This window comes from Micromonospora sp. NBRC 107095 (assembly GCF_030269705.1).
Classification (GTDB): Bacteria; Actinomycetota; Actinomycetes; order Mycobacteriales; family Micromonosporaceae; genus Micromonospora; species Micromonospora parva.
In genome coordinates, this window is sequence record NZ_BSTU01000007.1 from 57,672 (window position 1) to 173,014 (window position 115,343).

Below are 115,343 nucleotides of genomic sequence, written 5' to 3' on the forward strand. Positions count from 1 at the left end.
CGCATGATCGGGGCCGCGCAGGCCGCCTCGACCGGCCTGATCGGCGCCATGCCCCAGGGCGGCGCGGAAGCCATCGCCTCCCGGGGCGTCGCCTCGCCGGAGGACGAGGCGCTCGACCGCGCCGCGATGGAGTTCGGCGTCGACTGAGCCCGTCCTGCCACGCCGCCAGGCCGGGGCAGCCCAAGCCGCCGCCCCGGCTCGCGTCGTCGGCCGCTGTTCGAGATCCGGCGTCACGGACGGTAGCGTGTCGGCCGTGTTCCCTACCGTCCGTGAGGTCCTCGCCCTGGACCCGGTCCGCCACGGCGCGCCGCGCGTGGTCGCCGGGGACGACGGGCTGGACCGACCCGTCCGCTGGGTGCACGTGGCCGAGGTGCCGGACATCGCCACCCTGCTCGGCGGCGGCGAACTGGTGCTCACCACCGGCATCGGCCTGCCCGCGGACGACGCCGGGTTGCGCGCGTTCATCGGCGACCTCGCCGACGTCGGCGTGTCCGGGCTCGTCGTCGAGCTGGGCCGCCGCTACGTCAGCGGGGTGCCCCGGGTGATGGCCGCCGCCGCCGACCGGCGAGGGCTGCCCCTGGTGGAGCTGCGCCGGGCCACCCCGTTCGTCCGGATCACCGAGGCGGTGCACGCGCTGATCGTCGACGCGCAGCTCACCGAGCTGCGCGCCACTGAGGAGATCCACCAACGGTTCAACGACCTCTCCGTCGAGGGCGCCGACACGGCCGAGGTGATCAGGCAGGCCGCCGAGCTGTCCGGTTGCCCGGTCGTGCTGGAGAACCTGTCCCGGCAGGTGCTCGGGTACGACCCGGCGGGCGAGAGCGCCGAACTGCTGCTCGACGGCTGGGAGCAGCACTCCCGGCGGATCCGTCCCGCCGGGCGGACGGCGTACGACCTGGACAGCGGCTGGCTGGTGACCACCGTCGGCGCCCGGGGACAGGACTGGGGTCGGTTGCTGCTGCGCTGGCCGGCCAGCGGGGACGTGCCCAGCGCTCAGGCCGGCGAACCGACCGCCGGCCCACCCACCCGGCTCACCATCCTGATCGAGCGGGCCGCGTCCACCCTCGCGTTGGGCCGGCTGATCCGCCGCGACGCCGAAGGCCTGGAACGGCAGATCCACCGCACCCTGCTCACCGCGCTGCTCGACCACTCCCGCCCGGTGGACGAGGTGGGGCTGCGCGCCAAGGCGCTCGGTGTGGTGCTCGACCGGCGCCACCTGGTCGGCGTGATGGTCCGGCACCGCGCCGACGACGCCGCCGGGGAGGTCGGCCCCGAGGCCGCCCAGGCCCGGCTGCGGGATCTCGCCGAGGCGGTCGGGCAGGCGGTGCGGGAGGCGAAACTCACCGCACTGACCAGCGCCGTCGACGACCATTCGGTGGGCGCGCTGCTGGCCCTACCGGACCCGGCCGCCGAGGACCGCGCGCTGTCCGCGTTCGCCAGCGCCCTTCATCGGGTACGCCTCGAGGCCGGCACCGGCCGCGCGTCCACCGCCGGTGTCGACCCGGCCCGGGGTGCCGGCCCGGCTGCCGTGATCGTCGCCGCCGGATCGGGTGTGGGGAGCCTGCGGGAGGCCCGAAGGTCGCTCGTCGAGGCGCGGCAGATCGCCGAGGCGGCCCGACGCGATCGGCGCGACCTGCCGATCTTCCGGCTACCCCACGTCGGTCTGGCGGGGCTGTTGCACCTGCTACGCGACGAGCCCCGGTTGCAGACCTTCGTGGAGCGCGAACTCGGCGCCCTGTTGGAGTACGACGCCCGGCACCCTCGGGAGCAGCTGCTCGACACGCTGCGCGCGTACCTGGAGCAGGGGCGTAACAAGTCCGCCGCGGCCGCCGCCGCCCACCTGTCCCGACCGGCCTTCTACGAACGCCTGGCCCGCATCGCCCGGATCCTCGACGTGGACCTCGACTCGGTAGAGGCCGCCCTGTCCCTCCACGTAGCCCTCCTGGCCCTGGAAGCGGTCCGAGCGCCCTGACGTGGCTCCTTGTGTTGCCGATTCGGCGGCGGACGGCTCGGCGTCGGGGTGAACGTCTGGGTCGGGCACGCTTTGGAGCTGATGTCGTAAACGAATCATCCCCTGGCCTACTCGGCCCGGTCTTGGGTCCGGCCCGGTCTTGGGTCCGGTCCGGCTGTGGGTCCGGTCCGGCTGTGGGTCCGGCCTTGGGTGCGCCCGGTCATGGTCCGGCCTGGGGTCCGGCCCGGTCATGGTCCGGCCTTCGGTCCGGCCCGGTCATGGGCTGCCCCGACGTGTTGGGCCTGGCGTGTCCCGGCCACGGCTCGGCCTGCCTCGCTCGATTCGTTTACGACATCAGCTCCAAAGGGGCAGCGCCACACACACTCCACCGGCCAGCCGCCGCGATGATGCGAACCACGGGAAGCGCAACACGGGCGCGGGGGCAGAGCGCGGGCCTGAAGGTGTAGCGCGTCACATGAGTTGATTCAGGGCTTTTGCGTAATTTGGGGGTATGTGGTTGGGGCCGCCGGGGGTGAAGACGTCGGACGTGGCCACCGCGGACCAGGCCGTCGCCGGGACGGCGTCCACCAGGGCCTGGATCACCGGGGCGTCGCGCCACTGGTCCTGCTCGGCGAGCAGGCCGAGGGCCACCACCGACTCCTCGACCTCGCCCACGCACTCGAACGGCTTGTGCCCGTCCACGCCCAGCAGCTCGCGGTAGCCGGGGATCTGCGACTCGTCGGCCAGCAGGTCACCGCCGAAGATGTGGGTGACCCGTTCCCGTGGCATGAACGGCGCCATGGCCAGGAAGACGAACCGGCACTTCGGGCAGTCACGGCACCAGCGCTCACTCGCGTCGCGTAGCTTGAACGCCTGGTTGCAGCTGGTCACCACGTCGTCGTACCGGGTGAACTCGGCGAACAGCCGGGCGATGTGCAGCTCGGACAGCGACCGCAGCAGCGAGAAGTACGGTTCGGTCAGGCCCGCGTGCTCGGCCAGCGACGCCCGCAGCAGCCCCTCCGCCTCGACGCCCTTGGACCACTGGTGGTTGATCTCATGGCCGTTCCAGACCAGGTTCGGGTCGGACGCCGAACGCTCGTTGGACATCACCACCGGGCCCAGCCCGTGCAGCACGGCGGTGGCCACCGCGATCAGCGAGTTGATGGCCGTGACCGGGATGTGCCCGTTCAGCGCGCCCGCCGCGTTCAGGTCGAACAGCACCGGGTCGATGCGCCGCCGGGCGGCCAGCGGGACCAGCCCGGACGCCTCGTTGACGGCGACGATGACGTGGTTCGGGTTGACCGAGAACGGCACCGGGTCCAGCTCGGCGCGGCGCAGCGCCTCCAGGCTGACGATCGAGTCCTTGCCGCCGCCGACCGCCGAGAGCGGGCGACGGTCCGAGTCGTCGTACACCCGGGGCGACTCCGGGGTACCGGCCGGCACCTCCGGGCGCAGCTGGAGCACGTGCGGCAGCTGGTTGCGGTACGCGTACTCGGCGAGGCCCTTGGTGTAGATGGCCGTGACGTAGTCGACGGTGGCCGCGCCCAGCGGCGCGGGCAGCACGAGTCGGGGCGGCGCGGCGGCCTTGTAGTAACTGACCCCGGCGACGAGGTGCAGCACCTCCAGCACCCGGTTCAGGGTCGCCACCGTTTCGTCGGACGGCGGCTCCGCCGGCAGCGGAAGCGTGATCACCTCGGTAAACCGCTGCTCACCGGCCGGGCCGGTCAGGGCGTAGTCGAACAACACCTCGCCGGTGGCGAAGTCGATCGAGTAGGACGGGAAGGTGAAGGCGTCCATCCGCCGGAGCTGCTCGTTGGGCACACGCCATACTAGGCCCTGGTTCGTCCGGCCGTGTCCGGACCGGGCCCCGCCAGCCGCCGCCGTGACCCCCGAGGAGATCCTCGTGCGCCTTTCTGACCTGCGCGGTCGTTCCGTCGCCGTCTGGGGCACCGGCCGGGAGGGCCGGGCCGCTGTGACCGCCATCGCCGCGCACGGTCCGGCCGAGCTGGTCGCCGTCGACGACAGCGCGAACTTCCTGTCGCTGCCCTGGGACGGCCCGCTGGCCGAGGCGGCGCCGCTGGTCACCGGCGAGGCGGGCTTCGAACGGCTGGCCGCCGCCGACGTGGTGGTCCGTTCCCCGGGCGTTCCCCAGACCCACCCGTGGCTGGTCGAACTGCGCCGACGCGGGATCATGGTGACCCAGGGCACCGCGCTGTGGATGGCCGACCACGCCGCGCGCACCGTCGGGGTCACCGGCAGCAAGGGCAAGAGCACCACCTCCAGCCTGATCAGTCACCTGCTCACCGCGATGGGCCGGCCCAACGTCTTCGGCGGCAACATCGGGGTGCCGACCCTGGACCTGCCGGAGGCGGAGCTGTACGTGCTGGAACTGTCCAGCTACCAGTGCAGCGACCTCACCGACTCGCCCCGGGTGGCGGTGGTCACCGCGCTCTTCCCCGAGCACCTGGACGCGCACGGTGGGGAGCGGGAGTACTACCGGGACAAGCTGAACCTGCTGGCCCACGACCCGCAGACGATCGTGGTCAACGGTGCCGACCCCCGGCTGGCCGCGGAGTTGGGTGAGCTGTCGGCGATCCGGGCCGGCCGCCCCGACACCTTCCACGTCGCCACCGGCGCCGACGGCACGCAGTGGTTCCACGTCGGCGACCAGCCGCTCTTCCCGCGCGCCGTGCTGCCGCTGGTCGGCCGACACAACGAGGGCAACCTCTGCGTCGCGCTCGCCGTGCTGGACGCGCTCGGCGTGGACGTGCTGGCCGGCAAGGACCACCTCGCCGTCGCCGTCGCCGAGTTCCAAGGGCTGGCCCACCGGCTCACCGAGATCACCGACCCGTCCGGGTTGACGTTCGTCGACGACACCCTGGCCACCAGCCCGTACGCGGCCATGCACGCCATCGACGCGTACGACGGGCGGCCGTTGACGGTGATCGTCGGGGGCAACGACCGGGGTTTGGACTACACGCCGCTGGCCGAGCACCTGGCCGAGCGGGAGCTGACCGTGATCGGGATCCCGGACAGTGGCGCCCGCATCGTCGAGGTGCTCGCCGGCCTGCCGAAGGTGCGTACCGAACTGGTCGACGACCTGGTGGAGGCGGTCCGGTTGTCCCGCGAGGTGACCCCGGCCGGCGGGGTGGTGCTGCTGTCCCCGGCCGCGCCCAGTTACGGACGGTTCCGCAACTACGAGCACCGCTCCGAGGTGTTCGCCCAGGCCGTCGCCGACACCGCCCGCTGATTCAGCCCCGCTCGACCGGGCTGGGGTCCGGTGACTCCATCCCGGGCAGCAGCACTGTGTCGGCGCCGTCCTCGGGCGCGTGCTCGTCCTCGTGCGACGCGGGTTTCGTCGCGGCGCCGGTGGGAGGGCGGTCCTTGTCCGGAGTCCAGGCGAAAGCGAGTGCGCCGCCGATCAGGGCCAGCAGCATCCCGACCACGAAGCCGCCCAGGTTCGAGGTCAACCAGGAGACCAGCCCGAGCACCAGCGAGACCACGGCGTAGAAGACCCGCTGCTGCGGGGTGGTGATCAGCAGGACGCCGCAGATCACGAGGATGGTGGGGACCAGGTACGCGGCGAGCCCCTGCGGTCCGATGTGCAGCAGCACCCCGAGTGGCGCCCGCAGGGTCGCCAGCATCTCGGCGCCCCCGAGGGCGATCAGCACTGCGGCGGTGAACGGGCGGGCCCGCCGCCAGCGGCGCCACCGCCCGCGGGATTCGCCGACGGCCGGCGCCGTTTGGTGTTGTTCGGTGCTCACGTCAGCACCCGTCGGAGGTGAACGCCATGCGCAGGTTGGGCAGGTTGAAGACGGCTGCGGTGGTGGCGTAGTTGTTCTGCCGCAGGTTCTCGATGACGATCGAGTCCGCCTGCTGGGAGAAGACGCCCGGGTTGCCCTTCACGCCGGGCACCTTGTCCAGGGTGCTGGCGTCCTGGCCGATGTCGATGTTCTTGAAGGCGGCGTTGCCGGCGATCTCGTCGCCGTCGACCACCAGGGTCCGGGCGGTGACCGGCTTGTCGCCGTTGCCAGCGGTGATCTTCAGGTTGATGCCGCCAAGGTTGATGCTCTGGCAGAGGTTGACCAGCTCCGCCTTGTCGATCGCCGAGACCATCACCAGGACCTGCCCGCCGGTGTCGCCCTCGTTGGGGCTGTCGGGAATCATCTGGTCGAGGGTGGCGAACTGCTCGAAACCGGTGCCGGTGAGCCTGTCGGCGGTGACCGTGAACGGCATGCCCGAGATGGCGAACTGCGCGCCCAGCACGCCCTGGGCGGTGAGCATGATCATGCCGGCGGCGCCCGCCACGACGATGCCGAACGTGGCAGCGAACCGGCGCCAACGCACGCCACTGCGCGGCTGGCCGGGTGCGACGTGTGTGGTTTCCTCCGACATGGCGGCTCCCTTAAGATCAATTCACCGACGACAATGGGAATTGCATCCCTTGCCCGCGTTCCGTGGGCGCAGAGCCGAAGTTACCGCCGAGTAAAGGTGAGGTCAACGGCGCGTGAAGGCCATTTGGGCGGTATTTGTTAAATGCGGCCAAGGTGAAAAACCGCTGCGGTTTCCGACCGTGTGATCAGGAGTGGTGGGTCGGTGCGCATGGCGCGGTCGTGCTCGGGCCGTCGTCCGGCCGAATCGGCCGGGTCGCCTGAATCGCGCCCTCGGTGCCCAGGAACGGCGCCACGGCCGCGTAGGTGAGCACCGGCAGCAGTTGCGGCAACTCGGCCACCCGACCCCTCGCCACTCGGCCGCGGACGGTGGCGTAGATGCCCCCGACCACCGTGGACACCAGCTCGTCGCGGCCCACGCCGGCGAGCGCCGGCCCCGGTCCGGCGTCGACGAAGAACCGACGGAAGCTGGTGAGCAGCGCGTCGCGCTCGCGGCGGGCGTCGGGGCCGGCCGCGTCCACCTCGACGAGCGCCATCCGGGCGAACGCCGGCACGCTCGCCAGCACCTCCAGCAGGGTGCGCAGCGCGGCGCGTGCCGCATCCGGCCAGGTCGGGCCGGCCTCGCGGTAGGCGCTCTCCATCAGTTGTGACACCACGGCGATCCCGTGCCGGTACGCGGCGAGAAAGGCGTCCTCCTTGCCGGTGAACAGAGCGTAGAAGGCCGGCCGGGTCACGCCGGCGGCGTGGCAGATGTCGCTGACCCGGGCGTTGTCGTAGCCCTTCGTCGCCACCTCGTGCACGAGCCCGTCGAAGAGGCGGTCGCGCTGGGTGGCGGCCACGGCCTCGGCGGAGACCCGTCGCGGGCCGCGCTTGATCGCGCGGTCCGGGTCGCGGCCCGGACGTGCGCCCGGCAATGGCGCCGGCTGGGGGTGGCTCTGCGTGGTCAACTCATTGACCGCCTTTGATTCGTTGACTTTGCGACCCTCCGGGGTTTATAACTTTCCTCACGCTCAGTTCGCTGCCCGTTACCTTTGGTGATCTCCCCGGACGGTCACCCCGACTTGTCGAAGGAGGGCTCGATGGCTGTCATTATCGCCGAACACGAACGCTCTCCCAATGCCGGAAAGGCGCAGGTGACGCGGCTACGCCGCAGTGCACCACGCCGACCCGCCCGCTGATTCGCGGCATCCCCGCCACCGCCGGCCGGCAGTGACCGCCGCCCGGGCTCCGCCACCACCGCCGCCCGGTCCCGACGGCCGTCCGGCACTCTCCACCCGAGCTGTCCATTGTGGACGCATCTGATCCCCGCCCGGGCGTCCTCGCCCGGCGGTGACCGCCTGCGCGGTCCGCTCGTTCCCGTCCCGCCACCGGAAGGAAGCACCATGCTCAGGTACGGAAAAATCGGCGGGGGCCTCGCGGCCCTCGCGCTGCTGACCGGTCTCGTCGCCGCCCCGCCAGCCTCCGCCGACCCGTCAGCCGCGCTCGCCGGCAACGTCCTGACCTACCCCACGCCCGGCGGCACCGCCGTCGCCGTCAACGACGTCATCCAGGCCAGCCTCAAGACCGGCACCAACGCCACCTTCTACAACTCCACCTCGGGCACCACCGGCATCAAGTGCGCCGCGTCCAGCTTCAGTGCCAAGGTGCTCACCAACCCGACCGCCCCGGGCACCGCCACCGAGAGCCTCACCGCCCAGAGCTTCGGTACCTGCACCACCAATGTGTTCGGCACCACCGGCGTGCAGAGCATCGCCCTCAACAACCTGCCGTTCGCCACCTCCGTCACCAGCGCCGGCGTGGTCAAGATCTCCGGCACCACGGCGGCGCCGGTGCAGAGCACCGTCGTGCTGAACTCGCTGCTCGGCACGATCACCTGCGTCTACCGGACCAGCACCAACAGCCTCACCGGCGTGGCGGCCAACGCCACCAACTCGATCACCTTCACCAATCAGCCGTTCACCAAGTTCTCCGGCCCGTCCCTCTGCTTCGGCACCGCGTACTTCTCGGCGACGTACTCGCCGGTGCGCGACAGCACCAAGGGCAACGCCGCCGTCTACGTGAACTGACCACGCTCCACCGGGCCGGTGCGCGGCGATCCGCCGTGCGCCGGCCCTCGACCATGCCCGGGTCAGCCGGAAGCCAACGCCGCGTGCAGGGCGCGCATCGAGCGGATCGCCGACCGGATCTCCTGGAGGTAACGCCCAGGGGTGAGGGTCTGCTCGGGCAGCACCGCCAGGTCGGGAAGGGTCGGGTCCACCCCGACCGTGTCGATGGCGCAGCCGTACGGCACGGCGAGGGTGCGCAGCGCGTCGCAGTGCTGGAACGGCACGTAGATCGGCGCGGTGACCATCAGCACCTCGTCGCCCGGGGCGAGCCGGACGTGGCCGGCCCAGAACCGTTGGGTGTCGGCGGTGTGCGCCCGCCGCTGGTCCGGTTCGCTGGACGGCGCTGCCAACACCCGGACCGGGGGCAGCCCGTCCGGCCGGTAGGTCCGCGACGACCAGGAGTGGTGCGGGTGGCCGGCGTCCACGCCCTCCTGCTCCGCCGGGGCGGCCACCCCGAACACCCGGCGAACGGCCGTGTCCAGCACGTCCACCTCGGTCTCGTCGGCCGGCAGGCCCGCGTCGGCGAGCGTGCGGCGTTCCCAGTCCGACAGCGGCCGGAAGCTGCCGAGGACAGCGACCTCGCCGCTCACCGGCAGGCCGGCGCGGAGCAGGTGCGCGGCGTACCCGACCCGGCGTACGCAGGCGTGCGCCAGGCCGCCGAGCACCACCAGGTGGGCGTACGCCGACCGGGCGGGCGGCACCGGGTGGATCAGGCCGAGCGCGGCAGCGGTGTCGAGGACCAACTCCGCGGTTGCCGGGGCGAGGTCGGGTTCCCGGGCGTCGGGCCGCTCCCGGCCGCCCCGGAAGTCCCAGTGCCGGGCGGAGAAGTCGTCCAGGAAGCGGAGCGCCTCGGTGAGGTCGCCGTCGGGCCAGATGCCGCCGAAGTGGGCGACCAGGCTGCGGAGCGGGTGCGCGCAGACCCAGGCCCGGATCTCCGCCGTGATCCGCTCGTCGTCCGAACCGGTCGACGACGCCGCGTCCGCGCTCTGCACCTGCCGGATGCTACCGGCCCGTCGCGGCGGGACCCGGCGGTTGTGGCAGCTGTCTACGCTGGCGGGAGCGGCCGATTGGGGGATGTCGATGGTCCGTGACATGGCCCGTGAGCGGATACGCGGGCAGGGCAGCTCCAGTGGGGGCTTCGTCCGTCTGGTGGCACACACCGACCCGGTGGCGTTGGTCGGCATCACCCTGTCGATCACCCTGAGCATCACGCTCGACCTCAGCAACGCCGCCTCGGGGGTGGAGTCGCTGCTGGCCGGCCTGATGGGCATCACCATCTCGCTCCTGGTGGATTCGTTGGCCCGCGCGGAGCGTCGGTTCCACCTGCGTACGCTGCTGGACGGCCCGCCCTGGCTCGTCCGCACCACCACGGAGCTCGCCGGGGCGATGCGGGACGCGGCCGAGCAGCACGCGGGCACCCGGGTTGCGGCGGAGGCGCAGCGGCGGTACGAGCAGTTCCGGTTGGAGGCCGAGCAACTCGCGGAGGGCCGCATCATCCGGCGCGGCGACGAGGACGAGGACCTGATCGGCGCGACCCGCACCTGCGTACAACGGTTGGACGCCCTGACCAACGTGATGCCCCGGGCGAGCGGGGAGCTGAGCTGGTGGCGAAGCGAGATCGGCCGGCGCTACTGGGAGGCCAACCTCGAAGCCCTGCAGCGGGGCGTCCAGATCACCCGGGTGTTCATCTACGCCAGAATGAGCGACGAGCTGTCCGCCCTGGTGGAGAAGCAGCGTGCGGCGGGGGCACGGGTGGGGTTGCTGCCCTACGGTGTGGTCAGTCCCCAGCTCCACGTCAATCTGGCACTCTGGGACGGGTCGAGCTGCTGGGAGGCCCACATGACCGCACACGGCGAGATCGGCGAGAACCAGTTCTCGGTCAACCGGACGGACGTCAACCGGCTCACCCGCGTGTTCGACCTCTGCTCGAATGCCGCGACCTTCCAGGACTGACGGCCCCACCGGGGCGGAGACGGGTGAGCCATGACGTGGAGTGCGGTCCTGCTGGTGACGGCCGTGGTCTGGGCGGTCAGCGTGATCCGCTCCGTCCGGCTCCGAGCGCTGGTCTACAGTCTGCCGCTGCCGATGACGCTCGCCCTGCTCAGCACCGATTACCGGGTGGATGGCGCGCAACTGCTCGGCGTGCTCGGGCTCAACCTCTTCTTCGTCACGGTGGCGGTCACCTACCACCGGCTGCGCTGGCCGATCCTGCTCGCCGACGCTGCCGGGATCGCCGTCTACGTGGCGCTCAGCGCCGGCCTGTTGGCCGTCGTCGTCCCGTTCGAGGCGGCGCTCGTCGGCACGCTCGTGCTCTGGTCGGGGGCCATGCTGCTGCTGCACCGCCGCGCTCGCCCGAGCGTCGCCGCCGCTGATGCCCCGGCGGCCCCCGCCGATGAGCGTGCCGCCGTCGCCGAGACCTCGGACGGAGGACGTCCGGACGGACTGCCGGCGTTGCTCAAGTTGGTCGTGATCTTCGTCGGGGCGATCCTCACCGCACTGCTCGGTGCCGTGCTGCGTGGCATGGTGGTGACATTCCCGTACTCGGGGGTATTGGTCGCCGTCGAGGCCCGCCACCAGTTGCGCGAATTCAGTCGCCACTTCGCCCGCAACAGTCTCGCGCTTGTCGGTTTCCTCACCGCGTACCACTACCTCCAAGACGTCTCGTCGGCCGTGGCGCTGGGTGCCGGTTGGGCCGCCTTCGCGGTGGTTGCTGTGGCCCTGCACCTGCCGTTGCGCCCACGACCGGCAGCACCGGACCCTTCGACGGCGGGCCAGACCATCGCGTCGCCGTCTCACCAGCCCATGCCGGACCGACGACCGGCCACGCCGCCCGCCGACGAGGCGACCCCCGGTGAGTCGGCGCGCCGTCGCGATCCCGCCACGCCGACGGGCGGCGGCCCGGCGGTGGCGCGGAGGGCCGCGCAGGTACGCCCGCCGAGGCCACTCCGGCCGGCGACCGAACCTCCTTCCGTCCGATGAGGACACCTGCCGGGCGGTTTCGGAGGTGCTGGTGGGGCGACGCCCGGACTCCGGCGCGCTCGACCGACCTGTCTTGGCCTGCACGTCATCGGCGACGAGCGGCCCGAAACACGTCCTAGCGGCTGATCCCGACCAGTTCGGCGATGCGGGTGAGGGGTTCGGCGTACGTGGGCCAGTCGAGGCCATCGACACTGAGCGTGGGGCGGCGGCGTACGCCGTCCACCGCGCCCGCGCCCACTACCGCGCTCAGCAGGTCGTACGACCAGGCCGGCTCCAGCAGCCTACGGAGCTCGGGCACCTCGGGGCGGAGCAGTGACAGCGCGCCGACCAGGGCGGCGGCAGCCCAGTTCGAGGTGCCACCGACGAGTAGGGCGTCCGCGCCCACCACGCACCGGATCCGCTCGCCCGCGGCGACCACCCGCTCGACCAGGTCCGCCGGCAGGCGGCCCATGCCCAGTTCGTTGCCGCCGTCGCCGATGCCGATCCGGAAGGCAGACCCGGAGGTGTAGAGCTGGTCAAGGGGTGCCGTGTGTGCGCCGATGTCCTCGCCGCGCATGTTGCGCGGCCGACCGTCCACCCCGGGCCCGACCCGTTCGCAGGCGATGAGGTGCGTCAGCTGGCTGTACTCGGGGATTCGGGCGGCGGCCCAGTCCTCGTACCCGCGCAGTGGCGCGACGTCCACCGGCAGGTTGGGCGCGGTGGCGGCGACGGCCGCCTCCAGCACGGGGGCGCAGGGCTCGTCGGTGACGAGCCGGCATCGGCCGCCGAGAAGGCGCAGCGCGACGGCGATCTGGACCGCGCCGAGCGGGCCGTCGGTTTCCGCTGCGGGTGGGTCGGCGCCGGGGATGAAGAACCCGGTGAAGACGGCGGCGTCGGGCGGCCCGGCGATGGCGAGCGACCGAGCGGCGGTGAGCAGTCCACCGGCCGCCGGCGCGGCCAGCGCCTCGCTGCCCCGGCCCACCTCGCGCGACGCGACGCGCTCCAGTTCGGCGATCGTCTCTTCGATGCGCACCGCGTGCCTCCCCGGTCACAGTGGACCGACCCAGGGTAGCGGTGTGCCACCACGCTGCGGATCGAGTGGAGCGAGCGCAAGAAGACTGCCCAAATCGATGGCGAACTCGAATCTTCACCCCGAAAACCGTTGACGTGCTGTCAGGTCGGGGCAGTTATGGGCTACACGCTGACAGTTGTTCGCGTCGGTCGGCGGTGGGAGCGTGCGGTATCCACGAACGCCGCTGAAGGGTTGCCACGATGACCGACGACCTGCTGGCCCGGCACCGGGCCGTGCTCCCGTCCTGGATGCCGTTGTACTACGCCGAGCCGATCGAGCTGGTGTCCGGCTCGGGCCGCCGGGTCACCGACGCGCAGGGTCGCAGCTACCTGGATTTCTTCGGCGGGGTGCTGACCAACATGATCGGGTACGACATCCCGGAGATCCGGGAGGCCGTCGAGCGGCAGTTGGCCACCGGCATCGTGCATACCTCGACGCTCTACCTGATCCGCCAGCAGGTCGAGCTGGCCGAGAAGATCGCCCAGCGCTCCGGCATCCCGGACGCCCGGGTGTTCTTCACCAACTCCGGCACGGAGGCGAACGAGGCGGCGCTGCTGGTCGCCACCAACCACCGCCGATCGCACCAGGTCCTGGCCGTACGCAACAGCTACCACGGTCGGTCGTACGCGGCGATGGGGGTCACCGGCAACCGCAACTGGTCGGCCAGTGGCCTCAACCCGCTTCAGGTGGCCTGGCTGCACTCGGGTGACCGGGTGCGCGGGCTGCTGGCCCGGCTCAGCCCCGACGAGCAGGTCGACGCGGCGGTGGAGGACCTGCGCGAGGTGCTGGCCACCCAGACCGCCGGTGACGTGGCCGCGCTGATCGCCGAGCCGATCCAGGGCGTGGGCGGGTTCGTGCACCCGCCGGACGGGCTCTTCGCCGGCTGGAAGAAGGTCCTCGACGAGCACGGCATCCTGTTCATCGCCGACGAGGTGCAGACCGGCTGGGGGCGTACCGGGGAGCACTTCTGGGGGTACCAGGCGCATGGCGTCACCCCGGACCTGCTCACCTTCGCCAAGGGCATCGGTAACGGGTTCGCCCTCGCCGGGGTGGTCGGCCGGGCCGAGGTGCTGGAGTCGGTGGCGGCCATCAGCTTCTCCACCTTCGGCGGCAACCCGATCTCCACGGCGGCCGGTAACGCGGTGCTCGACTACCTCCTGGAGCACGACCTCCAGGCGAACGCGGCCCGCGTCGGCGCGATCCTCGCCGGTGGCCTGCGGTCCGCGGTGGGTGGGCTCGACTGCGTCGCCGAGGTACGCGGAAAGGGGCTGATGCTCGGCGTCGAGTTCGTCCGGCCGGGCACCAGCGAACCGGACCCGGCGTTGACCAACCGGGTCTTCGAGGCCGCTCGGGAGGGTGGTCTGCTGGCCGGCAAGGGCGGCCTGCACGGCAACGTGCTGCGGATGGGTCCACCGTTGACGCTGACCGAGGCGGAGGCCCGGGAGGGCTTGGCGATCCTCGTCGACGCGATCCGCTCGTGCGCGGGGGTGGCGGCATGAGCATCGGTCACTTCGTCGACGGCAAGCGGGTCGGCGGCACGTCGGCGCGACGCGGCGACGTGTTCGATCCGGCGACCGGTCGGCGTACCGCCGAGGTCGAGCTGGCCTGCACCGCGGACGTCGACGTCGCGGTGCAGGCCGCCGCCCGCGCGGCGCGAACCTGGCGGGACGCGTCGTTGGCGAAGCGCTCGGCGGTGCTGTTCGCCTTCCGGGAGTTGGTGCACGCCCGCCGGGACCGGCTCGCCGAGGTGATCACCGCCGAGCACGGCAAGGTGCTCGCCGACGCCGCGGGCGAGGTGCAGCGCGGCCTGGAGGTCATCGAGTACGCGTGTGGCCTGCCGTCGGCGCTGCGCGGCGCGTTCAGCGAGAACGTGTCGACCGAGGTCGACTCGTACACGATCCGGCAGCCGCTCGGGGTGGTGGCGGTGATCTCGCCGTTCAACTTCCCGGTGATGGTGCCGCTGTGGTTCGTGCCGGTGGCGGTGGCCTGCGGCAACGCGGTGGTGCTCAAGCCGAGCGAGAAGGACCCGAGCGCGGCGCTGCTGCTGGCGGAGTGGTTCGCCGAGGCGGGCCTGCCCGACGGGGTGCTGAACGTGGTCAACGGCGACAAGGAGGCCGTCGACGCGCTGCTGGAGCACCCGGAGGTGCGGTCGGTGTCGTTCGTCGGCTCCACCCCGATCGCCCGGTACGTCTACCAGCGCGGGACGGCCGCCGGTAAGCGGGTGCAGGCGCTCGGTGGGGCGAAGAACCACATGGTGGTGCTCCCGGACGCCGACCTGGACCTGGCCGCCGACGCGGCGGTCAACGCCGGGTTCGGTTCGGCGGGGGAGCGGTGCATGGCCATCTCGGTGCTGGTGGCGGTGGAGCCGGTGGCGGACGCGCTGGTCGAGCGGATCGCCGAGCGGATGGCCGGTCTGCGTACCGGCGACGGCCGACGGGGCTGCGACATGGGCCCGTTGGTGACCGCCGCGCACGCGGCGAAGGTGCGCTCCTACGTGGACGAGGGTGTGGCCGCCGGCGCGGTGCCGGTGGTGGACGGGCGGGACGTGACGCCGGACGGCGATCCTGACGGCTTCTGGCTCGGCCCGACGCTGTTCGACCGGGTGACCCCGGATATGTCGATCTACACCGACGACGTGTTCGGGCCGGTGCTGAGCGTGGTCCGGGTCGGCTCGTACGACGAGGCGGTGGAGCTGGTCAACGCCAGCCCGTACGGCAACGGCACGGCGATCTTCACCAACGACGGCGGGGCGGCCCGGCGCTACCAGCACGAGGTGGAGGTGGGCATGGTCGGGATCAACGTGCCGATCCCGGTGCCGATGGCGTACCACTCGTTCGGTGGCTGGAAGTCGTCGCTCTTCGGTGACCTGCACGCCCACGGTGAGGACGGGGTGCGGTTCTTCACCCGGGGCAAGGTCGTCACCAGTCGCTGGTTGGATCCCCGGCACGGCGGGGTCAACCTCGGGTTCCCCACCCAGACCTGAGCAGTCGCAGCACGCCCGCCCCGGCCAGGTACGCCACCAGCGCCGGGACGGGCGCGCCGAGCGGCTCCGGCGCCTGCTGCGGTGTGGCGCTGTTGACCAGCAGCGCGGCCACCACGGCGGCGTAGCCGGCCACCGCCGACGCCGCCCGGGCGGGGCTGCCCCGACCGGTCCGACGCCCGGTGCGGTGCCGGCCGCTGCGCGCCTCCACCGGACCGAAGATGGCGACAAGCGCCACCAGGACGGCGCTGAGCAGCAGCAGCCAGGGCACCCGCCAGGCCCACCAGGCGGCCGTGCCGACCGCCGGGGTGGGCAGTGTGCCGACCGCGTCGAGCGTCCCGATCAGCAGGATCGCGGCAGTGAGGTGCCAGAGGAAGACGGTCAGCACCACCAGGTTGAGCCCGATCACCAGCTGCCACGGCCCGGTGCGCCGCAGCAGCCGCTCCGCCGGGCCGCGCAGCAGCAGGATCACCCCGAGCTGGCCGGCGGCGACGGCCAGCAACGCGAGGCTGGGCGGCGCGCTGTTGTCGAACCGTTCGTCGGGCACCTTGAGCATGACCACCGGCCACGGGCCGAGCACGGTGAGCAGCAGCGCCGCACCCGTCCCGGCCGCCAGGAACACCAGGCCGGCCCGGCGGGAGGTGGGCAGCCGTCGTCGGCGTACCCCGGGACGGTCGGGCGGCGACGGCCCGGCGGCGTCGGTCTCGGCGGGTGGTGGCGCGGTCTCGCCGGAAGGGCCGGTCGCCGGCTGCGGCGGCACGGCCCGACCGGCGGGCGGTGGCACGGTGCGGGTGTCGTGCCAGGCGAAGCCGAGCTGGTGGACGGCGAGCCAACCGAACAGGTAGTTGCCGTAGCTCAGCACTTCCGGCCCGTTCAGCCGGCCGAGGTCGCCGAGGCCGACCAGGACGAGGAGCGCCAGCGGCACGGCCAGGCCGAGACGGCGGTGCAGCGCGTACATCGCTGGGGTGAGCACGACCGCCGCCAGGTAGGCGACCAGGAACCAGAGCGGAATGGTGGCGAACCAGAACACCTCCCGGATCCGGGTCGGCTCGGCACCCAGCAGCCAGGCGACCGCCGCCGCGGCGGTGAGCACCAGCAGCAGCGTGCTGGTGGGGCGGACCAGGCGGGCGCTGCGGTCGATCAGCCAGCCGGGTGCGTCGCCGCCACGGGCCCGCAGCCGGGTCAGTGAGGCCGCGTTGGCGTACCCCCCGACCAGGAAGAAGACCGGCATGACCTGGGCCAGCCAGGTCAGCGGGTACGCCCAGCGCAGGTCACCGAGTGCGGAGTGACCGGTGGCCTGCCCGGCGGCGTCGCGCCCGATCACCGTGACGGTCCAGTGTCCGAAAACGACCATGGTGATGGCGAGCGCGCGGAGCAGGTCGACGTACCGTTCCCGCCCAGCCGGGGTGTGCTCGGCCAGCTGGCGCAGACGGCGCATCGCCTCAGGTTAGGCGACCCGGCGACGGCTGGTGGTGATAACGGTTCGACCGTCAGGACTTGAAGTCCGGGCCCGGCTGTCGTAGAAATTCTTCAGCAACAGAGCATGAACTGAAGAGAATCACCGCGCCTCGCGCGGCGGACGCCTCCCCCCACACCGGCGACCGCCCGACCCGACCCGAGGAGAACCCATGAACAGGCGTGACATCCTGCGGCGCAGCGCCGCCGCCGGCCTCCTGGCCACCCCCGCCGCCGGCTTGCTGTCCGGCTGCGCCACCAGCGGTGGCGGTGACAAGGACGATGCCGAGACCTACCAGGGCACCAAGAGCGCCCAGAACCCGCTCGGCGTGAAGGAGGACGCCCCACTCGAGGTGGTGATCTTCGGCGGCGGGTTCGGTGAGGAGTACGCCAAGGCCCACGAGGCCATGTACACCGAGAAGTACCCGAAGGCGAAGATCAAGCACTCCGCCACCCAGGAGATCAGCAAGACTCTTCAGCCACGCTTCGTCGACGGCACCCCGCCCGACGTGGTCAACAACTCCGGCTCCGGCCAGATCGACTTCAACGGTCTGGTCAGCCAGAACGCCCTCGCCGGCCTGGACGAGCTACTGGCCGCCCCGAGCCTCGACATCCCCGGCAAGACGGTCAAGGACACCCTGCTGCCCGGCGCCGTCGAGGTCGGCTCCTACGACGGCAAGTTCCTGGTGCTCAACTACACCTACACCGCCTACGGCATCTGGCACTCCGCCAAGCTCTTCGCCGACCGCGGTTGGTCGTACGCGAAGACCTGGGACGACCACATCGCGCTCTGCAAGCAGATCAAGGCCGCCGGCATCGCCCCCTGGACGTACGCCGGCCTGCACCCGCGCTACATGAGCTGGCCGCTGATCTCCACCGCCATCAAGCTCGGCGGCCCGTCGGTGGCGACCGCCATCGACAACCTGGAGCCCAACGCCTGGAAGTCCGACTCGATGCGGACCGCCGCCGACGCCTGGCACCAGATCGTGAAGGACAAGTACATCCTGGACGGATCGTCCGGCCTGGACCACAAGCAGTCGCAGACCGCCTGGTGCCAGGGCAAGGCCGCCTTCATCTCCTGCGGCTCCTGGCTGGAGAGCGAGCAGAAGGACGTCACCCCGGCCGGGTTCAACATGACCATCGCGCCGACGCCGAGCCTGGGCAGCGGCGACAAACTGCCGTTCGAGGCGATGCGGGGCACCGCCGGGGAACCGTTCATGGTGCCCGCCAAGGCCCGCAACGTCGCCGGCGGCCTGGAGTACTTCCGGACCATGCTCTCCAAGAAGGGCGCCCAGGACTTCACGAAGAAGGTCGCCAGCCTCACCGTGGTCGCCGGGGCCACCGAGGGCGTCGAGCTGCCGTACGGGCTGAGCACCGTGGTCAAGGCCCTCGACGCGTCCGGCGCCAACGGCTTCAACTGGGTCTACAACAACTTCTACCGCAAGTTGGAGCGCAACCTCGTCGACGCCGCGTGCGGCGAGTTCTTCAGCGGCCGCATCGGCCCCGCGGAGTTCCTCGAGCAGTGCCAGAAGGGCGCCGACTCGATCGCCCAGGACAGCTCGATCAAGAAGTACAAGCGAGCGGCCTGACCGCCCGGCCGGTGGGGGAGACACTCTTCCCCACCGGCCGTACCCCCTCGGAGAGGTCCAACTCGTGAAACATGGCAAGTGGCCGCTGATCGTCACGTTCCTGGTGCCGCCGGTGCTGCTGTACGTCTTCTTCGTCGTCTCGCCGTACCTGCAGGCGTTCCAGATCTCCACCACCGACTGGCTCGGCTACTCCGCCGACGCGAACCCGGTCGGCCTGGCCAACTTCAAGGCCCTCTGGCACGACGACTACGTGTGGAACGCGCTGAAGAACAACGTGATCCTGTTGGCTCTCGTGCCGGTGCTGACCATCGTGCTGGGGCTCTTCTTCGCCACCATGCTCGCCATGGGCGGGCGCAAGGGCAGCGCGGGCGTGACCGGCGTACGCGGTGGCGCGCTCTACCGCACCGTCTACTTCTTCCCGCAGGTGCTCTCCGTGGTGATCATCGCGCTGCTCTGGAAGGAGGTGTATCACCCCAACAAGGGGCTGCTGACCAGCGCTCTGCACGGCCTCGGCCTGCCCTCGCCGACCTGGCTCGGCGACCCGGCAACCGCCTTCTGGTGCGTCCTGGCGGTGATGGTGTGGAGCAACGTCGGCTTCTACGTCGTGTTGTTCGGCGCGGCGATGTCGGCAGTGCCGAAGGAGATCTACGAGGCGGTGCTGCTCGACGGCGCGTCCCGGTTCACCACGCTGCGCCGGGTCACCCTGCCACTGCTCTGGGACACCGTTCAGGTCGCCTGGGTCTACCTGGCCATCTTCGCCCTGGACGGGTTCATCCTGGTACAGCTGATGACCAACGGCGGCCCGAACTTCTCCACCGACGTGATCGGCGTACGGATGTACGACACCGCCTTCGGCAGCGAGACCAAGTTCGGCTACGCCTCGGCGATCGGCGTGGTGATGTTCTTCCTGACCCTCTCGGTGGCGGTGCTGTCGCTGCGCATCGGCCGGCGCGAACGGATCGAATACTCGTGACCACTCTGGATCAGCCCACCGCTACCGCCCCGACCCCGGTCGTCCGCCGGGACCGCCCGGTGCGCCGGGAACTCGGCGTGGCCAACACCCTCTCGCACGGCTTCCTGCTGATCTGGGGCCTGCTCACCGTCCTGCCACTGCTGTGGATGTTCATCAGCTCGTTCAAGACCAACGGTGAGATCCTCGCCGACCCGTGGAGCCTTCCCGGCGCGTTGCACCTGGACAACTGGGCGCGGGCCTGGACTGGCGCGCACATCGGCCGGTACTTCCTGAACAGCATGGTGGTGGTCGCCGGTTCGGTCAGCCTCACCATGCTGATGGGGGCCACCGCCGCGTACGTCTTCGCCCGCTACGAGTTCCGGGGCCGTCAGGTCGTCTACTACCTGTTCGTCGGCGGCCTCATGTTCCCGGTGTTCCTCGCCCTGGTGCCGCTCTTCTTCGTGGTCCGCAACGCCGGCCTCTTCAACACCTGGCTCGGGTTGATCCTCGTCTACGCGGCGTACTCGCTGCCGTTCACGGTGTTCTTCCTGACCGCGTTCTTCCGCACCCTGCCCACGTCGGTGGCGGAAGCCGCGCTGGTCGACGGCTGTGGCCACTTCCGGCTCTTCTTCCGGGTGATGCTGCCGATGGCCCGTCCGGGACTGATCAGCGTCGCGATTTTCAACTTCCTCAGCCACTGGAACCAGTTCCTGCTGCCGCAGGTGTTGTTGCAGGGCGACGAGTCCAAGTGGATGCTGGCGCAGGGGCTGTTCGCGCTCTCGGTCAGTCAGGGCTACGCCGGTGACTACGCCCGGCTCTTCGCCGGGCTGAGCATCGCGGTGCTCCCGGTGCTCGCCGTGTACGTGGCGTTCCAGCGTCAGGTGCAGGCCGGCCTCACCGCCGGTCAACTCAAGTAGAACGCCCATCCGCCGACCGATTCCGATCACCACGTTCAGTAACCGGACACGCCTCGTCCCTCGCCCGCTCGCCCCTCGCCCTCGCCCCCTCGCCCCCTCGGCCGTCCGAGTCGACCCGCCGCGATCCCCGGCCTCGCCGGACCCACCCCGGCGTGACCAAGATCCGCGCAACTTCGGTGAAACTGCTCCCTCGCCGCGCCGTGAGGCAGCAGTTTCCCCGAAAGTGCGCGGATCTTGGTCATGCCTCGGCGCGGGTGGGTCATGCCGGGGTGGGGAAGAGGCGGGCGTGCAGGGCTGCGGGGTCGGTGACCTCGGGTAGGCCGCGGGCGGCGAGCCAGGCCGCGGCGGCGGCCCCGTCTCCGGCGGTACGCACCGGCGCGTCCGGCCAGCGTCCGGCGATCTCGGCCCGGACGGCGGTGGCGAGCGGGGTGTCCGCGGTGAGCAGGCCACCGCCGAGCACGATGGGTGTCACCGCCCCGGCGGTGCGGATGCGACTCACGCTCTCGGTCAGGTGCGCGGCGGCTTCGGTGATCAGCGCGCCGGCGACCGGGTCGCCGTGGGTGGCGGCGTCGACGACCAGCGGTGCGAGCCGGGCGAGTTCGACGGGGGGTCGACGGGTCACCGTCTGGATGGTGGCGTCGACGGTGTCCCGGGGGCGGGCGGCGACGTCGGCGCTGCCCAGCAGTGCGGTGAGGACGGCCGTGGCCAGCGCGCCAGGAGCACGCCCCGCGTCGAGGTCGGCGAGCAGCCGGCGCACCGCTTCCCGGCCGAGCCAGAAGCCCGAGCCGGCGTCGCCGAGGAGCCAGCCGTGGCCGTCGGCGATCCGGTCGAGCCGCAGATCGTGGACCTGCGCGGTGATCGCCCCGGTGCCGGCGATGAGGATGGTGCCGTCCGGGGCGGCGGTGCCGGAGGCGTAGGCGACCAGGGCGTCGCCGTGCACCTCGTACGGGCAGCGCAGACCGGCGTCGCGCCAGGCCTGGTCGAAGGCGGCCCTTCCGGTCGGGTCGGCGAGCAGCCGGCCCGCCCCGGCGAGACCGATGGTGCCTGCGGCGGCCCGCGCCGGGTCGACGTCGGCGAGCGCCTCGCGCAGTGCGGTCAGCAGTTCGGCGGCGGCGCGTTCGGCGCCGTGACTGGTGGGGTTGCCGCCGCCGGCGCGGCCGGTGCCGACGCGGTGGCCGGTGAGGGTGAGGACGGTCGCCCGGGTGGACGTACCGCCGACGTCGAGACCCACCACGACGGTGTCGGACATCGGCACGGGTCTCCTTGCATGGAACGGCGGTCTGGCTTGTTCATGCTGGTCGGCGGCGTGGTGCGGGGCAAGTGGTGGGGGCCGTGCGGGGCTGTGCGCCGGGTAACAGTTTGAAAACTTCGCCCACAGTCTTGACATAGAGGGGCGTCTAGTAAGAACTTTTACCACTAACGGTTAACAGTCTTTTCCGAAAGTTGAGGCGACTCATGGTTGATCACGAGGTGGACACCGCCGCTGGGACCGCGGTGGTCGACGCCGACGTGATCGACCGCAGAACCTCACCCTCCGACGGGGTGCTGGCACGGGTGCGCAACGGGCTCGGCGAGTTGACCGGCGCCCTGCACCGGGTCGCCGAGCACGTGCTCAGCGACCCGGAGGCCGCCGCCCGATCGACAATCGTCGAGCTGGCCGAGCGCAGCGGCACCTCACCGGCGACCATCACCCGGTTCTGCCGGGCGATGGGCTTCGAGGGGTACGCCGACCTGCGACTGGGCATCGCCTCCGAAACCGGGCGGGCGCGCTCGGCCGGTTGGACTGTCGACATCGGACGGGAGATCCAGCCGAGCGACCCGCTCGCCCGGGTGCTCGACCAGATCATGGCCGCCGACACCCGAGCCATGCACGACACCGCCACCCTGCTCGACCTCGGCGAGGTGGAGCGGGCCGCGGTGGCGATCGCCGGTGCCAGCCGGGTCAACATCTTCGGCGCCAGCGGCAGCGCCCTGGTCGGCGAGGAGATGCAGTTCAGCCTGCACCGCATCGGGGTGGCGGCGTGGGCGTGGAACGACGTGCACGAGGGGCTGGCCAGCGCCGCCCTGCTGCGACCGGGGGATGTGGCGCTCGGCATCTCGCACACCGGGCAGACCCGGGAGACCATCGAGATGCTCGCCGAGGCGGGCAGCCGGGGCGCCACCACGCTCGCGCTCACCGGCTTCCCCCGCTCGCCACTGGCCGAACTGGCCGACATCGTGCTGCTCACGGCCAGCCAGGCGACCACCTTCCGGCCGGACGCGCTCTCCGCCCGGCACCCCCAGCTGGTGGTGCTCGACCTGCTCTACATCGCCGTCGCCCAACGCACGCACGACCGCGCGCACGCGGCCTTCCGGCGGACCGCACAGGCCGTCGACGGCCACAAGGCGGCGAAGGGAGCCCATTCATGATCAGCGCCCAGGGGTACGCGGACGCCGTCCGCCCGGTGCTCGACCGGCTGCTCGACTCGGAGGCCGACGGGATCACCCGGGCCGCCGACCTGATCGCCGCCAGCCTGCGCGGCGGCGGCGTGCTCCAGGCGTTCGGCGCCGGGCACTCGGAGGCGTTCGCCGCCGAACTGGTCGCCCGGGCCGGCGGGTTGGTTCCCACCAACCGGCTCTCGGTACGGGACCTGGTGATGCACGGCGACGCCCCGCGCGACGTGCTCGCCGACCCCAAACTGGAACGTGATCCCTCCATCGCCCACCAGATCTACGCGCTCGCGGCGCCCCAGCCGCGCGACGTGTTCGTGGTGGCGTCCCAGTCCGGCATCAACGGCTCGGTGGTCGAGCTGGCGGCGCTGGTCACCGAGCGCGGTCACCCGTTGATCGCGGTCACCTCGGTCGAGCACACCGCACGGGTGGCGCCACGGCACCCGTCCGGGCATCGGCTCGCCGACCTCGCCGACGTCGTGCTGGACAACGGCGCGCCGTACGGCGATGCACTGCTGCCGCTCGAGGGCGGCGGCGCGGTCTGTGCGGTCTCCTCGGTCACCACGGCGCTGCTGGCGCAGCTGCTGACCGCGGAGGTCGTACGACGGTTCCACCAGGCCGGAGAGGTACCCCCTATCTACCTCTCCGCCAACGTCCCCGGAGGGGACGAGCACAACCTCGCCCTCGAGTCGCGGTACGCCGGGCGTCTCCGGCGTACCGCCTGACCCGAATTCCACAAGGAGAGACGACGATGTCGATTACCCCCGAACACCCGGCCGCACTCGACCGTCGCACGGTGCTGCGTCGCGCCGCCGCCGTGGGCATGCTCGCCACTCCGGCCATCGGTCTGCTCGGCGCCTGCGCCACCAGCAGCAACGACGGCGACAACGAGCAGGTCGGCGGCGGTACGAAGAGCGAGAAGAACCCGCTGGGCGTCAAGGAGGACGCCGCGATCGAGGTGGTCATCTTCAACGGTGGCTACGGCGAGAAGTACGCCACCGACGTGCACGAGCCGCTGTACAAGAAGGCGTTCCCCAAGGCGGAGGTCAAGCACCAGGCCACCCAGGCCGTCTCCACCGTGCTCCAGCCGCGGTTCGCCTCCGGTAACCCGCCGGAGTTCGTGAACAACTCGGGCGAGAAGCTGATGGACTTCGGCGCGCTCGTCGCCGACGGTCAGCTCCAGGACCTCACCGAGCTGTGGGACGCGCCGTCGGTCGACGACCCGGCGAAGAAGGTCCGCGACACGGTGGTGCCCGGCACCATCGAGGCGGGCTCGTTCAACGGCAAGCCGTACGTCCTGTACTACGTCTCCACGGTCTTCGGCATCTGGTACTCGGGCAAGCTGTTCAAGGACAACGGTTGGGCGCCGGCGAAGACGTGGGACGACTTCATCGCCCTGCTCACCTCGATCAAGGCCAAGGGCATCACCCCGTACGGCTACGCCGGGGCGAACGCGGCCTACTACCAGTGGAACGTGATCCTCACCCACGCCGCCAAGATCGGTGGCACGGACGTCCTGAAGAACATCGACAACCTGGAGGACGGCGCCTGGAAGCAGGACGCCGTCAAGCAGGCGGCCGCGGCGTGGGCCGAGGTCGGAGCGAAGTTCAGCGACAAGAGCTTCGAGGGCCTCAAGCACACCGACGTGCAGCTGCGGCAGAACCAGTACAAGGTGGCCCTCTACCCGAGCGGTGACTGGCTGGAGGGCGAGCAGAAGCAGGACACCCCGCCCGGCTTCGAGTACCAGCTGATGCCGGTGCCGAGCATGTCCTCCTCGGACAAGCTGCCGGCCACCGCGCTGCGGGCCACCGCCGGTGAGGGCTACTTCGTCTCGGCGAAGAGCAAGAACCCGAAGGGCGGCCTGGAGTACATGCGCCAGATGCTGTCCAAGGAGGGCGCGAAGGGCTTCACCGAGGTGGTCAAGGCCCCGACCGTGGTCACCGCCGGTTCGGAGGGCTTCGCCTTCCCGCCCGGTGTGGCCAGCTCGCAGGCCGCCCTCAAGGCGGCCGGTAACGACGTGTTCAACCTGTACTTCGACGGCTGGTACAAGGAGCTCGACACGGAGGCGCGGACCGCCACCAACGAGCTGATGTTCGGCCGGATCAACGCGGACGCCTTCGTGGAGCGGATCCAGAAGAAGGCCGACGCGATCAAGAAGGACAGCTCCGTCACCAAGTTCAAGCGCTGATCGAACGGAGCTAGGGTCATGCGGCACGGCAAGTATCCATTCGTGATCGGGTTCCTGTTCGCCCCGGTCGCGCTGTACGTGACATTCGTGATCTGGCCGTACGCGCAGGCGTTCCAGATCTCGATGACCAACTGGCGGGGGCTCTCCGCCCCGCAGTGGGTGGGCTTCGACAACTACCGGAGGCTGCTCGACGACGGGGCCTTCTGGAAGGCGGTCCAGCACCACGGCGTACTGCTGCTTGCCCTGCCGCTGATCACCATCGCCATCGCCCTGTTCTTCGCCTTCCTGCTCAACGTGGGCGGCAAGAGCAGCGGTGGCCAACGCCAGGGGGTCTGGGGGGCGAAGTTCTACCGGGTGGTGTTCTTCTTCCCCCAGGTCCTGGCGGTGGCCATCATCGCGGTGTTGTTCCAGATGGTGTACCGGCCGAACGAGTCCGGTCTGATCAACGGCGTACTGATGAAGTTCGGCCTGGAGCCGATCCTCTTCCTGGTGAAGCCGAACCTGGCCCTCTGGTCGATCATCGCGGTGCTGGTCTGGCAGGCGGTCGGCTTCTACGTGGTGCTCTTCTCGGCGGGGATGGCCTCCATCCCCGGTGAGATCTACGAGGCCGCCGAGATGGACGGGGCGTCGAAGGTGACCCTGTTCTTCCGGGTCACCCTGCCGCTGCTGTGGGACACCCTCCAGGTGGCCTGGGTCTACCTCGGGATCGCGGCGTTCGACGCGTTCGCCATCGTGGCGGTCCTCTCGGTGGACGGTGGCGGCCCGGACGGCGCCACCACCGTGCTGGCCATGGAGATCTACCGCAACGCGTTCGTCTACTCGAAGTACGGCTACGCCTCGGCGATGGGCGTGGCGTTGTTCTTCCTCACCCTCACGTTCGCGGCGCTGACGCTGCGGCTCACCAAGCGGGAAAGCGTGGAGTACTGATGAATCCGCAGTCGACGCTGCCGCCCCCGGCGGCGCTGCCGCCGAAGACCGGTGACCCGTCCGCCCCCGCCGGGCCGGGGCGCAAGGGCCCCCGCTCGGAGGTACGGTTCTTTGCCAGCCTGGGGCACGTCGCGCTCGCCGTCTGGGCGGTGATCGTGATCGTGCCGATCCTCTGGACCTTCCTCGCCGCGTTCAAGAACACCAGCGAGATCTTCAGCAGCCCGTGGACGCTCCCGGCGGAGCTGCGCTGGGAGAACTTCTCCCGGGCCTGGACGAAGGCGCACGTCGGTCGGTACTTCCTGAACAGCGTGATCGTGGTGTCGTGCAGCACGTTCCTCACCATGCTGCTCGGCTCGATGGCCGCGTACGTGCTGGCCCGCTACAAGTTCTGGGGCAACCGGGCGGTCTACTTCCTCTTCGTCTCGGGGCTGGCCTTCCCGGTCTTCCTGGCGCTGGTGCCGCTCTTCTTCGTGGTGAAGAACCTGGGTCTGCTGGACACCCACACCGGTGTGGTGCTGGTCTACACCGCGTACTCGTTGCCGTTCACGGTGTTTTTCCTGGCGGCGTTCTTCAAGACGCTGCCGTCGTCGGTGGCCGAGGCGGGGATGATCGACGGCTGTGGGCACAGCCGGCTGTTCTTCCAGGTGATGATGCCGATGGCGAAGCCGGGCCTGATCAGCGTCGCGATCTTCAACATCATCGGTCAGTGGGCGCAGTACCAGCTCCCGTTGGTGCTGCTCTCCAACGCCAAGGACAAGTGGGTGCTCACCCAGGGCATCGCCGACATCTCGGTCAACGCCGGCTACGAGGCGGACTGGTCCGGGTTGTTCGCCGCGCTGACCATCGCCATCCTCCCGATGATCATCGTGTACGCGGTCTTCCAGCGGCAGATCCAGGCCGGCCTCACCTCCGGCGCGGTCAAGTAGCCGCCGTCACCGCTCGTCGACCCGGGTGTGCCAGGAGCGCCACAGGGCCGCGTACGCGCCACCGGCCTCCACCAGCTCGTCGTGGCTGCCGATCTCGGTGATCCGGCCGTCCGCGAGCACGGCGACCCGGTCGGCGTCGTGCGCGGTGTTGAGCCGGTGCGCGATCGCGATGACGGTCCGCCCGGCCAGCACCGCGGCCAGCGCCCGCTCGGTACGTCGGGCGGTGGACGGGTCGAGCGCCGCGGTCGCCTCGTCCAGGATCAGCGTGTGCGGGTCGGCGAGCACCAACCGGGCCAGCGCGAGTTGCTGGGCCTCGGCCGCACCGAGCTGACGGGCCCCGTCGCCGAGCGGGGTGTCCAGGTCGTCGGGGAGCGCGGCGAACCAGTCGGCGCCGACCGTGGCGAGCGCGGCGCGCATCTGGTCGTCGGAGGCGTCGGGCGCGGCGAACGAGAGGTTGTCGCGTACCGAACCGATGAAGACGTGGTGCTCCTGGGTGACCAGGGCGATCCGGCGGCGTCGCTCGGCCGGGTCGAGGTCGGTGACCGGGCAGCCGCCGATGCTGACGACGCCCTCCCGTGGCGCGTCGATCCCGGCCAGCAGCCGGGCCAGGGTGGACTTGCCGGCACCGGACGGGCCGACGACGGCCAGCCGCTCGCCGGGCTGCACCTCCAGGTCGATGCCGTGCAGCACGTCCGGCCCGTCGGAGTAGGAGAACCGTGCCCCCCGCACGACGAGTCGCTCACCCCGGGAGGAGGCCGTCGTGCCGGGCGGTTCCGGCGGAACCATGCCGACACCGAGCACCCGGGCGTACGACGCGAAGCCGCGTTGCGCCTGCTCGGTCCACTGCAACAGGCGGTCCAACGGGTCGATCGCCTGTTGCAGGTAGAGCGCGGCGGCGACCACCGCGCCGAGCGACACCATGTCCCGGGCCAGCAGATAGCCCCCGACGAGCAGGACCATGGCGACCGGCAGCGGGTAGCTGGCCTCGACGACCGAGAAGAACACGGTACGCAGCGCGAGGGTCGCCCGACGGGCCTGCCACACCAGCGTGACGCGGGTGGTGCCGTGGCGGACCCGCTCGTCGGCCAGCCGCAGCGCCTCCACCGTGCGGGCGCCCTCGGCGGTGGTGGTCAACGTCTCGGTCAGCTCGGCCGCCGCAGCGCCCTCGGTGAGGTACGCGGAGCTGGCCCGGCGCAGGTACCAGCGGGTCACCGCCACGATCGACGGGAGCCCGGCCAGCGCGGCCAGCCCGAGCAGCGGGTGCAGCAGGAAGACCGCACCGAACAGCAACGTCAGCTGCACGGTGGCGATGACGATGGTGGGCACCACGTCGCGCACCGTGCTGCCGACCGTCGACACGTCGACGGAGCTGCGGGTGGCCAGGTCACCGGAGCCGGCGCGCTCGACGACCGAGACCGGCAGCCCGAGAGTCCGGGAGACGAACTGCTCGCGCAGTTCGGCGACGGCCCGTTCGCCGAAGCGGTGGCCGGCGTACTGGGCGTATCGGGAGAGCAGGGCACTGACCAGGACACAGCCGGCGATGGCCAGTGCCAGCCGGTCCACAGTGGCCGCGCCCGCGCCCGCGGCGACCCGGTCGACGATGGTGCCCAGCAGCCACGGCGGGGCGAGCCCGGCGACCGCGGCGGCGCTGTGCAGCGCCAGCACCACCCCGACGGCGCGCCGGTGTCGGCTGATCATGTCGCGGAGGGCCCGGCGTACGGTGGCGCGGTCGGCCACCGGCAGACGGCTCACCGGTACGCCTCCTCGCTGCCCCGGGCCACCAGGTGCCGGTAGGCCGGGTCGCTGTCGAACAGGTCGGTGTGGCTGCCGGTGGCGGTGACCCGGCCGGCGCTCACATGCGCGACCAGGTCGGCCCGGCCGAGCAGCAGCGGCGAGGTGGCGATCAGCACGGTGGTCCGGCCGGACCGGGCGGTCCGCAGCCGCTCGGCGATCCGCACCTCGGTGTGTGCGTCCACCGCCGACGTCGGGTCGATGAGGATCAGCACCTCCGGCTCGCGGTGCAGTGCCCGGGCCAGGCGCAGCCGTTGGCGCTGGCCGCCGGAGAGCGTCCGGGCGCGGGCGTCGATCGGGGTGTCCAGCCCGGCGGGCAGGGCGTCGACGACGTCCTGCGCGGAGGCGGTTCGCAGGGCCGCGCCGAGCCGCTCGTCATCGTCGTCGGCCCCGGCGCGCAGGATGTCGCGCAGCGTGCCGGCGAAGAGGTACGAGTCGTGGTCGGCGACGAGGATCCGGGCGCGGACCTCGTCCAGGGCGACGTCGCGCAGCGGCACACCGCCCCAGGTGACACCGCTGACCACGTACCGGCCGAGCCGGTCGGCCAACGCCACGGCCGTCGCCGGGTCGTCCACCGCCACGCCGGTCAGCCGCCCGGCGCGCACGGTCAGCCCGGTGACCGGGTCGTGCAGGTCGGCCGGGCCGTCCGGCGCGGCCGGGCCAGGTGGCCGGCGTGCCTCGGGCACGGAGCCGGACCGGCGTGCCTCTGGCGTGGGATCGGGCCAGCGGCGACCCGGGCCACCGACGTCGTCCGGTGTCACGGTGAGCAGGTCGGCGATGCGCCGGGCGGCGACCCGACCCCGGATCAGCTGGTGACTGCCCTCCAGGAGAAACCAGACCGGCACGATCAGGGTCGCCACGTAGCCGTAGACGGCGACCAACTCGCCGATCGTGACGTCACCGGTCACCGCCATCCGGGCGGTCAGCCACACCACCGCCGCCAGGAACAACCCGGGAATGGCGACCGTCGCCGCGTCGATCCAGCTGTTGACCGCGCCGACCCGGTAGCCCTCTGCGCGCAGCGCCTGGGACCGGGCCGCGTACCGCCGGGCGAACAGGTCCCGGCCGCCGACCCCGGCGAGCACCCGCAGCCCGGCCACGATGTCACCGGACCGGGCGGTGAGCGCGCCCTGTTGCCGCCGGTAGACCGATTCGGCCCGCTCCAGGCGACGCAGCAGCGGCCCCACGACCAGACCGACCACCGGCACCCCCACCAGCACGCAGAGCGCGAGCATCGGGGAGATCGACCAGAGCACCACGGCGATCACCCCGTACGCCACGACAGCGCCGACGCCCGGCCCGGTCAGTGTCAGCACCTGCGCCGTCCAGTCGATGTCGGAGCCGCCGATGGTGGACACCTCGCCCGCCCCCACCCGGCGGGGCAGCACCGCGCCGATCCGGGACAGGTGGCGCAGCAGGACCTCCGCCGAGCGGGCCTTGGCGTCCTCCCGGATGAAGGTCATCGTGCGGTGCCGCATGATGCCCAGGTAGGACAGGCCCACGCCGGCGACCACGATCGCCGCGACCCAGAGCGCCAGCGCGCGGGTGTCACCGGCGCGCAGCCCGTCGTCGACGGCCCGGGCGATCAGGTAGGGCCGGGCCGAGAGCCCGATCATCCAGGCCGTGCCGAGCAGACTGCCACGCAGCACCCGCCAGGGTTGGCAGCGGACCAGCCACCACAGGAAGCGCATCGGACCACGGGTGTCGGGGGTGCCGGGATCGGGATGCGGGATCTGCGGAGGCACCTGATCACGCTACCGACCGGTTCCGACACCGCACCGACCCGAATCCGGTGAGGTGCGCCTCCGTTTCTGTCGGACGAAAGAGGCAGAATCACGTTCGTGCTGGTGGCGGTGGTGTCCGACGAACGGGGCGGGGGAGTGCTGTGCCCGCTTGACGCCTCCGGCCAGCCGTCCGGCCCGCCGGAGACCGTCACCGATCTGGTCGCCGCGGTCGCCGCGCGCGAGGCCGCCGAGCACCCCCGTTGGGTCTGGGCGACCGCCCCGGCGGTCTATCCGACGCTGCTGCGCGCCGGCGTCCGGGTCGACCGGTGTCACGACGTGGACTTGACCGAGGCGTTGCTGCTCGGCCACGCGGGCCGCTGGGGCGAGCCCCGCTCGCTGGCCGCCGCCTGGGCCAGGCTGACCGGCGCGACGGTGCCGCCCGACCCGCCGCCGCGCGCCGCCGCGCCACCCGGGCACGGGCAGGGCGCGCTCTTCGACACCCTGCCCGGTCCGCCGGGTCCGGGCATCGAGGCACTGACCCGGGTGTACGCGGACCAGCTCGCCCGGGTCGCCGCGACCGAGCACCCCGGCCGGTTCCGGTTGCTGGTGGCCGCCGAGTCGGCCGGCGCGCTGGTCGCCACGGAGATGGGTGTCGCCGGGCTGCCGTGGCGTGCCGACGTGCACAACGAGATCCTGCACGAGCTGCTCGGCGAGGCGTCCCCGGTCGGCGGGCCGCCCCGTCGACTTGCCGAGCTGGCCGCCCGGATCGCCGACGCCCTCGGCGTACGCGGCCTGCACGCCGACTCGCCGGCCGAGCTGCTGAAGGCGTTCGCCCGGGCCGGGGTGGAGCTGCCCAACACCCGGGCCTGGGTGCTGCGCGGGGTGGACCATCCGGCGGTGCCGCTGGTGCTGGAATACAAGGAGCTCTACCGGATCTGGACGGCGCACGGCTGGACCTGGCTCGACCAGTGGGTGCGGGGCGGCCGGTTCCAACCGGAGTACGTGCCGGGTGGTGTCGTCTCCGGCCGGTGGGCCACCCGGGGCGGTGGCGCATTGCAGATCCCCAAGGTGATCCGGCGGGCGGTGGTGGCCGATCCGGGTTGGCGGTTGGTGGTCGCCGACGCCGGCCAGTTGGAGCCCCGGGTGCTGGCAGCGGTCTCCGGTGACGCGCGGTTGGCGGCGGCGGGCGGTGCCGGTGACCTCTACGCGGCGTTGGCCCGGGACTCGTTCGGTGGCGACCGGGCGAAGGCCAAGGTGGCCCTGCTCGGTGCCATGTACGGGCAGACCGGCGGGGCGGCGGTGCCCGCCCTGGCGGTGCTGAAGCGCAGTTACCCGACGGCGTTCGGTTACGTCGAGGCGGCGGCGCGTACCGGTGAGACGGGTGGGCTGGTGCGGTCGTGGCTGGGGCGGACCTGCCCGCCCGGCTCGGCCGGGTTCGGTGAGCTGGGCGACGAGGCCGCCGATCCGGAGGGCTCTGTCGATCCGCACAGTCCACGGGCGCGTGCCGCACGCTCGCGGGGGCGTTTCACCCGTAATTTCGTCATCCAGGCCACCGCCGCGGAGTGGGCCTCGACGTTGCTGGCCACGCTGCGCACGGAGTTGTCCGGCACCGACGCCGAGTTGGTGTTCTTCCAGCACGACGAGGTGGTCGTGCACGCGCCGGCCGGTCAGGCCGACGCGGTCGCCGAGGCTGTCAGCCGCTGCGGCGAGCGGGCCTCAGCGCTGCTCTTCGGTGCGACGCCGGTCCGGTTTCCGCTGGATCTGTCCATCGTCGACTGCTACGCCGACGCCGCCTGACCCGCGAGCGTCAGCCGACCGTCGGGACACCGGCCGGGTCCGCGCCGTCGGGCGACCGCCGCGCCCTCAACGACCGGCACCGTCCGCTGCGTCGGGAGATGCCGGGCGTGTAACGGTTGTGCTATTGCTCCCTTTCGCCCCGCCACCCTCGGCTGGCCGTCCTCGTTGCAGTGTCCGTAGGAGGGGACGGATCTGTCACGGTCCGTTCCGTGCTGGAGGGGGCGCAGCTGAACCGGATCGCAGGAATGATCATCGCCGCAGGCGGAGGACGACGGATCGGTGGTCCCGAGGCGCTGCTGCACCAGGGAGGAAAACCCCTGGTCAATCAGATGATCGACACGATGACCGAGGCGGGCTGCGAGCGGATCGTGGTCGTCCTGGGTGCCGCCGCGGATCAGGTCCAGGAGACCGCTGACCTGGGCAAGGCCACCGTTGTGATCAACAAGGCGTGGGGCACCGGAGTCGGCTCGTCCATCCGGGCCGGTCTGGCCGCGGTGGACGACGACGGGATCGAGGCCGTGGTGGTGGTTCCGGTCGACATGCCGGGCCTGACCGCCACGGCGGTGCGGCGGGTCGCCGCGCTGCCGTACCCGGACGTGCTGGTCTGCGCCACCTACGACGGGTTGCGCGGCTATCCGATGTTGTTCGGCCGCCGACACTGGCCCGGCATCGCCACCCTGGCCAGCGCCGACGTGGGCGCCCGGCCGTACCTGTTGGCGCACAAGGACCAGATCGTCGACATCGCCTGCGACTCGGTCGCCGACGGCAGCCGGATCGACACCCCGGAGCTGATGGATCTCTACGGCCTTACCGTCCCGCCGCAGCGCGTCGGGGTCTGAGGCGGCCTGAGTCGAGCCGACGGTCCAGGAGGCGTTGCGTCGCGCTTCCCGGAATGCCTGATGCCTGTGAGTCATCGAGATGACTCACAGGCATCACGCTCGTCAGGACATGGCCGCAAGCTCGGTGCGGGCGTGGCGGGGTACTTCAGTCCTGCGCCGAGTCCAGCTCGCCGGTGGCGGCGAGGCGCTGGTACCAGTGGGCGCTGTCCTTCCAGGTGCGTACCTGGGTGTCGTAGTCGACCCGGATGATCCCGAAGCGACGGTCGTAGCCGTAGCCCCACTCGAAGTTGTCCAGCAACGACCAGACGAAGTAGCCGCGGACGTCCGCCCCCTGGGTGCGGGCGTCGGCCATCGCGCCGATGTGCCGACGCAGGTAGTCGATCCGCCGGTCGTCGTGGATGCGGCCGTCGGCCGACACCACGTCGTCGAACGCCGCGCCGTTCTCGGTGATCATCATGGGCTGGTTCGGGTATTCGCGGTGCAGGCGCAGCAGCAGCTCCGTCAGCGCCGGCGGGTCGATGTTCCAACCCATCGCCGTGTACGGGCCGGGCTGCGGCAGGAAGTCGACGTCGTCGGCGGCGACCCACGGCGTGGAGGTCGACGCGCCGTGCCCGTCGGCGTCGGAGCGGGCAGACACCCCGTCCCAGGCCCGGACCAGGGTGCTGGAGTAGTAGTTGACCCCGAGCACGTCCAGCGGCACCGCGATCAGCTTCTCGTCACCCTCGCGGACGAACGACCAGTCGGTGACGGAGGCGGTGTCGGCCAGCAGGTCGGCCGGGTACGCCCCGTCCAGCATCGGGCCGAGGAACGCCCGGTTCGCCAACGCGTCGATCCGCCGGACCGCGTCCTGGTCGGCGGCCGAGTCGGTGGCGCCCCGGACGACGTGCAGGTTCAGCGTCACCGACAGCTCGGCGGACGGGGCCAGCTCCCGGACCACCCGGCCGGCCAGGCCGTGCGCGAGGTTGAGGTGGTGCACCGCCGCCAGCGCCGCCGCCGGCTCGGTCCGACCCGGCGCGTGCACACCGGAGGCGTAACCCAGGTACGCGGAGCACCACGGCTCGTTCAGCGTCGTCCAGGTGTGCACCCGGTCGCCCAGCGCACCGACGATGCCCGCCGCGTACTCCTGGAAGCGCAACGCGGTCTCCCGTGCCGCCCACCCGCCGGTGTCCTCCAGCTCCTGCGGCAGGTCCCAGTGGTACATGGTGGCCACCGGGCGGACGCCCCGCTCCAGCAACCCGTCCACCAGCCGCGAGTAGAAGTCGATGCCCGCCTGGTTGAACCGGCCCGAACCGCCCGGCTGCACCCGGGGCCAGGAGATGGAGAACCGGTACGCGCCAAGCCCGAGGTCGGCGATGTGCCCGAGGTCGTCGGCCCACCGGTGGTAGTGGTCGGCGGCCACGTCCCCGGTGTCACCGTTGAGGGTCCGGCCGGGGGTGTGGCTGTAGGTGTCCCAGATGGACGGGCCTCGCCCGTCCTCGGTCGCCGCACCCTCGATCTGGTACGCGGCCGTCGCCGAGCCCCAGATGAAGCTCTCCGGGAAGTGGTGTCGCGTCATCGTTCCGTCCCCTGGATCTCGCAGATGTAGCCCGTCGAGGTGCCGGCGACCAGTTCGGCGCTGGCCGTCCCGTCCTCGTAGCGCACGTCGAACTCGGCGCCCGGTCCGTCGCCGGGTGACGGTACCCGTACCCGGACCCGCTGGCCCTGGGCCGGTGCGTACAGCCGCAGCCGCACGTCGTCGGCCCACTCGTAGTCCGGTCGGTCGGTGCGCGAGCCGAACGGGATGACCGCACCCGGTCGGGCCAGTACCGGCAGGCTGTCGAAGCCGTGCTTCTCGGTCACCCAGGCCGGGCCGGTGACCTGCGCGCCGGTGACCAGGTGCGTCCAGGTGCCGGCGGGTACGTAGTAGGTGACGTCGCCGTCGGCAGTGAGCACCGGTGCGACGAGCACGTCCGGGCCGAGCATGTACTGCCGGTCCAGGTGCGCGGTCGCCGGGTCGTCCGGGAACTCCAGGAACATCGGCCGCATCATCGGGGTTCCGTGGCGGTGCGCGTCCTCGGCGGCGGCCGCCAGGTACGGCATCAGGCCGAGCTTGAGCTGGGTGAAGTGCCGCAGCACGTCGACGGCCTCGTCGTCGAAGGCCCACGGCACCCGGTACGAGCCGGACCCGTGCAGCCGGGAGTGCGAGGAGAGCAGCCCGAAGGCCACCCAGCGCTTGAACACCGCCGGGTCGGGGGTGCCCTCGAAGCCGCCGATGTCGTGGCTCCAGTAGCCGAAGCCGGACGCCGCCAAGGACAGCCCGCCGCGCAGCGACTCGGCCATCGCGACGAACGTCGACTCGCAGTCGCCACCCCAGTGCACCGGGAACTGCTGCCCGCCGGCGGTGGCCGAGCGGGCGAACAGCACCGCCTCGCCCTTGCCGCGCTCGGCCTCCAGCAGTTCGAAGACCGCCTTGTTGTAGAGGTACGAGTAGTAGTTGTGCATCCGCTGCGGGTCCGAGCCGTCGTGCCACACCACGTCGGTCGGGATGCGCTCACCGAAGTCGGTCTTGAAGCAGTCGACGCCCATGTCCAGCAGCACCTTGAGCTTGCCGGTGAACCAGGCGACGGCGTCCGGGTTGGTGAAGTCGACCAGCGCCATGCCGGCCTGCCACTTGTCCCACTGCCAGACCGAGCCGTCGGGGTTGCGCACCAGGTAACCGGCCTCGCGGCCCTCCTCGAAGAGGTACGAGCGCTGCGCGATGTACGGGTTGATCCAGACGCACACCTTCAGGTCGCGTTCGTGCAGCCGGCGCAGCATCCCCTCCGGGTCGGGGAAGGTCGCCGGGTCCCAGACGAAGTCGACCCAGTGGAACTGGCGCATCCAGAAGCAGTCGAAGTGGAACACCGACAGCGGCAGCCCGCGCTCGGCCATCCCGTCGACGAACTCGGTCACGGTCTTCTCGTCGTACGAGGTGGTGAACGACGTGGACAGCCAGAGCCCGTACGACCAGGCGGGGATCCGGGCCGGCCGGCCGGTGAGCGCGGTGTACCGGCGCAGCACGTCCTTCGGCTGGGGCCCGTCGATGACGTAGTAGGTGAGCGACTGGCCCTCGACGCTGAACTGGGTCTGCGTGACGACCTCGGAGCCGACCTCGAACGACACGTGCTCCGGGTGGTCCACGAAGACCCCGTAGCCGGCGCTGCTGAGGTAGAACGGCACGTTCTTGTACGCCTGCTCGCTGGCGGTGCCGCCGTCGGCGTTCCAGATGTCGACGGTCTGCCCGTTCTTGACGAACGGGCCGAAGCGCTCGCCCAGCCCGTACACCGTCTCACCGACGCCCAGGGCGAGCCGTTCGTGCACGTGTCGGCGGCCCTCGGCGTCGGTGACGACGCCGATGCTGCGCCCTGTGGACGCGGTGACCAGCCGGTCGCCGTGCAGGAAGTCGACCCGCCACCCGTCGATGAGCGCGACCCGTGCGGTCAGCTCACCGGTGGTCAGCGTCGCGCTGAGCCCGGTGACGTCGACGGTGACCGGGTGCGTCTCGTCGGTGCTCAGCCCGAAGTGCGGTTCGCGGGGCAGCCCTCCGGTGTGGTGGGCGATCGTCACCCCGATGACGCCGGGGGCGGGGGAGAAGAACCGGACGGTGACCAGAGGGCGGTTGAGGGTGTCGCCGCGTCCGGTGATCTGACCGGTCGGCGCGAAGACGGTGAAGCCGCGCTCGTCCGGCTCGACCGACTCCACGGTGCCGGGGCGCAGGACGCTGACGCCGGGGCGCAGCTGCCAGTACCCGTCGGTGAACTTCACTTCTCGGCTCCTGCCGTGATACCGCGCGCAAGGGTGCGCTGGAAGATGAGGAAGAAGAGGATGGCCGGCACCAGGCTGATCAGCGCGCCGGCGTTGGTGGTCGGGGCGTCCATCAGCCGGTCGCCCTGCAACGACGCGAGCGCGACCGGGATGGTCTGCGTCTGGTTGTCGATCAGCATGACCAGCGGGATGAGGAACTCGTTCCACGTCCAGATGAAGAAGAAGATGAGCAGCACCGCGAGGGTGGGCCGCAGGTTGGGGAAGACCACCCGCCACAGCACCGTCCACTTGCCGGCGCCGTCCAACGCGGCGGCCTCCAGCAGCGAGCGCGGGAACGTGCTCATCACCGAGGCGAGCAGATAGGTGCCGAACGCGCTCTGGATCACGGTGAAGATGATGATCACCGAGAGCTGGGTGTTGTAGAGGCCAACCTGCTTCGCCACGTAGTACAGCGGGTAGATCAGCGCCTCCTGCGGCAGCATGTTCGCCAGCAGGAAGAGACCGACGATCCACAGCCGGCCACGGACCCGGCCGATGCCCAGGGCGTACGCGTTGAGCAGCGACACGGCGACGCCGAGCACCGCCACCGAGCCGGCGATGACCGCGGAGTTCCAGAACTTGAGCGGGAAGTTCACAGTGGTCCAGTAGGTGCGCAGACCCTTGGTGTAGAACTCCGTCGGCCAGCTCAGCGGCCCGCTCGACGAGTAGTCGCCGGGCGACTTGAACGCGTTGAGCAGCATGAACGCGAACGGCACCAGCATGACGAGCGCGCCGAGGAGAACCAGGACGAGCACCACCCAGCGGCTGACGCCGCGGTGGTGTCGGTCGCGTACCGGCCGGGCCGGCTTCACCGGCGCGGTGCTCGGTGTGAGCATGACGGCCATGTCAGAACCCCCGGTCCCGGCGCTCGCTGCGGGCCTGCATCCAGATGAAGATCCCGGCCACCACCACGATGATCAGGGTCAGCACCATGGAGATCGCGGAGCCGTAGCCGACCTGCAGCTTCTTGAAGAACGTGTAATAGGCGAAGTACGACGGCACGTTCGTGGCGTTGTCCGGGCCTCCCCGGGTCAGGGCGAAGATCGGCCCGAACACCTTCAACGCGGCGATGGTGCAGGTCAGGGCCACCACGAAGGTCTCCGGCCGGATCTGCGGGAGGGTGATCGCCCGGAACCGGTGCAGCCAGTTCGCGCCGTCGACCTCGGCCGCCTCGTACAGCTCGGGGTCGACCCGCTGCAACGCCGCCATGAACACGACGACGGGGTAGCCGATCTGCACCCAGATCATCACGGCCATCACGGCCGGCAGGGCGGTGCCCGGGTCGCCGAGCCAGTCGTGGCGTAGCGCGCCGAGACCGACCGCGTCGAGGAGGCTGTTGAACGCGCCGTCGGGGCGCAGGATCCAGCCCCAGACGATGCCGGCCACCACGACGGGCAGCACCTGCGGCAGGTAGAACGCGGCCCGCAGCGCGGCGGCGGTGCGGGGCTTGAACCGGCGGCCGATGACGTCGAAGAGCACCGCGGCCAGCAGCAGACCGAGCACGGTGGGCACCACCACCATGGCGACGAGCATCCAGACGGTGTTGCGGAACGACGCCCAGAACACGTCGTCGTGCAGCAACTGCTGGTAGTTGTCCAGGCCGACCCACCGGGGGTCGCCGATGCCGGACCACTTGGTCAGCGACAGGTAGAGGGTGCCGACCAGCGGCGCGCCGATGACGAGGAGGAAGAGCACCGCTCCGGGGAGCAGGTAGAGCCAGTACGCCGCGTTGCGGCCGCGGCGTTGGCGGCGGGGCGCGGGTGGAGTGGGGGTCGCGGCCGGCGATGTGGCGGCGACCGTCTCGGAGACTGCCATGGAAGATCCTTCCCGGCGGGGCGGGCGGGCGCGCCGGCCGTGCCGGTCACGCCCGCCGCTCGCCGTGTCACTTGCCGGTGATCTCCTTGACGCCATCGGCGTACGGCTTGGCGATCGTGTCGAGGACCTGGTCGGGCGACTTCGAGCCGTTGATCAGACCCTGGAAGCCGGAGACCAGCACGTCGTAGTAGCCGGGGACCGGCCAGTCCGGGTAGAAGGCGAGCCCGTCGGACTTGCTGACCGTGTTGAAGTCCTCGATCAGCTTGCGGTCCTTCGGGTCGGTGATCTTCGACGCGTCAGCGGCGACCGGAACACCACCGTTGTTGCCGATCAGATCCTGGATCTCCGGGCGCAGGGTGATGTCGATGAAGTCGTACGCCAGGCTCTTGGCCTTGCTGTTCTCCGGGACCACCCAGAGGTTGCCGGAGGAGCCGGCCTGCAGGGTGTTGCCGGGGAAGAGGAAGGTGTCCCAGTTGGCCTTCATCTCGGCCTTGAACCGGCCGTACCACCAGCTACCCGAGACGATCATCGGAACCTTGCCGCCGATGAAGGCGGTACCCATGTCCTCGGCCTTGAGGCTGGCCGAGTTCTTGGCGACGTAGCCCTTCTGCACCCACTGGGCGAAGGTCTCCGCGCCGTACTTGAGCGGGTCGGCGGTGAAGTCGACAGGGTTCTTGTAGAGCTGGTAGTTGTCGACGAACTGCCGGTCGGCCTTGGAGAGGGCGAGCTGGTAGAAGAGCTGCCCGGCCGGGTACTCGGCGCCGGCCATGCCCAGCGGGGTGATCCCCTTGCCGACGAAGGTGTCCATCGCGGCGGTCATCTCGGCCATGGTGGTCGGGACCTTGACGCCGTTCTGCTGGAACAGGTCCTTGTTGTAGTAGACAGTGACGTACTCGCCGTAGTTCGGCACACCGAACCAGTTGCCGGAGCCCATCACGCCCTTGTCGCTGTACCGGGCGGTGGTCTGCAGGCTGGGGCTGAGCTTGTCGGCCCAGCCGCGCTTGTCGGCCTCGCTGCTCAGGTCGGCCAGCAGGCCCTGGGAGGAGAGCAGCCCGGCGGTCGCGTTGCCCTTGTTGTACTCCATGATGTCCGGGCCCTCGGACGAGTTGATGATCATGCCGGCGTTCTGCTGGATCTGCTCGAACGCCTTGCGCTCGAAGCGCACCTCGACGCCCGGGTGCTCGGACTTGAAGATCTCGATCGCCCGGTCCCAGCCGATCCCCATGGCGCTGTTCTCGCTCTCGTAGTGCCAGAGCTTCAGAACCTTGGCGTCGCTGCTGTCCCCGTTGTCACCACCGCCGCACGCGGCCACGGTGGTCGTCGCGGTCGCCGCCAGGGCGATCGCGGCGACGAGCCGGTGGAATCGCTGCATTACTATCCTCCTCGTTGAGTACTAGCCGGTACTTCACGGGGCCCGTCGTCGCGTTGCAGCGCGATGGCGGGCCGTTTTCGGTGGTCAGCCGCCGTCGTTCGACGCCGGACCAGAGGTAGCCAGTGCCGGCCGCCGTGGTGCGGCGGTCGACCCCCGGATCTCCAACGTGCACGGCAGCAGTTGCTGGTGACGAAGGTCGGCGGGGCCGTCCAGGTGGCGCGTCAGCGCCTCGATCGCGATCCGGCCCAGCGCCGAGCCGGGGGACGTCATCGCGGTCAGCGCGGGGGTGGCCAATTCGGCGACCTGTGGCGAGGTCACCATCGAGACGACGGATACGTCGTCGGGCACCGACAAGCCCCGGCCGGTCAGCTCGCCGAGGATGCCGAAGATCGCCGTCTCGTTCATGGCCAGCACCGCGGTCAGCTCCGGGGCCTGCGCGAACGCGGCGGCCAGGGCGGCCCGTCCGCCGGCGGCGCTGTCCTCGGCGGCGATCATCACCGGCTCCAGGCCGTGCCCGGTCATCGCCGAGGTGAAGGCGTCCCGGGTACGCAGCGCCGGCCCGTAACCGCTGGCCAGTGTGGCGGCCGAGTGGTTGACGTAGACGATCTGCCGGTGCCCGAGGCCGACAAGGTGCGCGACGGCGTCCCGGACGGTCTGGTCGAAGTCGATGTCGACGTAGGAGAGCGTGCTGGTGTCGGCGGTACGGCCGATCAGTACCAGCGGCACCCCCGCCTCCTGGAGCACTGTCACCCGCTCGTCGGCCAGCTGCACCTCCATCAGCACGACGCCGTCGAGCATCCGCTGGCTGGCCAGCCGGCGCAGGTCGTCGAGGTCGCCCCCGCCGACCGGCGAGAGCACCAGGTGGTAGCCGGCGACGCTGGCCGCGGCGGCGGCACCGGTGACGAAGGCGGTCTCGGTGGCACCGAGGCCCCGTTCGTCCATCGGCATCAGCAGGCCGAGGATCCGGCTGCGGCGGCTGGCCAGCCCTCGGGCCATCGCGTTGGGCTGGTAGTCGAGCTGCGCCATCGCGGCGAGCACCTTGTTGCGGGTGGCCTGCGAGATCGGCCGGGCGCCGGTGAGCACGTACGAGACGGTGCTGACCGAGACGTTGGCGAGGCGGGCGACGTCGTGCATGGTGGCCACCGCGTACCTCCTTTGGCCTGCTGTGGAACCACTCCCGGAGACTTCGTCGAAGCGCTTCGACGAAGCGGTTCGACAGGACGCTAGGCCACCTGTTACGGCGACGTCAATAGCCGATGTCGAAAAGAATTCAGTCCGTGTCCGGCGTCGGCCGGCGGTCGCGCCACCGGCTGCGGGAGGTGTGGCGGGGCGAGAGCGTGCGGCGACGGTCACCGCGCCGCCACACGGTCAGGACAGGTCGAAGAGGGCGGCGGCGCTGTTCCAGCAGACCGCGCGCAGCCAGTCGTCGCCCAGGTCCAGCCGGACCAGCCCGGCCACCTGGTCGGCGTACGGGTACGGGATGTTCGGGAAGTCGCTGCCCAGCAGCACCTTGCCGGCCAGCCCCAGCTCCCGCAACCGGGGCAACTCGTCGGCGGGGAAGGGGACGAACTGGTCGAAGAAGGGCGTGAACGCCATCGTGGTGTCCAGCCGGACCCGCTCGTACGTCTCGGCGAGGTCCAGGAACGCCCGGTAGTCCGGTGCGCCCAGGTGCGCCACCACGGCGGTCAGCCGGGGGTGGCGGGCCAGCAGGGCGGCGAACGGGTCCGGGCCGGTGTGCGCGGTGCCCACCGGGGCGTGCCCGGCGTGCACCACCACCGGCACACCCGCGTCCGACAGCATCCCCCACACCTGGTCCAACGCCGGATCGGTCGGCGCGAAGCCGCCGACCTGCAGGTGCAGCTTGAACAGCCGGGCACCTTCGGCGAGGGCCGCCTCGACGTACCCGAAGGCTTCCGGCTCCGGGTAGAACGTGGCCGAGGCCAGGCAGCCCGGGGTGTCACGGGCGAAATCCAGCGTCCAGCGGTTGAGGTCGGCCGCCATGCCCGGCCGGTGCGCGTACGCCAGCGCGCTGAACGCCCGCACCCCGAGCCGGCGCAGGTGCGCGACCCGGTCGGCGTCGCTCCACCGGTAACGGATCGGCCATTCGGCGCCGACCAGCGGCCCGGCGGCGTCGAAGTAGGCCCACACCCGACGCAGCAGTCGCGGCGGCAGGAAGTGCACGTGCACGTCGGCGAGACCCGGCAGCCCCAGCGCGCGGCAGAACTCCGGTACGCGCTCGTCGGCGACCGGCGGGACGACCGGCGCCGGACCGGTCATATGTCGATGTCGAATCGGCTCAGCACCGAGGGCGCGACCAGGCCGACGGTCGCGAGCGCCGAGACGACGGTCAGCGCGATGCGCATGCCGACCACCTCGGCCTTGCTGCCGACACGCAGGGCGATGCGGTTCGGCAGGCCGATCATCATCCACATGCGCCGCTTGATCGGGATCGGCCAGAGGATCGGCACGCCGGCACGGGTGATCATGTCGCCGAGGATGTGCACGAAACAGCCCACGCCCAGCGCGGTGCCGATCAGCGGATAGCCGCGTCCGCCCGGCAGGTTGGCGTAGGTGAACCAGGCCGCCCCGGCCGACGCGAGAGTGATGATCACCCAGCCGGCCCGCTCGGCCCACTCGTCGAACAGCCCGCGCAGCGCCAGCCCGAACATGAAGAACAGGATGGTGATGACCGCCCACTTGCCGTACGCGGCGCAGAGCGCGGTGGTGCCCCAGCCGACCAGCGCGGTGAACGGCAGCGTGTGGGTCAGCGTCCGGTGCCCGTTGTTGCGGCGCGGATCCTTGCTGAGCTTCGTGGCGTAGTAGACCCCGAGGGAGATCTTCTCCATCACCTCGGCGGCGAAGAGCGAGAAGACCCCGAAGGTACGGGCCACGGTGGCCCCACCCTGGTTCTTGGTCACCTTGCCCGACATGTCGAGGTCGGGGAAGAGCGCGCCACCGGCGCACACCGCGGTGCCCACCGCCAACGCGAGCGGCGACTGGTGGTAGTCGGCGAACTGCTCCAGTGCCCAGGAGCCAGCCAACCACACCGCCGCGCCGGACAGCGCGTGTTGCGGTCCCATCATCTCGGCTCACCCTCCCCAAGGATCTTGAGCGCCCAAAACTACGCCACTGTAGTCAGCGTCAGCGCCGCAGGGGCATCACCCGAGCAGTCCACATCGGACGGATTTACGGGGTGGGGGTGAAGCTCTGCCGGATCATCGGCAAGTATGCCGCGTTGACCTGCCAGTCGAACTCTTCTGTCAACCAGGAGACGGTGTACGAACGGCCCGCCGACGCGTTGATCAGCAGCCGGAAACTGTGCACCGCAACGCCGAGGGCGTTCAGCCAGCCGCACTCCCACACCGCGCCGCCCTTGAAGATGTCCATCGCGGAGATGTCCACCTTGCGATAGCCCGGCAACGCCCCGCTCGTGGTCAACCGCGCCTCCTCGGCCTTCCAGTACGCCACCGGATCCGCGCGGGCCGGACCCGCCTCGACGCTGAGCACCCGGGACCCGCTGGACCTGCGGAAACAGGTCGCTGGACCTTCGGTCCAGCGCGCCCAGCCCACCGGCGCGGCGATCCGGAACCCGGTCGGGTCGTCGTGCCAGGTCCAGCCCTCGGGCAGCCGGTATCTCGCGTCGGCCGGCGGGGACACCGACACCACCGGGGTGGCCGACGGTGGCGGGGACGACGCGCAGGCGAATGCCGCCGGCCGGGAGGTCGGTGCGCCGCCACCCGAGCCGGACGGTGAGGTCCGCTCATCGTGTCGATCGACCAGGGCCAGCGCGACGCCTCCCGCGACGAGCAGGGCGGCCGCCGCGCCGCCCAGGGCGATCAGGCGTCGTCGCCGGATGGGTCGGCGCGGTGGACGCGGGGTCGGCGTCGCCGGTTCGCCCGACGGGGGCATCGGATCGATCGGGTGGGGCGTGCTGGCCCGGCCGGCGCTGCGGACCGCCGCGACCGCCGCCGACCGGACCGGCCCGGCGGGCTCGTCGGGGCTCGCCGCGGCGCTGCGCAGCAGCGGCTCCACCTCGACGGCGGTCAGCCGCCGCCAGGGGTCACGCTGCAACAGGCCGGTGAGGACGGGACCCAACGGGCCGGCCCGACGCATCGGGTCAGGTGGTTCGGTGGCCAGTGCGCTGAGCGTCGCCATGGCGCTCGACCTCGCGTACGGTGACTGCCCCTCGACCGTCGCGTAGAGCGTCGCGCCCAGCGACCACATGTCGGTACGCGCGTCGGACACCCCTTCGCGGGCCCGCTCCGGAGCGACGAACTGCGGCGAGCCGAGGATCGTGCCGGGCCCGGTCATCGTGCCGTCGCCGCCGTCGAAGGTGGCCAACCCGAAGTCGGTGAGCATCACCCGCCCGTCGTCGGCCACGAGCACGTTGTGCGGCTTCACATCGCGGTGCAGCACTCCGGCGGCGTGCGCGGCCCGCAACGCGGCGAGCACCGCCAGCCCGATCCGGGCGGTGCGCGGCGGACTCAGTGGCCCCTCGGCGCTGATGATCTGCTGCACCGACCGGGATGGCACGTACTCCATCACGATCCAGGGGCTGTCCCGGTCGTGCACCACGTCGTAGAGGCGGACCACGTTGGGATGGTTGAGCCGGGCAGCGGTGCGTGCCTCACGCAGGGTCCGTAGCCGCAACTCCGCACGCTCGGTCTCGGCCAGCCAGGACGGCGGCACGACCTCCTTCAGCGCCACGTCGCGGTGCAGCATCTCGTCGCGAGCAAGCCACACCCGGCCCATTCCGCCGGTGCCGACCAGGTCGAGCAGCCGGTACCGACCCGCGATCAGCAACTGATGCACGGTCGCTCCCCCTCGGTCACCCCGGGATCCACGATAGCCACCAATGTCGGCTTTCTCATCCACTGAGCGGCCTCGATCCAGACCGGACGGTGGTCCGGATCATGGCCATACGGTGCAGGTCAGCGGGGTGGTCGGAAACTCTTTCGCACCGTTTCCCAGTCGGCGGCGGCGCTGGCCCAGTCCTCGTCGAAGGTGATCCAACCCAGCGTCCAGCGGTCCGCGCCGAGGGTCTGCTGGCGGGCGCGCAGCCACCGCCCGTGTGGTGTCTGCCAGCGACACTCCCACTCGGCTGCGCCGTCGCTGGTGGCGAGCCGGATCTCGTCGTACCCGGGCAGGGCCCCCGCCGCGGCTGCCTTGTCGCGAAGGGCCCGCAGCCGCCGCAGCGGGTCGACAGCGCCGCCCTCGGCGACGCTGAAGGCCCGGCCGGTCGCCGGATCCTGGAAGCACGCCACAGTGCCGTCGCGGGAGGTCCACCACGTCGCCGGTACGGAGACCCGGAAGCCGGTGGTGTCGGCGTACCAGATCCAGCCGGGCGGCGGTTGGAACCCGTCGCCCGGGCTCGGGGTGCCGGCCGGCACGGGCGTCCCGACGATGTCCGGGCGGACACAGGCGAACGGGGGTGGGGGAATGCCCCGCCCCCTCGGCAGCGGGCCGGGACCGAGCGGCCCGGCACCCGGCGTCGGAGAGGACCACCCGGTGGTGTCGCCGGGCTTGTCACCGGTGACGGTCAGTGCGGTGCCGACGCCGGCCACCACGGCCACCAGCAGCGCCACGGCGACCACCGCCACCCGACGCGCGGTCCGCCCCGCGGCGGACGGGTCCGGTGCGGGGGAGGCGCCACCGGCTTCCGTTGCGGCCGGTTCGTCGGCCGGGTCGGGCAGCGGAATGGTGGGGTCGAGGTCGTCGGCCGCGGTGCCCGGGTCGACCACCCCCGACGCCGGCCCGTCGGCCGAGGGGCGGTCGGTCGCCGCCGGTGGATCGGCCCGGCCGCCCGCTGCCGCCCTGAGCAACCGACGGGCCGCGTCGTGGTCGAGGCGGTCGTCCGGGTTACGGCGGAGCAGCCCGTGCAGCACCGGCGCGAGCGCGCCGGCGTGCGGGGCCGGGTCCGGCGGACCGGCGGCCAGCGCGCTCAGGGTGGCCATCGCGGTGCTGCGGGCGTACGGGGACTGCCCCTCCACGGCGGCGTGCAGGGTCGCGCCGAGCGACCACAGGTCGGCGGCCACCGAGGACACCCCGTCGGAGGCCCGCTCCGGGGCCACGTACTGCGGGGAGCCGAGGACCATGCCGGGTCGGGTCATTGCGCCGTCGCCACCGTCGAAGGTGGCCAGCCCGAAGTCGGTGAGCATCACCCGCCCGTCGTGCGCCACGAGCACGTTCTGCGGTTTGATGTCGCGGTGCAGCACCCCGGCGCTGTGGGCGGCCTGCAACGCGTCGAGCACTGCCAGACCGATCCGGGCCGCGCGGGCGGGCTTCAGGGGCCCCTCGGCGTCGACGACGTCCTGAAGGGTGCGGGACGGGACGTACTCCATCACGATCCAGGGGCTGTCGTCGACCGCGACCACGTCGTAGAGCCGGACCACGGCGGGGTGGTTGAGCCGGGCCGCGGCCCGCGCCTCCCGCATGGTGCGCGAGCGCACCTCGGCCCGCCCACGATCATCCAACCAACTCGGGGGCACGATCTCCTTGACCGCCACCTCGCGGTGCAGCATCTCGTCGCGGGCGCGCCACACCCGACCCATGCCCCCGCGACCCACCAGGTCGAGCAGTCGGTACCGACCGGCGATCAGCACCTGTGCACGCTCCTCCTCAGCCGCTGTTCGGGCTACACCCTAACCAGCGGATCGGAAGTCACCTATAGGTCATCCGACGTACGTCAGCACGCGGCGTGGTCGGCCCGGGTCAGCAGATTCCCCTCCGGGATGGCGATCCGGGTCCGTCCGCCGGCCAGCCGGGCAGCGGCGCGGCGGGCCTGGACGGGGCCGTGTTCGCGCCGAGCGGTCGCGTAACTGGCGGCGGTGCGGGCCGCGATGGTGGCCCAGCCGTACCGCTCGCCGACCATCGTGCGGGCCCGGCGGGCCAGCCGCCGGGCGAAGACCTCGTCGCCGAGCAGCTGGCCGACCGCGCCGGCGAGCGCGTCCGGGTCACTGTGCGGGAACGTCACCCCGGTCACGCCGGGTTCGACGATCTCCGCGAGACCGCCGGTCCGGGCCACCGCCAGTGGCGCTCCGGCGGCCGCCGCCTCCAGCGCCACCATGCCGAACGGCTCGTAGAGGCTGGGGACCACCGTCGCGTCGGTGGCGCCGAGCATCGCCGGCAGTTGGGTGGCGTCGAGAAACCCGGTGAACCGGACCGTCGCGCTCAGCGCCAGCCGCCGGGCCTCCGCCTCCAACTCGGTGCGGTACGGGCCGTCGCCGGCGATCACCACGCGCAGCCCCGGATGCCGTTCGCGCAGCCGGGGTACGGCATGTACCAGGTGCTGGACACCCTTCTCGTAGACCAGCCGTCCGGCGTACCCGACCAGCGGGCCGTCCCCGGCGAAGCGCGCCCGGGCCGACGCGACAGCTCGGGGACGGGCCCGCCAGGCCCGGTCGTCGACCCCGTTGGGCACCACGTCGACCTGGCTGGCCGGCATGTCGAAGAGCGTGGTCACCTGCTCGCGCATGTACCCCGAACAGGTGATCACCCGGACGGAGGAATTGCTGAGCCAGTGCTCGACGCCGTGGATGGTGCGGTTCATCTCCTCCGGCAGCCATCCCTGGTGCCGACCGGCCTCGGTGGCGTGCATGGTGGTGACCAGGGGCAGATCCAGGTGCTCGGCGAGGGTGACGGCCGTGTGGGCGACGAGCCAGTCGTGGGCGTGGATGACGTCGTAGGTGCCGGCTTCGGTGGCGCGTAGCGCGGTGCGGGTGAGGGTGTGGTTGAAGGCCATCGTCCAGGCCAGCAGTGAGCCGGTGGCGAGCGGGAAGGTGACCGGGTCTTCGGGGGCGCGCAGGATGCGCACGCCCTCGGCGTACTCCTCCAGGGGTGCGCCGTCGCTGTGTCGGGTGACGACGGTGACCTCGTGGCCGGCGGCGGCGAGGGCGACGGAGAGGGCGTGCACGTGTCGGCCGAGACCGCCGACGAGCACCGGCGGGTACTCCCAGGAGAGCATCAGCACCCGCAACTGTCGGGCGGGGTTGATGTCGATCACGTGGGCATCGAGTGACATGCGGCCCCCTTTGAGTTGTCCCCGGGCGCGCGCCGACCGACACCGCATTCGATGTCGTCGTCGCGTCTGGATCGGGGCCAATCCTGCCGGGATCGCGATAACCAGCGGCGACACCACCGTTGCGGTCGTGTAAAGCGCTACTGGCTCTTTCGCCGTACCCGCAGCAGCTCGGCCACCGACCACGCCTGGAACGGGCACCCGGTAGCGGTGTGCGGCGCGAGGCCGTCGGCCGTCTCGCTCACCGAGCCTATCCCATATTCCATCAAATGGGACTCAATGCCGACGAACACGTCATCGACGGACATCTTCCCTCGGCGGGCGGCGTCCACGTACGGGCCGAGCAACCACGGCCACACCGTGCCCTGGTGGTAGCCCCCGTCCCGGTCGGCCGGGCCACCCCGGTGCCGGCCCACGAACTCCGCGGAGTCCGGGGCGAGACTGCGCGGCCCGAGCGGGGTGAGCAACCCGCCCGCGACCCGGCGCAGCGTCGCCTCGTCCGGCTCCATCGGCGCGTACGGCAGCGACCAGGCCAGCAGTTGGTTGGGGCGCAACGCGTCGTCGTCGTGCAGGGCCGCCCCACCCAACGGGTACGCCGGCGCGGGCGCGTCCAGCACGTCGTGCAACCAGCCGGTCGGGGCCGGGAAACGGGCCCGGAACGAGTCGGTGGCCTGCGCGTGGAGTCGCCACAGCCCGTCGGCGTTCCGCCCGGCCAGCTCGGTCAGCTCCGCGAGCCCGGCCAGGCCATTGATCCACAATGCGTTGACCTCGACCGGCTTGCCGGTACGCGGGGTGACCGGCACCCCGTACACCCGGGCGTCCATCCAGGTCAGGGCGGTGCCGGCGGCGCCCTGGGTGAGCAGGCCGTCGGTCGGGTCGACGCGGATCCCGTACCGGGTGCCGGCGACATGAGCGTCGATCACCGTGTGCAGGGCGGGCAGCAACTCGTCGCCGAGGTCGGTGTCGCCGGTGACGGTGACGTGCCGGCTCACCGCGTGCAGGAACCACAGCGTGCCGTCGACGGTGTTGTACTCCACCCGACCGGTGTCGGCAGTGTTGGCGAGCATCCCCTCGGACAGCGTCGCCGCGTACGCCCGCAGCAGGTCCCGCCCCTCGTCGGCGCGCCCGGTGCAGAGGAACAACCCCTCGTACGAGATCATTGTGTCCCGCGACCAGGCCCCGAACCACGGGTACCCGGCCACCACGTCCACCGCCGCGTGCCCGGTGCGCACCACGAACGCGTCGGCGGCCAGTGTCAGGGTCGCCGCCACGTCGTCGGTGGGCTTCGCCGCTGCCACCACCTGCCGGTTGCGCCGTCGGGCCGTCGCCACGATCTCCGTCGCCGGGGGCGGCTCCTCGTCGAGTCGACCGGCCCAGGCCCGCACCGACACGGTGTCACCGGGGCGTTCCAGCTCACCGGAGAAGCGGCCCGCGTACCAGACGTCCTCGTCCGGGTGCAGCCCTCGGTTGGCCTCCTCGCGGTGGTGCACGCCCAGCCACCACTGCCCCTCGGGGGCCCAACCCGGGCCGGCGAGCCGGTACGCGCCCTCGACCACCGCGCCGTCGGCCACCGCCTCGACCTGGGGGATGGGGCCGTCGGCCCGCCGTTCGCCATGCGCGTCCCGCCAGGTGCAGGCGGCCGACAGCTCCAGCCGGACGGGACCACCGGCGACCAGCCGGTGCACCACCGCGACGCAGGAGCGGCCGGGCAGCATGGCCAGCTCCCGTTCGATCACCACGTCGCCGATCCGCCACCGCCACCGGGGCAGCCCGTCGACCAGGTCGAAGCGCTCCAACAGCTCGAAGCCGCGCGGGTCCACGTCACCGGAAGCCCACTCGTGCGCGCCGAGGCGTACCCGCGTGCCGGACGGCAGGGTGACCGCCGGATCGAGACTGACCAGTCCCACCTGGCGGGATGCCGGCGTTTCGCCGGAAACCACCAACAGACCGTGGTAGCGACGGGTGCGCAGCCCGCCGACAGTGCCCATCGCGTAGCCGCCGAGACCGTCGGGGACCAGCCACTCCCGGCTTGCGGCGCTGGTCAGATCGCCGCAGACCTGCGGGCCGAAGTGAATGTCGATCAAGTTTCCTCCACCGGCGGCAAGGTGTAACACGCCACGACGAGAATGGCCGCTGTGGTCAAGTACCGCGGCGACGTCGAAGATGTGCACGTGATCACTGACCGATCGTCCTCCGACGCCTCGCCACCCGACGCTGAGCGGCTCCGGCTCGCCCAGGCCGACTCGGGGGAGCAGGACTGGCGTGCATGGGGTCCCTATCTGTCCGAACGGGCGTGGGGGACGGTACGGGAGGACTACAGCGAGCACGGTACGGCCTGGGACTACTTCCCGCACGACCACGCGCGGTCCAGAGCCTACCGGTGGAATGAAGACGGGATGGCCGGCGTCTGCGACGACCGACAGACCTTCGCGTTCGCCCTCGCCCTCTGGAACGGCAAGGACCCGATCCTCAAGGAGCGGATGTTCGGCCTCGGCGGCGACGGCGGCAACCACGGCGAGGACGTCAAGGAGTACTGGTGGTACGAGGACTCCACGCCCACCCACTCCTGGATGCGCTGGCGCTACCACTACCCGCAGGCCGCCTTCCCGTACGACGAACTCGTCGCGGTGAACGCGTTGCGCGGCCGCGACGACACCGAGTACGAGCTGGTCGACACCGGGATCTTCGACGACGACCGGTACTGGGCGGTGACCGTCGACTACGCCAAGGCGTCCCCGACCGACCTCTGCATGGTGGTGACCGTCGCCAACCGGGGCGACCAGGCGGCCACCCTGCACGTCCTGCCCACCCTGTGGTTCCGTAACACCTGGTCCTGGGGCCTGCCCGGTGGCGACCGGATCCCCCGGCTCACCGGCCAGGGCACCCGGCTCGTCGGCGAGCACCGGGTGCTCGGCCAACTGCTGCTGGAGGGCGACGGCGGCCCCGTGCCACTGGTCTGCGACAACGACACCAACGCCGAACGGCTGTGGGGTCTGCCCGGCCGGTCGAAGTACCCGAAGGACGGCATCAACGACCACGTCGTCAACGGCGCGGCCACCGTCAACCCGGCCCGGGAGGGCACCAAGGGTGCGCTGCACTACGTGCTCGACGTGCCGGCCGGCGAGCAGCGCCAGATCCGGCTGCGACTCACCCGTACCGCGTCGCCGCCGGCCGCCGCGCCGCCGCCCCCGGCCGACCTCAGCGACGGCTTCGAGGCAGTGGTGTGGGCGCGACGGGCCGAGGCGAACCGGTTCTTCGCCGGGGTGATCCCGCCGGCCGCCACCCCCGACGAGGCGCTGGTCGCCCGGCAGGCCATCGCCGGGTTGATGTGGGGCAAGCAGTTCTACCACTTCGACGTCAAGCGGTGGCTGGAAGGTGACCCGGGTTCGACGCCGCCGGCCGGGCGTCGACACGGGCGCAACAGCGCCTGGTGGCACATGACCAGCTTCGACGTCATCTCCATGCCCGACCCGTGGGAATACCCCTGGTACGCGGCCTGGGACCTGGCCTTCCACTGCGTGAGCATCGCCCGGGTCGACCCGACCTTCGCCAAGGACCAGCTCCTGCTCCTGCTCCGCGAGTGGTACCTGCACCCCAACGGCCAGATCCCGGCGTACGAGTGGGCGTTCGGTGACGTGAACCCGCCGGTGCACGCCTGGGCGGCGCTGAAGGTGTTCGAGATCGACGGCGGTCAGGACTACGAGTTCCTGGCCCGGGTGATGCACAAACTGCTGCTCAACTTCACCTGGTGGGTCAACCGCAAGGACACCGGCGGCAACAACGTCTTCGAGGGCGGCTTCCTCGGGCTGGACAACGTCGGGCCGTTCGACCGCTCGGCGGCGTTGCCGGTGGCCGGTGTGCTGGAGCAGTCCGACGGCACCGGCTGGATGGGCATGTACGCGCTCAACCTGCTGGACATCGCGATCGTGCTCGCCGAACACGACCGGACCTGGGTGGACACCGCCACCAAGTTCTTCGAGCACTTCGCCTACATCGCCGCCGCCGCGTACGAGCAGGGGTTGTGGGACGACGAGGACGCCTTCTTCTACGACGTTCTGCGCCTCGCCGACGGCACGAAGGTGCCGCTGAAGGTCCGCTCCGTCGTCGGGCTGCTGCCGCTGGCCGCCACCACCCGGCTCACCGCGAGGACGCTGCACCACCTGCCGGAGCTGGGAGCCCGGCTGCGCTGGTTCCTCACCAACCGCCCGGAGTACGCCCAGGTGATCGGCACCCGCCGGCTCGGCCCCGACGGCCGGCAGCAGCGGCTGCTGTCGATGGTCGGCCCGGAGCAGGTCGTCCGGCTGCTCGCCCGGATGCTCGACCCCGACGAGTTCCTCTCCGAGTTCGGCCTCCGTACGCTGTCCCGCGCGCACCTGGACAAGCCGTTCTCGGTCACCCTCGGTGGGCAGGAGTTCTCCGTCGGCTACGAGCCGGCCGAGTCCACCAGCGGGCTGTTCGGGGGCAACTCGAACTGGCGTGGTCCGATCTGGATGCCGACGAACTTCCTGCTGATCAGCGCGTTGCGGGACTACGCGGCGTTCTTCGGCGACGACCTCCAGGTGGAGTACCCGACCCGCTCCGGAGTAAAGCGCAGTTTGGACGAGATCGCCGACGACCTCTCGGCCCGGCTGATCGCGCTCTTCACCCAGGACGACTGGGGTCGACGCCCGATCTACGGTGCCGCGCAGCTGTTCCAGACCCACCCGGACTGGCGGGACCTGATCGCCTTCCCGGAGTACTTCCACGGCGACAACGGCGCGGGCCTGGGCGCCTGGCACCAGACCGGTTGGACGGCCCTGGTCGTCGACCTCATCCTCACCCTGCGCCGCTGACGTCCTTATGCAGGTCTGCCGGGGGCGGCTGCTGAAAAGTAGCTGAGTGATGCCTCTGCGTATATCGCCCGTTCCTAGCCTCCACCCGACGTGTCTGTCTCCAGACCGGAGGGAAACGGGTGAAGAAGAAATTGCGGGGTCCCCTGATCGGGGGGCTGGCGCTGGCCCTGGTGGCCACGCTGGGCGGGACGGAGGTCCTATCGGACCGCCAACCCGACAGTGCGGATCGCGCGGCGAGCGCCGCGGAGGACGACGGTTTCCTCTCCAGGGTCGGGAAGGCCGCCGAAAGTCTGGTGGGTGGTGGCGAGTCGGACCGGGCCAGGCCCGAGGCGGTCAGCGCCGCGTTGGCGGTTCACGAACAGCCGCCGCCGGCCAAGGCATGGCCGCCGCAGAAGCGGGTCAAGGAGCTGACCGGTAAGCGCACCGCGAACAGCCGCGTCTACCAGCTCTCCGATGGGCGCACCCAGGCGGAGATCTCCGCGGTGCCGCTGCACTACAAGGACTCCAAGGGTCGATTCCAGACGATCGACACCACGGTCAAGCCCACCAACGACAAGGGCTACGTCCAGGGCAACCGGACCAACACCTTCACCAGCCTCTTCGGTGACAGCTCGAAGGAACTGGTCCGCTTCGAGCGGGACGGCCGCAGCATCGAGCTGGGCCTGGCCGGGGCCGCCAAGGGCGTGAGCCCGACGGTCACCGGTTCGACGGTCACCTACCGGGGCCTGGCCGGCGGTGCGGACGTCGTCTACGACGTCACCGCCACCGCCCTCAAGGAGAAGATTGTGCTGCGCAAGGCCCCCACCGGGCCGGTGTCGTACACGTTCACCCTCGACACGGCGGGCCTCACCGCGCAGCAGCGCCAGGACGGCTCCATCGCCTTCGTGGGTCCGAACGGCGATGAGCCGGTCTTCGTGATGCCGGCGCCGTTCATGTACGACGACAAGGACGACGCGTCGTCGCCGCACGGCAAGGTGTGGAGCGACAAGGTCTCCCAGCGCGTGCAGCAGGTGTACGGGCAGACGACGGTCACGGTGTCCGCGGACGCCGCGTGGCTGGCCGACCCCGCCCGGGCCTACCCGGTGGTGATCGACCCGACCATCAAGATCCAGCCGGTGCCGCAGGACGCCCAGGACGTGGCGATCTATTCGGGTGCCACCTCCACCAACTACAACTCCAGCTACCAGTTGCCGGTCGGAACGACGTCGACGGCCGCCTGGCGTTCGCTGCTGAAGTTCGACCTGGACCAGATCCCGGCGAACACGCCGATCGACGACGCCCAGCTCCAGCTCTACTACTCGCAGACCCACACGGACTGGGCCTACGACGTGCCGATGCAGGCGCACCGGGTGACCGCGGACTGGACCGAGGGCAGCGCGACGTGGGCGAGCATGAACGCCAACATCGCCGGTGCGCCGGCGGCCAACACGGTCACCAAGGACGACGGCGACGCCGGCACCTCGGTGACCGGATCGTGGCCGTACTCCACCAACACCACGTTGGCGCCGAAGGGGATCAACGGCGACTACAAGTACCACGCCAGCAGCCTCTCGACGGACACCCACACCTGGGTGCCGACCATCACCGAGTCGGGCAACTACCAGGTCGAGGTCCACTACGTAGGCGAGTCGGACCGGCCGTCGAACGCCCCCTACACGGTGTACTACTCGGGCGGGTCGAAGAAGTACACGGTGGATCAGACCACCCCGACCGCTGCCGGCAAATGGCTGACGCTGGGCACGCATCCGTTCGTGGCGGGCACCACCGGCAAGGTGGTCCTCAACGGCGTGCCGGGCACCACCGCCAACGCCGACGCGGTGCGGTTCACCAAGGCCGGCGCGGTGAAGCAGTACGCCAAGTCCAGCGTGTGGAACTCCTTCCCGGTACGCAACGTGGTGCAGGAGTGGGTCAACGGCACGGCCAACTACGGGTTCATGGTCAAGGCCCTGGACGAGGCAACCAAGGGCCGTGGTGGGCCGATCTACGAGGCTTCGGAGTACGCCTACAACAACGACCGCCGGGACTTCAACCTCCCGAAGCTGGTCGTGACGTACGGCCGGCAGGGTGTCACGGTGAATCCCCCGACGACGATCGCGGCGACGGGTGCGCTGCTGGACTGGCCGGCGTACGCCGACCCGTCCACGTCGACCGGTGACGACATCGTCGAATACCAGGTGCACCGCAGCATCCACCAGAACTTCGTCCCGTCGGCGACGACGTTGATCGCCCCGGTCTCCACCGGCACGCGGACGTACCAGGACACCACGGCGGTGCCGACGGCGGCGGACAACACCGACCCGATGGCCCGGAAGTTCTACTACTACATGGTCGCGGTGAAGACCCGCGACGGGCAGCTGCTCGCCGGCCCGACGCAGCAGGCGATGCTGCCGAAGGCGGGACAGATCACCCGGATCTACCGCACCGGCCAGACCGACACGACCCTGTCGGCGGGACGGCCGACGGAGAACGTGGACGTCTACGACGGTGACCCGTACGTCAGCCCGGGCAACAACTCGCCGTACTACGGCGACACCCGCGGCCTGGTCAAGTTCCCGACCCTGACCGGCATCCCGGCCGACGCCAAGATCGTGAACTCCGAGCTGCGGATGTACAACACGTACCTGTACCCGGGCACGGACACCGACGAGTACGTCGACGTCTACAAGCTCAAGCGCGCCTTCAACGAGACGTCGGCAACCTGGAACAGCTACGACGGCACCAACGCGTGGACCACCGCCGGTGGCGACTACGACACCGCGTGGAAGGCCAGCTTCAACGGGTTCACCAACGACCCGGAGTGGGAGACCTGGGACGTCACCACCGCGGTCGACGGCTGGGTGAAGACCCCGGCCAGCAACTACGGCCTGCTGCTGCGCCAGCGCGACGAGGCGAACCAGACCGCGCGGGCGATGCTGCTGTCCTCCGAGGGCGCCGAGCCGCTGCTGCGGCCGACGTTGGAGGTCACCTACCTGGAGCAGACCGCGGAGTCGACCTACTACGCGGCTGCCACGCCGACGCTCACCACGCCGAACACGACGTACAGCGTGCCGGTGACCCTGTCGAACCCGACGCTGGCCGCCTGGAACCCGACCGACTGGGAGCTGGCGTACGACTGGAAGCGGGCCGACGGCACCACCGACGGCGCCGACACCACCTACGAGCTGAAGACGCCGCTGCCCAAGAGCATCCCGGCCGGTGGCACCGTCGACGTGGCCGCGCAGGTGAAGACCCCGCCGTCGTCGACGGAGGGGAACAAGCGCACCGACTACGTGCTGCAGTGGGACCTACGCAACAAGCTGACCACCAAGAAGCTGTCGGAGACCGTCCCGGCGATCACGCCGCTGCCGCAGAACGTGGCGGTGGAGGAGCCCACCTCGGACCAGTTGGGTCTGGAGAAGTTCTACTCGTACGCGGGGAAGAACACCGGTGCCGGCGGCACCCTGATGAACAACCTGTACGCCGGCAACACCGTCTGGTCGTACGACGCGCTGAGCAACCCGTCGCGGGGCCTGTCGACGTTCGTCCGGATGTCCTACAACTCGTTGGACACCTCCGACACCGTCGCCGGGTACGGCTGGTCGTTGCAGGCGTCGTCGCTGATGCGGCTGGGCAGCCCGCTGGACTTCCACCCCAACCCGAACCCCACCAAGATCACCATGACCGATGGTGACGGCACCAGCCACTGGTTCACCTGGGACTCGGCGACCTCCACGTGGAAGAGCCCGAAGGGCGTGCACCTCTACCTGGAGAAGGTCACCACCTCGGACTGCAAGCCGAACACGCAGGAGCCGAGGGCCTGGCGGCTGACCAAGCCGGACCGCACGCAGTTCTACTACGACTGCGAGGGCTTCCTCTCCAGCACGGTGGACAAGAACGGCAACACGATGACGTTCACCTACGAGGAGCGGAAGTCGAACAACAAACCGACCAAGTTCCTCCGGTACATCACCGACGCGGCCGGCCGGAAGACCCTGACGATCGACTACTACGCCAAGGGCCAGTCGTTCGACTACATCAACGACACCACCTGGGCCCGGGTGTCCGGGGCGACCAACCTGACCAACCCGAAGATCATCGACCACATCTCGCAGATCACCGACATCTCCGGTCGGAAGCTGACCTTCACCTACACGGACAAGGGTCTGCTCGGCGAGCTGATCGACGGGTACGGCTCCAGCGGCACCATGGGTGCGCCGAAGACGTTCAAGTTCGCCTACGACATGACGCAGGGGAACAAGAACGTCAAGCTGGTCAAGGTCACCGACCCGCGGAACAACGCCACCGAGCTGCAGTACTTCTCGCCGTCCGCCGGGGACGACCCGACGTGGCACTGGCGGACCAAGCACTACACCGACCGGCTCGACCAGGCCAACCTGACCCAGTTCGCCTACGTCGACCCGGACGCCACCAGCAACATCCGCACGACGGTCACCGACGCGGAGAACCACTCCACCGTCTACCTCCAGGACGGCTACGGCCGGCCGATCGAGACCACCAACGCGAAGAACCAGACCACCAAGCTCGAGTGGGACGGCGACCACAACGTCACCAAGCTCACCGAGGACAACCAGGCCGTATCGACCTGGGCGTACGACGCCAAGACCGGCTACCCGACGGAGATCAGGGACGCCGAGGCGGTCAAGAACGGCACGCCGGGCACGGTGCTGACCTACCAGCGTCAGCTCAACGGCTACGTCGCCGACCTCACCGAGAAGACCAGCCCCGAGGGGCGCAAATGGATCTTCAGCTACGAGGCCGACGGTGACCTGGCGAGCGTCACCGACCCGATTGGCACCTCCACCGCTACGGTCGGCGACTACACCACCTACAACACCTACGACGCGTTCGGGCAGCTCGACACCGCGAAGGACGCCAACGGCAACAGCACCAAGTACAGCCGGTACGACGCCAACGGCTACCCGCAGACGATCACGGACGCCCTGACCAGGGCGACCACCTTCGTCTACGACGTACGCGGCCAGGTCACCCAGGTCACCGACGCGCTGGGCAAGAACACCACCCAGGCGTACGACACCTTCGGCCGTCCGTTGGAGAGCAAAACCCCGAAGGACCAGGCCGCCGGGGTGTACATCACCACTCCGGCGCCTACCTACGACGTGAACGACAACGTCACCCAGTCGACTGCGCCGAACGGGGCCGTCTCCACGGCCTTCTACGACGCCGCCGACCAGCTCAGCTGGACAAAGGCACCGGTCGACGTGGCCGGCGACCCGGAGCGCAAGACGTCGTTCACGTACGACAAGGTCGGCAACCTGCGCACCACGACCGAGCCGAAGGGCAATCTCCCGGAGGCGAACCCGGCCGACTACCGGACGACGAACGCGTACGACGAGATCTACCAGCTGGTTTCGGTGACGAACGCCAAGGGCGACAAGATCACCTACCAGTACGACAACGTCGGCAACGTGGAGAAGGTGGTGGACCCGCGTAAGAACGCGACCACCGACACCCTCGACTACACGTCGACGATGACGTACGACCTTGCACACCGGGTCACGAAGACCACGGACGCGCTGGGCAAGGTCATCGGCAGCACCTATGACAAGGACGGCCTGGTCACCGGCAGCACCGACCAGCTCGGCAACACCACGCTGACGACCCTTGACCGGCGAGGCAAGCCGACCGAGGTCAAGGTGCCGTACCAGAACGTCTCCGGCACCATCTCGTACCGGGTTACCAAGTACGAGTACGACCAGGTGGGCAACACGACCAAGGTCATCAGTCCGCGGGGTGTGGCGACCACCGACGACCCGGACGACTTCGCCCAGGTCACGGTCTACGACGCGCTGAACCGGGTGAAGGAGACCCAGTCGGCGTACGACAAGGACGACGCCCGCTACAACGCCGCCGACAAGACCACCTACACGTACGACGAGGTGGGCCGACTGGCGACGTTGTCCGCGCCACCGTCGGCGGGGCAGTCGGTGCGTAACGACACCACCTACAGCTACTACGACAACGGGTGGACGAAGTCCTCCTCGGACCCGTGGGACATCGTCACCTCGTACGACTACAGCGAGCTGGGCGCGCAGACGGCCCGGACGCTGACGTCGGCGGGCGGCTCCTCCAACCGGACCATGAACTGGTCGTACTTCCCCGACGGAAAGCTGAAGGCCCGCTCGGACGACGGTGTGCCGGTGGGCAAGCACGTGGTGCTGGTCGACAACTCCGAGTTCAACAACACCACCGCGACGGGCACCTGGCCGACGGCCAACACGGCCACCAACAGGTACGGCATCGACTACGCCACCCACGCGGCGGGCACCGGCACCAACGTGTTCACCTGGCAGTTGAACGTGCCCCAGTCGGGCAGCTACCAGGTGTACGCCCGCTTCCCGGCGGTGTCCGGGGCGGCGACCGACGCGAAGTACACGGTCACCTCCAGCGCGGGCGCGACGGTGAAGACGGTCAACCAGACCGCCGGCGCCGGTACCTGGGTGAGCCTCGGCTCGTACAGCTTCGCCGAGGGCAACGCCCAGAAGGTGACGCTGTCGGACCAGGCCACCGGCACGGTCGTCGCCGACGCGGTGAAGCTGGTCCGGGACAACGCGGCGGACGTCGACAACGAGAAGCACGACTACAGCTACCGGTACGACGCCAACGGCAACCTGACCACGATCACGGACGCCTCCCCGGGCACCCGGGTGGACAGCTACGCGGTGACGTACACGAAGCTGAACCAGGTCGACAAGGTCACCGAGTCGAAGTCGGGCGCGGTGGTGAACTCGACGTCGTTCACCTACAACGAGAACAGCGCGCCGCTGACCACCGATCACGACAAGCAGTACGCGTCCTACGCGTACGACGAGCGTGACCTGGTGTCGAAGGTGACCAACGGCAAGTCGGCCGCCGACACGTCGGCGAAGGTGACGACGTACACCTACACCGACCGGGGCGAGAAGCTCAAGGAGGTCAAGGGCAACGGCAACACCGTCGACTACTCGTACTTCCTCGACGGGCTGTTGAAGTCCCAGACGGAGAAGAAGCCCAACGCGACTCTGGTCTCCGAGTCGATCCTCGACTACGACCTCAACGGCAACCGGTCGCACGACGTCACCAAGAAGATGAACGCCGACAACCACGGCGCTTATCTGAGCACCACCAGTGACTTCACCTACGACCCGCGGGACCGGTTGGCGTCGCTGACGAAGACCGGTGACGGCGCCGGCACGGAAACCTACGTGCACGACGCGAACAACAACGTCACCAGTCAGACGGTGAAGGGCACGTCGACCACGTTCAACTACGAGCGGAACCGGCTACTGACGGCGGTGACCGGGGGTTCGACAGCGTCGTACAACTACGACCCGTTCGGCCGCCTGGACACCGTCACGGCGGCAGGGACCGTGATCGAGCGGAATGTGTACGACGGGTTCGACCACGTGGTCGAGAACCGGAAGAACAACGGCACCAGCACCTCGACGACGAAGTACACCTTCGACCCGATGGACCGCACGACGACCAAGACCACGGACGTCGGCGGTGCCAAGGCGAAGACCACCACGTTCAGCTACCTTGGTATGTCCGGTGAGGTCCTGGACGAAGAGGTCGCCGGGAAGCTGACCAAGTCCTACCAGTACTCGCCGTGGGGCCAGCGACTGTCGCAGGTCACCCACAAGGATGACGGGACGGATGAGGCGGCGTATTACGGGTACAACCCGCACTCTGACGTGGAGCAGCTGACCGACGGCACCGGCAACACGAAGGCCACGTATGGATACACCGCGTACGGCAAGAACAACGAGGCCGAGTTCACCGGCATCGACAAGCCCGACGCTGCGGACCCGACCAAGGAGTCGTACAACGCCTACCGCTTCAACGCCAAGCGGTGGGATCAGAATTCTGATTCCTACGACATGGGTTTCCGTGACTACAGCCCGGGCCTAAACCGGTTCTTGTCTCGCGACAGTTACGGCGGTGCCCTGGCTGATATGCACCTGGCTCTGGACCCCTGGAACAACAACCGGTACGCCTTCGCCGGAGGAAACCCCATTTCCAACGTCGAGATAGATGGTCACGGCTTTGGCGACATTATCGCCGCAGGCGCGGCAATCGTTGCCAGTGCGGTAGATTCGGCCTCGAAGACCTTTCTCGGAGAAGATGCCGAGGTTCCCGGGGATCCCATCGCCGAGCAACTCCGGCATACAGATACTGTCCGGCAGGCAGCTGGACAGGCTGGTGTTGACCCCCGAACCGTTATGGCCCTCCTGCTTAAGGAGGGAAATTTGCGCGCAATAGGTGGAGGGGCGGCGAAGGACGCGGAAGGGCTTCAGGTGGGGCTCGCTCGGTTCGGTCTGTATCCGGGGACGCCCTCCATCGGAATGGCGCAAATGCAGGAGCAGACCTTTAACGAGACCAAGGTTAACTATCCCGAGGTGTTCGCGGGACGTGAGTGGAGCGAGATGATCGAGGACGATGAGCTCGCGATCACCGCGATGGCCTACCACGTGAAGGACCTTGAGGAGCGGTTAGGCACGGTTGGCAACAAGTCCAGCCTGCGGACCGATGAACTGGTCGCCATCGGGTATAATCAGGGTGGAGAAAATATGGAGAAATTCGCACTGACGGGCAGTCCGCCCAATCCTCAATCGGCGAGTGATGCGGAGAATTATCTGAATGGGCAGTTCGGACGTCCTGGTTATAACTTCTTCCGCACCGTCGCGGTTACGGGCATGTCTCTCGGTCCTGCGCAGCCATGTTACGAATGCCTGATCATGTGACTGCCCAGATTGCTCGCTGGGTCTTGCTGGCCTCCTGCCTCGCGATGGCAGCTGCAACCGCCGCCTGCCAAACCTCCGGCCGTCCCGATGCCCAGGTCATTCGCTGTTCGGACGGCGTTACGATCAAGGGACGCGAGCCGGTCAACCGGTATGACGATCACACCTGGCTCGGAATAGGATTCGTCGGGCAGCCGTCCGCGGATCCCGTGAAAGACGTCCAGGTTACGGATCCAGCAAGCAGCATTGATCTGGCCGTTGTACGCGACGTGCCCAGTGGTCCTTATGTGACAATCGCGGAGGGAACACTGGAAATTGCAGGTGAGACATGCTCGTTAAACGTCAAGAGGTTGAAATCTGGATTGGCGCCTCCGGCTCATCTGGGAGTCCCCGAGGCTCAAGTCCGGTCCGTTGAGGACGGGCAGAAAGAAGTGATCGTCCTAATGGTCGGACCGGGTCCTGCCTGACGGCAGGGGCGGATCCGCCGCAGGGAGGATCATGTCAAGAAGGTGGTGGCGCACTGGAGGTGCGCCACCACCTTTGGCAGTCGTTTGTCGCCGCCTTCAGGAATTCTTGTCGCGCGAAGAGCCTCGAAGGAAGCAGGTAGTCTGCTGTTGTGCCGTTAACATTCCCCTCGCATCTGGCTGCAGTGCTGCCGCTGAAGTTTTGGGCCCCAAGGCGGTTTGATGGAGTCGCACTCGCGGCCGGAACCGTTGCGCCCGATGTCGCCTACCTGGCTATGGGTACGCGTGTGTGGATCGCTGATACGCACTCAATACCGGCCCTTTTTTGGTGGTGCTTGCCGGTTGCCTTGACGTATGCCTGGATCTTCCGCCAACTCATTCCCGTCGTCGCACCGTACTTTCCAGGAAGATGGTCAGCCTGTGCCGATCTCGGTCAGGTCCGCTACACCTGGTGGATCACCGTTAGTTCTGCCCTGGTCGGCGCAGTGACTCACATCGCCTGGGATTGGCTCACACACACCGACAGATGGCTCTACGTGATGTTTGGAATCCGCTGGTACGAGACCACGGGAGTTCCTTGGTGGACCATCTCGGATTCGTTGAGCACCCTTGTGGGAGCTTATTTGGTGGTTGTACTCCTCCCTCGGGCACTTCCCGGCCGGGATGCACCGGGTCGAGGGGATAAGTCGGTTCCCGTTCCTCCCCAACTGTTCTGGGGGGTCGTTGCTGCTGCAGCTGTTGGAGGGCTGGCGTCGTTGCCTTTCCTGCCCGCCTCGGGGGTCCCTGCGGCGTCCGGAGTTCGGATTCTGCATGTAATGGCGTTAGCGCTGCTTCTAGGTGGGCTGATGGCCAAGGTTAAGAGCGACAGGCATTGAGAGCACTTACTGGATCAACTGACGGGATGTGGAGGCCAAGTGGAAACATTGCTTGACCTGGCTCGTACGTTGTCGTCGGGCCAGTTCGGCGAGCGCGGTCTGGCCGAGGTCAGGAAAATCGAGCATGAGTTCGTCGAGGTGATTACCTTTACACCGGCGGATGAAATCGTCGCCATGCTCCATGCCGTGCTCGACGAGGATTGGATGGGCCTGCCGGTGTGGGCGCGCAATCTCGCGTACCGGATGGCCTGTCTGCAGAGGCCGGACGACGTGGCTCTGCTGAGAGAGGCGGCGACGGATCTGCGAAACTTCGGTCCCGACTGGAATGAAGTCGCCGCAGCATTGAACGAAAGAGCGGAATCGTTGGAAGAGGATCAGAATTGAGAGCCGCGGTAACGAGATGAATTTGGCCGCCCGCCGGACGCAGCAGCGATGGTGACCGCCGCACTGATGAGTTGCGGTGCCGGGTCGGGTGCTGGCGAACTCGTCGAATACATCTTTCGGCAGCCGGAGAGGTGGCCGCGCTGGCGGACGCACGACAATGGGGCGCTCTCGTTCAGTGGCAACGACATCGCCTGTGTCAATAGTCCGGCTCATGGCACTCCACGAGAGAGATGTGGCGAAGTCTTGAAGTGCACACCCGTTTCGTGAATCGAAGGAGACTCATTCAGAATCTTCGGCAGCGGCCTCGTATGTTCGGACTGGACGGCTCGTACGGCATGTACGTGGCCTTTCTTAAGGGGTACGAGTTGGGCTCTGGCGATGATCTGCTGGCCAAGCTGCAGGAGAAGTTGGTTGGCGACCTCGGAACTGGGCAGAACCTAGGGTGGGAAGCTTTGCTCCTTCGCAAGCTGGCTCCTGACGATCCTGCATCCTGGTTGCCCTTGGATATACGGGATGACTCGTTTGATCGTCTGATTTGCCAAGCTCTGTTTGATCACTTGGAGGCCCCTGAAGGCGAGGCGTAACAAGCCGCGCTGATTCACAGCATCGAGCCGGGTCGTAAAGGAACCTGGCGCGACGCTCGTCTTGCTGGCCGGCGTACGGCGGTCCCGACCAGGGCTACGGCGTGATCGCCATGCACCCGGATGAATGGCGAGTGTTGGAGGCGGAACTCGACGAACGCCCGCTGAGCGGCACCAACATCTGGGGCGTCGCGACAGCCAGGTACCTGACATCAGGGCGAAGAGATCCGGTTGATAGAGGCCGGGGCTGGATGAGGATCTGCTCGACCAGGGTTCTGTCGCCCCGTCGGGGTCGTAGTCGTGGTAGACGCGCGGATGATCGTGTTGAGTATCGCCAGGGCACGGAGCGGTCGCGGACCACATCGAATGGTGGGAACTCGGCGGCAGTGTCGAAGACGGTCGCCGGGGCGAGCCCACGAGTCGGCGCCGGACGGCACCGTTCCGAGGTGGCCGCAAGGCCGCTGCGGGTGTCGCCGCAGTAGACATTCGAGCCTGGAGAGTCCGTGCGTGTTCGGCTATGGTGCCCATGCTTGGCTCGGTAGATTGCGGACTCTTGTGTCGGGCAGTTGACGATTCCCGCGTGTATCGGTTTACGGGTTGACTGGCACGGGCACCCTGTTCTGTAGTCACCTCCTCATCTCCAGAGTGGATGATTTCCTCGGTTTTCAGCGGACGCTGTGGGTAGGGGTCGTGGCGAATGCCAGTCGGTTGGCGGTGCCTATCTCGCCGCAGCGTCCTCCGCGCCGATTTCGTTACATCGACACGCCGCCGAAAATATAGACGTTAATCACCGCGCTGCCGCCCCATGCTGGCCTTGTCGTGCCGTTACACCGCTGCCTAACCTGAGCGCGCTCATGGGTCAACGGGGGAGCGGCGAGATGACGATCGATATTCGTCTGCTGGGCACTGTGGAGCTACGGGTCGACGGCCGGCTCGTGCCGATAGGTGCCGCAAAGCGCCGGGCGGTGCTCGCCGGGCTTGCCCTTGAGGCGAACCGGCCGGTCTCGCTGGACCGGCTCTCGCAGATGGTCTGGGCCGGTGCCACCCCCGCATCGGCGGTGGCGAACCTTCGCTCCCATGTGGCCGGTCTGCGTCGCGCGATCGGCGACCGGATCATCGCCCACCCGGGTGGGTACGAACTGCGGTTGGCCGCCGGTGAGCTGGATGTCGTCGAGTTCCTCCGACTGGCGGCAGACGCCCGGTCGGGACGGGACAACGTTGCCCAGGTGGCCGTAATCGGCCGGCTCACCGATGCCCTCGCCCAGTGGCGCGGGCCGGCCGGTGGAGGCGTGCCGCGCAGCACCTCCCTGGACAACCGGTGGGCGACGCTGGACGAGCAACGGCTGCAGATCTTCGAGGAGTTGGCCGAGGTCCGGTTGACCGTCGGTGAGCACGCCGACCTGCTCGCCGGTCTGCGTGAGCACCTCGCGGCCCATCCGTTGCGGGAACGCGCGTGGGGTCAGCTGATGCTCGCCCTCTACCGGTGCGGCGACACCCCGGCGGCGTTGTCGGCGTACCGGGCGGCCCGAGACAGCCTCTACGACCAGCTCGGCATCGAGCCGGGCAGCGAACTGGCGACACTGCACCGCGCGATGCTCGACCGATCGCCCGAGCTGATCTGGGTGCCGCCTGTGGTGGCCGAGCCGGTCGCTGCCCCCAGTAACCGCGTGCCGGCCGTCGATGGGAGCTGGGTGGCGCCCCGGGAGCTGCCGGCGGACCTGGTCACCTTCGTGGGACGTACCCGGGAACTGGCCGATGTGGTCGCCGCGGTGACCGGCCCGACGCCCGCCGTCGCGGTGGTCTGTGGGCCTGCCGGCGGCGGCAAGTCGGCGCTCGCGGTTCGCGCCGCCCACACCGTCGCGGACGCCTTCCCGGACGGTCAGGTCTACGTCGACCTCGGGTACCGGACCGACGTGCCGGCCGAGGAGGTCGTCGCCCGGGTGCTGCGCAGCCTCGGCGTGGCCGCCGCCGACGTCCCGCAGCACCAGGAGGAGCGGGCCGGCCAGCTCCGCTCCCGCCTCGCCGGTCGCCGCGTCCTGCTGGTGGTCGACGGGGTCACCCACGCCGCGCAGGTACGCCCGCTGGTCCCCGCCGGTCCCGGGCCCGCACTCGTGGTGGTCGCCCAGCGCCAGCTGCGGAGCCTCGACGGGGTACGCCGGATCACGGCCGGCGTGTTCGGTCACGCTGACGGACGTTCCCTGCTCGCGGCGCTGGCAGGCCCGGAGCGACTCGACGCCGATCCCGCGGCGACCCGCGAACTGCTCCGGCTCTGCACCGGCCTGCCGCTGGCCCTGCGGGTCGCCGGCGCACGATTGGCCGGCCGACCGGCGCTGTCCATGGACCGGCTGCTCGCCCAGATCGGCGACGGACGTCGCCGGCTGGACTGGTTCGCGCACGGTGATCTCTCCATGCGGGATCGACTCGCCACCGGCTTCGCGGCGGTCCGCTCGGAGGACGAGGTGGCCGGTCGGCTCATCGAACTACTCGGTGGCGCGCCGGACGGTCAGTTGCTGCCGGACAGCACCGCGGCGCGGCTCGGCGTCACCGCCGAGCGCGTGTGGCGGGCCCTCGAGGAGTTGATCGACACGCACCTGGTGTACCTCGACGAGTCGGCTGGTTACCGGCTGCCGGCGCTGGTTCGTGAGTACGCCGCGGAACTGACCGCGCTGCCCCCCGTGCCCCGGCAGCTGAGCAATGGGTGGCGAGTCGTTCCTGGTGACCGTGACCGTCCGGCGCTCCAGGGCGTTCTTGAGCACCTCTGAGGGACGCGGGGTGCCAGGTGTGGCGGGACGGGTCAGGGAGCGACCAGGCCGAGCTTGATGAGGCTGTCGGCCGTTTCGGTGATGGTCGTCTCCACCGGGCGGGGGCGCCAGCCGAGGACGTTGCGTGCCTTGTCGTTGCTGATCACCGGAACCTGACCCCGAAGGGCGGCGGCCTCACGCAGCGCCGGCTCGGTCTTCGCGGCCTCGCGAACCTCCTCGTCAGTGAGTTCCCGCGCCGGCACCCGGTCGGCCAGGCTCGGCAGGTGCCGCGCCAGCATCTGTGCCATGTCGAGGAAGCTGATCGACGGGCCGCCGACGCCGATGAACCGCTCGCCGGCGGCGTCCGGGTGCACCATCGCGCGCAGGTGCAGGTCGACCACGTCCCGCACGTCGACGACACCGAAGGACATCCGGGGTACGACCGGCATCGCTCCGGTGAGGAACGCCTGCACCAAGCCGGTCGACGCGGAGACCCGTGGCCCCAGCAGCGGCCCGAAGATGCCGGTCGGGTTGACCACGCTCAGCTCGACCCCGCCGTTCTCCCGGACGTCGTCCCAGGCCGCGCGCTCGGCGAGTGTCTTCGACCGGTGGTACGCCGGGATGTCGTCGTCCACGTTGGTCCAGTCCGATTCGCTGTACCGACCGTCGGGCTTCACCGTGTAACCCACCGCCGCGTACGACGAGGTCAGGACCACCCGTCGGACCCCGGTCTCGCGGGCGGCCCGAAGGACGCGCAGCGCTCCGTCGCGGGCCGGGCGGATCACCTCGTCGTCGTCCTTCGGTGGGGTGAACGGGAACGGCGACGCGTGGTGCAGCACGTACCGTGCCCCGTCGGCGGCCTCGGCCCAACCCTCGTCGGCGGACAGGGCCGCGGTCCGGAACTCGACCCGGCCGTCCGGGTTCGCGCCGGCCTGCCGAACCCGGTCGAGCACCTCGTCGCGCTGGCCCGCCTCGCGGACACTGACCCGCACCCGGTAGCCCTCGTCGAGCAGTCGGGCGACCGAGTAACCGCCGACGTGGCCGGTGGCACCGGTCACCAGCACCAGGGTGTCGGCGGTGGAGCGTAGCTGAATGCTATTTGACATGGTTTGTCCCATCGTTGCTCAGAAGTGGCGGAGAACGTGCTCGACCTGCTCGATGGCGCGTTCCTCGGCATTCGTGTCGCCCCGGTACCGTGCGTCCCACATGTCCGCTTTGCCGCGCATGTAGGACTGGCGGACCCGTAGGCGCTCGATCTCCGCGGAGAGACGGTCGGCGTGCCGGGCGAAGAGGTCGCGCTGTTCGGCGGCAGCCGAGCGACCGCCCTCGTCCAAGAGCGTCAGGTAGCGGCGCATCTCGGCGACGCTCATCCCGGACGACCGAAGGCAGGCCAGGGCGTCGACGCGTTCGGCGAGCGCGGCGTGGTAGCGGCGGTGACCGCTGCTGTCGTCGCGCGCGACCGGGCCGAGCAGGCCGACCTTCTCGTAGTACCGCAGCGTCGGCTCACTGAAGCCCGACCGTTGGGCCATCTCCTGGATGGTCAGGGGTGGTTCTGTCCGCTCCCGATCCGCCTTCGTCGCTGCCATGACTGAAGCGTCCCCAACTTCAAGCGCTTCAAGTCAAACGATGTGATCGGAGTGACAGCGAGCAGGATCCGAGCAGCTCGGACCTACTCGGTGAGCACCTTCACGGTGTCGGCCAGCCCGTCGTTGCGGTTGATGCCGACGAAGAACTCGCTGCCGACGTGGGTGACATCTTCGATCTCGTCGGTCAGGTTGTTGCCCGGGATGCCGATGTCGCTCTCCACGTCGCCCCCGGACCAGTTGTACTGGTATACCCAGTTCCACCCCGTGGTGGGCGTTGAGGTGTTGATCGACTTGGTGTTCCAGATGTAGTTCTCGGAGCAGTCGATGCCCTGGTCCGAACGATTGTCGTGACTCGTCAGGTTGCTCTTGACCAGCGTCCATCCACTGGTGAGCGCGCCAGCGCCGGGATGGGTCCACAGACTGCCCAACCGGCGGGCCGCGTACTTGCCGGCCCCGCCGGCAGCCGTGGCGCTGTAGCAGAGGCCGCTGATGTTGCCGATCGGCAGCCGCACCTCGCTGGTTGTGCCGACAGTTCCGTTGGCGTTCAGGCGAATGATCGTCACCTTGTCGCTCAGGAACGCGGACTGGCTTCCCTGAGTGGCGATCAAGGCCGGGCCCTGCCCCAGGTAGTTCGCGTTGTAGGCGAGGTCGTTGCCGTGGCCGAGTGTCGGGATGGAGGTGGGGGCCCCGGCGCAGACCCAGCTGGCGCCGTCCCAGGTCGAGCCGTCACGCAGCCACCGGGACAGGACCGGCTCCGCGCCGGCCGCCTTCGTGAAGATGATGTAGAGCTGACCGCCGGGCCCCGCCACCATGCCCTGCATGACCGTGCGGCCGGCCTTGCACGCACTGCTGTTCGGGATGTTCAGCCGTTCCGCGCCGCTCCGGTCGGTAGCGGCGAAGGCAGCGGCCGCCGGGGCGACGGCGATACCGATGGAGAGGGCGAGCACGGACGCGACGCTCGACAGTTTCTTCACGGGGCTGCTTCTCCTTGAGGGCTGAGGCGAAGCAGCGTATCAGTCCGTGTCGACCTGTCTATGTCGCAATGAGGCCGGCCCTGATCCCCCTGGAACCTGGGTTCCGGAGGGATCAGGGCCGGGCGTCAGATGTTGCGGTAACCAGTGCCGCCGCTCCGGTTCCCGTAGACATCGTGACCGAGGTGGCCCGTGCCGGCGCACCAACTGATACAGAACTTCGCCTGACCGACCGTGTGCGCCTCGGTGTTGCCGACGTAGTAGGTGTTGGGGGAGTTGGTCCACTTGTCGAACGACCAGCCGTAACCGGTGGAGTAGCTCCAGCCACCGCTGGCTCCCCACACCGAGGAGCCGTTGTAACACCAGTCGACGCGCAGCGTGAGCTTGTAGAGGTCGCCCCCGAACGCGTTCTCGGCCAGCCGGGTGACGCTGTAACTGCTGCAGCTCGACGCTGCCATGGCCAGCGGGTCCGCGATGGGGAGCGCCCGCGCCGAGGCGGCCCGGCGCTTCAGGAACTCGTCAACCGTGATCGATTCGGGAGCGGAGACCATGGTCCGGACCGTGACCGGAGTCTGTTCGACGGTCAGGGCCGGTGCGGCGGGCTCGTCAACGGGCGCCGCCTGAGCCGTCCCGGGCACCGCGAGCAGCCACGCGACCAGCGTCCCGGCCACGAGTGCACACTTCTTTCCTCTCATGACGCGCCTTTCGGATTCGAGTTCCGGTGAGGTCCCAGGGCGACGAACCAGGCGTCGTCGATGCGACGCAGCCAGATGACGTCGGAGTACGGCGACCCGTCCAACTGTCCGGAGAGGGTCGCGCGAACCTCGGCATCAGACGTCGTCGTGTCGAATCGGCGGTCCGACACGACGAGACGACCGCCACCGAGTTCGCTGAGCCGCCGGCTTATCTCGGCGGACGAGTCTGTGTCAGGAGCCGCGATGTCGGCGAGCTTTCCGCGATCGCGGTCGTGCAGTGCGGTGACGTAGTCGGCCACGGCCGCCTCGGGTGAGGCGGCGCCACCCGGACCGGCGAGACGAAGAGTCAGAATCGTCCCGATCACCAGGCATACCGCGACCATGCCACCGACAATGATCCACCTTTTCCGCCTCATGTCCGGTGAGCATACTTCCAAGCGTTGGCGTTGGTCGGATTGGAAAGAATCTCATTCAACGGCTTGTCCCGGTAGTCGGAGCCGTGCTGCGTCATGAGCGGACCCGCCGAATTTGTGCCGGTGCAGATCTGGGTGTGACTGATGTTGCCGTCGAAGTCGAAATCGTACTGGAGGACATCGGCGCCCAGCATCTGATAGACGCCGATACTCCTGGCGCGACCGGAGTTCCGCGCGAACCAGTACCAGTTTTCGGCGCCTCCCCAGGTGTAGCTGGAGGTGCTGGCGTACGACCCGTACCACCAGTTCGAATTGCTGCTCCGGCTGCTCAGCGGGTACGAGCCGACCGTCGCCCAACCGCCCGCCCTCATGGACTGCGAGATGAAGCTCGTGCAGTCGTCGGAATAGCTGGGATAGGCCGGATTGCGGCCCAGCGCCCAACTCCTGGCGTAGCTGACCATGTTGGCGTAGTTGTAGGCCAGCGCGACGGCATCCGACGAGCGCTCGCGCGGCAGCGTCGAGGTGACGGCTGTCGATGAGGGCTGCCGGTTGGCGGCGGGCACGCCTGCCCGGGCGGCCTTCTCGGCGTACCTCGCCTTCTCCGCCTGGAACGCCAGATCGAGCTCGTCCTCGAACTGGGTGACCGGCACGGAGAAGACGTTCGTCCACTGGTAGGCCGTCGCGGCCACGTACCACTGACCACCCGACGCGTGCAGTTCCACCCGATGCTCCGCCCGGTAGGTCTGGCGGTCGGAGCTTCCCGGCACGTTGAACACCAGGTCGGTCTGCTCGGTCACCGTCGCCGTCGCCCGAGCGCCCTCCACGACCAGGTCGGAGACGTGCACCGCGGTGATGGCGCGCCGGTATCCACCGTGCAGCGAATCGAGCCAGGCACGGACACCAGCGAGCCGGTCGGCGGTCGCACCGGCCGACTGTCGCAGCGCGCCGATCGCCGTCTGCCCGGCGGTCTTGGGCGGCGCCGCCGTCACCCACGAGGCGCGTTCGCCGAAGTGCGCCCGCAGAACGGCCTCGATCTCCTCGTTCCCCGCCACCGCCCCGGTCGGCGCCGCGACCGCGGCTGCCGCGCCCGGCAGGACCAGCCCGATCGCTCCCAGCGCTCCGGCGCCCAATACTGATCTACGTCTCATCGACACGTGCTCCCCCGATAGCTGGACGAACCGACAGGCCACTGCTTGCCTGTCGGACTTCTTGTCAGAAGGTCGCGAAGAAACGTCCGGAGGGCAATCCGCGACGTCACAGGGTTGCGGGGAGAGTATTTCCCTGATAAGCGGCACGATGACTGTGATCGTTCTGCTCTAGTGTCGGTGCTCGATGTCATCGAAGTGTCGCCTGCCCGACCGGAGTCATGCCGCCTGTGTCACGAATACGTCATCTCGAATGGTCGGTCGTACGAAGAGACGATGTTACCGCTGTCCCGGTTCGCCTACGGTGGACCGAGCCGTACGGGGGGTTGACTGAGATGCGCGGAGGAATTGCACACGTCCAGATCCACCTACAAAACGATCTAATCGGGCTGGCTCCGAATCATGCTGCGGTGTTCGGCCACTGTCTGTGCGATGCGTGTCCCTTCGACATCCGGATCATGACTTCGAAGGTTCCGGTGGTCGGGAGGGTGGAGGCGTACGACGACCATTGGCGACTCGGCAACCTGAGCGACAACTGCACCCTGATCGTTTCCGATCAGGACTCACCGGCCGACCTCGTCGTCGTTCGGCCAGGTCGGGTCCGGGCCGTCATCGAGTTCGAGCTGGCGGAGATCGCGACTGACGTCGACCGTCAGCCCTTGCTCGCCGTCTCCGGGCCGCGACCGGTCAGGTCCTGGGAATCTCTCGCCTGCCCGCAGTGGACCAACGGCAACGGCATGCGGCCGATGGTGACCAGCACCGTCTACTTCGCCGTGTTGCTCGCCCTCTGCGAGCCACGCCTGCGGTACGGGCACAACGTCCCGCTACCGACGTCGTCCGAGGTCGCCCGGCGTCTGGCCCGTCTCGACATGCCGGTCACCCCGAGAGCTGTCGACGCGCAGATCGACTACCTCGTCACGAAGCTGCGGGTCGGCAGGAGCGACGTCCCCACCTACAAGCGCGGGCAGGGCTGGAAGAAGGAGGCAGTGGTGGCGGCCGCCACCGCAGGCGGCATGGTGACGCCCGGCTCGTACGACAGCCGTTGGTCCCGAGGACCGGTCGACTCCCTCCGGCCCGACGTGGTGTCACAGCGGGTCGGCGGGCGATCGGTGCGAGGCGCGCGGGTGAGATGAGTGGCTTGTCGCTGCGGTATCCTCAGCCGGAGCATCCCGCCCTGGCGATCACTGGTAGCCGAGGTAGACGATCAGCTCGCCATCTTTGGGTTTGGCCCCCAGGTAGACAGACATCGGGTCGAACAGGGTCGGCGGCAGGGTCTGCTCCTCGGCGAGGCCCATCGCGCGGGCCAGGTCCTGCGGGGACTGGCCCGCCGCGGGCGCCACGGTGATCGTGCGCCAGCACCCACCGGAGGCGCATTCCATGCTCTCTTCGGTGACCGTCGCTCCGGCGGGCACCTCCGGCATCCGTGACATCGGTGGCAACGCTCCCTCGGTGCTGAACACCTGCAGCCACAGGAACCACAGAACCCATAGGCACGACAGCAAGCTCAGCGTGACGGCCCCGGCCACGAGGACGTGCTTCGTACGTCTTCGCATCGTGGTCCGGGACGTCATCGCGCGAGGATAGCGGGACACGGTCGGACAGTTGGGCAGCAGTGGCCTCCGGTCAGCCGAGGAAGGACTCGGGTCCGAGTCGACCCCAGGCCACGAAGGCTGCCACCGCGAGGTAGACCAGATTCACCCCGACGAACGTCGCCTCGTCGTGGCGCAGATGGGTGATCATCGCGCCGATCATCAGCAGGACCCAGCAGATGGCGGTCACCGGCACCAGCACCGGCGCGACGTCCAGCACGGCGGGCAGCAGGAGACCGGCCGCGGCCAGGAGTTCGAGGACCCCGAGGGTCTTGACGAAGCCGACGCTGGCACCGGCGGTCCACCCTCCGCCGGTGGTCGCGGCCAACCTCTCCTTGGGTACGAACGTCTTGGTGATGCCGCCGGCCAGGGCGACCGCGGCCAGCAGTCCGGCAGCGATCCACAGAGCCAGATTCATGGGATTTCCTCCTCGTCGGGTCGCACAGGAGACACCGCCGGTCGGCGCGCTGTGACAACCCGCCGAGTGACGAGTAGCACCGGCGTCGGGCGTCACAGGAGGTGGGCGGCCGGTGTCTGATGGGCGACGCGGCCGAGACCGACGACACTGGAGGACGCATGGATGCCGAGGGCGGAAACATCAGCGCGGACGGCAACGGACAGTCCGCTGTCGACGCGTTCGTCGCCCACCGAAACCTGCTCTTCACCGTCGCGTACGAGATGCTCGGCTCGGCCGCCGACGCGGAGGACGTACTCCAGGAGACCTGGCTGCGGTGGGCGGACGTGGATCTTCCGGCGGTGCGGGACCAGCGGGCCTACCTGGTCCGGATCACCACCCGACTGTCGCTCAACCGGCTCCGGGCGGTCGGCCGGCGCAGGGAGTCGTACGTCGGCCCCTGGTTGCCGGAGCCACTGCTGACCGCACCCGACGTCGCCGAGGACATCGAACTCGCCGAGAGCGTCTCGATGGCGGTGCTGCTGGTGTTGGAGACACTTGCGCCGACCGAGCGTGCGGTGTTCGTCCTCCGCGAGGTCTTCGATCTTGCGTACGACGAGATCGCCGAGGCGGTCGACAGGAGTCCGGCCGCCGTCCGTCAGATCGCCCACCGGGCGCGGGCGCACGTTGCCGCGCGCCGGCCTCGTGGCGTGGTGTCGCCGGACGAGAGCCGGCGGGTGCTCACGGCGTTCCGGGTGGCCCTGGAGACCGGCAACGTGCAGGGCCTGCTCGACGTGCTCGCGCCGGATGCCGTGCTCCTCGGCGATGGTGGCGGGGTCAAGCAGGCGGTGTTGCGGCCCATCATCGGTGCCGACAAGGTGGCTCGCCTGCTGTGCAGCACCCACGTCCGGGTCGAGACCATGGCGCTGCACCCCGCCGAGGTCAACGGTCACCCGGCGCTGATTCTGCGACTCGACGGTGCAATCGACACCGTCGTCGCGCTGCGAATCGATGACGGTCTCATCACTGGGGTCTACGCCGTGCGCAACCCGGAGAAGTTGTCGCACGTGCGGCGCGAAACCACCCTCCGCCGCTGAAGCCGTCCCGATCGTGTCCGCACTGACCGAATGCCAGAGTCAGAACGGCGGCGACGGTGTCTCCGGTGGGTGCCGGCGGGCGCGTCGGGTGTCTGCGCCAGCCACGCCGAGCAGCACCACGGCGGCGACCGCGCCGGCGGTGAGCGGCTGGAGGTGCGCTGCTGCCGGCGTCAGCAGGCCGAGGGCCAGCAGGCCGGCCAGCCGGGATCGGGACACCCGGGCGAAGACCTGGTATTCGAGGGTGGAACGCCCGATGAGGAAGAGCGCCGGGCCGCCGAGGATGGCGATGAGCCAGGCCGCCGGGAGGTGCCCGAGCGGTTCGGTGATGAACAACTCGAAGCCGACGCCGGTCAGCACGATTCCCGCGATCATGACCATGTGGGCGAACGCCATGCCGGTCGCCAGCCGGGCCGGGTCGCGGGAGCGGTCGACGGCCGTGCCCAACACTCCTCCCGCCACGTGGAAGTAGATCCGCCAGAGCAGGACGGTGGTCGCCAGCGCCAGGACGAATCCACCAGTCTGATCGGTGTCGAACTCGCTGCCGCTGAAGGCGAGCCCGATGACGAAGATCGCCTCGCCGAGAGCGATGAGCAGGAACTGCTGGTAGCGCTCGGCCAGGTGCTCGGCCGCGATCATCCGGACGCCGATGCGTCGCGCGCCGAGCCGGGGGGTCGGCCAGCCGAGGAACAGCCCGGTGTAGTCGATCAGCACCGCGACGGTCCAGAGTGCGCCGCGGGCGGTGCCGTCGTTGACCAGGCCGCCGACGACCCACAGTGGTGCGCTCAAGCCCAACCAGAACAGGATCCGGATGGACTGGTGCGGGTCCGGCCGGCCGTGCCCGGCGAGGTGGAAATACACCACCCGGCCGATCTGGAGGGTCACCAGGGTGATGGCGAAGAGGGAGGCCCGCGCGCCGAAGCCGTCGGGCACGGCGACGGCCATCGTCATGGCACCAACCAACGTCATGATGATGACGGTCTGGATGATCGGGGCGTCCGGGTCCAGCCAACTGGTCGACCAGACCGTCACCGACCAGATCGCCCACAGCGCCAGGAACAGCAGCAGCGCCTGGCCGAGTCCCGCGTACACGCCGCGGTGGCCGTCGGTGAAGTCGACGATCAGCCGCGCGGAGATCCGGGTGAGGGCGAAGACGAAGACCAGGTCGAGGAAGAGTTCCAGGAAGGTCGCGCGCTGCCGGGTGGCGTCGTCGCGGAGCAGACGGACGTCGCTGGTGCTCCTCATCGGCGCGCCACGCGTCGGTGCCCCCGTACGACCACGTGCCCTCCCGTCGTGGTGATCTCCTCACCTAACGAGCCAGGGCGGCGACGGTGGCACGGGGAGGACGGCGCCCGGCCAACCACAACAGTCACCAATCCGTCACCCGGCCGCTACGACGGGTGTGCGCCTTTACGCTCGGGTGCGTGCCCGGACCTGCCGAGAAGGCCGCTGAACAGGACCGGCGTGACCGCATCGTCACGGCCGCGCGAGAACTGGCCGAGACGGAGGGCTGGTCGGGGGTGACCACCCGACGGCTCGCCGAACGGACCGAGATCGACATGGGTGACATCTATCGGCACTTCGCCGACCTGGAGGCGCTGATCGCCGCCGTCGCGGTGTGTGCCTTCGCCGATCTGGCCGCCGATCTGGCCGAGGCGCACGCGGAGACCGTCGGCAGCCCTGAGGGGGTCTGGCCGGCCGTCGCGACCGCGTACCTCGACTTCGCGTACACGAATCCGGAGGTCTATGACGCGATGCTCGCGCTGACCCCCGACCTGGCCCTCGGCGCGGATGGTGTGCCGGCCGCCCCCCGGGCGGTCTTCGCGGAGCTGCGGGCGGCCCTGACCCCGCTGGCCGAGGGCCGGGATCCGGACACCCTCGCCGAGGTGGGTTGGAGCCTGTTGCACGGCGTGGTGATGCTCACCCGTGGTGGCCGGCTCCGACCCGAGGGGCAGGAGGACCGCGAGGCGTTGATCGCCCAGCGGTTGCTGCGGTGGCCGTGACCACGCCCGCCGGTCGGAAAACCGTGGGCTCTGTCGGGTGTCTGCCGCCTACCCTGTCTCTCGGCCTGCCGGGCGGTGGGCACGGGGAGGGGATGGCATGACGGTCGGTGTGGAGGCGCGGCGGCACGCGCAGGTGCTGATCTTCGACGCGGACGACACGTTGTGGGAGAACAACGTGGTCTTCGAGCGGGTGATCGACGACTTCCTGGGCTGGCTGGACCACCCCACCCTGGACCGGGCCGAGCTGCGGGCCGTCCTCGACGACATCGAACGGGCCAACGCGGTGGCGCACGGGTACGGCAGCAAGGTCTTCCTGCGCAGCCTGGCCGAGTGTCTGGAGCGGCTGCGCGAGCGACCGGCCACCGAAAGCGAACGCCAGGAGATCGACCGGTTGGCGGTGGCCCTCGTCGAGCACCAGGTGGAGCTGATGCCCGGGGTGGCCGATGCGCTCGACGAGCTGGCCGGCCGGCACGAGCTGCTGCTGCTGACCAAGGGTGACCAGGAGGAGCAGCAACGCAAGCTGGACGCCTGTGGCCTGCTGCACCACTTCGGGGCCGCGCACATCGTCGCCGAGAAGAACGTCGACACGTACCGGTGGCTGACCCGGGAGCACGGCTTCGCGCCGGCCGGAGCGTGGATGATCGGCAACTCCCCGAAGTCCGACATCCTGCCGGCACGGGCGGCCGGGTTGAACGCGGTGTTCATTCCGAACGCGAACACGTGGGTGCTGGAGGACGACGAGCTGGACCCGACCGACGACGGGGTGCTGCGGCTCGCCGCGTTCCGTGACCTGCTGCGGCACTTCTGACCGTCCGGGAATCCCAACAGCGTCCGCGATCATGGTCGTGTTACGCCGACCTGCCCGATTTTCACAGTGGGATAAGTCCTGCCTCCGGTCGTCCGACGCGGCTTGTCCGGCCGGTCGGAGCCCACCTAACCTGGTCCGGCGCTCACGGCCTTTCGGGGTGTGCCGGGGGCGCGCCGGCGTTCGGCGGGTGAGCACCGTGGAGCTGAGTGCGGAGTGGGCCGGCTCACCCCGTTCTGGCGCGTGGCGTCGTGCCACGCCCCGCGCGGCGGGTGCCGGAGCTGTCCGCTCCCCTGTCGGACGGCCGGGGGTCAGGGCCGGGTAGTTGCGGACCCGGTCCTGACCCGCCGCGAGAATTCGTCGACAGTGGCGAGTGGGGCGGGCCGCCGGTCCGTTCAACTGTCAGGATGGCGGGCATGAAGCGCAGATCCTTCCTCCTCGGTGTGGCGGCAGGTCTGGCCGCCCCGACCGTGCTCGCCCCGGCCGCGCCCGCGATCGGTGCAGGCGGGCCGCTGCGGCCGGGCTGGGGCACGGACCCGACGCAGCGACAGTGGCCGGGGCGGCAGCGCCAGAACCGGGCCAGCGCACTGACCACTCTGCCGACGGAGACGAAGCAGGTGATCATCGTCGGCGCGAGCAGCTACACCACCACCTACGCCACCCTGGAGACGTTCGTGCGGGCCCGCAACGGCTGGCAGCCGGCCTCGGCGCCGTTGCCCGCCCGGATCGGCTCGAAGGGCTTCAGCGACAACCACGTGGAGGGGGTGCCGACCACGCCGACCGGCGTCTACTCGATCGGCCAGACCATGTACGGCATCGCCGCCAACCCGGGCGTGCGATACCCCTACCACCGGTTGGTCAGCGGTGACTGGTGGAACGAGAATCCGTCGTCGTCGCTCTACAACACCTTCCAGCACAGTGCGAGCAACCCCGGCGGTGCCAGCGAGGCTCTGTGGAAGGAGGTCCCCGCGTACACGCACTTCGCGGTGATCACCTACAACATGGCACCGAACGTGCCGAAGCCGGTGCCGAACAAGGGCAGCGGAATCTTCCTGCACCAGTTCAGCACCAGCGCCGGCAACGCCACTGCCGGTTGCGTCTCGCTCGCGCACGGGCACCTGGTCGCCGTGCTCAACTGGCTGGACCCGGCGCTGTCACCGCGCATCGTGCTCAGCCCGTACGCCCAGCTCGGCCGGTACTGAGCGGCGCCGAGGGCTCAGCCGGCCTCGCGCCGGACGATCGCCACCGCCACCCGGCAGAACTCGTCCATGTCCGGGTTGAACCCGGCGGCGATGTCGGGGTGCAACCCGGAGCGGGTCTCCTCCAGCAGTCGCTGGCAGACCTGTTCCACCGGTTCGCCCGCGTAGTCGGCGCGGACCCGGTCGGTGGCCGCCTGAAGCGCCGAGGTGAGCTGCTCTTCCAGCGGGCCGCGCAGCTTCTGCTGCACAGGGTCGAGCCCGCGGGGGTCGAGCGTGACATGTGGCTCCGACATCGGTGCTCCCTTCGTCGGCGTCCGCGGTACCCCACCGCGGACGCCGGTCAAACCCCGTCCGGTACGGCGGCGACCCGCACCTGGTATGAGAAGTCCTCCGCCGGCTCCTCGTGGTACGACAACCGGCGGATCTGCCGGTCGTCGTCGTAGAGGGCGACGTCCACCAGGACGCCGAGGTGGGTGAGGCCGATGTTCGACACCCGCTTCTTGTCCTGCAACACCGCGCAGACGCCGCCGAGCAGGGTGCTGGCGTCGGACGTACGGTGCCCGGGCGGGCAGCGCAACACCAGGTCCACCTCGATCGGCCCGGGCAACGGCGTCCAGCCGGTGCGCTGGGCCGCGCCGAGGGCGGCCTGGAGCAGGGTGCGGACCCTCGTCGCCTGCCGATGCCCGGCGGCGAAGATGGACAACGCTTCGGTCTTGACCGGTGGCAGGCCGCTCACCTCGAATGTCAGGGCGAGAGCGCGGGTGTCCTGCACGACGGCACCTCCTCGTTGGGACGATCCTGCCGAACCGGGGGAGCGGCGGTGGGACGTTCCCGCGATTACCAACCGATCGGGCAGGCGTGGGTCGGCCGGAGGCGTGTCGACGGCGGCGGCGAACGCGCCGGCTGCGGCGCTAGGAAAACGCTAGCCGACGACGCCCGCGCCCGGTAGTCGGTCGTTCACCCGGTGCGCTGCGGTGCGAAGGCGCAGAACTCGTTGCCCTCCGGGTCGGCCAGCACCCACCACCAGTGCGCCTCGTCGAGCGGCTCCCGCAGCAGCGTCGCGCCCGCCGCGATCAGCGCCGTCGGCTCCGGGTCGGCCAATTCGACGTCCCAGTGCATGCGGTTCTTGACCGTCTTGGGCTCGGGCACCCCGTCGAACACCCAGTACTCCCAGGGGAACCCGGCCGCACCGAACACCGACGAGGCGGTCGGCCCGTACTCGATGGTGCCGCCGACGACGCCGGCCCACCAGGTCGCCTGGGCGGCTGGGTCGACCGAATCCACGATCAGCTCGAACGGGCCCGGTCGGGTGCCGTCACCGGCCGGGAACGCGCAGAACTCGTTGCCTTCCGGGTCGGCCAACACCCACCAGGTCGCGTCGCCGCCCGGTTTGCGCAGCAGGCGGGCACCGGCGGCGAGCAGCGCCGCCGGGTCCGCGTCGGCCAACCGCAGATCCAGGTGTACGCGGGTCTTGCCCACCCGGGGCTCGGGCACCTTGTTCACCCAGATCGACTCGGCGTCCGAGCGCGCCGAGCGCGGATCCACCCGGGTGTCGTCGTCACCGGCGTCAGCCACGTCACCGTCGAGCATCCGGGCCCAGAAGCCGCCGAGCGTCAGCGGGTCGTCGGCGTCCAGACAGAGGTCCTTGAAGCGCGCGATCATGGTTCCAGCATGCCTGGTCCGGGGGCGAGTGTGGGGCAGGCGCCACTGGGCCGTGTCAGCGCTGGCGCGGGCGGCCGGTCGGGGCAGGGTCAGTGCTTGATCAGCTCGGCTCCGGCGGTCGGCTGCTGCTCGGCCTCAGCGCGGGCGGCATCGGCTTCGACTGCCGGCGGTCGTGAGACCTTTCAGGGTAGATCTTGGACAGTTTCCGTTCTGCCCGGACGGAAACTGTCCAAGATCTCCGAGTTCGCGTTCAGTGCTGCTTGGCGTAGGCGACGAACGCCTTCCACGCCGCCGGGTCGACGTGCAGGGTGCCGCCGTCGCGGTCCTTGGTGTCGCGCACCAGCACCACGCTCGGCAGATTGTCGGCGACCTCGACGCAGGACCCGCCGTTGCCGCCGGACCGGGTCGACTTGCGCCACTGTGGGGTCAGCATGCCCATGACTTCGCCACTTCCTTGATCAGCTCGGTTGACTGCCGGCGGGGGAGCGCCTCGTTCCGCACGATCTCCCACGTCTTCGCCAGCTTAGCGACGTCCGTCGACGCGTCGACGAACTGCGCGGTGAGCTGGTTGTCGGCGTGAGCCACCCGCTCACCGTCGGGCATCTCGGCGATGATGAACTGACCGGCCAGCCCCAGGTACATCCCAGCATCCATCGGGACGATGTGCACCTGGATATGCTCCACCGCCGCCAACTGGGCCAGGTGCTCGCACTGCTCGACCATCAGGCCCGGCTGGTCGAGCACCGGCCGGCGCAGCACCGCCTCGTCCAGCACGGCGATCAACTGCGGCGGGCGCGGGCGGTGCAGGATCGCCTGCCGCTCCAGCCGGGAGGCGACGATCCGGTCCACGTCCTCGGCGTCGAACCGACCACCGGCGAGCGTTGCGCGAGCGTACCGCTCGGTCTGGAGCAGGCCCGGCACGTACGCCAACTCGAACCAGCGCAGCGTGGTCGCCTCCCGCTCGAACTCGATCCACTCGCGCAGCCAGGCCGGCTCGGCATCGAGCCGGGCCAACCCGTCCAGCATGCGCAGGAAACGCCCGCCGGTCTGATGACGGGTGTCGACCGCCCGCATGTACTCCTTCGTCGGCGGTCGGCCGCCGGTCTCCACCGAACTGACGTGCGAACCCGAGTAACCGATGCCCCGCCCGAAGTCTTCCTGACTGAGCCCCGTATCCGCCCGGAACAGGCGCAGTTCGTCCAGCACGTAGTCGGTGACTGTCCCCATCGATTCCCCAACCTTCGCTCAGTCTGGCTCGGCGCGTCCCTCATGGGTGCTCGCCTGGGCCGCTGAGCTGCACGGATGACGCGAGCACGTATCGACGGTAGTCGCCTCATCACCACACTGTCACCAGTGGCGGGTCCGCTGGTGGCCGCAGTGGCGGCGGCGGGCCCCTGCCCCGGGGGTCGCTCTCGTTCCCCCCTTGCGAGAGCGGCCCCTTCCCCCTGAAGGAGGTCGATGTGTGGAGCCCGACAGGCCAGCAGCGCGCGGTGCGGTGGCGGTGGTGATGGTCGTCCGGCCGCCCGTCCCGCACGTCGCCATGCGCCCGCTGTGGCGGTGCCGGAACTGTGGCACCGAGTGGCCCTGCCAACCGGCCAAGCTCGCCCTGCTGACGGAGTACCGGACCAACCGGACCGCGCTGTTGATCTACCTCGGCACCCTGATGCACGAGGCGACGAGCCAGCTCACCCAGCTTCACCCGGATCATCCGCCGGCCCGGATGACCGAGCGCTTCCTCTCCTGGGCGAGGGCCCGCGGTTGACCCCCGACCCGCCGTCTTCGGGCTGGGGTGTTCGGGCCGGCGTCGTTGTCCGCGGGCCGGTGTCGTTGTCCGCGGGCCGGTGTCGTTGTCCGCGGGCCGGTGTCGTTGTCCTCGGGCCGGTGTCGTTGTCCTCGGGCCGGTGTCGTCGTCCTCGGGCCGGTGTCGTCGTCCTCGGGCCGGCGTCGTCGTCCGCGGGCCGGCGTTGTCGTCCTCGGGCCGGCCCGTCATCTGGGCCCGCCCGTTGTCCGGGAGCGCTGTCCCCGGCGTGATCGACTCGGCTTTCAGGAAAGCGGGGCTTCCCTGGTGCGGTGATGGCCCGACTTTCAGGAAGGCGAGTTGATCACACACCGGTCGGTCCGGGAAGCCCAGTTGATCATGTGCCGTTCGGGGCGGCTCGTCCCGGAAGGCGAGTTGATCACGCACCTGGCGGCGGCGCGGGCAGGGGCGGCCGGGCTCTCGCTGTGACAGCCAGGTTTCGTGGCTTCACGGCTGGGGCAGAGTAGCCGCTACAGAGCGTTCGCGCCGGCGTTTCCGCAGCTTGCCGGCTCGGAATCGGCTCGCCGTGCGCCGGGGCACGGATGCCCTTCCCCCGGTCTTTCGCCGAGGAGAGGGGGAGGGCGATGACGGACCCCGAAACGGCTCGACACCGACGCCGGCCGGTTGTTCGGCTGGGCGCGGCGGCTGCCGCGTTGGCACTCGTCGCGCCGCTGGCCGCGTGCGGCGCTGACGACGCGGGTGGCCCACCGACGATCAACCTGTACTACCCGCCCGAGCAGAACCTGCAGAAGGTCGTCGACGACTGCAACGCGCAGGCCCAGGGGCGGTACGAGATCGCCTACCGGGTGCTGCCCCGGCAGGCCGACGACCAGCGGGTGCAGATGGTGCGCCGCCTCGCCGCCGAGGACAGCGGGATGGACCTGCTCGGGTTGGACGTCACCTGGACCCAGGAGTTCGCCAGCGCCGACTGGATCCGTGAGTGGACCGGCCAGGACAAGGCCGAGGTCGAGCAGGGCACCCTCGCCGGACCGCTGGCCACCGCCCGGTACGAGGACAAGCTGTACGCGGCGCCGAAGAACACCAACGTCCAGCTGCTCTGGTACCGCAAGGACCTGGTGCCGCAGCCGCCGACCACCTGGGACCAGATGATCAGCGCGGCCCAGCAGCTCAAGGAGCAGGGCAAGCCGTACCAGGTGCTCACCATGGGCGCCCAGTACGAGGGTCTGGTCGTCCTCTACAACACCCTCGCCGAGAGCGCCGGGGGGAAGATCCTCAACGACGACGGCACCCAGGCCGTGATGGACCAGGGCACCGTCCGGGCGTTGGAGCAGCTGAAGACGTTCGCCACGTCGGGCGTGACATCGCCGTCGTTCAGCAACGCCACCGAGGACCCGGTCCGGCTGGAGTTCCAGTCCGGCGCCGGCGCGTTCCAGGTGAACTGGCCGTTCGTCTACCCGGCTTTGCAGGAGGCGAGCCCGGAGCTGGCCAAGCAGGTCGGCTGGGCGCGGATCCCGGGCATCGACGAGGGCACCCCCAGCAAGGTCACCATCGGTGGGGTCAACCTGGCGGTCAGCTCCTACTCCAAGCACCCTGAGCAGTCCTTCGAGGCGGCCCGGTGCATCCGCAGCGCCGAGCACCAGAAGTTCTCCGCCATCAACGACGGCGTGCCGCCCACCATCGAGGCGGTCTTCGACGACCCGGAGATGACCGAGGCGTACCCGATGAAGGACACCATCCTGGAGGAGCTGAAGGAGCCGGCGACGCGTCCGCTGACCCCCGCGTACCAGAGCATCTCCACGGTGATGTCGGCGATCCTGTCGCCGCCGTCCGGGATCCGCCCGCAGCAGACCGCCGACGAGCTGCGCGACGCCATCGCCGACGCCCTCCAGTCGAAGGGGGTGCTCCCATGAGCGTCAACGCCACACCCGCCGGTGCGGACGTCGCCGCCGAGGAGACCCGTACCACCGCCACCGTGCCCACCCAGCGGGGCGGCCGTCGCAAGCCCCCACTGAGCGAGAACAAGAAAGCCGAACGCCGGCTCGGCCTGCTGCTCTGCGCGCCCGCCGCGCTGGTCATGATCGCGGTGACCGCGTACCCGATCATCTACTCGGTCTGGCTGTCGTTGCAGCGCTTCGACCTTCGCTTCCCCGACCAGCGTGAGTTCATCGGGTTGGAGAACTACGTCACGGTGCTCACCAACGAGTTCTGGTGGACCGCGTTCGGGGTGACCATGCTGATCACGGTGGTCACCGTAGCCGTCGAGCTGGTGCTCGGCATGGGCCTGGCGATCATCATGCACCGCACCCTGATCGGGCGCGGCCTGGTCCGGACCTCGGCGCTGATCCCGTACGGGATCGTCACGGTGGTCGCCGCGTTCTCCTGGCGGTACGCCTGGACGCCCGGCACCGGCTACCTGGCCAACCTGTTCAGCGACGGCGCGCCGCTGACCGAGCGGGCCAGCTCGCTGGCGATCATCATGCTCGCGGAGATCTGGAAGACCACCCCGTTCATGGCGCTGCTGCTGATGGCCGGGTTGGCGTTGGTGCCGGAGGACCTGCTCAAGGCGGCCTCCACCGACGGCGCGACCGCCTGGCAGAAGTTCACCAAGGTGATGCTGCCGGTGATGAAGCCGGCGATCCTGGTCGCGTTGCTGTTCCGCACCCTGGACGCGTTCCGGGTCTTCGACAACATCTTCGTGTTGACCGCCGGAGGCAACGAGACGTCGTCGGTGTCGATGCTCGCCTACAACAACCTGATCCGGGGCCTCAACCTCGGCATCGGCTCGACGATGTCGGTGCTGATCTTCATCACCGTGGCGATCATCGCGTTCGTCTTCGTGAAGCTGTTCGGCACCGCTGCCCCGGGTAGCGACGACGGAGAGAGGCGCTGACATGGCTGTCGAAACCACCACCCGGGCGAAGCTGCGCTGGGGTCTGCTCGACGTCCTTGTGGTCGTCTTCGCGTTGGTCCCGGTGCTGTGGATCGCGTCGCTGTCGTTCAAGACGCCGGCCACCCTCACCGACGGGAACTTCATCCCCCGGGAATGGACGCTCGACAACTACCGGACCATCTTCGACACCGACCAGTTCGTCCGGGCACTGATCAACTCGATCGGCATCGCGTTGATCGCCACGCTGATCGCTGTGGTGCTCGGCGCGATGGCCGCGTACGCGATCAGCCGGCTGGACTTCCCCGGCAAGAAACTGCTGGTCGGCGTCTCCCTGCTGATCGCGATGTTCCCGCAGGTGTCACTGGTGTCGCCGCTGTTCGAGATCGAGCGTCAGCTCGGCCTCTTCGACACCTGGCCGGGGCTGATCCTGCCGTACATCACCTTCGCGCTGCCGCTGGCGATCTACACGCTGTCGGCGTTCTTCAAGCAGATCCCCTGGGACCTGGAGAAGGCCGCGAAGATGGACGGCGCCACCCAGGGGCAGGCGTTCCGGCGGGTGATCGCGCCACTGGCCGCGCCCGGGTTGTTCACCACGGCGATCCTGGTCTTCATCTTCTGCTGGAACGACTTCCTCTTCGCCATCACGCTGACCTCCACCGAACGCGCCCGTACGGTGCCGGTCGCGCTGTCGTTCTTCACCGGCGAGTCGCAGTTCGAGGATCCGACCGGGGCGATCTGCGCCGCCGCCGTGGTGATCACCGTACCGATCATCCTGTTCGTCCTCTTCTTCCAGCGTCGCATCGTGTCCGGTCTGACCTCCGGCGCAGTCAAGGGATAGGTGAGTAGTCATGGCTGACATCGTGCTGGACAAGGTGAGCAAGAGCTTCCCGGACGGGACCGTCGCCGTGCAGGACGTCGACCTGGAGATCGCCGACGGCGAGTTCGTGATCCTGGTCGGTCCCTCCGGCTGCGGGAAGTCCACCACCCTCAACATGATCGCCGGGCTGGAGGACATCAGCTCCGGTGAGCTGCGCATCGGCGGGCAGCGGGTCAACGACAAGGCTCCCCGGGACCGGGACATCGCCATGGTGTTCCAGTCGTACGCGCTCTACCCGAACATGACCGTGCGGGAGAACATGGCGTTCCCGCTGCGGCTGGCGAAGCTGGACAAGGAGACCATCGACCAGAAGGTCGACGAGGCGGCGAAGGTGCTGGAGCTGACCTCGCTGCTGGACCGCAAGCCGGCCAACCTCTCCGGTGGTCAGCGTCAGCGGGTGGCGATGGGCCGGGCGATCGTCCGCCAGCCGAAGGCGTTCCTGATGGACGAGCCGTTGTCCAACCTCGACGCCAAGCTGCGGGTGCAGATGCGCACCGTGGTGTCCCGCCTGCAGAAGCAGCTCGGTACGACCACCGTCTACGTCACCCACGACCAGACCGAGGCGATGACCCTCGGCGACCGCGTGGTGATCATGCGGGGTGGCGCGGTGCAGCAGGTCGGGCCACCGCAGGAGCTGTACGACCACCCCCGCAACCTCTTCGTGGCCGGCTTCATCGGCTCGCCGTCGATGAACTTCCTGCACGCCGCCGTGCAGGACGGCGAGCTGCACACCGCCCTGGGGCAGGTGCCGCTCGGCGACCGGGTCCGCCGGGAGTTGGAGACGGCCGACGCGCCCCGTGAGCTGATCCTCGGCATCCGGCCCGAGCACTTCGAGGACGCCGAACTGGTCGACGACGACACGCGTCGGCGGGGCATGGAGTTCGAAGCGCCGGTGGACATCGTCGAGTCGATGGGCTCGGACAAGTACGTCTACTTCACCGTCGAGGGTGAGAAGGCCAGCGCCGCCGAGTTGGAGGAGTTGGCCGCCGACGCGGGCGCCGCCGACTTCGCCGGTGCCGGCGGCAACCTGGTGACCCGGCTGTCCGCCGAGTCCCCGGTCGCCGAGGGGCAGACGCGGCGGGTCTGGTTCAACCTGGAGAAGATCCACCTGTTCGACCCGACCAACGGCCGCAACCTGACCCTGCACGAGGGCCGGGCCGCCGGCGCGCTCGCCGACTGACAGCGTCCATCGTGGGGGCCGACGGGTTCGCCCGTCGGCCCTCGTCGTGCGCTGCGCGATGCGCCCGGGCGTGGCAAGGTGGTCGCAGGTCACGTCGTGAAGCGGGGGGCGGGATGAATCGACGATTGGCCGCGCTGGCCAACGCGCACGGCGTTTCCACCTGGTACGAGGATTGGCGGCACCGCCGCGTCGAGGTCGCACCGGAAACCGTGGTGGGAGTGCTGGGGCTGCTCGGCGTGGACGCCACCAGCCCGACGGCGATCGCCGACGCCCTCGCCGCCGCCCGCGCTGTCGACCGGAACGCCCTGCCGGAGACGGTCGTGCTCACCCATGGCCGCAGCCGGGCGCTGCCCGGCCCGGGGGTGCTCACTTTGGAGGACGGTGGCCGCCGACCGGTCGACGGTGAGGTGCCGGCGAACCTGCCGCTGGGTTGGCACCGGCTGGCCTGCGCCGACCGGGAGGTCACTGTGGTGGTGGTGCCGCGCCGGCTCCCGGTGCCACCCCGGGCCTGGGGCTGGATGCTTCAGCTCTACGCGCTCACCTCGGAGCGCTCCTGGGGCATGGGCGACCTCGGTGACCTCGCCGAGTTCACCGGGTGGGCCGGGGCCACCGGGGCGGGGCTGGTGCTGCTCAACCCGCTGCACGCGGTCGGGCCGGCGCACCCGGTTGCCACCTCACCGTATTCGCCCGCCAGCCGACGCTTCGTCAACCCGCTCTACCTGCGGATCAGCGACACCGCCGCGTACCGCGCGGCGGACCCGGCGACCCGTGCGGTGGTCGACGCGTTGCGCCCCGACCGGGGGCCCTTGATCGACTACGACGAGGTGTGGTCCGCCAAGCGGCACGCCCTGGAGTTGCTGCACCCGTACGCCCGGCCGGTGGACCTCACCGCGGACCCGGCACTGACCAGCTTCGCCACCTGGTGCGCGCTCGCCGAGCGGCACGGCAACGACTGGCGTGCCTGGCCGGCGCAGCTACGCCACCCGGACGCCCCGGCGGTCGCCGAGCAGCGTCGGCAGCTCGCCGACCGGGTCGCCTTCCACGCCTGGCTGCAACAGCTCTGCGACGAGCAGCTCGACGCCGTCACCACGGCGGCCCGCGCGGCGGGGATGCCGGTCGGTGTCGTGCACGACCTGGCCGTCGGCATCGACCCGGGCGGGGCGGACGGCTGGCAGCTCGCCGACGTGCTGGCCCAGGGCGTGCGGGTCGGTGCCCCACCGGACGACTTCAACCAGCTCGGCCAGGACTGGGGCCTGGCCGCATGGCGCCCGGACCGGCTCGCCGCCACCGGCTACGCCGCCTACCGGGACATGCTGCGCCGCTCCCTGCGGCACGCGGGTGGCCTGCGGGTCGATCACGTCGCCGGCCTGTGGCGACTGTGGTGGGTGCCGCCGGGCGGCGGTGCGGCCGAGGGCACCTACGTGCGCTACGACGCCGAGGCGATGCTCGGCATCCTCGCGCTGGAGGCGCACCGGGCCGGTGCGGTGGTGGTCGGTGAGGATCTCGGCACCGTCCAACCGGCGGTGACCCGAGGGTTGCGGGGGCGCAACATGCTCGGCTCGACGGTGCTGTGGTTCGCCCGCGACGACAGCGGTGACTTCGTCCCACCGGCCCGGTGGCCGCGCAACGCCCTCGCCACGATCTCCACCCACGACCTGCCCACCGCACCGGGCTTCCTCAGCGGTGAGCACGTGCGGGTGCGCGACGAGTTGAAACTGCTCGGCACCGACGTGGCGGTGGAGCAGGCCCGCGCCGCCGCCGATCGGGACCGGCTGCTCACGATGCTGCGCACCGAGAACCTGCTGCCGACGCCGACCGTCGACCCGGCGCGGCCCGACGCGCCAGCGACACCCGACGACGGCGAGGTGGTGGTGTCGATGCACGCCGCGCTCGCGGCCAGCCCGACCCGGCTGCTCGGCGTCTCCCTCTACGACGTGCTGGGCGAGGTGCGCCAACCCAACATGCCGGGCACGGTGGACGAGTACCCGAACTGGCGGCTGCCGCTGCCGGCCAGCGTGGCGCAGATCCGCGAAGACCCCCGGGTGCGGCGGATCGCCGACCTGCTCAGCGCCGCCCGCCCACGACCGGCCGACCCGCCGCCGGTGGCGCGTGACGCCGTCGGTCAGGTCAGCCAGTCGAAGCGGGCCGGCAGTCCGAGGAAGTCGGCGTAGCGCCCGAGCGCCTGCTCCGCCCGGGCCCGCGCAGCGACGTCGAGCGGCGTGAGCGGCCGGACGGTCACGCTGACCGCGGTGCGGCTGATCTTGCGCTTCCACACGCCCACCACCCGACCGGCGCGCACCACTGTGGCCTGGAAGATGCCGTTGTTGCCCGGCACCACCGCCGCCTGGTGGGCGGGGTCGAGCATCAACGTGCGGTCCCGGAAGCCGAGCAGGTATTCGTCGAAACCGGGCAAGGCCAGCACGTCGTCCGCCGTGGTGCGCGGCGCGTCGGGCACTGCCGCGTCGACGTGCATCGGTGTGCCGTCGACCCGTACGGTGCTCAGCGCGTCGTCGGCGGCGGCCAGGCCGCGCCGGGCGTCGGTGAGGGTGAGCCCGCTCCACCCGGCGAACTCGCGGTCGGTGACCGGGCCGTGCGAGCGAACGTAGCGGTGGGCGAGCACGGCCAGCGCCTCGTCCCGCTCCAACCGGCGAGATTCGGGTGCCCACTCGTCGAGCAGGGCGAAGGTCTGCTCGGTGCCGACGTTGGGCGCCAGGCAGGTCACCCCGCGCACGCTCGCATACCACAGCAGGTGGTAGCCGCGCTGCCCATCGGTGCCCAGGCCGGCGGCCCGCAGGGTGGCCAGACACTGCGCCCGGGTGAGCCGACCGCCGCCGGCCAACGCGGCACCCAGGACGTCCACCGCCCGGTCCGCGTCGGCCTCGCTGAGCCCGAGCCGCGCCCGCCGGGTCGCCACGCCGGCCAGCGATCGGACACCGGTCAGCTCCAGCATCCAACGGGCGTCGACGGACGGCACGAGGTGCACGGTGCCCCGCATCGGCCAGGTGCGTAGCGCCTCACGCCGCTCCAACGCCGCCTGCACGTCGGTCACGCGGCAACCGGGCAGCCGGGCCCCCAGCGACCACAACCCGCTGGCCAGGTCCTGTGCCTGCATCGCGCCGAACCACTCGACCACCTCGGCGACGGTGCCGGGTCGGGTGCTCGGTTGCGGGCGCAGCAACAAACTGGTCATCCGCAGCGCGATCGCCTCGGCCGCGCTGAGGTCGACAGGCATCGGGCGCTCCTTCTCGTGGCCGGGCCGCCAGCCTAGGGCCGACCACCGACACTCCTGCTGACAGGAGGCGTAACAGGGGTCTTCGGGGGAAAGCGGGTCGCCGGAAGTGCGCGCGCCGCGCGTACGGAAGGGAGTCTCATGACTGCCGCAAGCGAGCCGGCCCGAGGTGCCGGCGTAACGGCCGGGTCCCGCAGCCACCGGGGGGACGCCCGCGCCAAGACGAGCGCCGCGGCGACCTTCGCCCTGGTGTTCGGAGTGGCCGGCCTGTTCAGCGTGTTGACCGCGATCCTCGCCTGGCTGGGGCTGGTGCTGGGCATCATCGGGATCATCCTCGGCATCGTCGGGCTCAAGATGTCACGCCGACCCGGGGTCACCGGTCGTGGCGTGTCGATCGGTGGCCTGGTGCTCAGCATCCTGGCCGTGCTGATCGGGCTCGGTCTGGCCGCCGGGATCACCACGTTCGTCAACAACGAGAACGCGGTCGACCGGTTGCAGACCCAGGTCGACAACCTGCGCGACAAGCTCGACTGACCCGCGCGTGCCGGTCCGGGCCGGCCCGCCCACCCGTCCCGGCCAGCACAGTAGGGTGGGCGGCGTGCTCCGCCAGGTCACCGCGATCCGCTACGTCACCCCGCTCCGCGAGGGTGGGTCGCTGCCGGGCGTGGTGGAGGCCGACGACCTGGGCACCTACGTGGCGAAGTTCCGCGGCGCCGGGCAGGGGCCCAAGGCGCTGATCGCCGAGGTGATCTGCGGTGAGCTGGCCCGCCGGCTGGGGTTGCGGGTGCCGCCGCTGGTGGTCCTCGACATCGACCCGGTCATCGGACGGGCCGAACCCGACCAGGAGGTGCAGGAGCTGCTCCGCGGCAGCGGTGGCGCCAACGTCGGGATGGACTTCCTGCCCGGGGCGCTGGGCTTCGACCCGGTGGCGCACCCCGTCGACCCGGCGCTGGCGTCCCGGGTGCTCTGGTTCGACGCGTACGTGGAGAACGTCGACCGCAGTTGGCGCAATCCGAACCTGCTCGTCTGGCACCGTGAGCTGTGGCTGATCGACCACGGTGCCTCGCTGTACTTCCACCACAACTGGCCGCGCGCCGACGCCGCCGTGCACCGGGCCTACCGCGCGGACGATCACGTGCTGGCGCCGTACGCGTCGCGGCTGGCCGAGGCCGACGCCGAGTTGGCCCCCCAGGTCACCCCGGAGCTGCTCACCGACGTGCTGGCCCTGGTGCCGGGGGAGTGGCTGACCGCCGCCGACTTCGACACGGCCGACGCGGCGCGCGAGGCGTACCTGCACCACCTGACCCGCCGCGTCGCCCGCACGGCCGACTGGCTGCCACCGGGGAGCGGGGCATGAGGCAACCCTTCGAGTACGCGCTGATCCGGCTCGTACCCCGCATCGAGCGCGGCGAACAGATCAACGTCGGGGTGCTGCTCTACTGCCAGCAGCGCGACTACCTGGCCGCGCGGACGCACCTGGACGCCGACCGGGTTCGCGCGCTGGCACCCGACGTCGACCTGCCGGCGGTCGCGGCGGTGCTCGACTCCTGGGACCGGACCTGCTCCGGTGACGGGCCGGCGACCCGGATGCGCCTCGGTGAACGGTTCCACTGGCTGGCCGCGCCGCGCAGCACGATGATCCAGACGGGGCCGGTGCACACCGGCCTCACCGCCGACCCGGCGGCCGAACTGGACCGGCTGATGGCGACCCTGGTCCACTGAGCGCGGGCGGGGCGTGCCCGGTCCCCTGATCGCGCTACGCCAGCTCCGTTGCCGGCGGAGCGCGATCCCCCGTTCAGGCGCCCGGTGCGGGGCGGCGGCTCGATCCCGCCGGCACCGATGGCATCAGGATCGCCGTCCGCGCACGGCGTCGGGCCGGAACGACCGGGAAGTTGCGGAAAAATTGAGCCGGCGGACCGGGGTGACGGACGAGGGTGACCGGTGGCGCGGGCGGGGGCTCTCGGCCCGTCCGCGCCACCGGTCCATGCAGCCCTACCCCCGGGGCACTGTGACTATGCGCCGTCGCGCGTCGCCGACAGCTCCTGCGTGCGCGCCGCCGGCAGCAGATCGGCCAACAGCTCGCTCAGTACGGCGAGCCCGTCCGGGCTGAGCACCGACTCGGCGTGGAACTGCACCCCGGCGAAGCCGCGCCCCCGCAGGGCGTGCACGGCACCGTCGCCCGGGTCCCGGGCCAGCTCCACCGGCCCGTACGCGGTGGCCAACCGGTCCGCCTCGGCGCGGGCCGTGAACGTCGAGTAGAACCCGACCCGGCGGGTCCGCCCGAACACCGGCACCTCCCGCTGCAACCCCTGGTAGGGAGCCTCCCGGCGGTGCAGCGTCAGCCCCAGCAGCCCGGCCAGCACCTGATGGCCGAGGCAGACCGCGAGGGTGGGACGACCGGTTGCCAGCAGCCCGGTCAGCAGCGAGCGCAGTGCCACCATCTTCGGCGCGTCCGCGCTGCCCGGGTCTCCCGGACCGGGACCGGCCACCACCAGGTCGTAGTCGTCGACCGGGCCGCTCGCGTGCCACGGCCGGGTGGTCACCGCGAGACCCAACGCGCTCAGCTGGTGGGCCAGCATCGCGGTGAAGGTGTCCTCGGCGTCCACGATCAACGCCCGGCGGCCGACCAGTGCGGGCAGTCCGGGCGCGTCCGGTGACCGCTGGTCCAGCCAGAACCGGGCCAGCGGTGCGTTACGCGCCGCCAGCGCGTCGCGTACCGCCGGGTCGTCGGCCAGCCGCGCGACCGGCCCGCGCTCGTCGACGGACACCGCCGGACCGAGGCCGAGCGCGGCCAGCACACCGGCGGCCTTGGCGTGCGTCTCGGCCACCTCCCCGGCCGTCGTCGAGTGCCGGACCAGGGTCGCGCCGACCGGCACCCGCAGTCGGCCGGTGGGGGAGATCTCGGCGGTCCGGATCAGGATCGGGGCGTCGAGCGTCTGCCGGCCGGCCTCGTCGTGACCAAGCAGCGCCAGCACGCCGCCGTAGTAGCCCCGACCCCGGCGCTCGTGCCGGGCGATCACCCGGCAGGCGTTCTCGATCGGGCTGCCCGTCACGGTCGGGGCGAACATCGTCTCGCGCAGCACCTCCCGCACGTCCCGGGTGCCCCGCCCGGCGAGCAGGTACTCGGTGTGCGCCAGGTGCGACATCTCCTTCAGGTACGGCCCGATCACCTGCCCACCGTGCTCGGCGACGGTGGCCATCATCTTCAGCTCCTCGTCGAGCACCATGTACAGCTCCTCGACCTCCTTCGGGTCGGCGAGGAAACGCAGCAGGGCCGAACGGTCCGCGACGCCACCGGGGCAGCGGAAGGTGCCGCTGATCGGGTTCATCATCACCAGCCCGTCGTCGACGCTGACGTGCCGCTCCGGGCTGGCGCCGACCAGCGTCCGGGTGCCCGTGTGCACCACGAACGTCCAGTACGCGCCGCGCTCACCGACCAGCAGCCGGCGCAGTGCCGCCAACGCGGCCCGTAGCGGCGGGCCCTGCACGGTGGCGTGCAGGGCGCGGTGGATCACGAAGTTCGCGCCCTCGCCCCGACCGATCTCCTCGGACAGCACCCGCTGCACGGTCCGCGCGTACTCCTCGTCGCTGACGTCGAAGCCGGCGTCGGTGGTGTGGACCGGCTCGTCGGGCAGCGCGGCGAGGGCGTCGGCCAGCGCGATCCGCTGGTGCGCGCGAACCTGAAGGAACTCCAGCGGGGCACCGTCGTCGACGCAGGCGAAACCCCGCTCGGTGATCTGCCGGTACGGCACCAGGGCCAGCGTCCGGGCCCCGGGTGGGCCCGGCGGCAGCGGAATGTCGGTGAGCCCTTCGACGGTGTCGACCGGGCCGGTGAACAGGTCCAGTTCGTCAGCGCCGTCGCGGCGCAGCAGCGCGAAGGGGCCGGGGTCGACGCCGTGCGCGACGGCGGCGAGCAGGTCGGTCAGCTGGGTCATCGGAATCTCCGTCGGGCCGGGTGCCGCCGTCGGGCGGCCCTGGAGCCGGGAGATCCGGCGACCGCCTCGATGGCGGCCGCGTGGATGGAGCTACGCGCGGGGGGTGGCCGCCGGGTCGGCGGGCCACCAACTGGTCAGGTGCGCGAGCATGTGATCCACCCTACGCGCCCGTCGCCCCGCTGGCACGGGGTAACTTGACCGGCGATGAACATTCTCGCGCTCGACCTGGGCACCTCCTCGGTACGCGGGCTGGTGCTGGACGCGGACACGCAGCCGCTGCCCGGCGCACTGGCCCGCCGCAAGGTCGACCTCGCCATCGGCGACGACGGCACCGGCACGCTGTCCGGCCGGGACTACCTGGCGAGCCTGGTCGAGTGCCTGGACGAGCTGGCCGAATCGGGGCACCTGCACGACGTCGGCCTGGTGGCGGTCTCCGCCCAGTGGCACTCGGTGCTTCCGCTGGACCGCGACGGCGCTCCGCTGGGCCCGGTGGTCACCTGGCTGGACACCCGGCCCGCCCCGGTCGGCCGTACCGCCGGGCCGGCGGACCCGGACGGCTTCCACCAGCGCACCGGCTGCTGGTGGCACCGGTCGTACTGGTCGATGCGGTTGCCCTGGTTGCGCGAGCAGTCCGGCACCCCGATCGCCCGGTTCGTCGGTCTGCCCGAGTACGTGCTGGGTGAGCTGCTCGACACGGCGCCCATGTCGATCTCCCAGGCCTCCGGGACCGGTCTGCTGGATCTGCGCACCCTGAGCTGGGACGATGAGGCGCTGGCGCTGGCCGAGGCGACACCGGCGCAGCTGCCGCCCCTCGGCGAGCTGGACTGGCATGGCCGGCTCCGGGTCGACCTGGCTCGTCGGTGGCCGCAGCTGGCGCAGGCCCGCTGGTCACCGCCGGTCGGCGACGGTGGGGCGTCGAACGTCGGCTCGGGCTGCGTCGACCCGAGCCGGGCCGCCGTCACCGTGGGCACCTCCGCGGCCGTACGGCTGATGCAGCGGATCCCGGCCGGCGAACCGATGCCCCGCCTGCCGGAACGGTTGTGGCGCTACCGGGTCGACCACGACCACGTGGTGACCGGTGCCGCGTACGCCAACGGTGGCAACCTCTTCGCCTGGGCGAACCGGGAGTTGCGGTTGCCCCAGGGCGCCGAGCTGGACGCGGCGCTGGCGCTGGTGCCGGCGGGCGGTGGTCGACCGACGGATCCCCGCTTCGGCGGCGACCGGGCACCCGGGCTGGCCCCGGCGGGCAGCGGCGCGCTGCGCGGGCTCAGCTTCAGCACCACGGCGGTCGACATCCTGGCCGGGCTGATGCAGGGGCTGTGTGAACTGGTCGCCGACGACCTCGGGGTGCTGGAGTCCACCATCGACAAACCGGTCGGCGTGGTGCTGGGCGGCGGTGCGGTCGCCGCCTCGGTGTGGTGGCGGCAGGCCTTCGCCACCGCGCTCGCACCGCGACCGGTGTCGCATCAACGCAACCCGGAAATCGGCGCCACCGGTGCCGCGTTGGTCGCGCTGGGGCGCTTCGGTGACGCGATCGACCTCGCCGACATCGGCCGGACGGACGAGCTGGTTTTACCGACCACGGCAGGACGGTCCCACCCGCAGTATCCTTCCTGAACCTCGGCCTCGCCCGGGCCGTTGACAGCGGTACCGAGCCTGGTTGGATGGACTGCGCTCCCCCGACCGCGGTGGACGCGGTAGGACGGAGGAGGCAGGGTGGCGGCAGGTCCCGACCCGGCGAACGGTGCGGTGTCGAACCATCGCCGCCGCCGCTTCGACGTCCGAGTCGTTCCGCATCGACGACGGTCACCGTTCCGGCTGCGCGACTGGCGGATGAGCACGAAGCTCGCCACCGTGCTGGTGGTGCCGTCGATGGCGTTCCTCCTGCTCGCCGGGGTGCAGACCAGCGCGCTCGTGGGGCGGACGACGGCCTTGAACGACTTCTCCAGTCAGGTCGGCATCGGCCGGCAGATCACCGCCGCGGTGCACCACCTCCAGCAGGAGCGCGACCGCTCGGCCGGGGAGCTGGGTGAGCTGCGTAAGGGTGGTGACCGGCAGGCCGCCGCGAACGACCTGAAGCCGTTGCAGGCGGCCACCGACAAGGCCATCGTGGACCTCAGCCGGGCCGCCGAGCCACTGGCGGACGCGGACGCGTCCTGGCGGGTGGCCTTCTCCGAGGCGTTGGAGGCGTACGACCAGGTGGTCGACATCCGCGCGGCGATTCCACCGGCGGTGGTCAGCAGCGAGACCATCCTGGGCAACTACCACCGGGCGGTCGGGGCGTTGCTCGACCTGCTCGCCGAACCGACGCCGGGTCAGAACCAGCCGGCGTTGAACGACGCGGTGCTGCGCTACGTCCAGCTGGCCCGGGTCAAGGAACTGTCCTCCCGGGTGCGGGGCCAGCTCTACGCCGCCGCCCGAGCCGGTGCGTACGGCACAGAGGACCGGGTGATCCTCGCCGACCTGCGCGGCCAGCAACTCACCGCGCTCGGCGCGTTCCGGGTGGCCGCGACGAGTGAACAGATCCGCCGCTACGACGAGACGTCGGTGTCGCCGATGTTCCTGGTCGCCACCGATCTGGAGGAGCGCAGCCTGTCCTCCGGTGGCGCGTCGCCGCAGGTGCTCCCCTCGGAGCAGTGGTGGTCGGCCAGCCAGCAACGCCAGGAGTCGCTGCGTCAGCTCGAGGCGGGCGTGCTCGACGACGCCGTGCGGCAGGCCGAGGAGGCCAGCGCCGACCAGCTGCGGGCGACCCTGCTGGTGGTCGGCGGAATCGTCACGGTCCTGCTGGCCGCCCTGCTGATCTCGTTGCTCATCGGCCGGTCGGTCGCCCGGTCGATGCGGCTGCTGCGCAGCCAGGCGCTGCGGATCGCCCAGGTCGAGTTGCCCGACGCCCTGGACCGGCTGAAGACCGTCACCGGCGGGGTGCCGCGCATCGAGGTCGCGCCTGCGGTGGTCCGTTCGCTCGACGAGATCGGCGAGCTGGCCGAGGCGTTCGTGGCGGTGCACCGCAGCGCGGTCACTGTCGCCGTCGAGCAGGCGCTCATGCGGCGTAACGTCAATGCGATGTTCGTCAACCTGGCCCGGCGCAGTCAGGTGCTGGTGGAGCGCCAGTTGGAGCTGCTCGACGACCTGGAGCGCGAGGAGAGCGACCCGGACCAGCTGGAGAACCTGTTCAAGCTCGATCACCTGGCCGCCCGGATGCGCCGTAACGACGAGAGCCTGCTGGTGCTCGCCGGCACCGACTCCACCCGTCGGTGGAACCGGCCGGTCGGGCTCGGTGCGGTGCTGCTGGCTGCCGCCGCCGAGATCGAGCAGTACCAGCGGGTCCGGATCGAGTCGGTGGCGGACGTGCACGTGGTCGGGCACGCCGTCGGCGAGTTGGTGCACCTGCTGGCCGAGTTGCTGGAGAACGCCACGGCCTTCTCCCGCCCGGACACCGTCGTGGTGGTGACCGCCCGGGTGGGAGCGGGCGGTCCGCTGATCGAGATCGTCGACCGTGGTCTGGGTATGAGCCCGGCCGCGTTGGTGCAGGCGAACGAGGTGCTGGCCAGCCCGCCGGCCGCGGACGTGGCGGCGGTGGAGCGGATGGGTCTCTTCGTGGTCAGCCACCTGGCGGCCCGGTTGGGCCTACGCGTGCGGTTGGAGGGCGGCGAGGATGGCCTGGTCGCCCGGCTCGCCCTGCCCGCGGAGTTGTTGGCTGCCCCGGGCAACGTGGAGCTGGACGCGCCCCCGTCGGCGCGGATGCTGGCGGCCGGCGCGGCGCGAGGGCCGGCTGCGCAGCCCGGGGCGGGCTGGCCGGGCGCTGCCGCCGTGCCGGGCGGTGCGGTGCGGGACCTGCCGGTGGCCGGTCGCCCGCCGGGTGTCGGTGTGCCGCGTCAGGGCCGCCCGATGCCGGTGCGCGCCGAGGACGTGCTGGCCCCGGCCGCTGCCAACGGCAACGGCAACGGTGGGGGCTGGTATTCGCGGCAGGGCCCGACCTCGCCGGTGGTGCCCGCACCGGCGACGCCACCGACCATCCCGGTGACCGCCGGCACCAACGAGCGGGGACTGCCGGTGCGGGTGCCCATGGCGCAGCTGAGCGCTGTCACCCGTTCGGCACAACCGATGACGGCACCGACCCGCACCGACCCGGACCCGGAGGCGGTCGGCGGCATGCTCTCGCGGCTCTACAGCGGAGTACGGCGCGCCGAGGCTGAGGACACCACCGAGATACCCGTGCCACCGTCCGGGGGGCACGACGAAGGGGGACGACGACAGTGACGACGTTGAGCCAGGAGGCGCGTGACCTGAGCTGGCTGGTGAGCGCGTTCGCGGAGCGGGTGCCGGGTGTGGCGCACGCGGTGGTGGTCTCCTCCGACGGGCTGCTGGTGGCGATCTCCGATCACCTGCCGCGTGACAACGCGGACAAGCTCGCCGCGGTGACCTCCGGGCTGATGAGCATCACCGCGGGCGCGGCCCAGATGTTCGACGGCGATGTCGTCAAGCAGACGGTGGTCGAGATGGGCCGTGGCTACTTCCTGGTGATGCAGATCCGCGACGGTTCGATTCTGGCGACCTTGGCGGCCGGTGACGCGGACATCGGCGTGGTGGGCTACGAGATGGCCCGGCTGGCGAAGCAGGCGGGGGAGATGCTCACCCCGGCCCTGCGGGCGGAGTTGCAGCAGGCGCTGCCCCGTTGAGTGAGCCGGCCGAGCCCGGACGGTCACCGGCTCACCCGAGCCGAGCCGTCCGGGCCCGGCGGTCCGGGTGGCGGCGCGTTCAGAAGCCGCCGTCGGCGATGACGGAGCGGTACCAGGTGGCGCTGCTCTTGAGCACCCGCCGCTGGGTGGGGTAGTCCACGTAGACCAGGCCCCAGCGCTGGTCGTAGCCCTGGTCCCACTCGAAGTTGTCGAGCAGTGACCAGACGTGGAAGCTCTCCAGCGGCACCCCGTCGGCGATGGCCCGGTGCGCCGCGGTGAGGTGGTCGCGCAGGAAGCTGATCCGGCCGGTGTCCTGGACGGTGTCGTCCGCGTCCAGAGTGTCCGGGGTGGGCAGCCCGTTCTCGGTGATGGTGAGCGGGATCGGGCCGTAGTCGCGGGTGATCCGGGTGAGCAGGTCGTACATCCCCTCGGGGTAGATCTGCTGCCACTCGGCCTCGGAGGTCGCCCACCGGTGCGCGGTGCCGCCGTCGGCGGTGACGTAGATCGGGGTGTAGTACTGCACGGCCAGCAGGTCGACCGGCGCGGAGATGACCTTCAGGTCGCCGTCGCGGATGCCCTGGACCATTCGGCTCTGCGGGCCCAGGTCGGCCAGCAGGTCCTCCGGGTAGCTGCCCTTGAACAGGGAGTCGAGGTAGAGGCGGTTCTCGTAGGCGTCGTAGAGGTGGGCGGCAGCGGCTGCCTGCGGGGAGTCGTCGGCGGGGTAGCAGGGGTGCAGGTTCAGCGCGGGGCCGATCCGGCTGTCGCTGCCGGTGGCCCGCAACGCGCCGACGGCGAACCCGTGCGCGAGTTGCAGGTGGTGGGCGACCAGGTAGGCGGCGTCCGGGTCCTGCCGGCCGGGGGCGTGGTGGCCGGTGAGGTAGCCGTTCTGCACCACGGTCTTGGGCTCGTTGATGGTGAGCCAGGACGGCACGCGGTCGCCGAGTGCGCGGAAGACCACGTCGGCGTAGTCGGCGAAGCGGTGAGCGGTGTCGCGCGACTCCCAGCCGCCGGCGTCCTGTAGCGCCTGGGGAAGATCCCAGTGGAAGAGGGTGGCCATCGGGGTGATGCCGCGCTCGTGCAGGCCGTCGAGGAGGCGGCGGTAGAAGTCGAGGCCGCGCTGATTGGGCGTGCCGGTGCCGTCGGGTTGGATCCGGGGCCAGGAGATGGAGAAGCGGTAGCTGCGCAACCCGAGGTCGCGCATGAGGTCGAGGTCCTCGGCGTACCGGTGGTAGTGGTCGATGGCCACGTCGCCGGTGTCGCCGTTGCGGGTGCGCCCCGGGACGCGGCTGAAGGTGTCCCAGACCGACTCGCCGCGCCCGTCCTCCTTGGTGGCGCCCTCGATCTGGTACGCGGAGGTGGCCGCGCCCCAGCCGAAGTTCTCCGGGAAGCGCAGCGGGCCGGCGGGCCCAATAGGTATCGACATGGATTCTCCTCATGGATACGGGGCCACCGCCGAAAGATTCGGGAGCGCTCCCATGATAGGGCAGACGCTGCCGGCTGGTCAGCCGGCCGTCATGGCGGCCAGCGCTGGCGGGTGGGAGGCGGGTGTGGCCCCGAGCAGCGAACGAGGCCGTCCGGGCGGCGCGGCGCGCCTGTCCCGTCGGCCTCTTTTCCTATCGTGTACGGGGGTTTAGTGTGGGGACGGGGGAGGGCAACCCCCGTCCCCACCGTAACTGCACACACACGGGCGGAATTTGGGTCCTGCCGTGCGTGTCGCGCGGGAGCCGGGCCACGCGAGTGGCTCTGGTTCCACCTCCCTCCCTGTGGCGGGACGATGGCTGACGACGGCGTCCGGGCTGGCCCGTCGTCGGCCCTCGGTCTGGTTCCCTGAGCTCGTCAGAGACGATCCCAGCGATCTTCTTGTTGGAACCTTGTCGATGGAAGCGCTCCCATCGACCGATGTTGCGACTGTAACGCCCGTCACGCCTTTGTGAAAGCCCCAAAACGAGATCGAAACAAGGAGCTGATCCGTGGCTCCGTGCGCTTGTTGTGGGAGCGCTTCCATGGCACACTGTCGATTCGACGCGACAGGAGCCACATCGCGTGAGTGCGGGTCCACCGAGGGCAGCCGGCAGCACCAGCTCCGGTCACGGTCACCCGATCAGCCGGCGGGACCCCTCCCGTGCGGGCTCGCACCGCCGAACCCCGGCCGGGCCCGGGGGAGACCACCTTCCCGGCGCCTCGACATCCCCGCGGACCACCACCCACGCGGGCAGGCGCCTCGCCGGGGACCGTCCCGGCCCGGTCCGAGGAGACACCGCGCACATGAGACAACTGGCACGACGCCGTCGAGTGGCGATCATCGCCGCCGCCGCGCTCGCCATCGGCGGGGTGACCCTGCCCGCTGGCGCCGCACAGGCCGCGCCCGCCTGCGACGTGGTCTACGCGACCAACGACTGGAACACCGGCTTCACCGCCAACGTCACCATCAAGAACCTGGGCGACCCGATCACCAACTGGACGCTCAAGTGGACCTTCCCGAACAGCGGTCAACGGGTCACCCAGGGCTGGTCGGCCCGGTACAGCCAGACCGGCAGTGAGGTCACCGCGACCAACGAGTCGTACAACGGCAACCTCGGCACCGGGGCCTCCACCACCATCGGCTTCAACGGCGCCCACACCGGGAGTAACCCGAAGCCCACCGCGTTCACCATCAACGGCACCCCGTGCAACGGCACCCCGGCCAACCAGCCGCCGACGGTCTCGCTCGGCCTGCCGAGCGGGCCGTTCACCGCGCCGGCCGACGTGCCGCTGACCGCCACCGCCAGCGACCCGGACGGGACGATCAGCAAGGTCGAGTTCTACCGCAACGGTCTGCTGATCAACACCGACACCAGCGCCCCGTACGCCTACACGCAGGAGGACCTGCCGGCCGGCAGCTACACCGTGCAGGCCAAGGCGTACGACAACGCCAACGGCATCGGGGTCGACGAGAAGGCGTTCACCGTCGGCGCCGCCAGCGGTCCGACGCTGGTCGCCACGCCGTCCGCGGTGAGCGTCGCCGAGGGTGGCACCGCCACCTTCAACCTGAAGCTCAGCGCCGCGCCGACGGCGAACGTGCCGGTCACCCTCACCCGCACCGGTGACACCGATGTCACGGTCTCGCCGAGCACCGTCACGCTGACCCCGAGCAACTGGAACACCGGGGTCACCGTCACGGTCACCGCGGCCGAGGACGCCGACACCGTCGGCGGCGCCGCCACCATCACCGCGGCCGCCACGGGTCTGGCCTCGCTGGCGGTCACCGCCACCGAGATCGACAACGACACCCCCGGCGGCGACAACACCTACATCGCGAAGTTCCTCGACCAGTACGGCAAGATCAAGAACTCGGGCTACTTCAGCCCCGAGGGCGTGCCGTACCACTCGGTGGAAACGCTGATCGTGGAAGCCCCCGACCACGGTCACGAGACCACCTCCGAGGCGTTCAGCTTCTGGCTCTGGCTGGAGGCGAACTACGGGCGGGTCACCCAGAACTGGGCCCCGTTCAACAACGCGTGGACGGTGATGGAGAAGTACATCATCCCGACGCACGCCGACCAGCCGACCTCGGGCTCCGCAGGCACCCCGCAGTACGCGGCGGAGTACAACCTGCCCAGCCAGTACCCCTCGGCGCTGAACCCGAACGTCCCGGTCGGCCAGGACCCGCTCCGCTCGGAGTTGCAGTCCACCTACGGCACCGGCGACATCTACGGCATGCACTGGCTGATGGACGTCGACAACACCTACGGCTTCGGCCGTTGCGGTGACGGCACCACCAAGCCGGCGTACATCAACACCTTCCAGCGGGGCACCCAGGAGTCGGTGTGGGAGACCGTCCCGCAGCCGTCCTGCGACACCTTCAAGCACGGCGGTCAGTACGGCTACCTCGACCTGTTCGTCAAGGACACCGGGGCCCCCGCCAAGCAGTGGAAGTACACCAACGCCCCGGACGCCGACGCCCGCGCCGTGCAGGCCGCGTACTGGGCGCTGACCTGGTCCAAGGCGCAGAACAAGCAGGCCGACGTCGCGGCCACCGTGGCCAAGGCCGCCAAGATGGGCGACTACCTGCGGTATGCGATGTTCGACAAGTACTTCAAGAAGATCGGCAACTGCGTCGGGGCGACCACCTGCCCCGCCGGCAGTGGCAGGGACTCGGCGCACTACCTGCTGTCCTGGTACTACGCCTGGGGCGGCGCGTACGACACCAGCCAGAACTGGTCCTGGCGGATCGGCTCCAGCCACAGCCACTTCGGCTACCAGAACCCGTTCGCGGCCTGGGCGCTGACCAACACCCCGGAGCTGGCGCCGAAGTCGCCGACCGCCGCCAGCGACTGGACCAAGAGCCTCGAGCGGCAGCTGGAGTTCTACACCTGGCTGCAGTCCGCCGAAGGCGGCATCGCCGGCGGCGCGACAAACAGCTGGGACGGCAGCTACGCCCAGCCGCCGGCCGGCACCAGCACCTTCTACGGCATGTTCTACGACGTCGACCCGGTCTACAACGACCCGCCGTCGAACCAGTGGTTCGGCATGCAGGCCTGGTCGATGCAGCGCATCGCCGAGCTGTACCTGCAGACCGGCAACGCGAAGGCCAAGGCGCTGCTGGACAAGTGGGTGCCGTGGGCGATCGCCAACACCACCCTGGGCACCAACTGGTCCATCCCGTCGGACATGGCGTGGAGCGGTCAGCCGACCACCTGGAACCCGTCCAACCCGCAGCCCAACACCAACCTGCACGTCGAGGTCACGGTGAAGGGCCAGGACGTCGGCGTCACCGCCGCCTACGCCCGGACCCTGATCGCGTACGCGGCCAAGTCGGGCAACGTGGCGGCGAAGGACACCGCCAAGGGGCTGCTCGACGCGCTGTCGGCCGCCAGCGACGCCAAGGGCGTCTCCACCACCGAGAAGCGTGGCGACTACCGGCGCTTCGACGACGTCTACAACGCGTCCACCGGCCAGGGCCTCTACGTCCCGTCGGGCTGGACCGGGAAGATGCCGAACGGCGACGCCATCGCCGCCGGCAAGAGCTTCCTCGACATCCGGTCCTTCTACAAGAACGACCCGGACTGGCCCAAGGTGCAGGCGTACCTGGACGGTGGTCCGGAGCCCGAGTTCAACTACCACCGGTTCTGGGCGCAGGCTGACGTCGCCATGGCGTACGCCGACTACGGCAGCCTGTTCCCGAACGGCTGATACGACCCGGGGTGGGTGGCGTGGACCGCCCACCCCGGGGTCCGGCCCGGTCCGGGGAACGACGGACCAGGGCTGGCGGACGGCCTGACACCCACGGTCAGGCCGGGGTGGGCCGGCCATCTGGCCGACGCAGCGGATCGGCTGGCCCACCCCACCGCCCGGACTGAAGCTAGCCGCGAAAAAGCCCAGAAATTCGGGCCGTCGCGGGATCACACCGAGGTCCGTGACGGAGTAACGTACGTCACCGGAGAGGCCGCTCCCCCCGTGGCGGCCTCTCCACTTTTTGTAGCGAGTCCGCGCCGCCCCGCCACTTCGTCGGGGCGGCGCGACCGGCTCAGCGGGGCGGCGCGACCGGGTGACGCAGCCCCGGGTGCCCGGCCGGCAGCGAGCGCCGCAGCACCACCCAACTCAGTGCCAGTGCCGCCGCCACCAGCGGCCAGGTCAGCGCCACCCGGGCCACCACCAACGCGAGCACCTGCCCGCCCAGGTAGAGCGGCACGAACACGGCGAGCCGCAGCAGGTAGGTCGCCGTCCACACCCAACTCGCCCGGCCGTACCCGCGCAGCAGCACCGGGTCGCGCCGCCACCGGGCGCGCTGGCCCAGCACCGCGCCGACCAGCACACCGAGCAGTGGCCACCGCACCACGATGCTGACCGTCCACGCCAGAGCGCTCGCGGCGTTTGACAAGACCTGGATCAGAAAGAAGTTCTCGGCCCGACCGGTGCGCACCGCGATCAACGCCGCGACACAGACAGCCAGCAGCCCGATCAGGACCGAACGCGGCCGGTCACCCCGACGCAGACGGACGCCGGCCACCACCGCGCCCACCGCCAGCGCCGCGCCGACCCCACCCCACAGCGACTCGCCGCCCAGCAGCCACCCCGCGGCGAACGCCAGCGGCGGCAGTGTGGCGTCGATGGCGCCGCGACGCCCGCCCAGCAGATCGGTCAGCGACTCGGCCCGCGCCGGCTCTCCCGCATCGGCGTCGGTAGCGGCCCGCGTCGGCCCTCCCGTACCGGTGTCGGCGCTGGCCCGCGCCGGCCCTTCCGGCCCCGGATCGCCGCCTCCGCGCTGCTCCGGACCGGGCTCGGCCGGGCAGCTGTCGCGCTCCGGTGTTCCGCTCACCACCGCCTCCTCACCTCCGGCACAACCTAACCGGCGATTGGTGGCGGGCCACCGCTCGGACCGCCGACACCTGCCGCTACGGTGTGCGGATGCGCGCGACGGCACGGGGTTGGACCGCGGTCTGGTTGGTCGTACTGGCCCTTGTCCAGGCGGCCGCCTTCCTCGCCGTGTGGCGGGTGGCCGTGCACCTCGAGATCGGCCAGTGGGTGGACACTGTCGCCCTCACCGGCAACCGGATCGGACAGGACACCATCGATGGTCCGGTCGACCGGATCCTCAACGCGATGTCGGTGGTCTCGCTGCTGGCCGCCACCGCGATGATCGGATTCATCGCGTTGATCCGGGGGCGGATCGCCCTGGCGATCACCGCGACCCTGCTGATCGCCGGAGCGAACGTCACCACCCAACTGCTCAAGTACGGGCTGAACCGCCCCGACTTCGGCCTCGACCCGGAACGCGCGGCGGTGGGCAACAGCCTGCCCAGCGGTCACACCACTGTGGCCGCGTCGGTGGCGGTCGCGCTGATGCTCGTGCTGCCGCGCAAGGTCCGGGCGGTCGGCGCGTTCGTCGGTGCCGGCTACGCCGCCGTCGCCGGAGTCGCCACCCTCTCCGCCGGCTGGCACCGGCCCAGCGACGCCGTCGCCGCGTACCTGGTGGTGGGTGTCTGGGCGGCGTTGGCCGGATTGCTCCTGCTGATCACCCAGCGTGAGCAGGCCGAGGTCGCCCCCGGCGACGCGCACCGGGTCGCCGCGCTGGTGCTCGGGGTGGTCGGCGTGCTCGCCCTGGTCGCCTGCGGACTGTCCCTGTCCTGGCTGATCGAGCTACGCGGCACCGGGCCGCAGGAGTTGTCCCGCCGGCCGTTGTTCGTCGGGTACGCGGGCAGCGCCGCCGGGATCGCCGGCACCATGGCCGTGGTGATGGCGCTGGTGCTCACCGTCGTGCACCGGCTGGTGCCCCGGGTCAAGGGCTGAGCCGCCCGGTGGAGCCGACCCGGGCGGCGTTCGCCGCCGAGTGCGCGCGGTTCACCGAGGTCCTGGCCGGGCTGACCGACAATGATCTCGGGCGGCCCACCGACTGCCCGCCGTGGACCGTCCGGGAGCTGATCGCGCACACCCGCACCGGGGTCGGCCGGCTGGCCGACATGCTCGCCGCTCCAGCCCCGTCCCACGCCGAGGTGGACGCCGCCGGCTACTTCGGCGCGGCGAAGTTCACGCCGCAGGTGGACGCCGACCGGATCGCCGGCGGGCAGCGGGACGCGCTACCGGTGGACCGGGCGGCGCTGGCGACCGAGTTCGACCGGGCCTGGCGGGCCACCGAGGCGGCCGTCGCCGCCGCCCCGCCCGACCGGGTGGTGCGAACCCGACACGGCGACGCGATGCGCCTCGGCGAGTTCCTGCGGACCCGGGTCGTCGAGGTGGGCGTGCACGGCCTGGACCTGGCCGCTGCGCTGGACCGGTCCCCGTGGCTCACCCCACCGGCGGCGGCGGTCATCGCCGAGCTGCTCAGCGGCGGACGACCGACGCCGCCCGGGTTGGGCTGGGACCGTTTGACGCTGATCCGCAAGGCCACCGGCCGAACGGCAGTGACCGTCCCGGAACGGGCCGTGGTCGACGCCGCCGGCTTCCGGTGGCTCTCCTTCGGTCGCTGACCCCGCGCGCCGTCGGCCGCGGCCCCTCCGCCAGGGCGACGCGAGCCCGACCTCGAGATCCAAGATCCGCGCAACTTCGGGGAAACTGTCCCCTCAGGGCCGGCGGACGCAGCAGTTTCCCCGAAACTGTGCGGATCTCGAAGGGGCGAAGGTGTGCCCGCCGGGACGCGTCGGGTCAGCTCGCCGAACGGGGTGCCGGGACGTGCGGGGCGACACCGCGCAGATGCGTCAGCACCACCGGGTCGATCCGCCCCGGCACCAGCCGTTCCTCCAGGTTCTCCAACCCGGCCCAGGAGATCAACGCCGCTTCCGTGCCGTCCTCCCGCACCGGATGGCCCAGCGCGGCGAGCAACGCCGCCACCTCGGCGGCGACCGCGCCGGTGAGATCGAGCAGGGTGGCCGGGTCCGGCCGGCCGAACAGCATGGTGTGCACCGACAGCAGACGGCCCAGCTCGGCCACCGGATCCGGGTGGTCGTCCACGCGAAGGTCCACCACCACATCGCTGGTGCCGCCGTACCCGCCGTCGCGCTCGACCACCAGCAGGCCGGCGCTCTGCCGGCCACGCCGGTCGCCGCCGGCCTCGTCGCCGGCCCGCAACGCGGCCACCAGCCGCTCGGCGAACGGCAGCGCCGTGCCCGCCTCCCAGGCCGCACCGAGGGCGTCGACGACCTCCGGCCCGGTGAGCACGTTGCCCTGAGCGGCCCAGCCGTCGCCGGTCCGCCCGCCGGCCCACGGGTGGCAGGCCGGCCCCGTCCAACTGGCCCCCGCTCCGGTGGGGCCCACGACGCCGAGTTGACGATGGTCCCGCTCGGGGTCGGCGGCGACCAGCCCGGCCACCACGTCGGCGGCAGCCACCCCGGTGCGTAGCAGGGTGAGACCCTGCGGGCGGTAGGCGAGGTTCACGTGTGCCTGGGTGGCCAGCGCGCCCACCTCGGCGGCGGCGGCCGGCACCAACGCCCCGGCGGCGAGGAACTTGCTGGCGACGGCCACGCCGTGCAGGCGGCCGTCGGCGGAGCGGGCGACGAGCGAGAAGGTCACCGGCCGAGAGTAACCCTCCGTCGCGGCCCGGCATTCGCGCGCAACGCTCAGAACGGTGGCGTGGCGGGCTCCGGTGGGGCGCCGTGAGCCCGCCGGGCGTCGGCCACCGCGACCGCGGCCAGCACCAGCGCCCCGACCGCTGTCGCGATCACGCCGGGCAGGTGCAGCAACGGCACCGACGACACCACCAGCACCGTGAGGGCGATCCACCGGGACGGGGAAACCCGCGCGAACACCTCGTACTCCAGGCGGGCCCGGCCGGCCAGGAACAGGGCCGGGCCACCGAGCACCAAGGCCAACCACGGCCCCGGGACCCGCTCCAGCGGATTCTCGATGATCAGCTCGTAGCCGATCGCGGTGCAGGCGAGACCGATCACCATCACCAGGTGGGTGTCGGCCGCGGACCGGCCGATGTTGGCGGGGTGCCGGGCCTTCATCACCGCCTCGCCCAGGATCCGCCCGGCCCTCTGCACGTAGATCCGCCACAGCATGATCGAGGTGGCCAGGGCCAGCGCGAACGCCCAGGCGTGCCCCGCCTCGTTCGGCCCCTTGCTGTACGAGAAACCGGCCACCAGGATCGTCTCGCCCAGCGCGACGAGGAAGAACTGCTGGTACCGCTCGGCCAGGTGTTCCCCGGCGATCTCCCACTTCGAGATCGTCGAACGACCCAGGCCGGGCACCGGCCAGCCGCAGCGGGCGGCCAGGTACTCGAAGCCCAGCGCCGCCGACCAGAGCGCCACCTGCGCGTTGGTGCCCAGCATCGCGCCGCCGATCCACAGCACCCCGCTGACGGCGAAGATCACCGCCATCCGCACCTTCAACCGGCGGTACGGGTGCGCGCCCAACGCGATCGACAGGATCACCGGCCGGGTCACCTGCGCGATCACGTACGCCACCGCGAACATCAGCGCGGTCTCGCTGAACGCCCGGGGGATCGCGACCCCCATCACCATGCTGCACACCAACGCGGTGATCACCACGGCCTGCAACGGCACCCGGTACGGGTCGTACCGGCTGGTCGTCCACGCGGTGCCCTGCCAGACCGCCCACAGCGCCAGCAGCAACAGCAGCGTCTTGCCGCTGCCGGTGATCGTCCCCCAGCCCTGCTCCCGACCCGGGTCCTCGGTCAGATCCTCGAACGCGCGCGCCGAGATCCGGGTGAGCGCGAAGACGTACACCAGGTCGAAGAAGAGTTCCAGGAACGTCGCCCGGCCGGGCGCGGCCGCGGCCGGGACCGGCTCCAGGCGTCCCGCCGCCCTGGAACCCATGGTCAGCGGCCTGTGCCGTCGGTCCGGTCCACCTCGAAGTGGTAGCACTTCCCACCGGCCCGCAGCGCCGGAAACCGGCGATTCTGCCCAACCCGGGGATCTTGCCCGGGCCGTCGTCAACGGGCACGATCGATCGGTGACGAATCGATGGGGCATGACCGTGCCGCTGGGCGGGATCGCGCTGGCGCAGCACGACGCGGCCTACGCGGCCCTGGACCGGGCCGGGTTCACCGACGTCTGGTCGTCCGAGGTCGCCGGGGCCGACGCGTTCACCCCGCTGGCCCTCGCCGCCGCCTGGCAGCCCGGGCTGCGGCTGGGCACCGCGATCACCCCGGTCTACACCAGGGGTCCCGGGCTGCTCGCGATGAGCGCGGCCGCGCTGGCCGAGGCCGCGCCGGGCCGGTTCTCGCTCGGCATCGGGGCGTCCTCACCGGTGCTCGTCCGGGACTGGAACGCGGTGCCGTTCGACCAGCCGTTCCGGCGCACCCGCGACGTGCTGCGTTTCCTGCGCGCCGCGCTGCGCGGCGAGACCGTCGACGAGGTCTACGACACGTTCGCCGTCCGCCGGTTCACGCTGGAACGACCGCCGGCGGTGCCGCCACAGATCCTGCTCGCCGCGCTGCGCCCGGGAATGCTCCGGCTGGCCGCCGCGGAGGCCGACGGGGTCATCCTCAACTGGCTCAGCGCCGACGACGTACCGCGTGCCCTCGCCGAGCTGGGCGAGCGCCGCGCCGACTTCGACATCGCCGCCCGGATCTTCGTCTGCCCCACCGAGGACACCGTGTACGCCCGGGCGCTGGGCCGCCGGCTCATCACCAGCTACCTCACCGTCGGCGCGTACGCCGACTTCCACCGCTGGCTCGGCCGCGACGAGGCGCTCGCACCCATGTGGGCGGCCTGGGCCGCCGGTGACCGGCGCGGCGCCAACGCCGCGGTGCCCGACGAGGTGGTCGACGCGCTGGTGCTGCACGGCTCACCGGAGCGGTGCCGCGCCGAGGTGCGCCGCTACGCCGACAACGGGGTGGACGTGCCGATCATCGCGCTGCTGCCCACCCCCGAGGTCACCGCCGGGGGCGCGACCGCGCTCCTGAGCCTCATCGCCCGACTGGGCACCAACCTCGTGGAGGCGTCCGCGTGAACCTCACCGACCGGATCGTCGTGGTCACCGGCGGGGCCGGCGGCATCGGCGCGGCGCTGTCCCGCCGGTTCGCCGCCGAGGGAGCCGCGGCCGTGGTGGTCGCCGACCTGGACGCCGACGCGGCCCGCGCGGTCGCCGAGGGCATCGGCCCGGTCGCGCACGCCCACGCCGTCGACGTCACCGACGAGGAGCAGGTCCGCGCGCTGGTCGCCGACACCGAGCAGCGGTACGGCCGGATCGACCTGTTCTGCGCCAACGCGGGAGTGACCACCGGCGGGGGAGTGGAGGTCGACGACACCGGTTGGGACCGGGCCTGGCGGGTCAACGTGCTGGCACACGTCTACTCGGCCCGCGCGGTGCTGCCCGGCATGCTCGCCCGGGGCGGCGGGCACCTGCTGCACACCTGCTCCGCGGCGGGTGTGCTGACCGCGGTGGGCGACGCCGCGTACACCGCGACGAAACACGCCTCGGTGGGCTTCGCGGAGTGGCTGGCCATCACCTACCGGGACCGGGGCATCCGGGTCAGCGCCCTCTGCCCCCAGGGGGTGGACACCCCGATGCTCGCCGACGGGCTCGCCGACGGCCACCTCGGCGCCCGGGTGGTCGCCGCGTCCGGCGCGGTGCTCACCCCCGATCAGGTCGCCGACGCCGCCATCGCCGGGCTGGCCGAGGAACGTTTCCTGATCCTGCCGCACCCCGAGGTCGCCGACTACGCGCGCCGCCGCGCCGAGGACCCGGACGGCTGGCAGGCCGGCATGCGCAAACTCGTCCGCCGGCTGACCGCCTGACCCGGCTAGCGGACGGCGGTCACCAGGGCCATCCGCCGGGGCGCCGGTGCGCGGCGGACGTCGCGGAAACCGGCTTCGGTGAGGTGGTCGGCGACCCATTGCGGCGCGATGCGCAACTTGCGGTAGGAACTGACGGACAGGTTCCAGTCATGGTGACCATTGCGTCGGTGGAGCAGGTCGTGGACGGTGACCACGTCGGGTTCGTACTCCAGAAAGCAGGTCAGGATCGAGTCGGCGTCGGCGCGCACCGGGATGAACCGGCCCGTCCCGCTGAGGCTCGTGGTGAGGTCACGGAAGCTGAGGACGAGGCGACCCCCCGGCGCCAGGGCGGCGGACAGGTCGGCGAAGAGCTGGGTGACAGCCCGGCGGTCGGGCAGATGGGTGAGCGTGTCGCCCATGCAGACCGCCAGTTCGACGGTGCCGGCGGACAGGTTCGCGGCGACCTGGCCGAGGTCGTCGTGGACAACGCGGATCGCCGGATGGTCACTGGCGTGCAGCTCCAGCTCGGCGAGGAGCTTCGCGCTGCTGTCGACCGCCAGGACGCTCGGATAGCCCAACCTGGCCAGCGCGACCGACTGGAAACCGGAACCGCAGCCGAGGTCGACAGCGAGGCCGGTGCTGCTCGGCTCCGCGACGCCGGCCAGACGCAGAGCACCGAGCTGCTCCTCGACGAGGTCCGGGTAGGGCGCCCCGAACATCCACGTGTAATGGTCGGCGAGAAAGCCGTCGTAGTGCGGGTTCATCAACGCTCCACTCTGCTCGGCAGAAGGCCTTGAGTAGTTCACAGGCCGGGGTCGGGGCCATCCCCCGACAACGGGAGGGCCCTCCCCTGCGCAGGGGAGGAGCCTGCCCACCCCACCGGTCACGCCCTGCTCACCGCGGGGAGCGGCGGGCACGGCGGAGCGGGGCGGGGTGCACCGACCACAGCAGACGACGCCACCAGGGGCGCGCCGAGCGCAGGGTGGCCACGTAGGCGGTGGCAACCTCGGCGGCCCGGACGGCCTGGTCCGCTGTCGCGACACCCGGTGCGAAACCCACCCGGTTGAGCAGGGCCGCCAGTTCGTCGACGGCCGGCCCGTCGGCGCCGTCGCTGCCCGCCCTGGTGTCGGTGAGCGCCTGGCGGGCGTGCCCGGCGACCTCGGTCGCGGCCAGGTCGTCGCCGACCGGCCTGCCGGCCAGCCGGAGCGCGTCGGTGACCTCCCGCCAGGCGCCGGCGATGCGCTGACCGGGGTCGCCCCGTACGAGTCGGCTGCGGGTCAGCGACCGGCGCATCGCCAACAGGGTGAGCAGGAACGCCCCCACCACCAGCAGCAGACCACCGCTGCCGGCGGTGACCAGTATCGGCGTGGAGAACCCTTCCCGGCCGGGCGGGACATCGGCGGCGGTCACCGGCTCCGGTGATGCGCTCGGCTCCGCGGTCGGCGCGGGCGCCTCCGACGGCGGCGGGTCCTCCGGTGTCGGACGGAAATCCTCCTCCACCGGCCTCGGCTCGTCGTTCGGGCGGGGCAGCGGGTCGAACGACACCCATCCCAAGCCGTCGAAGAGCACCTCCGGCCAGGCGTACGCGTCACCGGCCAGCACCGGCCCCTGCCCGCTGGTCCGGAAACCCACCACCACCCGGGTGGGCAGCCCGCAGAGCCGGCCGAGGACCGCGAACGCCGCAGCGAACTGCTCCGAGGTGCCCTCCTGCCCGCCGCCGTTGCGCGGCCCGAACAGGAAGAAACCCAGATTCGGGTACGCGTGCCCGCTCGGCGCGTCCGCCACCACGCGGTAGTGCTCGGCCAGGAACTGCTCGATCGCCGACGCCCGCGCGAACGGTGCGCCGTTCTCCTCAGCCAGCTGCGCGGCCAGCCGGCGCATCGGGTCGGGCACCCCGTCCGCCACCCGCAGCACCCGGGCCACTTCACCACCGGCGGGCACGTTCGCGGTAGCCAACAGGTTCAGGTCCGGGCGCTCCTCGGCGGAGGTCACCGTGTACCGCAGCCCCGGTGCCAGCCCTTCCGGCCGGATCAGCGTCCCGCTCGCCGGGTCGTACGCCACCCGCGCCCCGCTGACCTCCCGGGGCGTCGCCACGGCCGGCAGCAACCGGCCGGTCAGCTCGGCCACGCTGATCCGCTGCCGGACCGTCCGCACGGTGCTGTCGCGGGCGGCGGTCGCGGCCGGCAGGATCCGACCGGCGTTGCGGTACGTCGCGCCGACCCGCCAGGTCACCCCGTCGTAGTCACTGAGCACCGCCAACCGGATCCGCACACTGCGCGCGGTGTCCGCCGCCGGGTCGGTACCGGGCGGCGCGTCAGGGCGTTCCGTGCTCACGTCGAGGAGCTTCTGCTCGGGGTGCAGCGCCCAGCCGGAGATCCGGATCAGCGGGTTCTCGTCGAGCGTCTGCACCTGCGGCGGCTCCACGTACCGGCGCGGGTCCACCGGCCGGCCGTCGACCTGCCCGGCGACGACCGGGCCGAGCAGCGCCACCGACCCGACCACCAGAGCCACCCCGAGCGCCGCGCTGGCGGCCAGCCGCAGCCGCACCGCCGCCCGTACCCGGGGGGTCAGGTCGGCGGTCGGATCGCCGCCCGACACCGCCGCCCGGGCCGGGTTCGCCAGGCCCACCGCCGCGACCGCGACGAACGCCACCGTCGACCCCACCGCCGGTTCGGCGTTCGGGCCCACCACATACAGGGCGGCGGCGTAGAGCCCCGCCGCCGGCAGATAACCCAGCAGCACCCTGCCCGTGCGCAGCGCCACCTCCGCGCCGGCCAGCCCGGCCAGCCAGGCGGCAACGACGGGAACCAGCACCGTGTCCGGTGTGGGCTCCACCGGGATCATCGCGGTGAGCAACCGGGGGATGCCGTTGCGGGCGGCGTCCGCGGTGACCTCCAGCAGGCCGCCCGGCACGTCGGCGCGGGTGGCGGCCAGCCGCAGCGACCACAGTGTCCAACCGGCCATCGCGGCCACCGACACCGGCGCCACCAGCCAGGACGGCAGCCGCCGCGCGGCCACACTGACCAGCACCGACCCCGCCGCCGCGCCGACGACCAGCCAGGTCAGCAGGCCACCGGCGTACACCCGGCCGAGCACCACCCCGGCGAGCGCGGTCAGCCCGATCAGCGCCAGCGGCAGAACCGCCGCCCGCAACACCCGCGCGGCACCCGTCACCACCGGCGTACCCCGTCCCACTCGGCGGCGAACTGCGCGCCGTCCGCCGCGTCGACGACCACCAGGCCGGCGGTGCCCGGCGGCGTCGGCTCGGTCGCGCCGAACACCCCGACCACCACCGACGGGTACGCCCCATTCAGCGCCCCGACGTGCCCCAACTCGTCGCGGCCACCCGGCCCGGTCAGGAAGATCAGCGTGTCGCCCAGCCGGTCCTGCCGCAGCCGGGTGGTGGCCGCGCGCACCGCCGCACCGTCGCCGGACAGCTCGGCGGCGGCCAGCCGGTCCAGCGGCCCGCCCTCGCCGTCGGGCGTCGTGACCTGCGCCGGCTCTGCCGCGACCAGCAGCAACAGCACCGGCAGGTCGGCGCGGTGCGCGGCGGTCACGATCGACGCCGCCGCCTCACACGCCGACTCGAACGACTCCGCCACCCCACCGACCAGCCCTGGATGCGCGGCCACGCGGTTGTCCAGCAGGACGACCAGGCGCGGCAGACTCGTGTCCACGTTCTCCCGCACCATCAGCTCACCCACCCGGGCGCTGGTGCGCCAGTGCACCCGGCGCAGCTCGTCACCGACCACGTACTCCCGCAACGAGTCGAACGTGATCGACCCGTGCGGGACCCCGTCCACCCGGCCGTCGAGGCTGCGCCCCGCGCCGGTGGGCACCGCCGTCAGCGGATGGATTCGGGGGTGCACCCAGACCGGCACCGTCGCACCGTACGGGCGGGCCAGCGCCACCAACCCCAACGGGTCGCGCCGGGTCACCCGCAACGGGCCGACCGGCACCACCCCACGACGGTCGGTCGGCACGTCGTAGCGGACCTCGGTGTCCCGGCCGGGCCGCAGGCGCAACACCGGCACCGGCACGGTCCGCTCCCCGCACCGATCCTCGGCCAGCAGGTTCGCCGACCGCAGCCGCCCAGTGTTGCGCACTGTCAACGTCATGCTCGCCGGCTCGCCGCGCGCCACCCGGTCCGGGTCCGCGCGGCGGGTCACCGTCAGCCGGGGCCGCCAGGCCGCGACCAGCGCGGCGTAGCCCACGGCCGCGCCGGCCGCCGCGCCGAGCAACGTCAACTCGGGGTACGCGAACCGGAAACCCGCCGTCAGCAGCACCACGGCGGCGACGAGCAGCCCGACCCCACGGGCGGTGATCCCCATCGCGCTGTTGCCGGTCAGCCCTGCACCGGAGCGGGTTGCCCCGACGGCAGCGGCACCGGCACCGAGGCGACGGCCTGGCGCAGCACCTCCGCGGCGGTGATCCCGCGCACCTGGGC

The 115,343-nt window shown here is 70.7% G+C and carries 92 protein-coding genes (2 of these 92 cut by a window edge); 46 read left to right on the forward strand and 46 right to left on the reverse strand.

What is annotated here, in order from left to right; all coding sequences use genetic code 11:
• Positions 1–147: the 3' portion of an argininosuccinate synthase gene (argG, locus tag QSK15_RS28830; protein WP_030337757.1), read on the forward strand. 1,305 nt of this gene lie to the left of the window's left edge; only the last 147 of its 1,452 coding nucleotides appear in the window; its start codon lies beyond the left edge, outside the window; it ends in the stop codon at positions 145–147.
• Positions 148–253: 106 nt separating this feature from the next.
• Complete coding sequence (locus tag QSK15_RS28835; protein WP_455565555.1) at positions 254–1,972, forward strand: PucR family transcriptional regulator; 1,719 nt, start codon at positions 254–256, stop codon at positions 1,970–1,972.
• Positions 1,973–2,422: 450 nt separating this feature from the next.
• Here the strand turns inward: QSK15_RS28835 and QSK15_RS28840 are convergent, their stop codons facing one another.
• Positions 2,423–3,772 carry a MurL-like N-terminal domain-containing gene (locus tag QSK15_RS28840; RefSeq protein ID WP_285797198.1) on the reverse strand — a complete coding sequence of 450 codons (1,350 nt, stop codon included), beginning with the start codon at positions 3,770–3,772 and terminating at the stop codon, positions 2,423–2,425.
• An 82-nt stretch (positions 3,773–3,854) separates the two neighbouring features.
• Between QSK15_RS28840 and murD the strand changes: the two genes are divergently transcribed.
• On the forward strand, positions 3,855–5,201 hold the full coding sequence (gene murD / locus QSK15_RS28845; protein ID WP_285797199.1) for a UDP-N-acetylmuramoyl-L-alanine--D-glutamate ligase: 1,347 nt from the start codon (positions 3,855–3,857) through the stop codon (positions 5,199–5,201).
• Between the two features lies 1 nt (position 5,202).
• Here murD and QSK15_RS28850 read toward each other — a convergent pair whose 3' ends face one another.
• From QSK15_RS28850 to QSK15_RS28860, 3 genes are all read right to left on the reverse strand, one after another.
• Complete coding sequence (locus QSK15_RS28850; protein WP_285797200.1) at positions 5,203–5,715, reverse strand: DUF6114 domain-containing protein; 513 nt, start codon at positions 5,713–5,715, stop codon at positions 5,203–5,205.
• 1 nt (position 5,716) lies between these two features.
• A complete protein-coding gene (locus tag QSK15_RS28855; RefSeq protein WP_285797201.1) occupies positions 5,717–6,346 on the reverse strand; it encodes a DUF6230 family protein in 630 nt (209 codons plus the stop codon).
• 184 nt (positions 6,347–6,530) lie between these two features.
• Positions 6,531–7,289: a TetR/AcrR family transcriptional regulator gene (locus QSK15_RS28860; RefSeq protein ID WP_285797202.1), complete on the reverse strand. Its 759-nt coding sequence runs from the start codon at positions 7,287–7,289 to the stop codon at positions 6,531–6,533.
• Positions 7,290–7,724: 435 nt separating this feature from the next.
• Between QSK15_RS28860 and QSK15_RS28865 the strand changes: the two genes are divergently transcribed.
• Positions 7,725–8,408, forward strand: coding sequence for a Tat pathway signal sequence domain protein (locus QSK15_RS28865; protein ID WP_285797203.1), 684 nt, complete (start codon positions 7,725–7,727; stop codon positions 8,406–8,408).
• Between the two features lie 62 nt (positions 8,409–8,470).
• On the opposite strand, the gene QSK15_RS28870 is transcribed toward QSK15_RS28865, so the two are convergent.
• Complete coding sequence (locus QSK15_RS28870; protein WP_285797204.1) at positions 8,471–9,439, reverse strand: hypothetical protein; 969 nt, start codon at positions 9,437–9,439, stop codon at positions 8,471–8,473.
• 82 nt (positions 9,440–9,521) lie between these two features.
• Here QSK15_RS28870 and QSK15_RS28875 point away from each other — a divergent pair, with 82 nt between their 5' ends.
• Positions 9,522–10,400, forward strand: a complete 879-nt coding sequence (locus QSK15_RS28875) for a phospholipase D-like domain-containing protein (protein ID WP_285797205.1) — start codon at positions 9,522–9,524, stop codon at positions 10,398–10,400.
• Positions 10,401–10,430: 30 nt separating this feature from the next.
• Positions 10,431–11,426, forward strand: coding sequence for a hypothetical protein (locus QSK15_RS28880; protein WP_285797206.1), 996 nt, complete (start codon positions 10,431–10,433; stop codon positions 11,424–11,426).
• A gap of 115 nt (positions 11,427–11,541) precedes the next feature.
• On the opposite strand, the gene QSK15_RS28885 is transcribed toward QSK15_RS28880, so the two are convergent.
• Positions 11,542–12,438, reverse strand: coding sequence for a glutamate cyclase domain-containing protein (locus QSK15_RS28885; protein ID WP_285797207.1), 897 nt, complete (start codon positions 12,436–12,438; stop codon positions 11,542–11,544).
• Between the two features lie 239 nt (positions 12,439–12,677).
• Between QSK15_RS28885 and QSK15_RS28890 the strand changes: the two genes are divergently transcribed.
• Both QSK15_RS28890 and QSK15_RS28895 read left to right on the forward strand, forming a co-directional pair.
• The gene (locus QSK15_RS28890; protein ID WP_285797208.1) at positions 12,678–13,976 is read left to right on the forward strand and encodes an aspartate aminotransferase family protein; all 1,299 of its coding nucleotides are present in this window, start codon (positions 12,678–12,680) and stop codon (positions 13,974–13,976) included.
• The gene (locus QSK15_RS28895) at positions 13,973–15,460 is read left to right on the forward strand and encodes a CoA-acylating methylmalonate-semialdehyde dehydrogenase (protein WP_285797209.1); all 1,488 of its coding nucleotides are present in this window, start codon (positions 13,973–13,975) and stop codon (positions 15,458–15,460) included. Before QSK15_RS28890 ends, QSK15_RS28895 begins: the two co-directional genes overlap by 4 nt.
• Here the strand turns inward: QSK15_RS28895 and QSK15_RS28900 are convergent.
• Positions 15,432–16,895, reverse strand: a complete 1,464-nt coding sequence (locus tag QSK15_RS28900; RefSeq protein ID WP_285797210.1) for an acyltransferase family protein — start codon at positions 16,893–16,895, stop codon at positions 15,432–15,434. The two genes, QSK15_RS28895 and QSK15_RS28900, sit on opposite strands and share 29 nt — an antisense overlap.
• A 190-nt stretch (positions 16,896–17,085) precedes the next feature.
• On the opposite strand from QSK15_RS28900, the gene ngcE (QSK15_RS28905) reads away from it, so the two are divergent.
• From ngcE (QSK15_RS28905) to QSK15_RS28915, 3 genes are all read left to right on the forward strand, one after another.
• Positions 17,086–18,501 carry an N-acetylglucosamine/diacetylchitobiose ABC transporter substrate-binding protein gene (gene ngcE / locus QSK15_RS28905; protein WP_285797211.1) on the forward strand — a complete coding sequence of 472 codons (1,416 nt, stop codon included), beginning with the start codon at positions 17,086–17,088 and terminating at the stop codon, positions 18,499–18,501.
• 64 nt (positions 18,502–18,565) lie between these two features.
• Positions 18,566–19,474 carry a carbohydrate ABC transporter permease gene (locus QSK15_RS28910; protein ID WP_030337772.1) on the forward strand — a complete coding sequence of 303 codons (909 nt, stop codon included), beginning with the start codon at positions 18,566–18,568 and terminating at the stop codon, positions 19,472–19,474.
• A complete protein-coding gene (locus tag QSK15_RS28915) occupies positions 19,471–20,370 on the forward strand; it encodes a carbohydrate ABC transporter permease (RefSeq protein ID WP_285797212.1) in 900 nt (299 codons plus the stop codon). Before QSK15_RS28910 ends, QSK15_RS28915 begins: the two co-directional genes overlap by 4 nt.
• A gap of 259 nt (positions 20,371–20,629) precedes the next feature.
• Here the strand turns inward: QSK15_RS28915 and QSK15_RS28920 are convergent, their stop codons facing one another.
• Positions 20,630–21,619 (reverse strand): N-acetylglucosamine kinase, encoded by a 990-nt coding sequence (locus QSK15_RS28920; protein WP_285797213.1) that lies wholly within the window; start codon positions 21,617–21,619, stop codon positions 20,630–20,632.
• 206 nt (positions 21,620–21,825) lie between these two features.
• On the opposite strand from QSK15_RS28920, the gene QSK15_RS28925 reads away from it, so the two are divergent.
• From QSK15_RS28925 to QSK15_RS28945, 5 genes are read left to right on the forward strand one after another with little or no spacing between them, the layout of a single operon-like run.
• Entirely contained in the window at positions 21,826–22,779 is a 954-nt protein-coding gene (locus QSK15_RS28925) for a MurR/RpiR family transcriptional regulator (protein WP_285797214.1), read from the forward strand.
• Positions 22,776–23,525 (forward strand): sugar isomerase domain-containing protein, encoded by a 750-nt coding sequence (locus QSK15_RS28930; protein WP_285797215.1) that lies wholly within the window; start codon positions 22,776–22,778, stop codon positions 23,523–23,525. The genes QSK15_RS28925 and QSK15_RS28930 overlap by 4 nt, the downstream gene beginning before the upstream one ends.
• A gap of 26 nt (positions 23,526–23,551) precedes the next feature.
• On the forward strand, positions 23,552–24,988 hold the full coding sequence (gene ngcE / locus QSK15_RS28935) for an N-acetylglucosamine/diacetylchitobiose ABC transporter substrate-binding protein (protein ID WP_285797216.1): 1,437 nt from the start codon (positions 23,552–23,554) through the stop codon (positions 24,986–24,988).
• An 18-nt stretch (positions 24,989–25,006) separates the two neighbouring features.
• The gene (locus QSK15_RS28940) at positions 25,007–25,915 is read left to right on the forward strand and encodes a carbohydrate ABC transporter permease (protein ID WP_030337778.1); all 909 of its coding nucleotides are present in this window, start codon (positions 25,007–25,009) and stop codon (positions 25,913–25,915) included.
• Entirely contained in the window at positions 25,915–26,841 is a 927-nt protein-coding gene (locus tag QSK15_RS28945; RefSeq protein ID WP_285797217.1) for a carbohydrate ABC transporter permease, read from the forward strand. The genes QSK15_RS28940 and QSK15_RS28945 overlap by 1 nt, the downstream gene beginning before the upstream one ends.
• Positions 26,842–26,847: 6 nt before the next feature.
• Here the strand turns inward: QSK15_RS28945 and QSK15_RS28950 are convergent, their stop codons facing one another.
• Together QSK15_RS28950 and QSK15_RS28955 are read right to left on the reverse strand one after the other, a co-directional pair.
• Positions 26,848–28,539, reverse strand: coding sequence for an ABC transporter ATP-binding protein (locus tag QSK15_RS28950; RefSeq protein WP_285797595.1), 1,692 nt, complete (start codon positions 28,537–28,539; stop codon positions 26,848–26,850).
• A gap of 50 nt (positions 28,540–28,589) precedes the next feature.
• Entirely contained in the window at positions 28,590–30,323 is a 1,734-nt protein-coding gene (locus QSK15_RS28955) for an ABC transporter ATP-binding protein (protein ID WP_285797596.1), read from the reverse strand.
• Positions 30,324–30,443: 120 nt separating this feature from the next.
• On the opposite strand from QSK15_RS28955, the gene QSK15_RS28960 reads away from it, so the two are divergent.
• Both QSK15_RS28960 and QSK15_RS28965 read left to right on the forward strand, forming a co-directional pair.
• Positions 30,444–32,153, forward strand: a complete 1,710-nt coding sequence (locus QSK15_RS28960; protein ID WP_285797597.1) for a bifunctional 3'-5' exonuclease/DNA polymerase — start codon at positions 30,444–30,446, stop codon at positions 32,151–32,153.
• A 245-nt stretch (positions 32,154–32,398) separates the two neighbouring features.
• Positions 32,399–32,992, forward strand: a complete 594-nt coding sequence (locus QSK15_RS28965; protein ID WP_285797598.1) for a nucleotidyltransferase family protein — start codon at positions 32,399–32,401, stop codon at positions 32,990–32,992.
• 145 nt (positions 32,993–33,137) lie between these two features.
• Here QSK15_RS28965 and QSK15_RS28970 read toward each other — a convergent pair whose 3' ends face one another.
• The 12 genes from QSK15_RS28970 to QSK15_RS29025 form a co-directional block, all read right to left on the reverse strand.
• Complete coding sequence (locus tag QSK15_RS28970) at positions 33,138–34,547, reverse strand: GH1 family beta-glucosidase (protein ID WP_285797218.1); 1,410 nt, start codon at positions 34,545–34,547, stop codon at positions 33,138–33,140.
• Positions 34,544–36,775: an alpha-xylosidase gene (gene yicI, locus QSK15_RS28975; RefSeq protein WP_285797219.1), complete on the reverse strand. Its 2,232-nt coding sequence runs from the start codon at positions 36,773–36,775 to the stop codon at positions 34,544–34,546. Before yicI ends, QSK15_RS28970 begins: the two co-directional genes overlap by 4 nt.
• The gene (locus QSK15_RS28980; RefSeq protein WP_285797220.1) at positions 36,772–37,659 is read right to left on the reverse strand and encodes a carbohydrate ABC transporter permease; all 888 of its coding nucleotides are present in this window, start codon (positions 37,657–37,659) and stop codon (positions 36,772–36,774) included. Before QSK15_RS28980 ends, yicI begins: the two co-directional genes overlap by 4 nt.
• 1 nt (position 37,660) lies before the next feature.
• Positions 37,661–38,629: a carbohydrate ABC transporter permease gene (locus QSK15_RS28985; protein WP_285797221.1), complete on the reverse strand. Its 969-nt coding sequence runs from the start codon at positions 38,627–38,629 to the stop codon at positions 37,661–37,663.
• Positions 38,630–38,696: 67 nt separating this feature from the next.
• Positions 38,697–40,001, reverse strand: a complete 1,305-nt coding sequence (locus QSK15_RS28990; RefSeq protein WP_285797222.1) for an ABC transporter substrate-binding protein — start codon at positions 39,999–40,001, stop codon at positions 38,697–38,699.
• An 84-nt stretch (positions 40,002–40,085) separates the two neighbouring features.
• Complete coding sequence (locus QSK15_RS28995; RefSeq protein ID WP_285797599.1) at positions 40,086–41,135, reverse strand: LacI family DNA-binding transcriptional regulator; 1,050 nt, start codon at positions 41,133–41,135, stop codon at positions 40,086–40,088.
• 234 nt (positions 41,136–41,369) lie between these two features.
• A complete protein-coding gene (locus QSK15_RS29000; protein WP_285797223.1) occupies positions 41,370–42,278 on the reverse strand; it encodes an amidohydrolase family protein in 909 nt (302 codons plus the stop codon).
• Positions 42,275–43,084, reverse strand: coding sequence for a metal-dependent hydrolase (locus tag QSK15_RS29005; RefSeq protein ID WP_285797224.1), 810 nt, complete (start codon positions 43,082–43,084; stop codon positions 42,275–42,277). The genes QSK15_RS29000 and QSK15_RS29005 overlap by 4 nt, the downstream gene beginning before the upstream one ends.
• Positions 43,085–43,187: 103 nt before the next feature.
• A complete protein-coding gene (locus tag QSK15_RS29010) occupies positions 43,188–44,813 on the reverse strand; it encodes a serine/threonine-protein kinase (protein WP_285797225.1) in 1,626 nt (541 codons plus the stop codon).
• 119 nt (positions 44,814–44,932) lie between these two features.
• Positions 44,933–46,603, reverse strand: a complete 1,671-nt coding sequence (locus QSK15_RS29015) for a serine/threonine-protein kinase (RefSeq protein WP_285797226.1) — start codon at positions 46,601–46,603, stop codon at positions 44,933–44,935.
• Positions 46,604–46,686: 83 nt separating this feature from the next.
• Complete coding sequence (locus QSK15_RS29020; protein WP_285797227.1) at positions 46,687–48,021, reverse strand: glycosyltransferase family 4 protein; 1,335 nt, start codon at positions 48,019–48,021, stop codon at positions 46,687–46,689.
• A 137-nt stretch (positions 48,022–48,158) separates the two neighbouring features.
• Complete coding sequence (locus QSK15_RS29025; protein WP_285797228.1) at positions 48,159–50,102, reverse strand: amylo-alpha-1,6-glucosidase; 1,944 nt, start codon at positions 50,100–50,102, stop codon at positions 48,159–48,161.
• A gap of 42 nt (positions 50,103–50,144) precedes the next feature.
• Between QSK15_RS29025 and QSK15_RS29030 the strand changes: the two genes are divergently transcribed.
• From QSK15_RS29030 to QSK15_RS29050, 6 genes are all read left to right on the forward strand, one after another.
• Positions 50,145–52,850 carry an MGH1-like glycoside hydrolase domain-containing protein gene (locus tag QSK15_RS29030; RefSeq protein WP_285797229.1) on the forward strand — a complete coding sequence of 902 codons (2,706 nt, stop codon included), beginning with the start codon at positions 50,145–50,147 and terminating at the stop codon, positions 52,848–52,850.
• A gap of 119 nt (positions 52,851–52,969) precedes the next feature.
• Positions 52,970–61,591 carry a golvesin C-terminal-like domain-containing protein gene (locus QSK15_RS29035; protein ID WP_285797230.1) on the forward strand — a complete coding sequence of 2,874 codons (8,622 nt, stop codon included), beginning with the start codon at positions 52,970–52,972 and terminating at the stop codon, positions 61,589–61,591.
• Entirely contained in the window at positions 61,576–62,055 is a 480-nt protein-coding gene (locus QSK15_RS29040) for a hypothetical protein (protein ID WP_285797231.1), read from the forward strand. Before QSK15_RS29035 ends, QSK15_RS29040 begins: the two co-directional genes overlap by 16 nt.
• Positions 62,056–62,204: 149 nt before the next feature.
• On the forward strand, positions 62,205–62,927 hold the full coding sequence (locus QSK15_RS32565) for a DUF4184 family protein (protein WP_352232236.1): 723 nt from the start codon (positions 62,205–62,207) through the stop codon (positions 62,925–62,927).
• A gap of 39 nt (positions 62,928–62,966) precedes the next feature.
• Positions 62,967–63,311 carry a hypothetical protein gene (locus QSK15_RS29045; RefSeq protein ID WP_285797232.1) on the forward strand — a complete coding sequence of 115 codons (345 nt, stop codon included), beginning with the start codon at positions 62,967–62,969 and terminating at the stop codon, positions 63,309–63,311.
• 1,459 nt (positions 63,312–64,770) lie between these two features.
• On the forward strand, positions 64,771–66,654 hold the full coding sequence (locus QSK15_RS29050; RefSeq protein ID WP_285797233.1) for an AfsR/SARP family transcriptional regulator: 1,884 nt from the start codon (positions 64,771–64,773) through the stop codon (positions 66,652–66,654).
• Positions 66,655–66,686: 32 nt separating this feature from the next.
• On the opposite strand, the gene QSK15_RS29055 is transcribed toward QSK15_RS29050, so the two are convergent.
• The 6 genes from QSK15_RS29055 to QSK15_RS29080 all read right to left on the reverse strand — a co-directional run bounded on the left by QSK15_RS29055 (position 66,687) and on the right by QSK15_RS29080 (position 71,446).
• Entirely contained in the window at positions 66,687–67,739 is a 1,053-nt protein-coding gene (locus tag QSK15_RS29055) for an NAD-dependent epimerase/dehydratase family protein (RefSeq protein WP_285797234.1), read from the reverse strand.
• An 18-nt stretch (positions 67,740–67,757) separates the two neighbouring features.
• Positions 67,758–68,219, reverse strand: coding sequence for a MerR family transcriptional regulator (locus QSK15_RS29060; protein ID WP_285797235.1), 462 nt, complete (start codon positions 68,217–68,219; stop codon positions 67,758–67,760).
• Positions 68,220–68,302: 83 nt separating this feature from the next.
• Positions 68,303–69,193 (reverse strand): hypothetical protein, encoded by an 891-nt coding sequence (locus QSK15_RS29065; protein WP_285797236.1) that lies wholly within the window; start codon positions 69,191–69,193, stop codon positions 68,303–68,305.
• 125 nt (positions 69,194–69,318) lie between these two features.
• On the reverse strand, positions 69,319–69,885 hold the full coding sequence (locus tag QSK15_RS29070; protein ID WP_285797237.1) for a hypothetical protein: 567 nt from the start codon (positions 69,883–69,885) through the stop codon (positions 69,319–69,321).
• The gene (locus QSK15_RS29075) at positions 69,882–70,184 is read right to left on the reverse strand and encodes a hypothetical protein (RefSeq protein WP_285797238.1); all 303 of its coding nucleotides are present in this window, start codon (positions 70,182–70,184) and stop codon (positions 69,882–69,884) included. The genes QSK15_RS29070 and QSK15_RS29075 overlap by 4 nt, the downstream gene beginning before the upstream one ends.
• 113 nt (positions 70,185–70,297) lie before the next feature.
• On the reverse strand, positions 70,298–71,446 hold the full coding sequence (locus QSK15_RS29080) for an amidase domain-containing protein (protein ID WP_285797239.1): 1,149 nt from the start codon (positions 71,444–71,446) through the stop codon (positions 70,298–70,300).
• Between the two features lie 455 nt (positions 71,447–71,901).
• On the opposite strand from QSK15_RS29080, the gene QSK15_RS29085 reads away from it, so the two are divergent.
• The gene (locus QSK15_RS29085; protein WP_285797240.1) at positions 71,902–72,576 is read left to right on the forward strand and encodes a hypothetical protein; all 675 of its coding nucleotides are present in this window, start codon (positions 71,902–71,904) and stop codon (positions 72,574–72,576) included.
• Positions 72,577–72,624: 48 nt separating this feature from the next.
• On the opposite strand, the gene QSK15_RS29090 is transcribed toward QSK15_RS29085, so the two are convergent.
• The gene (locus tag QSK15_RS29090) at positions 72,625–73,014 is read right to left on the reverse strand and encodes a hypothetical protein (RefSeq protein ID WP_285797241.1); all 390 of its coding nucleotides are present in this window, start codon (positions 73,012–73,014) and stop codon (positions 72,625–72,627) included.
• A gap of 52 nt (positions 73,015–73,066) precedes the next feature.
• Positions 73,067–73,450: a DoxX family protein gene (locus QSK15_RS29095; RefSeq protein ID WP_285797242.1), complete on the reverse strand. Its 384-nt coding sequence runs from the start codon at positions 73,448–73,450 to the stop codon at positions 73,067–73,069.
• A 158-nt stretch (positions 73,451–73,608) separates the two neighbouring features.
• Between QSK15_RS29095 and QSK15_RS29100 the strand changes: the two genes are divergently transcribed.
• Positions 73,609–74,523 (forward strand): RNA polymerase sigma-70 factor, encoded by a 915-nt coding sequence (locus tag QSK15_RS29100; RefSeq protein ID WP_285797243.1) that lies wholly within the window; start codon positions 73,609–73,611, stop codon positions 74,521–74,523.
• A gap of 39 nt (positions 74,524–74,562) precedes the next feature.
• Here QSK15_RS29100 and QSK15_RS29105 read toward each other — a convergent pair whose 3' ends face one another.
• Complete coding sequence (locus QSK15_RS29105; protein ID WP_285797244.1) at positions 74,563–75,765, reverse strand: low temperature requirement protein A; 1,203 nt, start codon at positions 75,763–75,765, stop codon at positions 74,563–74,565.
• A gap of 179 nt (positions 75,766–75,944) precedes the next feature.
• On the opposite strand from QSK15_RS29105, the gene QSK15_RS29110 reads away from it, so the two are divergent.
• The 3 genes from QSK15_RS29110 to QSK15_RS29120 all read left to right on the forward strand — a co-directional run bounded on the left by QSK15_RS29110 (position 75,945) and on the right by QSK15_RS29120 (position 78,530).
• Positions 75,945–76,523 carry a TetR/AcrR family transcriptional regulator gene (locus QSK15_RS29110; RefSeq protein ID WP_285797245.1) on the forward strand — a complete coding sequence of 193 codons (579 nt, stop codon included), beginning with the start codon at positions 75,945–75,947 and terminating at the stop codon, positions 76,521–76,523.
• 97 nt (positions 76,524–76,620) lie between these two features.
• Positions 76,621–77,331 (forward strand): HAD family hydrolase, encoded by a 711-nt coding sequence (locus QSK15_RS29115; RefSeq protein WP_285797246.1) that lies wholly within the window; start codon positions 76,621–76,623, stop codon positions 77,329–77,331.
• Between the two features lie 413 nt (positions 77,332–77,744).
• A complete protein-coding gene (locus QSK15_RS29120) occupies positions 77,745–78,530 on the forward strand; it encodes a L,D-transpeptidase family protein (protein ID WP_285797247.1) in 786 nt (261 codons plus the stop codon).
• A 14-nt stretch (positions 78,531–78,544) separates the two neighbouring features.
• Here QSK15_RS29120 and QSK15_RS29125 read toward each other — a convergent pair whose 3' ends face one another.
• The 5 genes from QSK15_RS29125 to QSK15_RS29145 all read right to left on the reverse strand — a co-directional run bounded on the left by QSK15_RS29125 (position 78,545) and on the right by QSK15_RS29145 (position 81,416).
• A complete protein-coding gene (locus QSK15_RS29125) occupies positions 78,545–78,820 on the reverse strand; it encodes a hypothetical protein (protein WP_030491206.1) in 276 nt (91 codons plus the stop codon).
• Between the two features lie 47 nt (positions 78,821–78,867).
• On the reverse strand, positions 78,868–79,299 hold the full coding sequence (locus QSK15_RS29130) for a RusA family crossover junction endodeoxyribonuclease (protein WP_285797248.1): 432 nt from the start codon (positions 79,297–79,299) through the stop codon (positions 78,868–78,870).
• Between the two features lie 185 nt (positions 79,300–79,484).
• On the reverse strand, positions 79,485–80,189 hold the full coding sequence (locus tag QSK15_RS29135; protein WP_285797249.1) for a VOC family protein: 705 nt from the start codon (positions 80,187–80,189) through the stop codon (positions 79,485–79,487).
• A 250-nt stretch (positions 80,190–80,439) separates the two neighbouring features.
• Positions 80,440–80,622, reverse strand: a complete 183-nt coding sequence (locus tag QSK15_RS29140; protein ID WP_285797600.1) for a DUF397 domain-containing protein — start codon at positions 80,620–80,622, stop codon at positions 80,440–80,442.
• On the reverse strand, positions 80,616–81,416 hold the full coding sequence (locus tag QSK15_RS29145) for a helix-turn-helix domain-containing protein (protein WP_285797250.1): 801 nt from the start codon (positions 81,414–81,416) through the stop codon (positions 80,616–80,618). Before QSK15_RS29145 ends, QSK15_RS29140 begins: the two co-directional genes overlap by 7 nt.
• A gap of 235 nt (positions 81,417–81,651) precedes the next feature.
• On the opposite strand from QSK15_RS29145, the gene QSK15_RS29150 reads away from it, so the two are divergent.
• The 6 genes from QSK15_RS29150 to malQ all read left to right on the forward strand — a co-directional run bounded on the left by QSK15_RS29150 (position 81,652) and on the right by malQ (position 89,066).
• Positions 81,652–81,951, forward strand: a complete 300-nt coding sequence (locus tag QSK15_RS29150; protein WP_279519590.1) for a flavin reductase — start codon at positions 81,652–81,654, stop codon at positions 81,949–81,951.
• Positions 81,952–82,571: 620 nt separating this feature from the next.
• Positions 82,572–83,858 carry an ABC transporter substrate-binding protein gene (locus QSK15_RS29155; protein ID WP_285797251.1) on the forward strand — a complete coding sequence of 429 codons (1,287 nt, stop codon included), beginning with the start codon at positions 82,572–82,574 and terminating at the stop codon, positions 83,856–83,858.
• Positions 83,855–84,838 carry a carbohydrate ABC transporter permease gene (locus QSK15_RS29160; protein ID WP_285797252.1) on the forward strand — a complete coding sequence of 328 codons (984 nt, stop codon included), beginning with the start codon at positions 83,855–83,857 and terminating at the stop codon, positions 84,836–84,838. The genes QSK15_RS29155 and QSK15_RS29160 overlap by 4 nt, the downstream gene beginning before the upstream one ends.
• 1 nt (position 84,839) lies before the next feature.
• Positions 84,840–85,676 (forward strand): carbohydrate ABC transporter permease, encoded by an 837-nt coding sequence (locus QSK15_RS29165; RefSeq protein ID WP_030328686.1) that lies wholly within the window; start codon positions 84,840–84,842, stop codon positions 85,674–85,676.
• A 10-nt stretch (positions 85,677–85,686) separates the two neighbouring features.
• Complete coding sequence (locus QSK15_RS29170; RefSeq protein WP_285797253.1) at positions 85,687–86,895, forward strand: ABC transporter ATP-binding protein; 1,209 nt, start codon at positions 85,687–85,689, stop codon at positions 86,893–86,895.
• A gap of 113 nt (positions 86,896–87,008) precedes the next feature.
• Positions 87,009–89,066, forward strand: coding sequence for a 4-alpha-glucanotransferase (gene malQ / locus QSK15_RS29175; RefSeq protein WP_285797254.1), 2,058 nt, complete (start codon positions 87,009–87,011; stop codon positions 89,064–89,066).
• Here the strand turns inward: malQ and QSK15_RS29180 are convergent.
• Entirely contained in the window at positions 89,018–90,127 is a 1,110-nt protein-coding gene (locus QSK15_RS29180; RefSeq protein WP_285797255.1) for a winged helix DNA-binding domain-containing protein, read from the reverse strand. The two genes, malQ and QSK15_RS29180, sit on opposite strands and share 49 nt — an antisense overlap.
• 138 nt (positions 90,128–90,265) lie before the next feature.
• Between QSK15_RS29180 and QSK15_RS29185 the strand changes: the two genes are divergently transcribed.
• From QSK15_RS29185 to QSK15_RS29195, 3 genes are all read left to right on the forward strand, one after another.
• Positions 90,266–90,658, forward strand: coding sequence for a hypothetical protein (locus tag QSK15_RS29185; protein ID WP_285797256.1), 393 nt, complete (start codon positions 90,266–90,268; stop codon positions 90,656–90,658).
• 64 nt (positions 90,659–90,722) lie between these two features.
• Positions 90,723–91,481 carry a HipA family kinase gene (locus tag QSK15_RS29190; RefSeq protein WP_285797257.1) on the forward strand — a complete coding sequence of 253 codons (759 nt, stop codon included), beginning with the start codon at positions 90,723–90,725 and terminating at the stop codon, positions 91,479–91,481.
• Positions 91,478–91,846 carry a DUF3037 domain-containing protein gene (locus QSK15_RS29195; protein WP_285797258.1) on the forward strand — a complete coding sequence of 123 codons (369 nt, stop codon included), beginning with the start codon at positions 91,478–91,480 and terminating at the stop codon, positions 91,844–91,846. Before QSK15_RS29190 ends, QSK15_RS29195 begins: the two co-directional genes overlap by 4 nt.
• A 290-nt stretch (positions 91,847–92,136) precedes the next feature.
• On the opposite strand, the gene QSK15_RS29200 is transcribed toward QSK15_RS29195, so the two are convergent.
• Positions 92,137–94,059 (reverse strand): anthranilate synthase family protein, encoded by a 1,923-nt coding sequence (locus QSK15_RS29200; protein WP_285797259.1) that lies wholly within the window; start codon positions 94,057–94,059, stop codon positions 92,137–92,139.
• Positions 94,060–94,263: 204 nt separating this feature from the next.
• On the opposite strand from QSK15_RS29200, the gene QSK15_RS29205 reads away from it, so the two are divergent.
• The 3 genes from QSK15_RS29205 to QSK15_RS29215 all read left to right on the forward strand — a co-directional run bounded on the left by QSK15_RS29205 (position 94,264) and on the right by QSK15_RS29215 (position 98,738).
• Positions 94,264–95,676 (forward strand): FGGY family carbohydrate kinase, encoded by a 1,413-nt coding sequence (locus QSK15_RS29205; protein ID WP_285797260.1) that lies wholly within the window; start codon positions 94,264–94,266, stop codon positions 95,674–95,676.
• 99 nt (positions 95,677–95,775) lie between these two features.
• Positions 95,776–98,319, forward strand: a complete 2,544-nt coding sequence (locus QSK15_RS29210) for a sensor histidine kinase (protein WP_285797261.1) — start codon at positions 95,776–95,778, stop codon at positions 98,317–98,319.
• Complete coding sequence (locus tag QSK15_RS29215) at positions 98,316–98,738, forward strand: roadblock/LC7 domain-containing protein (RefSeq protein WP_030328666.1); 423 nt, start codon at positions 98,316–98,318, stop codon at positions 98,736–98,738. The genes QSK15_RS29210 and QSK15_RS29215 overlap by 4 nt, the downstream gene beginning before the upstream one ends.
• 79 nt (positions 98,739–98,817) lie before the next feature.
• Here the strand turns inward: QSK15_RS29215 and QSK15_RS29220 are convergent, their stop codons facing one another.
• Entirely contained in the window at positions 98,818–100,161 is a 1,344-nt protein-coding gene (locus tag QSK15_RS29220; RefSeq protein WP_285797262.1) for a GH1 family beta-glucosidase, read from the reverse strand.
• A gap of 842 nt (positions 100,162–101,003) precedes the next feature.
• On the opposite strand from QSK15_RS29220, the gene QSK15_RS29225 reads away from it, so the two are divergent.
• Positions 101,004–103,910, forward strand: a complete 2,907-nt coding sequence (locus QSK15_RS29225; protein ID WP_285797263.1) for a glycoside hydrolase family 48 protein — start codon at positions 101,004–101,006, stop codon at positions 103,908–103,910.
• A 334-nt stretch (positions 103,911–104,244) separates the two neighbouring features.
• Here the strand turns inward: QSK15_RS29225 and QSK15_RS29230 are convergent, their stop codons facing one another.
• Positions 104,245–104,862: a DUF3159 domain-containing protein gene (locus tag QSK15_RS29230; RefSeq protein ID WP_285797601.1), complete on the reverse strand. Its 618-nt coding sequence runs from the start codon at positions 104,860–104,862 to the stop codon at positions 104,245–104,247.
• A 257-nt stretch (positions 104,863–105,119) separates the two neighbouring features.
• Between QSK15_RS29230 and QSK15_RS29235 the strand changes: the two genes are divergently transcribed.
• Complete coding sequence (locus QSK15_RS29235; protein WP_285797264.1) at positions 105,120–106,007, forward strand: phosphatase PAP2 family protein; 888 nt, start codon at positions 105,120–105,122, stop codon at positions 106,005–106,007.
• An 8-nt stretch (positions 106,008–106,015) separates the two neighbouring features.
• Positions 106,016–106,684: a maleylpyruvate isomerase N-terminal domain-containing protein gene (locus QSK15_RS29240; RefSeq protein WP_285797265.1), complete on the forward strand. Its 669-nt coding sequence runs from the start codon at positions 106,016–106,018 to the stop codon at positions 106,682–106,684.
• A 175-nt stretch (positions 106,685–106,859) separates the two neighbouring features.
• Here QSK15_RS29240 and QSK15_RS29245 read toward each other — a convergent pair whose 3' ends face one another.
• Both QSK15_RS29245 and QSK15_RS29250 read right to left on the reverse strand, forming a co-directional pair.
• A complete protein-coding gene (locus QSK15_RS29245; RefSeq protein ID WP_285797266.1) occupies positions 106,860–107,723 on the reverse strand; it encodes a DUF1028 domain-containing protein in 864 nt (287 codons plus the stop codon).
• 47 nt (positions 107,724–107,770) lie between these two features.
• Positions 107,771–108,991 (reverse strand): low temperature requirement protein A, encoded by a 1,221-nt coding sequence (locus QSK15_RS29250; protein WP_285797267.1) that lies wholly within the window; start codon positions 108,989–108,991, stop codon positions 107,771–107,773.
• Between the two features lie 154 nt (positions 108,992–109,145).
• Here QSK15_RS29250 and QSK15_RS29255 point away from each other — a divergent pair, with 154 nt between their 5' ends.
• Both QSK15_RS29255 and QSK15_RS29260 read left to right on the forward strand, forming a co-directional pair.
• A complete protein-coding gene (locus QSK15_RS29255) occupies positions 109,146–110,129 on the forward strand; it encodes an LLM class F420-dependent oxidoreductase (protein WP_285797602.1) in 984 nt (327 codons plus the stop codon).
• Positions 110,126–110,917 carry an SDR family oxidoreductase gene (locus QSK15_RS29260; protein WP_285797268.1) on the forward strand — a complete coding sequence of 264 codons (792 nt, stop codon included), beginning with the start codon at positions 110,126–110,128 and terminating at the stop codon, positions 110,915–110,917. Before QSK15_RS29255 ends, QSK15_RS29260 begins: the two co-directional genes overlap by 4 nt.
• Positions 110,918–110,922: 5 nt before the next feature.
• Here QSK15_RS29260 and QSK15_RS29265 read toward each other — a convergent pair whose 3' ends face one another.
• The 4 genes from QSK15_RS29265 to QSK15_RS29280 all read right to left on the reverse strand — a co-directional run.
• Positions 110,923–111,660, reverse strand: coding sequence for a class I SAM-dependent methyltransferase (locus QSK15_RS29265; RefSeq protein ID WP_285797269.1), 738 nt, complete (start codon positions 111,658–111,660; stop codon positions 110,923–110,925).
• A gap of 130 nt (positions 111,661–111,790) precedes the next feature.
• A complete protein-coding gene (locus QSK15_RS29270) occupies positions 111,791–114,073 on the reverse strand; it encodes a transglutaminase domain-containing protein (protein WP_285797270.1) in 2,283 nt (760 codons plus the stop codon).
• Positions 114,067–115,227 carry a DUF58 domain-containing protein gene (locus QSK15_RS29275; RefSeq protein WP_285797271.1) on the reverse strand — a complete coding sequence of 387 codons (1,161 nt, stop codon included), beginning with the start codon at positions 115,225–115,227 and terminating at the stop codon, positions 114,067–114,069. Before QSK15_RS29275 ends, QSK15_RS29270 begins: the two co-directional genes overlap by 7 nt.
• Positions 115,228–115,241: 14 nt before the next feature.
• Positions 115,242–115,343: the end of an AAA family ATPase gene (locus tag QSK15_RS29280; RefSeq protein WP_285797272.1), read on the reverse strand. The gene runs 894 nt beyond the window's last position; 102 of the gene's 996 nt are visible here — the last part of the coding sequence; its start codon lies beyond the right edge, outside the window — the gene reads right to left on this strand; its stop codon occupies positions 115,242–115,244.

Bases quoted from the DNA above. Each gene is read 5' to 3' on its own strand.
- QSK15_RS29225 (WP_285797263.1), top strand. From the start codon at position 101,004: ATGAGACAACTGGCACGACGCCGTCGAGTGGCGATCATCGCCGCCGCC.
- QSK15_RS28995 (WP_285797599.1), bottom strand. From the start codon at position 41,135: ATGCACGACGTCGCCCGCCTCGCCAACGTCTCGGTCAGCACCGTCTCG.
- QSK15_RS29115 (WP_285797246.1), top strand. From the start codon at position 76,621: ATGACGGTCGGTGTGGAGGCGCGGCGGCACGCGCAGGTGCTGATCTTC.
- QSK15_RS28920 (WP_285797213.1), bottom strand. From the start codon at position 21,619: ATGTCCGACACCGTCGTGGTGGGTCTCGACGTCGGCGGTACGTCCACC.
- QSK15_RS28865 (WP_285797203.1), top strand. From the start codon at position 7,725: ATGCTCAGGTACGGAAAAATCGGCGGGGGCCTCGCGGCCCTCGCGCTG.
- QSK15_RS29160 (WP_285797252.1), top strand. From the start codon at position 83,855: ATGAGCGTCAACGCCACACCCGCCGGTGCGGACGTCGCCGCCGAGGAG.
- QSK15_RS29125 (WP_030491206.1), bottom strand. From the start codon at position 78,820: ATGTCGGAGCCACATGTCACGCTCGACCCCCGCGGGCTCGACCCTGTG.
- QSK15_RS29030 (WP_285797229.1), top strand. From the start codon at position 50,145: ATGGCCGCTGTGGTCAAGTACCGCGGCGACGTCGAAGATGTGCACGTG.
- QSK15_RS28875 (WP_285797205.1), top strand. From the start codon at position 9,522: ATGTCGATGGTCCGTGACATGGCCCGTGAGCGGATACGCGGGCAGGGC.
- QSK15_RS29265 (WP_285797269.1), bottom strand. From the start codon at position 111,660: ATGAACCCGCACTACGACGGCTTTCTCGCCGACCATTACACGTGGATG.
- QSK15_RS29185 (WP_285797256.1), top strand. From the start codon at position 90,266: ATGACTGCCGCAAGCGAGCCGGCCCGAGGTGCCGGCGTAACGGCCGGG.
- QSK15_RS29060 (WP_285797235.1), bottom strand. From the start codon at position 68,219: ATGGCAGCGACGAAGGCGGATCGGGAGCGGACAGAACCACCCCTGACC.
- QSK15_RS29140 (WP_285797600.1), bottom strand. From the start codon at position 80,622: ATGCTGACCCCACAGTGGCGCAAGTCGACCCGGTCCGGCGGCAACGGC.
- QSK15_RS29145 (WP_285797250.1), bottom strand. From the start codon at position 81,416: ATGGGGACAGTCACCGACTACGTGCTGGACGAACTGCGCCTGTTCCGG.
- QSK15_RS29195 (WP_285797258.1), top strand. From the start codon at position 91,478: ATGAGGCAACCCTTCGAGTACGCGCTGATCCGGCTCGTACCCCGCATC.
- QSK15_RS28945 (WP_285797217.1), top strand. From the start codon at position 25,915: ATGAATCCGCAGTCGACGCTGCCGCCCCCGGCGGCGCTGCCGCCGAAG.
- QSK15_RS29090 (WP_285797241.1), bottom strand. From the start codon at position 73,014: ATGACGTCCCGGACCACGATGCGAAGACGTACGAAGCACGTCCTCGTG.
- QSK15_RS28985 (WP_285797221.1), bottom strand. From the start codon at position 38,629: ATGGCAGTCTCCGAGACGGTCGCCGCCACATCGCCGGCCGCGACCCCC.
- QSK15_RS28925 (WP_285797214.1), top strand. From the start codon at position 21,826: ATGGTTGATCACGAGGTGGACACCGCCGCTGGGACCGCGGTGGTCGAC.
- malQ (WP_285797254.1), top strand. From the start codon at position 87,009: ATGAATCGACGATTGGCCGCGCTGGCCAACGCGCACGGCGTTTCCACC.
- QSK15_RS28980 (WP_285797220.1), bottom strand. From the start codon at position 37,659: ATGGCCGTCATGCTCACACCGAGCACCGCGCCGGTGAAGCCGGCCCGG.
- QSK15_RS29250 (WP_285797267.1), bottom strand. From the start codon at position 108,991: ATGGGTTCCAGGGCGGCGGGACGCCTGGAGCCGGTCCCGGCCGCGGCC.
- QSK15_RS29170 (WP_285797253.1), top strand. From the start codon at position 85,687: ATGGCTGACATCGTGCTGGACAAGGTGAGCAAGAGCTTCCCGGACGGG.
- QSK15_RS28965 (WP_285797598.1), top strand. From the start codon at position 32,399: ATGATCATCGCCGCAGGCGGAGGACGACGGATCGGTGGTCCCGAGGCG.
- QSK15_RS29200 (WP_285797259.1), bottom strand. From the start codon at position 94,059: ATGACCCAGCTGACCGACCTGCTCGCCGCCGTCGCGCACGGCGTCGAC.
- QSK15_RS29165 (WP_030328686.1), top strand. From the start codon at position 84,840: ATGGCTGTCGAAACCACCACCCGGGCGAAGCTGCGCTGGGGTCTGCTC.
- QSK15_RS29100 (WP_285797243.1), top strand. From the start codon at position 73,609: ATGGATGCCGAGGGCGGAAACATCAGCGCGGACGGCAACGGACAGTCC.
- QSK15_RS29275 (WP_285797271.1), bottom strand. From the start codon at position 115,227: ATGGGGATCACCGCCCGTGGGGTCGGGCTGCTCGTCGCCGCCGTGGTG.
- QSK15_RS29070 (WP_285797237.1), bottom strand. From the start codon at position 69,885: ATGAGAGGAAAGAAGTGTGCACTCGTGGCCGGGACGCTGGTCGCGTGG.
- QSK15_RS29020 (WP_285797227.1), bottom strand. From the start codon at position 48,021: ATGTCACTCGATGCCCACGTGATCGACATCAACCCCGCCCGACAGTTG.
- QSK15_RS28990 (WP_285797222.1), bottom strand. From the start codon at position 40,001: ATGCAGCGATTCCACCGGCTCGTCGCCGCGATCGCCCTGGCGGCGACC.
- QSK15_RS29080 (WP_285797239.1), bottom strand. From the start codon at position 71,446: ATGAGACGTAGATCAGTATTGGGCGCCGGAGCGCTGGGAGCGATCGGG.
- QSK15_RS29085 (WP_285797240.1), top strand. From the start codon at position 71,902: ATGACTTCGAAGGTTCCGGTGGTCGGGAGGGTGGAGGCGTACGACGAC.
- QSK15_RS28955 (WP_285797596.1), bottom strand. From the start codon at position 30,323: ATGCGCTTCCTGTGGTGGCTGGTCCGCTGCCAACCCTGGCGGGTGCTG.
- ngcE (WP_285797216.1), top strand. From the start codon at position 23,552: ATGTCGATTACCCCCGAACACCCGGCCGCACTCGACCGTCGCACGGTG.
- QSK15_RS29055 (WP_285797234.1), bottom strand. From the start codon at position 67,739: ATGTCAAATAGCATTCAGCTACGCTCCACCGCCGACACCCTGGTGCTG.
- QSK15_RS28880 (WP_285797206.1), top strand. From the start codon at position 10,431: ATGACGTGGAGTGCGGTCCTGCTGGTGACGGCCGTGGTCTGGGCGGTC.
- QSK15_RS29155 (WP_285797251.1), top strand. From the start codon at position 82,572: ATGACGGACCCCGAAACGGCTCGACACCGACGCCGGCCGGTTGTTCGG.
- QSK15_RS28895 (WP_285797209.1), top strand. From the start codon at position 13,973: ATGAGCATCGGTCACTTCGTCGACGGCAAGCGGGTCGGCGGCACGTCG.
- QSK15_RS28855 (WP_285797201.1), bottom strand. From the start codon at position 6,346: ATGTCGGAGGAAACCACACACGTCGCACCCGGCCAGCCGCGCAGTGGC.
- ngcE (WP_285797211.1), top strand. From the start codon at position 17,086: ATGAACAGGCGTGACATCCTGCGGCGCAGCGCCGCCGCCGGCCTCCTG.
- QSK15_RS29220 (WP_285797262.1), bottom strand. From the start codon at position 100,161: ATGTCGATACCTATTGGGCCCGCCGGCCCGCTGCGCTTCCCGGAGAAC.
- QSK15_RS28930 (WP_285797215.1), top strand. From the start codon at position 22,776: ATGATCAGCGCCCAGGGGTACGCGGACGCCGTCCGCCCGGTGCTCGAC.
- QSK15_RS29205 (WP_285797260.1), top strand. From the start codon at position 94,264: ATGAACATTCTCGCGCTCGACCTGGGCACCTCCTCGGTACGCGGGCTG.
- QSK15_RS29000 (WP_285797223.1), bottom strand. From the start codon at position 42,278: ATGACCGGTCCGGCGCCGGTCGTCCCGCCGGTCGCCGACGAGCGCGTA.
- QSK15_RS28900 (WP_285797210.1), bottom strand. From the start codon at position 16,895: ATGCGCCGTCTGCGCCAGCTGGCCGAGCACACCCCGGCTGGGCGGGAA.
- QSK15_RS29050 (WP_285797233.1), top strand. From the start codon at position 64,771: ATGACGATCGATATTCGTCTGCTGGGCACTGTGGAGCTACGGGTCGAC.
- QSK15_RS29095 (WP_285797242.1), bottom strand. From the start codon at position 73,450: ATGAATCTGGCTCTGTGGATCGCTGCCGGACTGCTGGCCGCGGTCGCC.
- QSK15_RS28940 (WP_030337778.1), top strand. From the start codon at position 25,007: ATGCGGCACGGCAAGTATCCATTCGTGATCGGGTTCCTGTTCGCCCCG.
- QSK15_RS29255 (WP_285797602.1), top strand. From the start codon at position 109,146: ATGACCGTGCCGCTGGGCGGGATCGCGCTGGCGCAGCACGACGCGGCC.
- QSK15_RS29120 (WP_285797247.1), top strand. From the start codon at position 77,745: ATGAAGCGCAGATCCTTCCTCCTCGGTGTGGCGGCAGGTCTGGCCGCC.
- QSK15_RS29040 (WP_285797231.1), top strand. From the start codon at position 61,576: ATGCCTGATCATGTGACTGCCCAGATTGCTCGCTGGGTCTTGCTGGCC.
- QSK15_RS28890 (WP_285797208.1), top strand. From the start codon at position 12,678: ATGACCGACGACCTGCTGGCCCGGCACCGGGCCGTGCTCCCGTCCTGG.
- QSK15_RS29135 (WP_285797249.1), bottom strand. From the start codon at position 80,189: ATGATCGCGCGCTTCAAGGACCTCTGTCTGGACGCCGACGACCCGCTG.
- QSK15_RS29105 (WP_285797244.1), bottom strand. From the start codon at position 75,765: ATGAGGAGCACCAGCGACGTCCGTCTGCTCCGCGACGACGCCACCCGG.
- QSK15_RS29005 (WP_285797224.1), bottom strand. From the start codon at position 43,084: ATGATGGGACCGCAACACGCGCTGTCCGGCGCGGCGGTGTGGTTGGCT.
- QSK15_RS29180 (WP_285797255.1), bottom strand. From the start codon at position 90,127: ATGCCTGTCGACCTCAGCGCGGCCGAGGCGATCGCGCTGCGGATGACC.
- QSK15_RS28970 (WP_285797218.1), bottom strand. From the start codon at position 34,547: ATGACGCGACACCACTTCCCGGAGAGCTTCATCTGGGGCTCGGCGACG.
- QSK15_RS28950 (WP_285797595.1), bottom strand. From the start codon at position 28,539: ATGATCAGCCGACACCGGCGCGCCGTCGGGGTGGTGCTGGCGCTGCAC.